Source organism: Rhodococcus sp. UFZ-B548 (genome assembly GCF_903819475.1).
GTDB classification, from domain to species: domain Bacteria; phylum Actinomycetota; class Actinomycetes; order Mycobacteriales; family Mycobacteriaceae; genus Rhodococcus_F; species Rhodococcus_F erythropolis.
The window spans coordinates 1-115,343 of record NZ_CAIJDS010000008.1; the positions used below are offsets into that span (position 1 = coordinate 1).

The window sequence follows — 115,343 nt, forward strand, 5'->3', positions numbered from 1 at the left end:
AGGTGGCGTCGTTTTGTCAGCATCCGCCGAAGAACATGACCCTGGCGGATGTGGAGAAGGCTCGCGGGATCTTGTTGGGGTTGGCGTCGAAGAACATTGCCGATTGTGATGCGGTGCGGGCGGCGATTCGGCGGATCGAGAAGCAGTACGGCACGCGTGAGGACGGTGTTCCGGTCGGCGAGGATTCGGAGCGTAACGAGTTCTACGCCTCGAAAGGCTTGTACGGGCGTGTGTCTGTGAAGGGTGACTTGGATGCTGTGAACGGGGCGCGTCTGATCACGTTGTTGTCGAGTCTGTCCGCTCCGACGCCGGAGAAGGATGGCGTGAAGGACACGCGTACTCCGGCATTACGGCGGGCGGGCGGGTTTTGCGAACTGTTGCGCCGGTACGAGCGGGCGGGGTTGGGTCCGATCGAGGGCGGCGTGAAACCACACATCACGGTCACCGCGTCCGCGAAAGACATGACGGACCTTAAAGTTCTGAAAGACCTGTTGCCGTCCACCGAGGAGCTGGGATTTGCGTGGACGGATTGGGTGGGCCCGATCAGTATCGATACTGCCCGGATGTTGGCGTGCGACTGCACGGTCACGCGGATTTTGTTGGATGAGAATGGTGTTCCGCTCGAGTACGGTAAGGAAGCGAGAACGGCGACGGTGCCGCAGAGGCGGGCGTTGGCGGTTCGGGATGGTGGGTGCGCGTTTCCGGGGTGTGGGACGCCGTCGGGGTGGTGCGATGCTCATCATATTGTTCACTGGGGTGATGGTGGCCCAACGGATCTCGACAATCTGATCTTGTTGTGTGGTCATCATCATCGGACGATGCACCACACGGAATGGCGGGTGGAGATCGGCCCGGATCGGAAGTCGGTGTTCTATCCGCCGATGTCGATCGATCCGTATCAGCAGCCGATCGGCGGGAACAGCCCACCGACAGCAGCCTGAAGTGAAATAACTCGAGACGCGAGCACCGGGCACAACCATGCCCCGGTGCTCGCTCAATCCAGGATTTAGTCAAGACAACGTGATGTCGGCAATCAGGCCGTGGTGATCGGATCCCTTGATCTCGATCCGTTCCAAGGATGTCGCCACGGCGCCTTTGGTGATTATGTGGTCGATACCGACCACCGCCGGATACCACTTGTCGGTCGGGTACGTCGGGATCAGGCCGGAACCCAATTGATCGGCGGCGCTGGTGTATCCGTTGCTGAGGAGATTCCGGAACTGTTTGTTCGAGTACGACGCATTGAAATCGCCGCTGACTATCACATTGTCCATCCCGGCGACTTCGTCCATGTAAGACCCAAGCTTCTGCTGCTCGGCCACCCACACCGAAGCCGGCGAGATGTACGCAGGTGCCGGATGCACGGCGAACAATGTGACTGGCTGCGCCAAGCCGACATTCAGCTCTGCGGACAGCGTTTCGGGTGAGAACCCGTCGAGGCTACGTGGATTGGAGAGAGGAAAGCGACTGTAGATTCCGGCCCCGCCACCGCCGTCGGCGTAGGGGATCAGGAACTGGTGGCTCAGAACCTCTTCAAGCCCGGCGGCTTCGAGCGCCTCGGCTTCCTGGTACGTCAACTCCTGGACCGTCACCACGTCGACGTTGCGTTCGCGGACCATCGCCACAAGCGACTCCGGATCCGCTGCACCGACCATCAAGTTGGCCTGCATCAACCGAATCGATGGACCGTTCGCAGACGTCGACTCCCCAGTTCCGCCGATGTACAGCGGGCTCACAGACCATCCGAACAGTGCAAGGACGACAAGGGATGCGGCACATACGATCCACTGAAGCCCGATACCCGAGACGACGGCACCGATCAGCGGAGCAATCATCAACAAGGGTGCCACTGACGCCAGAACGATCACGATGTTGTGATCGACGTCCAGCTGAGTTGCGATCAAGGCAACCAAACCCGTCACGATTCCGGCCACACCAACCACGGCCGAAAGGCGGCGAAGAACCAGTCGACGAGGGGTCACGGTATCGGGTTGCATGACATCCATCGAAGCAGAAAGGCGCCGTAGCTCCGGGGAAGCGCAGGTGGAGTCGGTGCGCCCTATTGTTTGCGCCCTACTGTTGCGGATACGGCAGATGGCTGCTGCTGTTCTGACTGACGGAGATCGAGCGGCCGAGTTGGGGGAAGGCGCGTTGAGAGCACGCCGGTCTGTCACAGACTTTGCACCCCGCGCCGATCGGCACGATGGTCGCGGGGTCGTCCGTCTGGATTCCGTGGGAGTAGACCATGCGATCGGCGTAGCCGATGTCGCAACCGAGTCCGACGGCGAAGTTCCGCTCGGGGGCGAGGTACCCGAGCCCGCCGCTGTGGGTAGTGCGCGCCACCCAGAGGTATGTCCGGCCGTCGGGCATCTTCGCGACCTGGGTGAGGATGCGCCCTGGGCTCGCGAACGCCTCGTGGATGACCCACAGCGGGCAACTGCCGCCGACTCTGGAGAAGTGAAAAGCGGTAGCGGACTGTCTCTTCGAGATGTTTCCGGCGCGATCGGTTCTGACGAAGAAGAAGGGAATGCCGCGCTGGCCGTGCCGTTGGAGTGTGGACAACCGGTGGCAGACGGTCTCGAAGCCGACCTCGAACTTGAGGCTCAGCAGATCGATGTCGTATCGCAAGGCCTCAGCGGATTCCAGGAATTGGGTGTACGGCAGTAGTAGCGCGCCGGCGAAGTAATGCGCGAGTCCGATGCGGGCGAGAGCTGCGGATTCGGCACTCAATGATTCATCCTCGGCGACAAGAGAATCGATCACGTCGGCTTGGGTGAAGAAGGCCAACTGCATCGCGATCTGGAACGCGCGTTGCCCTGCCGACAGACGACGGGCGAGGGTGAGTACCGACTTGTCCGGATCGTAGAAACGCTTGGGGCCGAGCTTGTCTGGTTCGTCGGTACGGATCGTCACGGTGACGCCGTGCTGATCGCGAAGTAGTCGTGCCAGTTGCAAATCCACTGCGCCAACGGACAATCCGTTGTCCACGAACATCTGCTCGGCAGCGTCGTCCAGAACGGCGATGTGATTCTTTCGGTCGTAGAAGAAGTCCCGAACCTCCTCGTAGGGCATGGGTACGAGCGACACATCAGATGCGGCCTCGTCGGACAATTGCGTCGAGAACTGGTCCAACTGCTCGGTTGCGGCGTGCAAACGACGGTGCAACATCACGAGGGTGCGTCCGACCGCGGGCATTCGGGCCACCAATTCGTCTACCTCTGCCAGCGATACCTCCCCGGATTCCGAGGTTTCGGCCAAGGCGTGATGAACGTCAGCCACGAGGCGTGCGTCGGAATCGGAGGCGAAGAATTGCACGTCGAGATCGAAACTCGGCGTTGAGCTTGAGAAGGACGGGGACCGTCAGCGGTCGTTGATCGTTCTCTAGTTGATTGACATAGCTGGGGGAGAGTTCGAGTGCCTTCGCCAGTGCGGACTGTGACAGGTTTCGTTCTTCCCGCAGCCGTCGCAGCCGCGCTCCCGCGTACATCTTCTTCATCGAATCTCCTCGGTGCCGATCGCGTTCACCCTACCGAGGAGCCATTCGCAACATTCGCAACATTGCAGGATCGTTATTGCACAAATAGGCAGTTGCGAGGGCCTATCCCGAGGTGAATGAGCTGCGTAGCGTGCAAATAGATACCGAAGCACGTGAGAAGAGGATCGATGAAGACGCATCTCGTACGCACCCACCGCTCTGCCGAAGAGTTCCCCAAGGAAGACCACCTCGCGTGGAAGATCGCGGAAGTTGCGACGGATTCCGTCGAGGTCACCGACGCCACGTCCGACATGATCGTCAACCGGATCATCGACAACGCGGCAGTTGCCGCAGCTTCCCTGGTGCGCCGCCCCGTAGTGAATGCGCGTGCACAGGCGCAGTCTCATCCGTACACACCCGGTTCCACCGTGTTCGGTATCTCGGGTACCTTCTCGCCTGAATGGGCCGCATGGGCAAACGGCGTAGCGGTTCGTGAACTCGATTTCCACGACACGTTCCTGGCCGCCGAGTACTCGCACCCCGGTGACAACATCCCGCCGATCCTTGCCGTCGCTCAGCACGCCGGGCGTGACGGCAAAGACCTGATTCGTGGTCTGGCGACTGGCTACGAGATCCAGATCGACCTGGTTCGGGCTATCTGCCTGCACGAGCACAAGATCGATCACGTCGCACACCTCGGCCCTTCGGCCGCGGCAGGTATCGGAACCTTGCTCGGCCTGGGCACCGAGACGGTCTACCAGGCAATCGGTCAGGCGCTGCACCTCACGACGGCTACACGGCAGTCCCGCAAGGGCGAGATCTCCAGCTGGAAGGCCTACGCGCCGGCGCTGGCCGGCAAGGTTGCCGTCGAGGCAGTCGATCGTGCGATGCGCGGTGAAGGTGCACCGTCACCGATCTGGGAAGGCGAAGACGGCGTCATCGCCTGGCTGCTCGGTGGCCCGGACAAGGAGTACCACGTTCCGCTTCCCGGTTCGGGTGAGGCGAAGCGCGCCATCCTCGACTCGTACACGAAGGAACACTCCGCGGAGTACCAGAGCCAGGCGCCGATCGACCTCGCACGCCGGATGCGTTCTCGCGTCGGCGATCTCGACCAGATCGCCTCGATCGTCTTGTATACCAGTCACCACACCCACGTCGTCATCGGCACCGGTTCCGGCGATCCGCAGAAGTTCGACCCCACCGCATCGCGTGAAACTCTCGATCACTCGGTGATGTACATCTTTGCCGTTGCGCTGCAGGACGGTACGTGGCACCACGAGCATTCCTACGCGCCAGAGCGTGCACAGCGCCCCGACACGATCGAGCTGTGGAACAAGATCTCCACGCGCGAAGATCCCGAATGGACACGCCGTTACCACTCGACGGATCCGGACGAGAAGGCTTTCGGTGCTCGCGCCGAGATCACCTTGAAGAGCGGCGAGGTCATCGTCGACGAGCTTGCGGTGGCTGATGCGCACCCGCTCGGCGCACGTCCGTTCGCTCGCGATCAGTACGTCGCGAAGTTCCGCACCCTCGCCGAGGGCGTCATCGAGCCGAGCGAACAGGACCGCTTCCTCGACGCGGCACAGCGCACCGCCGAATTGAAGGCAGGCGAACTCGATCAGCTAACCTTCACCGTTTCCGAAGACGTTCTCGCTCGGGCCCCCAAGGTCGCCAAGGGACTCTTCTGATGACGGGCCTCATTGCCGCAGCGACGTCTGCAGCGGACAAGCGGATTGCCTTCCGGGCCGGGCTGACGTCCGGAAAGATTCAACGACTCCCCGGTGCGATCAATCCGTTGACAGCCAAGCTCATTCAGGAAATCGGGTTCGAAGGTGTCTACGTTTCGGGTGGTGCGTATTCCGCCGGATTGGCGCTTCCCGACATCGGGCTGACCACGTTGACCGAGGTCGCCGCCCACAGCAAGCAGATCGCGCGGGTCACCGACCTCCCGACGCTGATCGATGCCGACACCGGTTTCGGTGAACCCATGAGTGCTGCCCGCACGGTCACGGTCTTCGAGGACGACGGTATAGCCGGTCTGCACCTGGAGGATCAGATCAACCCCAAGCGCTGTGGGCACCTCGACGGCAAAGCGATCGTGCCTACCCAAGACATGGTTCGCCGAGTTCGTGCTGCAGTCTCGGCACGTCGTGACCCGAACTTCGTCATCTGCGCGCGCACCGATGCTGCCGGAATCGACGGTATCGACGCAGCGATCGAGCGAGCAAAGGCCTACGCGGATGCCGGCGCTGATTTGATCTTCACAGAGGCTCTTGCCACCGAGGCCGACTTCGAGAAGTTCCGCGCAGCAGTCGACACTCCGTTGCTCGCCAACATGACCGAGTTCGGAAAGTCGAACCTCATTTCGGCGAAGACATTGGAAGAGATCGGTTTCAACGCCGTCATCTACCCCGTGACCACCCTTCGTCTGGCGATGTTCGCTATCGAAAAGGGTCTGCGCGAGATTTTTGCGGAGGGCACGCAAGAAGGACTGCTCGGCGAGATGCAGCAGCGCAGCAGGTTGTACGAGATTCTCGAGTACGAGCGTTACAACGAATTCGACAGTGGCATTTTCAATTTCAGCGTGGAGGGGAGTAGGACATGACCGAACAGATTCCGACGATCTACAAGGGCTTGGCCGGGGTTGTCGTCGACACGACGGCTATCTCCAAGGTAGTGCCCGAGACGAATTCGTTGACGTATCGCGGTTACGCAGTGCAGGACCTCGCCGCGAATTGTAGCTTCGAAGAAGTTGCGCACCTGCTGTGGTACGGCGAACTGCCGACACCCGAGCAGCTCGAATTGCTCTGTCTGCGTGAGCGTGCGGCTCGCCGTGCCGATCGCTCACTGCTCTCGCTCCTGACCAAGATGCCCGACAACTGCCACCCGATGGACGTGGTCCGGACGGCGATCAGCTACCTCGGCGCTGAGGATCCGGCGGAGGACGACAACTCCGAGAAGGCCAATCTAGCCAAGGCACTGCGGATGACGGCTGTGCTGCCGACCATCGTCGCAGCCGATTTCCGCCGCCGGCGCGGTCAGGATCCCATTGCGCCGCAGTCGGACCTGGGTTTCGCCGAAAACTTCTTGAACATGTGCTTCGGTGCTGTTCCCGAGCCGGCGATCGTGAAGGCCTTCGAGGTCTCGCTGATCCTGTATGCGGAGCACTCCTTCAACGCCTCGACGTTTGCCGCTCGTGTTGTGACGTCCACACTTTCGGACATCTACAGCGCAGTGACGGCTGCGATCGGCACGCTCAAGGGCCCGTTGCACGGCGGCGCAAACGAAGCTGTCATGCACGACATGCTCGAGATCGACGACCCCGACCGCGCAGAAGCCTGGATGTCGGAGAAGTTGGCTGCCAAAGAGAAGGTCATGGGATTCGGGCACCGTGTCTACAAGAACGGTGATTCGCGAGTGCCGACCATGAAGCAGGCGCTCGTCGACGTCGCTGCTTGCACCGACGGCGAAAAGTGGGTGCAGATGTACGAGATCCTCGAGAAGACGATGGTCAGTGCCACCGGAATCAAGCCGAATCTCGATTTCCCCACGGGCCCTGCGTATTACCTCATGGGCTTCGACGTCGAGATGTTCACGCCGATCTTCGTGATGAGCCGCATCACCGGATGGACGGCGCACATCATCGAGCAGGGGCAGTCGAATGCACTGATCAGGCCGCTGAGCCAGTACTCCGGTGTGCCGCAGCGGACCGTCGTGGCATAGCGCTTTCAACTATCGTGGCCTGACGACTCTTCCAATACTGCGTCGGCGAGGTTCGGTTCTGGCATCACCGTGTCCTGGCCTCGTCGACGCGTCTCCGTTCGCACTATCTGCAACTTCGCACCAAATATTCGCAAAGATACTCGAGTGCAATGTGTTTCGTTTGTTCCTTGCCGGTAATAGCGTCAGTGTCATGACTGAAACGCACGAAGACATCTCGATCATCCGTCATGGCGACACGCTTGACGTCATGTTCAACCGGCCGGAGAAACACAACGCACTGACTCCTCAGATGTACGACGCCATTGCCGGAGCCTGCCGAAGCGCCGACTCCGACCGCGAGATCCGGTTACTCACTCTCCGAGGTGCTGGGGGAGAGGCGTTCTCGGCGGGTTCCGACATAGGCCATTTTCAGACCTTCTCGAGTTTTCACGACGGGCTCGACTACGAAAGTCGGTTCGTCGGCGTGCTGACCGAACTCGAGAAAGTGCGGGTTCCCACGCTGGCGGTCATCGACGGTGTGTGCGCGGGAGCCGGGCTGTTGTTAGCGGCAGCGTGCGATGTGCGGATCGCGACGCACGGGTCCCGCTTCTGCCTCCCGATCGCGCGCACACTCGGAAACTCGTTGTCGGTCCATTCCGTGGCGTTGCTGGCGGACAGGATCGGCAGTTCGCGTCTGATGTCGTTGGTCGCTCGGGCGGGGGTCATGTCGAGTGACGAGGCTCTGCGGAACGGCTTCCTCAGCGACTGTGCAACAGAGACCGAGTTCGCGAGCCTGACTGCCCAGGTATCGCGGGAACTCCTTGCGGCTGCCCCGATGACCGTGTGGACGATTCGAGAGTCCCTGCGCCGCATCAGAACCCGATCGATCACCGACAACGATGATCTGATGCGCATGATCTACAGCAGTGGCGACTTCAAAGCCGGCGTCGACGGTTTCCTTCGCGGTGAGCGACCGGTCTGGGCCGGGGTGTAATTCTGTGGTCGGAGCAGAGGCTTGCGTTGGAGCGCGCTCTAACCCTTAGCGTTCCCGACCATGACAACAAAGACCTGGATCATCACTGGAGTTTCTCGAGGCTTCGGCCGCGAACTAGCACTGTCAGCACTTCGATCAGGGGACGCGGTGGTCGCGGCAGTTCGTCGCCCTGACGCCGTTGCAGATATTGCGTCGGAGCATCCGGATCGGTTCTTGACTGTGACGTTCGACGTCCGGGATACCGAAGCAGCTCCGGGGGTAGTCGAACACGCGCTCGAGCGTTTCGGTCGCGTCGACGTGCTGGTCAACAATGCCGGTCGTGGGATGGTCGGCGCGGCGGAGTTGGTCGACGATTCGGCCTTGCGGGATCTCATGGAACTGCACCTGATCGGACCCGCCGCGTTGGTGCGCGCCGTCCTCCCTTCGATGCGAGCGCAGGGCAGCGGAACGATCGTGCAGATGAGCAGTCAAGGCGGCCGCATGTCGTTTCCCGGCGTCGGGGCGTATTCGGCGTCCAAATTCGCGATTGAAGGCTGGTCGGAGGCCCTTGCCGGCGAGGTCGGGCAGTTCGGCATCCGGGTCATGATCGTCGAGCCCAGCCGATTCCGAACAGCATTCAACACACCTGGCGTTCTGAGCTTCGCCGAATCATCCTCGGACTACCGTGATTTGCTCGATCCTGTTCTGCGGGACATGGCGGCGGCAGACGGTGTTCAGGAGGGTGATCCAGAGAAGGCAGCAGAGATCATCACCTCGCTGGTGCACAGTGAGAATGTGCCACTTCGCTTGCCGCTCGGAAAGGAAGCCGTGGCGCGGATATCCGCGTCGTATCGGAAGAATCTCGCCGAGGTAGCCGTCTGGGCTGATCTGGCTCGCAGTGCCGACTTCGCGGATGCTGCCGGACCCGTCCGTCCGTTCTAGGCTGAGAAGCATGGCTACCGAAGACTTGATGCGCAAGGCACTCGAGGCACTTGGGGAAGTGGACGGGCCCATGTCGATCGAGGTGATCCATCGACTCGTCGATACAGGGGATGTTCAGGACCCGATGTCGATCGCCGAAGTGTCAGACCTGCTGGATGTTTCGGCACATACCCTGCGCTATTACGAGAAGATCGGCCTGGTCACGGTCGATCGTGACTCGAGCGGACATCGTGTGTACGGCCCGGAATCTATTCGCAGGCTGGTGTTTCTGACCCGCATGCGTATCTCAGGCATGGCGATTCGCGACCTGCAGCACTACGTCGAACTGGTCGTCGCCGGTGAAGGGACAGTTCCGGAGAGGCTCGACATGCTGCTCGAGCACCGGGACACCGTTCGTCGGCAGATCAAGGAGCTCACGTTGTCTTTGGCTGCGACGGAGTACAAGATTGCGACGTACGGCGGGCGGACCGGGGAGCAGGAGTAGCGCGGGCTACTTCTTGTCCTGCGTTCGATCCAACCCGCCTTCCATGGATAGCGCCAACTGCTCGAGTGCCGCGAGAATTTTTCCGCGGTCCCGTCCGAGTTTGGTGAATAATTCACCGTGAGCGGCGAGTTCGCGAGGAAAGACATCATCGACGACAGCGTTTCCCTGGATCGTCATCGTGATCAGTGCAGATCGCCTGTCTTCGGGATTTCTCGTGCGGGAGACAAGGCCTCGCTTCTCCAATCGTGCGAGTGCCTTGCTGACTCCGGCCCGAGACATACCGAGGCGTTCGGCGAGACGAATCGCGGTGACCGGTTCCTCGGCGTATCGAAGCGGCACAAGCAGTTCGACTTCCGACACGGTGAGGTCCGCGGATCGGTACACCGGTTCGACGGCGAGTTCGAGAAGCGCCGTGATCCGCTTGAGTTGCGCGACAACTTCCATGGGCGACGTGTCGAGGTCAGGATTGTTTTCGGCCCAAAGGTTGCACGTACGGGAGCGGAGTGTTGGTTCGTTCACGATTCCTCAGTTTTGTTAACTGGTAAACAAATTTGCTAGATTGCCAGAATAGCTCACCGTCTGGGGTGGGACGAACTGCGGGACTGGGGGAGTGCATGAAGTTCGATGTGGTGATTGTCGGTGGCGGTGCGGCGGGGTTGAGTGCCGCGCTTGTTCTGGCTCGGGCTCGGCGGCGAGTGATGATCGTCGATGCTGGTAACCCGCGCAATGGTGTCTCCGAGCACCTGCACGGGTACCTGACGCGGGACGGGCAGAGTCCGACGCAATTACTTGCGGCCGGACGCAAGGAGGTTCTCGAGTACGGCGGCGAAATGACGACTGGCACCGCAATCGGAATCGAGCAAACGGAGGACGGTGGATTTCTTGTGCAAACCGACGCGACTGCGTCGCTGGAGGCACGGACTGTTCTGGTGGCGACGGGGTTACGTGACGAGCTGCCGAACATCGCTGGGCTGCAGGATCGCTGGGGAGTCGACGTTTTGCATTGTCCCTACTGCCACGGGTACGAGGTTCGTGATACGCCGATCGGTGTACTCGGGGGTGACAACAGGCCGTTCACCATTCATCAGGCGTCGTTGGTGCGCCAATGGTCGGACGATGTTGTCTTCTTTCCGAATCGCATCGAGCTGACCGGCACCGAGCGGGAGCGGCTGACTGTGAGGGGGATTCGCATCGTAGAAGGCAACGTGGCCGGGGTCTCGGTGGCAGACGGTCGATTGGACGGCGTCGAGTTGGCCTCCGGTCAGGTTGTTCCGCGGAGTGTGGTGTTTGTCGGTCCACGGTTTGTTCCACGCGACGCTTTGCTGACTGACCTGGGATGTGAAGCTGACGAAAATGGTTGGGTGGTAACTGATCCTGCGGGAAGTACCAGCATGCCTGGTGTATGGGCCGCTGGGAACGTGTCGGACTCGCCTGCACAGTTGATCACCGCCGCCGCCGCTGGGTCGAAGGCTGCGATTGCCCTGAATCACTATCTGCTCGAGCAGGATATCGTGCGAGCGGTCGCGACCGCGACCGAACTTCAGCCGAGTGTGACCGGAAGCAGCCCTCGCGGGGTCTCCTGAGCGATCTGTTCCAGCGCAGACTCCAACGTCGGAAATTGATACTGGAAGCCGCTGTCCGCGAGCACCCCTGGTAAAACCCAGCGACTCTTCGTCACCAATTCAGCCTCGGTGCGGATGATTCGTGCGCCGAACTCGAGCATCCAGCCCGGCGTCGGAAACCCGTATTGTCGGCCAAGTTTCGCTCGTACCATCCGCATCATGTCGGTGTTGGTTACCGGATACGGGGATGCGATATTGACCGGGCCTGAGATCTCCGGATGCTCGTAGATGTGGATGACCGAGCGAACGACATCGGCGATATGTATCCAACTGAACATTTGTCGTCCGTCGCCCATTCTTCCGCCGAAACCGATTCGGGCCAGGTTCACGAAGGGGTTGATTGCTCCGCCGCCGGCTCCGAGAACGATCGACATTCGTAACGCCACTTTGCGAACGGGGGTTGGGGCTGAGAACAATTCGTGTTCCCACGCCCGCGCGACCGCGACGGAGAATCCCTTACCCAGCTCTCCGTTCTTCTCGTCCATCGGTCGATCCCGCGCGTCTCGATAGATCGTGCCGGTACTGGCATTCGCCCAGAGCGAGGGTGGCTGCGGTGTACGGGCCAATGCGCGACCCAACAGTGCGGTCGTTTCCACGCGGGAGGAGAAGATTTCGTCGGCATTGCCCTTGTTGTATCGGCAGCTCACAGAGCGTCCGGCGAGGTTGACCAGCAGATCCGCGCCGCTGAGTACGTCGGCGACACCTTGCTCGTCGGACCAGGTGGCATCGCTCGTTCCTCCCCGGCCGATCGTTCGTACGTCCACCCCGTTGGGTTCGAGCGCTCGAACGAGCGATTGCCCTATGTAGCCCGACGCACCGGATACAACGACAGTCTTCATGATTTTGTGTTCCCCTCTGGAGAAACGACTTTGGTCATCAGGGCGGCGACGTCACCGACCAGGCCGCGGGCCACTGGTAGCCGCGCGAGGGTGAGCGCTTTGGCGATGATCGGGACCAGGCCGTCGACCAGGGATCGGGTACGAGTTTGCCCCGGAGACGAGTCGGTGACCCAGTGCAGCGTCACGCCCAGATAGCTGAGCCACAAGAGTGTGGGGAGCTGGGTCTCCAAGGACGCCGGCGTCTTCTGCTTCGACGCCGCCAGTGCTTCGCGCATCAATTCGACGGCCATCGATCTCGCATCACTCGACTCGGCCGAGAACGGGCTGGACGGCGATGCGGTGGGCAGGGCGACGTGCAGAAACGCGCTACCGAACCCGTGATAGGGCCCCATGACATCGAGTCCGGTGTGCAGAACGATCGCGAGATTTTCCGCGAGTGAGCCACCTTTGCGTAGGAGTGGGAGCGCACGCTCTCGGTGATCACGTTGGATGACGAGATACAGCTCGTGAACCAGTTCGTCCTTGCTGGCGAAGTAGTAGTAGGCATTCCCGAGGGAGACCTCCGCTTCGGTCGCGATCTTGCGCATGGTCGTCGCTGCGAAGCCTTCGGCGCGGAAGAGCCGCAAAGCTGTTGCCACCAGCTTTTCCCTGGTTTCGATCCCGCGACTGCTCATGGGCTCCCTTCCTTTGAACGTGTTCAAGTTCAGCGTACGCCTTGAAGTTGAACACGTTCAAGAGTCGATCTGTTGCGAGGAATATAATAAGCGCGCATACTAAAATCATGATTGAACTTGCGCTCGGTTCGCCAGGTGGTCGGCGATGAACGCCTGGTTAGGGGTTGTCTCGGCCGAACATGTGCGTCGCGCAGTGGATCTTGGGATCGCGCAGATCGGGCACGGGAAGAGGTCCGGATTGGCGCGGATGAAGGCGGGCGATGTGCTTGTCTACTATTCGCCGGTCGAGTCCATTGGTGATCGAGATCCGTTGCGCGCGTTCACAGCCCTCGGTGTGATCGAAGAGGGTGAGATCTGGCAGGCGGACGAGGGGTGCTTCAAGCCGTTTCGGCGTCGAGTGCGATACGAGCCGTTCACGCCCGTTCCTCTCGGCGACGTACGGAGTCGATTGGCATTGACCTCGACACCGAACTGGGGGTATCAGCTCCGCCGAGGCTTGATTCCGTTGGATGGCAACGACGTCGAGATTCTGCGCTCGACAACGAGCTGACACACTGACGCTGTGGTGAAGAAACTGGAAACCGACTTCGAGGATGCTGGCGACAGTCCGGGTCTGATGTTGTGGCGTGTCACCAACGCGTGGCAGGCCTCGATTCGCGCGGCGCTGCGGCCTTTCGACCTGACTCACGTGCAGTTCGTTCTGCTCGCCGCACTGACGTGGCTGGACGCGGAAACACCGATAACTCAACGCGATCTTGCCGAGTATGCGCGCACTGATCCGATGATGACGTCACAGGTGATACGGACCCTCGAATCCAAGAAATTGGTCGAACGACGTCCACACCCGACGGATGCTCGGGCACGCTCGGTGGTGGTGACCCAGGCGGGTGCGGCCCTGGCAGGCAAGGCAAATCGTGCGGTCGAAGCATCGGATCGGGAATTCTTTGCCGCTCTCGGGGATCGTCAGGCGGCCTTTGTTGCGATGCTCGGCGTGCTTGACTGAAAGTAGCAACCCTCAGTTTTCGAGGGATAACTCTGAAGTGGTCTGCAGCAGTGCATATTTGGCTTCCAGCCCGTCCAGCAGGGATTCCAGCGCGAGTTCGAAACTGGCACCATCGATTTCCGTAGCACGCTCGCGCAACAGATGTGCTCGCGTGAGGTGCGGGTAACGCTCGGCGTAGATCGCCGGATCGTCCACGAATCCGCCGGAGAACGTCGCTGTCGCAGCGCCCATGACCACGTACTTGACGGAAGCGCCGATCAGCGTTGCCGTGCGCTGCGGCCATCCGGCGCGCACCAGCCCGCCGTGGATGGCGTTGGCGCGGTCAAGGGCGATGGGCCTGACGCTCGGACCGTAGGCCAAGTAGGGAACGATATTGGGATGCTTGCCCAGGGCAGCGTGGTAGGACCGCGCCCACGTGCGAAGCGCACCGCGCCAATCGTCAGAGTCGAAGCCGCTCACGTCGACGGACTCCATGATGACGTTCGCGACGTCGTCGAGTAGCTCGTCCTTGTTGGCGTAATGGCTGTACAGCGATGGTGCTTGCACGCCGAGAACGGTGGCGAGTTTGCGCATCGAGAAGTCGGTCAAACCGTGCTCGTCGACCAATTTCAGGGCGGTGTCCCTGATGATCGGCTTGCTCAGTAGTGGAATCCGCGGTCGCGCCATCGCACACCCTTTCGTGTGAAAGTACTGGACAACCTTACACCGTGAGTTTATTATCCAATTAACCTAACAGTGTTCGGGAACGTGGAGGATCAGATGACGCGGGTGTTCGAGAACAAGGCCGATCTCCTGGGGGCGGTCGGTGAAACGCTGGGCTCGAGCGAGTGGGTCGAGGTCACCCGCGAGATGGTCCATCAATTTGCCGACGCGACCGGTGACCATCAGTGGATTCACGTCGACGACGAAAGGGCAAAGCGTGAATCACCTTTCGGCGGTCCGATTGCCCACGGGTATCTGACTCTCTCGCTCCTGCCGCTTCTGTCGAAGTCCGTGTACCGCATCGACGGGGCGAAGATGGTCATCAACTACGGGTCCGACAAGGTTCGATTCCCGAGTCCGGTGCCGGTCGGAGCCAAGGTTCGAAACACTGCAGTGCTCTCCGCGATTGAAGAGTTGCCGAACGGTTCGCTGCAGAGTCAGATCACCAACACCGTCGAGATCGAAGGCGTGGACAAGCCAGCCGTTGTTGCGCAGACCGTCGCACGAATCTTGTTCTGAAATCCTGCCAGAAGAAAGCAGACTCCATATGAATCTCGAATTGACCGGTGAGGAAGTTGCGTTCCGCGAGGAGATGCGAAAGTTCTTCACCACCGAATTCTCGCCCGAACTTCGTGCACGTGCAGCGGGATTCGGAAAGCTGACGCGTGAAGACATCGTTGCGGGCCAACAGATTCTGAACGCACACGGACTGGCGGTTCCGCACTGGCCGGTCGAATGGGGTGGCAAGGACTGGACTCCGGTACAGCGCCACATCTATTCCGAGGAAATGCAGTTGGCGTCGGTACCCAACCCGTTGCCGTTCAACGTGAGCATGGTTGGGCCCGTTATCGCAGCCTTCGGCTCGCAGGAGCAGAAGGAAAAGTTTCTCCCGGCGACGGCTAACGCCGATATCTGGTGGTGCCAAGGTTTTTCGGAACCAGAAGCCGGTTCGGATCTCGCTTCACTCAAGACCGCTGCTGTCCGTGACGGCGCGGATTACATCGTCAACGGTCAGAAGACGTGGACTACTCTCGCGCAGCACGCCGAGTGGATCTTCTGTCTGGTTCGGACAGATGCCAGTGCCCAGAAGCGTCAGGCAGGAATTTCGTTCCTGCTCATCGATTTGGCGACTCCCGGCATCACGATTCGTCCCATCAAACTGATCGACGGCAGCGTCGAGGTCAACGAGGTGTTCTTCGACAACGTCCGTGTTCCTGCGGAAAATCTTGTCGGCGAGGAGAACAAGGGCTGGGACTACGCCAAGTTCCTGCTCGGCAACGAACGCACGGGCGTCACGCGGGTCGGGTTCTCCAAAACTCTTGTCGCCACGGCAAAAGAGAAGGCGCGGGAGGTTCGCGTCGGAACCGGCACCCTCCTCGATGATCCGTTGTTCGCGGCTCGGTTGGCTGAGCTGGAAAACGATTTGCTTGCGCTGGATCTGACTCAACTGCGAGTTGTGGCGAGTTCGGCAGACGGCAAGCCGAACCCGGCGTCCTCGCTGCTCAAGCTCCGCGGCTCCGAATTGCAGCAGGCAGCAACGGAATTGCTGATGGATGTTGCGGGTCCGGACTCGTTGCCGGTGAATACGGTCGAGATCGACTCGCCGGAGTGGGCGCAGCAAGCGGCGCCGCGCTACCTGAACTACCGGAAGGTTTCCATCTACAGCGGATCAAGTGAGGTGCAGCGCTCCATCATTGCCTCCTCGATTCTCGGATTGTGAGCATCTGACATGAATTTCGAACTCGACGACGAGCAGACGATGCTTCGCGACACGACGCGTGAATTGCTCAACCGCAGCTACGACGCGGAGAAGCGCAACGCCACCTCGGCTACTGACGAGGGATGGAATGCCGCGGTGTGGAAGCAGTTCGCGGAGCTTGGGCTGCTCGGCCTGCCGTTCGCGGAGTCTGACGGCGGAATGGGCGCTGGACCGGTCGAGACCATGGTCGTGATGACCGAACTGGGCCGAGCGCTTGCACCCGAGCCGTACTTGGGTGGTGTTCTGATCCCCGGCGGTTTGATCGCGGCTGTCGGTTCGGCAGATCAGCGGGCGCGGCTCCTGCCGGCGCTCAGCGACGGGACCACTCTGTCGGCCTTCGCGCATACGGAACCTGGCACGCGCTGGCCGGTCGCCACTGTCACGACCGCGGCATCGAAGGCGGGATCGGTGTGGACGATCACCGGCGTCAAGAACCCGGTTCTGCAGGGCGACAGCGCGCACGTCGTGATCGTCAGTGCCACACTTCCAGGCGGCGGCACCGGGCTCTTCCTGGTGGATGCGGAAGGTGCGGGTGTCACACGGAGCACGTATGCCACCCACGACGGCCGTCGCGGTGCGCAGTTCACGTTCACCGATGCCGCGGCCGAACCACTTGGTGAGGGCGGCGATGTCACGGCCGCGATCGTCGAAGCGGAGGTCCGGGCGCAGGCAGCTCTGTGTGCCGAGGCCATCGGAATCATGACCGAGGCGCTCCGACTGACGACGGATTATCTGGAGCAGCGCAAGCAGTTCGGTGTTCCGCTCGCGAAGTTCCAGACGCTGACGCATCGTGCGGCCGACATGTACGTCGCTCTCGAACTGGCGAGCAGTATGAGTCTGTACGCGACCATGGCCATTGCCGACGGAGTGATCGATCCGACCGTCGCGTCGCGAGCGAAGCTGGCTGTCGGTCGTGCCGCGCATCAGATCGGTCAGGAAGCAATTCAAATGCACGGTGGTATCGGTATGACAGCCGAGTATCCGGTCGGGCACTACGTCTCGCGGCTGGTGGCCATCGAACACACATTGGGCGCATCGGACGATCACCTCAGGGTGCTGGCCGGCGGCGTCTCGAACTATTCGATGGTTGACGTCACGGAGTAGATCGGTGGGTGAAGATAACGGGAGGTCATGCGCAGGTCGCGTGGCCTCCCTTGTCTGTGCGGGGGCCGGCCCGCGGTATTCGAGGTCGAGTAAAATCCCTGTGATCAGTCCGAGAAGAGAAAGGGATCGAAGTGACCGCGCATACCGAGCAGCTCGAGTTCCAAGCAGAAACACGTCAGCTGCTGGATCTGATGGTTCATTCAATCTATACGAACAAGGACAGCTTCCTTCGTGAGTTGATCTCCAACGCTTCGGACGCGCTGGACAAGCTCCGCCTCGAGTCTTACCAGGACAAAGACCTCAACGTCGACGTCTCCGATCTGCATATCGAGATCGACATCGACAAGGCAGCACGCACCCTGACCATCCGCGACAACGGCATCGGCATGTCGCGTGACGAGGTCGTCGACCTGATCGGCACGCTCGCCAAGTCCGGCACCGCCGAGGTCCGTCGCAAGCTCAAGGAAGCCAAGGATGCAGCGGCATCCGAAGAACTGATCGGTCAGTTCGGCATCGGCTTCTACTCCACGTTCATGGTCGCGGACAAGGTCACGCTGCTGACCCGCCGCGCCGGTGAAGATCACGCGACGCGCTGGGAATCGACCGGCGAAGGCACGTACACGCTCGAGCATGTGAACGAGGCGCCTCAGGGTAGCTCCGTGACCCTGCACCTGATGCCCGAGGATTCCGAGAACGGCCTGCACGACTACACGTCGGAATGGAAGATCAAGGAACTGGTCAAGAAGTACTCCGACTTCATCGCGTGGCCTATCCGCATGGATGTCGCTCGTACGTCGACGCCGGCCGAGGGCGAGGAGCCCGAGGTCACCATCGAGACCGAGACGATCAACTCGATGAAGGCTCTGTGGACTCGTTCCAAGGACGAGGTGTCCGAGGACGAGTACAAGGAGTTCTACAAGCACGTCAGCCACGCCTGGGACGAGCCTCTCGAGGTCATCCCGATGAAGGCCGAAGGTACTTTCGAATACCAAGCGCTGCTGTTCATTCCGTCGACGGCGCCGTTCGATCTCTTCATGCGTGAGCGCAAGGCCGGCATCCACCTCTACGTCAAGCGCGTCTTCATCATGGACGACTGTGAAGAGTTGGTGCCCGATTACCTGCGCTTCGTCAAGGGTGTCGTCGACGCACAAGACCTCTCGCTCAACGTCTCTCGTGAAATTCTGCAGCAGGACCGGCAGATCGCTGCCATCCGTCGTCGTCTGACCAAGAAGGTCCTCTCGACCATCAAGGACATGAAGGCGAACGAGCCGGAGAAGTACTCGACCTTCTGGACCGAGTTCGGACGCGCGCTCAAGGAAGGCCTGATGGCCGATGCCGACAACCGCAAGACGCTGCTCGACATCTCTTCGTTTGCCTCGACCAACAGCGAAGAGGGCGTGACCACTCTCGCCGAGTACGTGGAGCGTATGAAGGACGGCCAGGAACAGATCTACTTCATGACGGGCGAATCTCGTCACCTGATCGAAAGCTCTCCGCACATGGAGGCTTTCAGGGCCAAGGGCCTCGAGGTTCTGGTTCTCACCGACCCGGTGGACGAGATGTGGGTCGACGCTGTCTCGGACTTCGACGGCAAGACCTTCCAGTCGATCGCCAAGGGCGAGGTCGACCTGGACACCGAGGACGAGAAGAAGGCGGCCGAGGCCGAGCGCGAAGAGAAGGAGAAGGAATTCGGCGAGCTGCTGACGTGGCTGACCGAAACCCTGTCCGACGACATCAAGGAAACGCGTCTCTCGACGCGACTGACCACCTCGGCTGCCTGCATCGTCGGCGACGCGTTCAGCATGTCTCCGACGCTCGAGAAGATGTACAAGGCTTCGGGTCAGCCTGTTCCGCACAGCAAGCGCATCCTCGAGCTCAACCCGGAGCACCCGCTTGTCTCGGGTCTTCGGGAGGCGCAGGCCGCCAACGACAATGCGGAGAACCTGACTGAGACGGCTCAGTTGCTCTACGGCATGGCGTTGCTTGCCGAGGGCGGCGAGCTGAGCGACCCGGCGCACTTCACGCGCCTGCTGGCCGATCGTTTGGCCCGCACAGTCTGATCTCGTTCTAGCTCGCTCGAACTCCCGGCACTCACCCTCATTGGTGAGTGCCGGGAGTTTTTTCTTTGATCGTTTTCTAATGAGGACCGTTTCTGTCCGCAATGACTTCTAACGTAGTTCCCACAGGGCAAAGAACCCACGAGCGAAGGAAAAACATCATGAACGCACCAACCACCACCGTCACCGGCGAGCGCGCGGATCTCCTCCAGAGCCTGCGTCAACATCGTGAATTCCTTCTCTTCACGGTCAAGGACCTCACCGACGAGCAGGCTGCTTCGAGGCCGACCGTGAGCGAACTGTGCCTAGGCGGATTGATCAAGCATGTGGGTCAGGCGGAGAAGGGTTGGGTCGACTTCATTCTGGAAGGGCCGGCCGGACTTGGCGGGGACTTCGACCCGACCCAGTGGTCGGAAGAGATGCAACAAGAACGGGCGAACGAATTTGCCATGGTCGAGGGTGAAACCTTGGCAAGCATCGTTTCCGAGTATGAAGGGATCGCGGCCAGGACCGACCAGTTGGTGGCCTCGCTGGACAGCCTCGACATCTCTCATCCACTTCCGAGCGCTCCGTGGTTCGAAGCCGGCGCTCGCTGGTCAGCGCGGCGCGCATTGCTGCACATCATCGCCGAGACGGCCCAGCATGCGGGCCACGCAGACATGCTTCGTGAAGCCATCGACGGATCCAAGACGATGGGTTGATCGACAGCTCGATCAACCGGGATGTTTACACATCACACAAATATGTAACACTAGTGTCTATGAGCACCGAAAAGTCTGCCTTGCAACCGCCGATGCAGTGGGACGCCTGGGGCGATCCGGCCAAGAAGCGTGAACTGTCGGACGCAGTCACATCATTGTTGACCGGATTTCTCGGTGTCTCCGCACCGACTCGCTCGCGCCTCGCCATCGAAGACGTTCACGTGACTCCGACCGCCCTGGCTCAGTCGCACGTCGAGGCGCTGGCTGGGCTGGTCGGGGCCGAGTACGTCAGCACCGAGGATTCGGATCGAATCCTTCGGGCCGGTGGCAAGAGCACCCCGGATCTGCTTCGTCGTCGTAGCGCCGAGCCGCAGGACGCACCGGACGCAGTCGTCACTCCAGGGACAGACGCAGAGGTTGAGCAGGTTCTCCGATACTGCTCTGCCAACCGGATCGCAGTGGTCCCGTTCGGTGGTGGCACCAGCGTCGTCGGCGGGCTCGATCCCATTCGTGACGGGTTCGACGCAGTTCTATCTCTCGATCTGCGCAGGTTCGATCAGCTCGTCGGGTTGGACGAGGAATCGGGTATCGCGACGTTCGGCGGCGGAACTACCGGTCCACGCGCCGAGGAGCTTCTGCGTGAGCACGGCTTCTCGGTGGGGCACTTCCCGCAGAGCTTCCTGTTCGCCACTCTGGGCGGGTTCGCCGCCACCCGTTCTTCGGGGCAGGCGTCGGCTGGATACGGGCGCTTCGAGGACATGGTTCAGGGCCTCACCGTTGTCACCCCGAGTGGCGTGATCGAGACCGGGCGTGCGCCGGCATCCGCTGCAGGCCCCGATCTGGGTGAGCTTTTTGTCGGCTCCGAGGGCACGTTCGGCGTCATCACGCACGTGCGTGTAAGGGTTCACCGCCTGCCCGAAACCACCGTGCGCGAGGGATGGAGCTTCCCCGACTTCGCTACCGGCGCAGCAGCATTGCGTGAGCTGGTTCAGGAAGGATCGGCTCCGACCGTCCTGCGGTTGTCCGACGAGGCCGAGAGTGGCGTGAATCTGGCGACCACCGACAAGATCGGTGAGAACGCCTTCACCGGTGGTTGCCTCGGGATCACCACCTACGAGGGCACGGCTTCGCACACCGCTGAACGGATGGCGGAGGCCCGCGCAATTCTCACCGCTCACGGTGGAACTTCGCTCGGTGAGGAGCCCGGAAACAGTTGGGAGCACGGGCGATTCGATGCACCGTATCTGCGTGACGCTCTCCTCGATGTCGGCGCACTGTGTGAAACCCTCGAGACAGCAACCACCTGGGGTAACGTCGCGAACCTGCGCTCCTCGGTCACCGAAGCACTGACCAAGGCTCTCGTCGAGCAGGGGACTCAGCCGCTCGTCATGTGCCACATTTCTCACACGTACAAGACCGGTGCTTCGCTGTACTTCACAGTAGTCAGCGCGCAGACCGAGGATCCGATCGCTCAGTGGCACAAGGCGAAAACTGCCGCTGGCGATGCGATCATCGCCGCCGGTGGCACGATCACCCATCATCACGCAGTCGGAGCTGACCATCGCCCGTGGATGAAGGACGAGATCGGCGAATTGGGCGCGAATATCCTTCGCGCAGTGAAGAATGCAGTTGACCCTGCCGGCATCCTCAATCCTGGAAAGCTGATTCCGTGACCGAAACCCGCAGTCAGATCGAGAAGGTTACCGTCCTGATCAATCCGATGGCGGGACATGGTCACGCGCCTGCGGCCGGACGCAAAGGTGTTGCGCGACTGCGTGCTCGGGGAGTTGCCGTCACCGAGATTATCGGAACCGACGCCGACGACGCCAAGAAGTTGGCGCGTCGTGCGATCGAGGAGGGCACCGACGCGCTGGTGGTGGTCGGCGGTGACGGTGCCATCAGCATCGGATTGCAGGCTGCCGCGTTGACCGATACTCCTATCGGGCTTATCCCGGCGGGCACCGGGAACGATCACGCCCGTGAGTTCGGCATTCCCACAGGCGATCCCGAGGCAGCCGCCGACGTGATCGCCGACGGCGTCGTGCAGCAGTCCGACCTGGCGAAGATCACGCTTGCCGACGGTTCCGTCGTCTGGTCGGGAACGATCATCGCCAGCGGATTCGATTCGCTGGTCAGTGAACGGGCCAATCGGATGTCGTGGCCAAAGGGACCGATGCGCTACAACTTGGCGATGCTCGCCGAGTTGGCGAAGATGAAGCCGCTGCCGTACCGGATCGAACTCGACGACGAGGTCATCACGGTGGACGCGACGCTCGTGGCTGTCGGCAACGGCCGCTCGTACGGTGGCGGCATGCTCATCACTCCGGGCGCGTCGAAGTCTGATGGGTTGCTGGATCTGACCGTCGTCGGGCACGGTTCGAGGTTGCGTCTGGTGCGCCTGTTTCCGCGGGTGTACAAGGGAACTCACGTCTCCTTGGATGCGGTGCAGACGTATCGGTCGAAGAAGGTGCGGTTGGTCTCCGAGGGCATCATCGCCTACGCGGACGGTGATCGGGTGGGGCCGTTGCCCATCACGATCGAGGCAGTTCCCATGGCGCTCAACATCTTGACGCACACTCGGATCTGAGTTGGTTCTGCCGGTCACGCGGTAGCAGTGGTGTAAGACTTCTCGGATGAACGAATCAAGGAGGTCGGTGCACCACCGCACTGCGTGGACGTCGAAGCGGTGGCAGCTCACCACCGACATCCCCTTGACCGCTGCGGCCTGCCTGTTCTTGGTGGCGTACGCGTACCAAGTCCTGGCGCAACCGACTGGCTTCCCGCATCGCCTGACCGAATGGATCATGTGGGCCGCGTGGGTCGTATTTGCCGTCGACTACGCAGTTCGCCTGTGGTTGGCTCCTGCACGCGGTCGCTGGTTCGTCAGGCATCTCTTGGATTTGGCGATGGTGGTGCTACCCATGCTGCGTCCCTTGCGCCTCCTTCGGTTGGTCACCCTGCTTGCAATAGTCCACCGCTCGAGCGGGCAAAGCTTGCGTGGGCGAGTGGTTGTCTACGCCACCGGGGCCACGGCCTTGCTGATCGGTGTCGCGGCACTGGCCATGCTCGACGCCGAGCGGCACGCTGAGGGCGCCGCCATCACGTCGTACGGGACGGCGTTGTGGTGGGCGATGGAGACGGTTACGACCGTCGGTTACGGAGACATGGCTCCTGTCACTACAACCGGGCGCCTGATCGCCGGAGCGTTGATGATCGGCGGAATTGCATTGCTGGGCATCGTGACTGCCACACTCGCTTCCTGGTTGGTCGAGCGAGTGGCGGAACAGGACGAGGCAGGGCAGGCCGCGACGCGTAAGCAGGTGGCAGATCTGTCCGTGGAGGTCCGAGCATTGGCCACCCGCACGCACCGAGTCGATCTCGCGTCCGTCGATACCGATTCGCTGCGTCGCGAACTGGCGTCGAGGGGAGTCGTGGCGCAGCATGCACCTTCGGACAATTGACCCGCAGTACAGCAAACAATAGAACGATGGTCTGATAATCTTGCGTGATGGTGGCGACCCATGGATTCCAGCGCGCGCGCAGGCCCGAGCAGATCGAAGCACGTCGGTGCGCGATTCTCGACGCAGCTCGCGCGATGCTCGGGTCCAAGCCAGTCGCAGACATCAGTCTGCGTGAGCTCAGTGAGAGCGTCGGCCTCGCGAAGTCGAACGTGCTCCGGTACTTCGACAGTCGCGAGGCCATCTTTCTCGAAGTGCTCGACGAGAACTGGGTAGCGTGGCTGGACGGGTTGTCCGAGTCGTTGACTCCGACCAGTGACGACTCACCGTTTGCCGCTGAAATTCATGTGGCATCCGCGGTTGCGGAATCGCTTGTCTCACAGCGGTTGCTGTGCGAGTTGATGAGTGTCATGGCCGGTGTCCTCGAAAGAAACATCTCCGTCGACTTCGCCCGTGACTTCAAGAAGCGGGCGACGGTCAACTCGGGAAGGTTTGCGTCGCTGATTCATTCGCAACTGCCCCATCTCTCGGAGGGCGACGCCGCTCAATTCGCCAAGGTGACCCTGGTGATCGTTGCCGGCTTGTGGCCGACCGCCGAGCCGACTGAATCCATGGTCGTCGTACTGAACGAGATGCAGGCGCCCCCAGCCTCCGACATGTTCGCATTCGGCCTGCGTGAAGGTCTGATCAACCAGCTCGTCGGGTTGTCGGCGCGAGCGGCAACCCGAACGAGCTGAGAACGATCAGGCGCTGTGCAGCGTCAGAACGGTTATCTCGCTCGGTGCGAACACCCTGAAGGGCGGACCCCAGAATCCGGTTCCCCGGCTGGTGTACAGCTGCGTACGTTCTCCGTGCCTGGTAAGCCCGTGCACCGACGGTTGATCGAGTTTCACCAGAAAGTTGAAGGGCCAGATCTGTCCGCCGTGGGTATGACCGGCGAGCTGCAGATCCACTCCCGCGGAAGCGGACTGAGTAACCTGCTTCGGTTGGTGGGCGAGCATCAGGATCGGCAATTCGGGGTCGGAGCCGGCCAGGGCCATGTCGAAGTTCGCGCCGTGCCCGTCCAGTTTCGATCCCAACGCTGTCGCATCGTCGACTCCGGCGATGACCAGTCTGTCTCCGCCCTTGGTGACGACGAGGTGGCGGTTGTGCAGCGCGTCCCAGCCGATCGAGGTCATGTAGTCGAGCCACTCCTGAGCCTCGTGGAAGTACTCGTGATTGCCGGTCACGTAGACGCGAGCGAGCCCGGCTTCGACCGATGCGAGGGGGGTCGCTTGGCCGAGGCGCTGCTCTACCGTTCCGTCGGCGATGTCACCGACGTGGGCCACGATGTCGGCGTCGAGATCGTTGACTGCCGCGATCACGCGCTCGGACCACTTCTCGCGATTGATCGGCCCGAAGTGAGTGTCGGTGATCGCGACTACCCGAAGTTTGTCCATCCCCGCACCAAGGCGGGGGATGGTGACGTCGACCTGCTTGATCCGTGGCAGTCTCATGGCTTCCCGGTAGCCCCAGATCAGCAGAAGGGCCGAGATGATCAGTGCGGCAACGGCGACAATTCTCGATCGAAGCGGGTCATCCACGCCGCCGACGAGCAGTCCGAGCCTCAGAACTTCGCCGAGCAGGGTCCACACGAACACGACCCAGATGATTCCGAGGAGGGCGTCGCCGATCAGGCGAACTGGATCGCGGTCGGTGTGTCCGTGGCTGAGCACCATACTGGCAGGCAGGGCGATCAAGAGGGTGGCAAACAGAACGGTGCCGAAAACTGCCACCGCCGTCGGCCAGTCCGGCCGGATGAACAAGCTCCACCACGGGTACACGAACAACAGAGCCAAGATCGACGCGACAATCGCGGATATGGCAACGATCCGCAACGGTCTGCGGCGCGGAACTCGAGCGACGTCGGTCACCTGGGGTGTAGTCACCCCGTCCAGAGTAAAGGTCCACTGGTCTATTAACAAGGGGACAGTGGTCCGCTATCGGGATGTCGGTGTTCTCGGATAGGTTTCCGAACGTTGAAACTCGGCCAGTGATCAGGTGGGTGGCGCATGGAGAAGTACGACGTCAAGAAGGCATACAAGGATCTCTACTCGCCTGGGCGCCGCGATTTTGCCCTCGTGACCGTTCCCCGCTTCGGCTACTTCGGCGTCGACGGTCACGGCGACCCCAACACTGCCACCGAGTACTCCGAGGCGCTCGAAGCGCTGTATTCGGTGTCCTACTCGGCAAAATTCGCGAGCAAGAAGGAATTGGATCGCGACTTCGTCGTTGGCCCGCTGGAAGGGTTGTGGCGGGCAGATGACCCCGAGGTGTTCGTGACACGGGACAAGGCGTCGTGGGATTGGACGATGATGATCTCGCAACCGGAGTGGATCACGGCGGCCGAACTGTCTGCGGCGATTGCAGCAGTCCGAGCCAAAGCCGTCCGGGCCAAGAAGAACGTGGCCGCTCTGGACAAGGTCAGGTTCCTCGAATTGGAGGAGGGCCTGTCCGTCCAGATTCTTCACGTCGGCTCGTACGACGACGAAGCTCCCACCCTGGACCGGCTGCACAACACGTTCATCCCGTCGAACGGCCTGAGCTTCAACGGCGATCATCACGAGATCTATCTCAGCGACGCTCGCCGTACACCGCCCGAGAAACTGAAGACGGTTCTGCGTCAGCCTGTTTCGAGGTCGTGACGCGTTCGAGGCGGTGGTTACGGCTCGAGGCCGCGCAACTTCTCGAGGTCACGTCGCTCGCGCTTGGTCGGTCTGCCGGCGCCGCGATCACGTCGCGGAATGGACGCAATCAGTTCGGGCGGTGGTTGGGGCGGCGAATTGTCCTGCAGGCAATCGGCGGCCAGCACCGCGCTGACTCGCTTCGTGATCGGCTTGACCACGACGACAATGCGTTCGATGCCGGATACACGCACCCGCACCTCGTCGCCGGCTTTCACCTGCTGAGCCGCCTTTGCCGACGTTCCATTGACCCGAACGTGTCCCGATCGGCAGGCCGTCGCCGCCTGCGAGCGTGTCTTGAACAGCCGAACCGCCCACGTCCAGCTGTCCACGCGGACACTGATCGCGTCGGAGGGGAGTTGGGCTGGCACGCAGTCCAGCCTACCGACGAGTGCTCACAGACCCTGCGCGCGGATGCCCGAGTAGGCGCGCGGCGCATACCGCAGTCGTAGCGGCAGCAGATGCCAGAACCGATCTGTCAATGTCAGGAAGCGGGCGAACCAGAAGTACATCCGTTCGTCGCGCGGCGTCCATTCCCATTCAAGGGTCTTACGTGCCTTCTCCGGCATCAGTGCCTTGCCGATCCAGTTCGCCACGGCCATCGTGGGGCGAGAGCTAAGACGCCACAGCCACGTCGGAACCTTCGGAGCCGGTGCGATGTCGTGCTCGGCGATGCGCGTCGACCATTTTGTGGTGTGGGTGTTGATCAGGTGGTTGTCGAGCATGTCTTCCCAATACGTGCGGAAGCTGGCGTAATCGTCGAAAGCCGGTCGATCGGTGAGTCCGTAACAGCGCCACCAGGTTACGGCCTCACGGACAAGTTGGTCCTTCTGCTCCTGCGTGAACTTCTTGTACGCGAATCGCTCGTTGAAATCGAGAATCACCTCGAAGAACGTGACGTGTGTCCACCAGAAAGTGTCAGGAGTGAGGGCGTGGTAGCGCCCGCCGGTTTCGTCGATTCCTTTGAGATCGGTGTGGAAGTTGCGAACGAGCGTGCCTGTGCCCTCTTCGGTCCGGTCGTACACGACGCCGTAGATGGGCGGCAGGGAGCGGAACAGGCGGTCGAGCGGGTTGTCGAAGAAATTCGAATGATCCTGCAGCGCTCCACTTACCGCGGGATGCATGTTCTGCAGCGTGCCTGCGCGTCCGAGATACAACAGACCGCGAACGTCGCCGAAGTGTTTCCATGTCAGGGAGCCGGGGCCGATCGGATCGGCTCGTAGTTCTCGAGGCTTCGATCGACGAGTACCGGTGTCCGCATCGCTGCTCATCTGGGTGCCCCTCCGCCTGCCATTATTTGACAACGGTTGTTGTCACATGATGACTTTTGCCGCGCTACGCGAATTTGTCAATCGATTCGACAAGATCTGTCCGAAAAACAACTCCGGCCCCTCACCTGCAACAGGTGAGGGGCCGGAAGAGTGAAGCGGTCGGACTCAGGCGTATTCGTAGAACCCGCGACCGGTCTTCTTGCCGAGACGACCGGCGTCGACCATGCGGCGAAGCAGCGCCGGCGGAGCGTAGTGCGGTTCTGCGAATTCCGCGTACAGGGACTCTGCCGCTGCGAGGGCAATGTCGAGACCGACGGTGTCGAGCAGCGTCAGCGGGCCCATCGGGTAGCCGCAGCCGCCCTTCATGGCCTCGTCGATGTCTTCTGCTGTGGCGTAGCCGGATTCGAGCATCCGGACAGCCTGGCACAGGTACGGGATGAGCAGAGCGTTGACGATGAAGCCGGAACGGTCGCCCGCGCGAACCGTCTTCTTGCGCAAGGTGTTCTTGGCGTAGTCGGTGACGGCGAGAACGGTCTCTTCGGACGTCGTCAGGCTGACCACGATCTCCACGAGCGGCATGACCGGCACGGGGTTGAAGAAGTGAACGCCGACAACCTGGCCGGGGCGCGAGGTGGCCTTGGCGATCTTGATGACGGGGATCGACGACGTGTTGGTCGCCAGAATGCCTGCAGGCTTGACGATCTTGTCGAGCTTGCCGAAGATCTCGTACTTGAGAGCTTCGATCTCGGGAGCAGCTTCGATCACCAGGTCGCGATCGGCGAACTCTTCCATGTCCAGGGTGACGCGAACGCGTGCGATGGCGGCGTCGGCGTCTTCCTGCGTGATCTTGCCCTTGGCTACGCCGCGGTTGATCGACTTGGCGATCCGTTCGCGAGCAGCGGCGGCAAATTCTTCCTTGGTTTCGAGCACCAGTACCGAGCTACCGGCTTTTGCACAAACTTCGGCAATGCCGGCACCCATGGTGCCGCCGCCGATTACGCCTACGAGTTCCACGATTCTCCTCAAGATTCTTCAGACAGGGGTCAAGCCCCCGTGCGCGGTTAAGGAGTCTATGGACTGCCTGACCGCGCACAGGGCCGGAGGCCCTACTTCAGTAGCGCACGCGACATCACGACGCGCTGAATCTGGTTTGTGCCTTCGTAGATCTGCGTGATCTTGGCGTCGCGCATCATGCGCTCGACCGGGAAGTCGGTGGTGTAGCCGGCGCCACCGAACAGCTGCACGGCGTCGGTGGTGACCTCCATGGCAACGTCCGAAGCGAAGCACTTCGCCGCAGCGGAGATGAAACCGAGGTTCTTCTCGCCGCGCTCGGCGCGAGCAGCGGAGGTGTAGACCATCAGACGTGCGGCTTCGACCTTCATTGCCATGTCCGCGAGCATGAACTGAACAGCCTGGAAGTCGCTGATGGACTTGCCGAACTGCTTGCGATCCTTGGTGTATGCCAGAGCCGCGTCGAGTGCGCCCTGAGCCAGGCCGACAGCCTGAGCGCCGATGGTGGGACGCGTGTGGTCGAGGGTCTCGAGTGCCGTCTTGAAGCCGGTGCCCGGTTCGCCGATGATGCGGTCGCCGGGGATGCGGCAGTTCTCGAAGTACAGCTCGGCGGTGGGGGAGCCCTTGATGCCGAGCTTCTTTTCCTTCGGTCCGACGACAAAGCCCTCGTCGTCCTTGTGGACCATGAAGGAGGAGATGCCGTTTGCGCCCTTGTCGGGATCGGTGACAGCCATGACGGTGTACCAGGTGGACTTGCCGCCGTTGGTGATCCAGCACTTGGAGCCGTTGAGGATCCAGTCGTCGCCGTCAGCCTTTGCGCGGGTACGCATCGAAGCGGCGTCGGATCCGGCTTCACGCTCGGACAGTGCGTACGACGCCATTCCGCCGTTCACGAGGTCCGGGAGCACCTTGGACTTGAGCTCTTCGGAACCCTTGAGGATCAGGCCCATGGTGCCGAGCTTGTTCACGGCGGGGATCAGCGAGGAGGAGCCACAGACGCGGGCGACTTCCTCGATGACGATGCAGGTGGCGACGGAGTCGGCGCCCTGGCCGTCGTAAGCCTCGGGAACGTGGATGGCGTTGAAGCCGGACGCGTTGAGAGCGGTGAGCGCTTCCTCGGGGAAACGCGCGTTCTCGTCGACGTCCTTGGCGTACGGCGCGATTTCCTTCTCGGAGAGTCCGCGGATAGCAGCCCGCAGTTCGTCGTGCTCTTCGTTCAGCGCGAAGAGATTGAAATCCGGGTTTCCTGCCATGGGAACGCTCCTTGGTGAAGGTTGCTTGAAGGCGGTCGGTGCGGCTCCGGCGTTACCAACGAGATTCTCGGACAGACCGGTGCCAATGACCCCAGTCAAACACGGCACTGAGTGCCAGGTCAAGGGATGGGAGTGTGAAGTTCCGGTGCACGAGCGGTGTCAGCCGAGTTGTTCGTGGATTTTTCTGCTGATCTCCGCGGCGGAGGTGCCCGGGGGAAAGGCTACTACCAGCACGGACTTCGATTCTGGCGTGCTGGTCTTGGACCCAGGTGCCACGCCGTACGTCCGCCGAACGTCGAGCAATGCCTGGCTCAGCGCATCGGCTGTGGCGTCTTCGTCGCCTTTGATCATGCTTCGCAAGAGGTAGTTGTGGCACGCGGTGACAGCTGCGGCAAAACCGACAACCTCGAGGACCGGTTCGCGGGGAACAGCGCTGCGCAGGTAGTCGACGAAGAGGCGCTCATAGCGGAATCCGGTGACGAGTTCGCGGTCGCGAAGAGCTGGAACATGCTGTACGACGCGGTATCGCCGCATCGACAGGTCACGGTTCCGGCGGAAGAAATCGAAGACCAGTCCCGCTGCCTCGCACACGGACGCCCAGGGGTCGGCGGAATCGGACGCGAGGAACTCGGCCACGTGTTCGAGGAGGGACTCGTGATCGGCGAAGATCACGTCTTCCTTGGAGCGGAACTGCCGGAAGAACGTCCGGCGCGACACACCGGCGGCAGCGGCGATCTGCTCGACGGTGGTGGCTTCGTACCCGTTCTCCGAGAACAACCGGATCGCTTGAGACGCGACGTGTACCCGAAACTGTGCGGGGTCAGTTCCGGGCAGGTCTGCGCGTTCACTCATGGGGACAAGTATTGCGCCTGTTCGCGCCATCACGGTGTGGCGGGCAGCAACCGCATGCCGATGGGTTCCATCTCAACGGTGTGCGGTGGACGTGAATTGGTAGGTTGCCGCCTCGACGATCTCGTCAGGGGTAATAGCGATCTCCTCGTTCAGCCACGCGGTGACCAATTCGGCAAGGCCCCCGACGAAGAGCAGTCCGTTGATCTGACCTTGATGAGATGGCCAAGCTCGGTCGCCGTACATTCGCGAGGCTTCGTCCGCGACCATTTGCGCGAAGCCGTGCAGTACCGCGCGCCGGTGTGCGCGAAGGGGCTCGTATGCAGCGGATTCGATCATTGCCACACGCCCCTTGCGGGGATCGTCGGTGAGGAGGGTGACGAACGACGTGATGGCATCTCGTACGCGCTGCTCGAGCGTTCCGTCGCTCGCTCGTAGTGCGGTCAGGCCGGCGTCGCGAACCTCGTCGGCAATTCCGTCCAGGATTGTTTTCAGCAGTTCGTCTCTGCTGGAAAAACTTTCGTAAAAGTAGCGTTCCGTCAACTTGGCTCGCGCACAGATCGCGGTCATCGTGGCGCCTCGACTGCCTGCGACAGCGAATAGTTCCAGCCCTGCCTCTAGCAAGCTCTCGCGCCGCAATGCTGAGCGCTGGTCGCCGCTGAGGCCGGCATACCGCCGCGGCGTCGGAGAAGTCATAGGTCGATATTGACAGACGCAACCACTGTGACGCAGACTACAGTCCATCTGACAGGATGCACTGTCAGATTGAACGAGAGTAGAGGTCGCAGTGTCCAAGATCCTGGCTCGTCCCCCCGTGAACTCGCAGTTGCACCCGATTTCGGGCCGTTCCGGGCTGCCTCTCGTCGGGCACGCTCTTGCATACATCCGCGATCCACTCGCATTGATGCAAGAGAACTGGGATCGATACGGCGAGGTCTCTTGGTTCTCGATGGTCGGTCGGCAGTGGATCGCTGTTCTCGGACCCGACGCGTGCCAGGAAGTGCTGCAGAACAAAGATCGGGCTTTTGTGAACAGCGACGGCTGGTCGGTGCTTATCGGCCCCTTTTTTCACGGTGGGCTGATGCTTCTCGATTCGGAAGAACATCTACGACACCGTCGAATCATGCAGCAGGCGTTCACTCGGACGCGGATCGAGAAGTCTGTCGACGTTCTCAATCCGGCAATCGACTCGGCGCTCGACACATGGACCCCTACTGACGGATTTCGTGCATACACAGCGCTGAAGACACTCACCCTCGATCTTGCCACCGACATCTTCATGGGCGGTGCGGAAGGAAGTACCGAAAGCGAAATATCTTCGGTGAAAAAGGCTTTCGTGGATTGTGTGCAGGCGGCTACTTCTCTGGTCCGCTACCGCGTGCCGGGGACCAGATGGAAGCGAGGACTCGACGGCCGCCGGGTCCTGGAAGACTTCTTTCGTCGCTACCTGCCGGCGCGTCGAGCTCGCGCAACCGATGATCTGTTCTCCGTGCTCTGTCACATCGAATCCGAGGCAGGACAACGCTTCAGTGACGACGAAGTGATCGACCATATGATCTTCCTCCTGATGGCCGCACACGACACTTCGACGATCACCCTTTCCACGATGATGCAATATCTAGGTCAACATCCGAAGTGGCAGGACAGGTGCCGTGCCGAGTCGCTCGCTCTTGGGACCTCGACGCCCAACTATGCAGATCTCGACGGCCTGAGCAGCCTTGACCTGGTGATGAAGGAATGCCTCCGACTCGTCTCTCCCGTACCGGTCATGGCGCGGCGAGCGGTCCGCGACACTCAAGTACGGGGTCACTTCGTGCCTGCGGGAACGTATGTTTCTGTCGCCCCTCACTTCACGCACCACATGGCGCAGTACTGGCCTGATCCCGAGCGTTTCGATCCCGAACGTTTCGCCGAGAATCGACGCGAAGACAAGGTTCACCGGTACGCGTGGGAACCGTTCGGAGGCGGAGTGCACAAATGCCTGGGAATGCACTTCGCCGGCGCCGAGATCAAGGCAATCATGCACCACCTCCTCATGCGCTTCGACTGGAACGTCGACGCAGATTACGTCGCTCCGCTCGACTTCACGTCCTTGCCGTTCCCTTCGGACGGGCAACCTGTCGATCTGCGCCGGCGTCACAGTTCGGTGCGCTGAGACCCTACGGCCGAATTACTTCGACGCACGCAATTGGAACTTGAGAACCTTGCCGGTCGGGGTGCGAGGAAGGTCGAGTGGAAAGACGATGTCGCGGGGAACCTTGTACCCGGCCAGCAATGCACGGGTGTGCTCGACGATGTCTTCGGCGGAAGCCTGTAATCCCTTGCCCAGCAACACGAATGCCTTCGGGCGCTCGCCCCACTTCTCGTCGGGAACGCCGACGACTGCCACGTCGATCACGGCAGGGTGACTCATGATCGCCTGCTCCACCTCGACGGTGGAGATGTTCTCACCGCCCGAGATGATGATGTCTTTCGCGCGGTCCTTGAGCTGGATGTAACCGTCGGGATGCATGACGCCGAGGTCGCCGGAATGGAACCAACCACCGGCAAATGCTTCGGCGGTCGCGGCCTCGTCACGGTAGTAACCGAGCATCACGTTGTTGCCGCGGAGCACGATCTCACCCATGGTCTGGCCGTCGGCGGGAACGTCGTTCATCTCGGCATCGACAACGCGAGCATTTTCGGCCTGCACCATGCCGACTCCCTGACGGGAGAGAAGTGCGGCGCGCTCGGACTGCGGCTTGTCGTCCCAGGCTTCCTGGTACTCGCAGATCGTGTACGGGCCGTATACCTCGGTGAGACCGTAGACGTGGACGACGGTGACACCGATGTCTTCGAGTTTTCCGATGATCGTCGGTGACGGGGGAGCGCCGGCGGTGGTGATGCGCAGGGCTTCGACCTTGTGAGCCTGGTCTGCGTCGGCGATGGTGGAGCAGACGGTAGGAGCGCCGCACAGATGCGTCACGCCCAGATTGTCGATGGCGTCCCAGATCGCGTCGGCGCGGACCGCGCGCAGGCAGATGTGTGTGCCTGCGGCCTGAGTGACGGCCCACGGCGTGCACCACCCGTTGCAGTGGAACATCGGCAGTGTCCACAGATACTTCGTCGCTCCGTCGAAGCCGTTGTGGAATGTCTCGCCGAGCGAGTTCAGGTATGCCCCGCGGTGGGAGTACATGACGCCCTTGGGTTTTCCGGTGGTGCCAGAGGTGTAGTTGATGGCGATGCACTGCTGCTCGTCGTCGACGCCCCAGTACAGTGGCTGATCGGCGAGAGCTTCACCTTCGGCAATCAGATCGGCGTACTGCCCGGTGACGATTCCGGTGGGGACCTCCGGGTAGGGCACGGTGGAGTCCGGGATCTCGATGATCTCGCGCAGGCTCGTCACGTTCGCCTTGGACGAGGTGACCGAGCCGACGAATTCGGAGTCGACGAACAGGATCGTGGTTCCCGAGTGATCGAGGATGTACTCGAGTTCGGGACCGGCGAGGCGTGAGTTCAGGGCGATCAGGACTCCGCCGGCGAGTGGGACGGCAAAATGCGCGAACAGCATCTCGGGAACGTTCGGCGCCAGGTACGCAACGCGGTCACCGGGCTGAATGCGTTGACGCAGGACGCGGGCCAGCGCTGCGACCTCGTCACCGAACTCTCGGTACGTGTAGCTCCGGTCGCCGTGAATGACGGCGGTGCGATCGGGGAACACCGCAGCGCTGCGCTCGAGAAAGCGCAGCGGACTGAGCGGGGTGTTGTTGGCTGCGAGAGCTGTCGAGACAGACACGGTTCCTCCGAAGGCGACGTGACACGGTTGGTGTCACGGTAGTTGTGATCGGCACTACAAATGGCCTGGATGCACGCTATTGCCCAGTCAAAGGTGCCGCTACCCTCTGAATTGGGTATGTGGAGGTGAGAGTGAGCAGGGTACTGAGACCGAGCGACGACGACGCGTTGCGCGCCGAACTGCGTCGACTGCACCCCCGAACCGAGTTGCCGGTTCTGTTCGGCGGATGTGTCGACGACCGGTCGCTGACCATCACCGGCTACGTCGGGACTCGTAGCAACATCCTGCGAAATTTGAAGATCGACGCCGAATGCGGACTCGGTGGTCGTGCGATCGCAGAACAACGACCGGGCGCGGTGCAGGACTACGCGAACTCGTCGCACATCACCCATGACTACGACTACGAAGTAGGCACCGAAGCCATCGAATCCTTGATGGCAGTCCCGATCGTCGTACGCGGGGTTACTCGCGGAGCGATCTACGGAGGACTGCGCGCCAACCTGCCGATCGGCGACGTGATCGCCGAGACGATGATGCGATCGTCGTACGCGTTGGCCCGCGAATTCGAGATTCGCGACGAAGTGGATCGTCGGGTGGCGATGCTCGATACCGCTGCGGTGGAACACGGTTCGAATCGCGATGCCCAGATATCCGAAGGGTTGACCGAGAGCGTCCTGGCGCTCGGCGAGATCGCGGCGAACCTCGAGGACATGGCTCTCAGCGCGCAGGTCCGCGCCGTCGAGGCAAAGTTGCGGGCGTTGGCGTCGCCGAAACCTTCCGCGAACACTCCAGTCGCGAACACCGTTGTCCTGTCGCCCCGCGAGCGGGAGGTGATGGGCTACGTAGCTCTGGGACTGCGCAATGCCGAGATCGCCGAGAGGTTGTCCCTGAGCGTCGAAACGATCAAGACGTACATGCGGAATCTGATGGGAAAACTCGACGTCCGCAGTCGGCACGAAGCAGTTGTGGAAGCGCGGCGGCAGGGCTTGATTCTGTAAGGCTGAATCGGTGGGCCGGTCTCGCCAAGCGGAATTTCAAAGCTACGCCTTCGCCATGGTTGGTATGACGGACCTCACTATCGGCAGAGTTCGACACGAGTGATGAGGGCATCGATGCAGGATTTGTTCGACAACAACGACATGACCGGCCTGGCCGAGGCGATCAGGAGCGGTGACGTCTCCGCCAAGGAAGTTCTCGAGTTCAGCCTGGACAGACTCGACGAGCGCAACCCGGCAGTCAACGCGGTGATCAGTGAGCGTCGCGAGGAGGCACGCAACGAGGTATCAGGCGGCTTGCCGGAAGGTCCACTGCACGGCGTCCCGTTCGTGATCAAAGACCTGGGCATGGACGTCGCAGGATTGCCGAGCACCAACGGATCTCGATTGTTCGCCGATGCTGTGGCAGAAAAAGATTCGACGCTCGTGGAGCGGTACCGTGAGGCTGGTCTGGTTGTCATCGGCAAGACGAACACCCCGGAGTTCGGTAAGAATGCGAGTACCGAACCTGCGCTGTTCGGGCCTACCCGCAACCCTTATGCCCTTGATCGTTCACCCGGCGGATCTTCGGGTGGCACAGCTGTAGCTGTTGCCGTCGGGATCGTGCCCGGCGGCCATGCCAGTGACGGCGGTGGATCGATCCGTATTCCCGCATCGGCCTGTGGCTTGGTAGGCCTCAAGCCCAGCCGTGGACGTACTCCGACGGCACCGGCGCGCACGCTGTTCTCGTCGCCGATGAGTGTTCATCACGCACTCACCCGAAGTGTCCGCGACACTGCACTGCTTCTCGATCTCTCCGCCGGACCGACTGTCGGCGATCCTTACGTGATCCTGGCGCCGAAGCGGCCGTACGTCGAGGAAGTTGGTGCGGATCCCGGACGGTTGCGGATCGGTCTGAGTAACACTCTTCCTGATGGCACCCCGGTGGACCCGGAGTGCTCGGCCGTCACAACCAGTGTTGCCGGCCTGCTCGAAGACCTCGGTCACGATGTCACCGAGAGTGCCCCGAACTTTCCGCTCGATGCGCTCACTGCCGGGCTTTCCGTGTTGATGGGCATTCCGATGACGATCGAGGTCGACGAACGACTCGAGGCCCTGAACCGCGCAATCCGCGACGACGACCTCGAGCCGATGGCTCGGATGATCTACGACCGCGCGAAGTCCGAAAGTGCGACGAACGTCGTCAAGGCATTGCAGGAACTCGAGCGGGCAGCCCAGGTGATCGGTGCGTTCTTTGTCGATCGCGACCTGTTGCTGACGCCGACGATGGCTCGACCGGCAGCTCCGCTCGGTCTGCTCGATACGGCAAATCCCATGTCGATCTGGGAGCATTCGGCCGGGTACAGCGGTTTGACCAGTCCGTTCAACAGTTCAGGTCAGCCCGCGATTTCCTTGCCGATGGGTCATGACACGGCCGGCGTTCCTATCGGCGTGCAGTTGGTGGGTGCGTTCGGGCGTGAAGATTTGCTGATCCGGGTTGCGTCGCAGCTCGAGGTGGCGCGCCCGTGGAGCATTGCCCCGGTGTGGCCGCCCGTCCCGGCGTAGCCCCGGCACCGTCGAAGAGTCGAGAACACCGTACTTTTCACCCGTCGAGGGTGAATGTGGGCCGTCCCGAAACGCATACAGTTCGGAAGGACAGCCCTATCCGGTATCGGTGAAGGAGTCTCTCGATGAGCCAGTTCCAACCAGACAGTCCGGCGACTCCCGCCGTCAATGCAAAACGACTGTGGGCGGGCGGGGCCGCAACTGCGCTCGTCGCGGCCCTGGCCGCGGTCGTCGGACTACTGATCGTGCGGGGAATCCTCGACACTCCGGTCATCACACCGGAGCGGATGCCGGGGAATTCCCAAGCCGGCTCGCTTGCTCTCAGCGCCGCGATCGCAGCGCTGGTCGCTACCGCACTTCTGCATGCGTTGATGGTGTCGACGCCACGTGCGTCGAACTTCTTCGCGTGGATCGGAATCCTCGCAACGATCGCCACCGCGCTGTGGCCGTTCACGATCGCAGCGACCACCGCATCGCGAGTCGCCAGCGCCGCAATCTACTTCGTCGTCGGCATCGCGATCGTCTCGTTGCTCACCGGGGTCGCAGGGTCCGCGCAGACCACTCGCCGTATCGGCGTGTGATGGAGTATCGACCGTGAACGGGGTGGTTCCGCAAGCACAACGGCGCACATTGGCGGAGCTCGACGAAAAGCTCAATTTCTCGGTGGGGGACCGAGATTCGAAGCGATCCGCCTTCTGGGTGATGCTGACGCTGTCTGCCGTGATCGCCGTGGCCGGTGTCGTGGGCGATTCCACGGCAACCGTCATCGGAGCGATGATCGTCGCTCCCTTGTCGACGCCGATTCTCGGGGTCGGGCTGGGCATCACAACTGGCCAAGGCGCTTTGGTCGGGCGGAGCCTGGTCTATGTCGTCGGTGGAATCTGCCTCGTCGTCGTATTGGGTGTCGCGTTCGCTCAGGTATTGCCGAATCCCTCCAACGTGCTGACCAATTCCCAAGTGCTTGGGCGTACTTCGCCGACGTTGATGGACTTGACGGCAGCACTTGCGACCGGTTTGGTCGGGGCCATCGCGATCGCGCGCAAGGATGTCGGCGACGTACTTCCCGGTGTTGCCATCGCAATTTCGCTTGTCCCACCGTTGGCGGTGGTAGGTGTCTGTCTCGGCTCGGGGTCACCGAGTTTGGCGGTGGGCGCGTTTGTACTGTTCACATCGAACGTGGTTGCCATGATCATCACTGCGACAGGCGTGTTCGTCGCAGCTGGGTACGCGCGCGACGCCGGGATCTTGAAGACGTCGCGGCGGCGGGCATACCTCGTGCTTGCCGCTCTGTTGATCGTCGTCGCGATTCCGATGGTCGGTAACTCCCTGTCGTCGTTGTGGGCGAGGCAGATCGGGAGCGCGGCGCAACAGTGGCTCGCAGACACTCCGGGAGCCGAGGTCACCGATGTCACCTGGCAGGGCAGCACCGCCACCATCGATGTGCTCGGCCCGGAAACCCTTCCCCCACTGGATGAACTGGAGGCATCGATCGACGCGCTGATTCCGTGGAACCCGGACGTGCAGATCGTCCACACCGTCGGGACGAGGATCGCGGCGGGGTGAGGTCAGGCGATAACGCGAATCGGCCACTGGCCGTTGACGTCTCCCACGTCCCGGCCCTGGCTGAGTAGGTACTCGGCGAAATCACGCTGGCGCTCGGCGTGCCAATCGGCTTGATCGACCATGAGATCGAGCCCCAGGAGGTCGGGGAACCGCACGGCCAACTCGCGGGCCAACGCCGCCGCCGCTTTGGCATCGGCCTCGGCTTCGTGCGCCGACTCCAATGAAATTCCGTAGTGCTCGCACACAGCCGCAAGCGTTCGCTTGCCCTTGCGGAACGTATCCATCGCCCGATCGATCACGTACGGATCAATCACCAACCCGGGAACGAATGCGGGCTTGCCGATGCGCAGACCCTCGGCATGCATGACCGTCAGATCGTAGGAGGCATTGAACGCCACGACGGCGTGATCGCGCGCCCAGGAATTGTGCAGAGCATCGCGAATCTCTTCGTAGCCCTCGGCGTAGTTCTGGCCGTGCCGCGCCGCGTACTCGGTGCTGATTCCGTGAATAGCCGAAGCGTCGGCGGGGATATCGACGCCGGGATCGAGTAACCACGTGCGTGTTTCGACATTCGAACCGTCGATGACCGCGACGCAGGCACTGACGATGCGAGCATTCGACGGATTCCGCCCCGTGGTTTCGAGGTCGAACGCGCAGATCGGGCGATCGGACCAGCTACTCATCGGGGGCCTTTCGGTGCAGAACGTCATGTCCCAATCACTATGCACCTCCCTACCGACAGAAACGACGAACAGCCACCTCCGCCGGGTGAAGGTGGAGGTGGCTGCTGCGTGACTGTGTGGACCTACAGAGTCTCGCTTCCGACCGTGAAGCGATCCATGACGTCTTCACGTGGAGTCACACCGAAGCCCGGTCCCTGCGGCACGGCGATGTGGCCGTCCTCGATGACAAACGGTTCGGTGATGTCTTCCTTGTAGAAGCGATCGGACGCCGAGATGTCGCCGGGCAGCGTGAACCCGTCCAGCGCCGCGAGGGCCGCGTTGGCGGCGCGGCCGATTCCGGTCTCGAGCATTCCGCCGCACCACACCGCGATACCGTGTGCCGAGGCGAGATCGTGGATGCGCTTGGCTTCCAGATATCCACCGACACGGCTCGGCTTGATGTTGATGACCGAAGCGGCACCGAGCGTGATGGCATCCGCCGCATCCTTGGCCGACTCGACCGACTCGTCGAGGCAGATCGGAGTCGAGAGGGACTGGGCGAGCTTGGCGTGCTGCACCAAATCGTCCTCGGCCAGCGGCTGTTCGATGAGGAGCAAAGCGAATTCGTCCAGGCGACGGAGCAACTGCGCGTCGACGAGGGTGTACGCGGCATTTGCGTCGACCTGCAGAGGAACGTCGTAGCCGAACTCCTTGCGCACCGCAGCCACGGGAGCGATGTCCCAGCCCGGCTTGATCTTCAGCTTGATTCGCACGTACCCCTGCGACAGATAGTTGCCGACGGTCTCGAGCAGCTGAGGGATGCTGTCCTGGATGCCGACGGACACTCCCGAGGGAACTCGCGTGCGAGTGGCACCGAGGTACCGAGCGAAAGACTGTCCGCGAGCGCGCAATTCAGCATCGAGAATTGCCATTTCGATAGCCGACTTGGACATCTGGTGACCCACGATGTGGTGAAGTACGCTGCCGACCGTCTCGGCCGAGAGCGGCTGATCCGACTGCGACTTACGTAGCGTCGGAACGAGATACTCGCGAAGCATCGCCCGCGCACCAGCGGTGTACTCCGAGTTGTAGTACGGATCGCTCAGCGAACCGCACTCGCCCCAGCCGACAGTCTCCACCGGACCGTTGGGGCCGTCGGTGGTGCCGCTCACCTTCAGGACGAGGGTGTTGCGCTCGAGCTGGGTGCTGAATGACGTGGTGAAGGGGGAGACGAGAGGGATGCGCAGTTCGCGCAATTCGACGGACTCAATGTGCATGGACTTGCTCTTCTCCGGTTGTCTCGCAGATTTTCGTGAACGTGTAATAGCCGCTGGGGTCGAAGCCGGTCGATTGCCATTCCTTCGAGGCGATCAGTGGTTCGAGGTACTCGCGAAGCGCGTGTCGCCAGGCAAAGGCAGAGGCGCGGTCGACTGTTCTCAGATGCTCGATGTCTCGGGGTATTCCGACTGCGATATCGATGCAGTCGGGTGGGATCGGGAGCATTCGAGGCGTACCGTCCTCGGTGGGTTCAAGCACCTTGAATGTATCATTCACGGCCACAGCAGAACTCGGAGATCCATCGACGTCGAGATCCCAACTGACGAGCATGCGATCGCTGGCGTCGCCTGCGTTGATGCCGTCTGCCATTGAACCGTAGAAATCCGGGTTGTATTCGGTCGGTGCGGCACCGAGACGCTGAATGTTGAAATAGGCATTTCGTGCGACCAGTGGATCGAAGGTCCACCGGATCGTCCTGACACCGCGCTCGATGCACCAGTCTCGCTGATGATGCTTGAGGGCGCGGCCGATTCCCTTGCCTGCGTGTCCCGGTAGTACTCCGGCGATGTGTGAGTGCAGAACCTCGCCGAGAGGCTCGACGAAGAATCCGACACAACCACCGATCATTTCGCCTTCGGAAAAGGCTCCCACCACGTAGTGACCACCGTGATGAAGCGCAACCAACATCGCCGTGCCGAAATGAGCCGGTCCGGGGCTGGTAGCCCAGATCTCATCGAAAACGGCGGATAGATCGGCTATTTCGCGATTGTCGACCAGCTCTCGAAACTCAACCGCTTTGCTTTTCGACACGAGGGCCCCCTTCAGACGTGATCGAACGAATAAGGCCCGCAACCAACGCCGTCCTCGGGGCGATAGCGGACACGAGCGCATGCTCGGTCTCGGCGTGTGCACCGCCGCCGACGCCACCGAGGCCATCGAGGGTGGGGATACCGATACCGGCAGTGAAGTTTCCGTCCGAGGCTCCGCCTACGGCGAGCCCGACGGGAGGAGTCAGATCATGCTCGAGCGCAACACGTTCCGCCAACGCCAGCAACGGTGCGGACATCGTCGCTTCGAGAGGTGGTCGGTTGACGCCACCCGAGACCGTGACTACGGCTTCGGGGTGGATTGCCTGCAGGGCTCGGATACTTGCATCGATCCGATCCTGCTCGGCAGCGCTGGTTGCGCGCACGTCCACGTCGACAAAGGCTTCTGCCGGAACGGTGTTGGTGGTGGTTCCGGCCGAAATGACAGTCGGGGTGACGGTGGTTGCCTGCGCAGGCGAGGACAAGTCGTTGACCGCGATCACGAGACGAGCCAGTTCTACTGCAGCATTGATGCCCTTTTCCGGCTCCAGCCCGGCGTGCGCGGCGCGACCGGCAACATGGATCCGATACAGCGACACTCCCTTGCGGACAGTCTTCAGTTCGCCGCCGTCTCCGCCGGCCTCGAGAACCAGTACCGCGCCCGCCGCGAGGTCCTCGATCAGTGACCGCGACGTGGGCGAACCGATTTCTTCGTCACCGGTGACCAGAAGTGTGATTCCGTCGAGTGCATCGTCGCCGTGCAACTCTCGGACGATGGCGAGGGCGTGGATTGCCTGAACGACACCAAGTTTCATGTCGAGGCCACCCGGACCTCGTAGTGCGCCCTCGGTGACCGCTGCGGGTAGGCGCGTCAGGGTTCCGATCGGCCACACGGTGTCGTGGTGACCGAGCAGCATCAGCCGCGTCGGTGAGCTGCCGAAACGGGTCACCAGATGGGTTCGGCCTTCCGTCACTATCGACTCCGGTGTCACTCCGAGTCGCTCGTGGACAAGGTCTGACGTCCACTTCGCGCTGCGGGCAACAGCTTCGAGATCGTGCGACGGCGACTCGACTTCGATGAGCGCGATGGCGTCCTCGAGGATCTGAGGAAGTTGGCGCTCGGCCAGATCGCGGAGAATGGTCATCGGTTGTTCACTCGCGGATACGCGCGGCTTCCGACGTGTAGCAATTGTGTACTCCCGGTGTCGGAGAAAGTGATCCGGATCCAACCCGCTGATTGAGGTAGTTGGGTCGCGAATACTCCAGGGTGAACTTCGATCAGGCTGAGAGAGACGGACTCTGCGCTTTCGGCGTTGACCGAAGGGTCGATGTGCTCGGTGCGGCGGGCGGTCAGGGAACTCCCGGTCCTTTCCAGGACGAAATCGGCAGCAGCATCGCGGTACAGACCGCACAGCGCATCGAGTTCCTCAGGTGAGGACGTGGTGCGGGTGGCGGGGTCTCCAGGCGAAAATGCCGGTGTCACGGCGACGCCGCCGATGGAACCGATCACCTCGGCGAGAAGGTCGCCCGAGAGAGCGTCCATCGCACCGCCGTTGGCCATCAGGACTACCGCAATGCCGCAGGACGGGACCACCCGCAAGAAGGACTGCTGTCCGAGGGTTCCACCGTTGTGACCATGCGCCAGCACGCCGTCCCAATTGTGCAGCAGCCACGTGGTTCCCATGATGTCTGCAGACGACACGTCTCCGATCTGGCGGCGCTCCTCGAGCATCGCCAGATGGGTGGACCGCTGAAGCAGAATCGGATCCTCGCGCATCGAATCCTGCGCGAACAGAAGAAGGTCCTCGGCGGTGCTGTTGATGAGACCGGCGGGGCCCATCGAGCGAGGGATGAGGAATTGTGGTGTCTGCGCGAGATTGTCGGCACCGCCGACATGCCCGACCGCAGCGCGGTGCAGTGCCGTCTCCTCGGGCAAGGTCGTGGTCTTGGTCAGGCCGAGCGGCTCGATGATCCGCTCACGCAGAACCGCGTCCCAACTCTTGCCTCGGAGAACCTCGATGATTCGTCCGGCGATGACGAAGCCGGTGTTGCAGTACGACCAATCGGTACCGGGTGCGAAGAGCTGCACCGTCGATGCCAGGGCTGCGACGTATCGCTCGACGCAGTCGTCGCCGCGTCCGCCGTCGATGAAGACGTCACCGTCGATGCCACTGGTGTGAGTCAACAGGTGGCGAGTGGTGACCGTTTCAGTGGCTACCGCGTCGGCAACTGCGAAGCCCGGCAGAATGTTCCGGACAGGCGAGTCGAGGTCCAGTAATCCTTCTTCGACGAGTTGCATGATCAGGGTGGCCGTCCAGACCTTGCTGATCGAACCCATCTGGAACAACGTGTCGGGAGTGGCCGCGACACCGGTGCGGGTACTGACGACACCGGACGTCACCACGGTGCGGTCGAAACCGCTGCGGGTAGTGGTCAGAATTCCGAGCGAAGCACCGGGTACCCCGTACTTCGCGCTCAGGGTGTCGAGTCGGTACTGCCAGTAGTCGGGATCGACCGTGGTCAGTGCCGGCGTAGGCGAGAGATGACGTTCGATCCAGTCGACGAGACGGGTGCTGTAATCCAGACGGTGGGAGGGTCGACCCGTCAGCACAAAGGCATGCGACGCGCCCGGGAAGACCACCAGTTCGGTCGGGGTGCCGGCCAAACGCAGTCCACCGAACCACTGTTCTGCCTGGTTGACCGGGCAGCGGACGTCGCTACCGCCGTGAAGTATCAGCGTCGGTGTCGTCACCTGGGAGACTCGCCCCAGCGGCGAAAGTTCCTGTACCCGAGATGACTGCGGGTCGAATTCGACCGTCTGCAGCAAGATGCCCTCGTCCGAGGGGCCCGCCGTGTTCGCGATGTCGCAGACAAGGCCGCCAGCGACTGCGACGGCAAACCGATCGGTGACGGACGTCAGGGCGCACGTCATGAATCCGCCGTAGCTGTAGCCCGTGAGCACCAGTTGCTTCGGATCGGCCATCCCTTCGGCGACAAGGGTTTCGACTGGTTCGAGCAGGTCGGCGCGATCCGCCTCACCCCAACCGTCACGCACACCGTCGAAGAACTCGTTGCCGTAGCCGTCGCTTCCCCGCGGATTGATCATCAAGACCGTGTATCCGAGCGCGACCAGTTCCGCGTGGTACGCGTGCATCGGGGTGGGTGTACCGGTCCAGGCATTGTGTGGTCCGCCGTGGACGTCCAGAACCAGCGGACCGGCGCCCGTGACGTTCGGGTCGCGCAAGATCCAACCCTGAACACGGGTGCCGTCGCTGATGTCGAACCAACGCTCGGAGGCGACTGGAAACGCGACGGAAGTTGTCAGTTCCGTGTTCAATTCGGTGACGGTTTCGACTGCGCGAGTCTCGAGATCGATGACGGCGACCTCACCGAAGGACGTCGCCGTTGCAAGCGCGACGACGGCCTTCTCGGACGTCAGGGCAAGACCGAAGACCACTGTCTGTTCTCCGGTGAGAAGTGGTGAGACGGAGCCTGATCCGAAATCGACCTTGTGCAGTTCGGTGGAGCCGTGGTTGCGGATGCAGAAGACGATGTCGCCGTCGGCGGTGAAACGCGTTGCGCCACCGGGATAACCGGTCCCGCCAGGCATGACGTTTCGGTCGAGTGCGGATGTCAGACTGCGGTCTTCCACTCGCTGGTCGCGGTGCAGGACAAGAAGTTCGTTGTTGTGAATGATCGGCGTGTGCCAACCGACTGCTACGACGGCGTCGCCGACAGGTGTCCACGTCAGTGGTCCGGCGATGCCGCGTGCGTGCCCCAGCATCCGTGGAGCCGAGGCGAGATCAGTCAGCGATACGGTCCACGCGGAGCTCGCCCGTGTCAGATCGGCATTGCCGTCCATCGCCGCGGTGAAAGCAAGTTCGGTGCCGTCGGGACTGTACGCGGGATGCGAAGCGTCCCAATCGCCGTCCGTCAGTTGCCGAAGCGAGCCGGCGGCCAGATCGAACTCGAACAAGTGCGCCCGAACGCTGCCCCGGACACCGGATCCGTCGACCTTGTAGTTGAGGCGTTTCGCCACCAAGAGGTGTGACGATCCGGCGGCAGTGCGGTCGACCGGGGCGCTGAAGGCGATTCGAGCACCGTCGGGAGAGAACACTGGTGCCCCAGCGCCGAGCGGGAGCTGCGCCGTGGTGGTCATCTGAACGGCGGGCCCGCCGGTGGCGTCGACCTTCCACAGTTGCGGTGTGCCCGAGGAATCCGGCCGAACGAAGACCAACAGCGTGGAAACGGGATGCCATGCCGGCGAGGTGTCGGCAGGTCCCGCGGTGAGCTGTAGTTGCGGGGAAGCCAACCAGATCGAGTGCTCGTTGGTATCCGCGGCCGGATTCGCTTCGGTACGTACGTATGCAATGCGTCCCGACGCCGAGACGGCGATGCTGGTCGGTGTAACCACGGACGCGTAATCCTGGATTCTCGCCGAACGACGTTCTTCGGCACGGGCTACGGCAGCGGGGGAGTCGAGAGTGGTCGGCGTTGTCATTGGAACATCGGCTCCCCGAAGGTCGGGATCGCGGACAACAGCTTTGCCGTGTACGGCTCCTTGGGCGAATCGATCACGTCGAGAACCGGCCCGTGCTCGACGATTTCGCCGCCGAGCATGACTGCGACGTGGTCACAGACATAGCGGATCACCGCCAGGTTGTGGCTGACGAACAGAACCGTCAGACCTAACTGTTTCTGCAGATCCACCAACAGATTCAGAACCGCGCCCTGCACGGACACGTCCAGAGCGGAGGTGATTTCGTCGGCAAGCAGAACTGCCGGTGCGGCTGCCAAAGCCCGCGCGAGGGCAACGCGTTGGCGCTGACCACCAGACAACGACGACGGGTATTCGTGCGCCTTCTCCACCGGCAGTTGGACGGTGGTGAGGAGTCGAGCCACCTCGGCAGCGCGGTCGCCGCGGTTGCGGCGAGCTTTGTCACGACGCTCGGTGGACCGCAGCGCCTCGGCGAGTGACTGGCCGATGGTCATTCGCGGGTCGAGGCACGAGTACGGATCTTGGAAGACCATCTGGATCCGGTGGCGCAGACGAGCCGTCGCGCCGCGGGCGTGAGCGACGTCCACACCGTCGAGAAGGATCTGGCCGGAACTGGGCTCGGCCAAGCCGACAGTTGCTCGCGCCAGTGTCGACTTTCCGGAACCCGATTCACCGACGAGACCGACCACCGATCCGGAGGGGATGTCGAGATTGATGTTCTTGACGGCGTGGAATTTTTTCGAACCGCTACCGAGGTGGACGTTGACGTCACGGAATTCGAGCCTGCTCATCGGATCTCCTCTGCAACAGCCAACAGTTCTTCCAACTCGATGTCGGCGGTGCTCTCCTCGGCGTCGAGGCTCTCCACCTGCCAGGCTTCGTCGACGGTGGCAAGCGGCTTGTCGCGATCGGTGCTCATGGTGGGGACCGCGGCGATCAGCGCGCGGGTGTACGGATGCTTTGCACGACCGGCAATCAGATCGTCGACTGCGATGTCTTCCACGATTTCGCCGGCAAACATGACCAGGACACGGGTGCACATGCCGGTGATGACGGCCATATCGTGTGAGATGAGAAGGATTGCGGCGCCGGTTTCTTCGCGAACCTCGTGGAGCAGCCCGAGAACCTCACGCTGAACGGTCACATCGAGCGCAGTGGTGGGTTCGTCCGCGATGATCAGAGCGGGCTTGCCCATCAGACCCATGGCGATCATCGCGCGCTGACGCATACCGCCGGAGAACTCGTGGGGGTACTGCTTCGCACGCCTGGGCGCGTCGGGGATCTTGACGGCGTTCAGTCGCTCGACTGCCGCCTTCTTCGCGTCGACCTTGCTCATACCTTCGTGGAGCCAACCGATCTCGGCGACCTGGTATCCGACCTTGAGAGACGGATTCATGGACGACATCGGATCCTGGAACACCATCGCCATACGTGTGCCGAGTTGGCGGGCAACCTTGCGCGAAGCCGCGTTGTCCGGCCGCTTCCCGTCCTTCATCAGCACGGTGCCGTCGAACTCGATGAGCCCGGCGTCGACCACGGTGGGGTGGTCGGTCAGCTGCGCGATTGCCATGCAACTCAGTGACTTTCCGGAGCCGGATTCACCGACGATGCCCACGGTTTCGCCGCGATGAACTGTAAAACTGATGTTGTCGACGGGGCGACGCCAGTCGTCACCCGCGGGGACTGCGACGGACATGTTGCGGACGGTGAGAACTGCGTCCTCGTCGCTGGGCGCCGAATCGGCCTGGGCAGTTTTCCGGTTGATCGGCTTCCACTTCGGCAGGCGACTGCTGATCGGGCTGCGAACTCCCGCGCCGCGAGCAATGGCCTCGCCGAGCAGCGTGAAGGTCAAGCCGGCGAGCACGACGGCGATGCCGGGGGCAAGTGCGGTGGCCGGGTTGACGAAGATCTTCGACAGACCTTCGTTGAGCATCCGGCCCCAGTCGAATGCAGGCGGCTGAATGCCCAAGCCGAGGAACGAGAGTCCGGCGAAGACCACCAGGCCGCTGCCGACAGCGATGCTGGCATTGACGATGAGTGGTTCACGGATATTGGGGAGAATGTGGCGGAACAGCAGCCCGGGCTTGGTGACCCCGAGGATGCGTGCTGCGTCGATGAAGTCGCGTCCGTTGACCGACGAAGCCAGTGCGTACGTCAACCTCGCGAACGGCGAGGCCAGGGCGAGACCGATGGCGATCACCGCGCTGCCCGCACCCTGTCCGAGAACGACCAACAGGAAGATGGCGAGGAGCAGTCCGGGGAATGCGATGGCGAAGTTGAGGAATGCCACGACCATTCGTCCGACCGAGCGGGGTGCGAGCGTCGGGAGCGTACCGAGTATCAGGCCAATTGTGACACCGAGTGCGACGGCTCCGAGAGCCATGAGCACCGACAGTCTCGCGGCGGTCATCGTGCGGGCGAAGACGTCACGCCCGCCGGCGTCGGTGCCGAAGATGTGCTCGGAACTCGGTCCCTGAGAGAGTGCCTTCGGGTTGGCTGCGACAGCGGCGTCACCCCAGATCATCGGTCCGAAGATGACGAGGGCGATCAGAGCGGTCAGGAAGGTGAGGGCCAGGATTCCCAATGGGGTGCGGAACGTTCCGACGATCCAGTGTCGTCGCGGGGGCGTCTTGGGGGCCGCAGTGGGGGCCGTAGGTGAGGTGCTCAACTCAGTTCTCCCGAATTGTGGATCGTGGGTCGATGAGAGCGAGCACCACGTCGACGATGAAATTGATGAGAAGGACGATGGCGCCGTAGATCACGACCAGTGTCTGGGCGAGCGGGTAGTCCTTCTCGGTGATGGACTTGACCAGCGCCATGCCCATACCGGGCCAGGCGAAGATGCTCTCGATGAGCACGGTGCCGGCAATCAGACCACCCAGGAGGAGTCCGGCGAGCGTCAGCGTCGACGTCATGAGGTTGGGCATTGCATGACGGAAGTAGATTCGTGCCACGGGCATTCGCTTGGCGCGCGCCGTACGGATGTAGTCCATGTCCAACACGCCGAGTGCCTCTGCACGGACGATGCGCGACATCGAGGCGATGGCACCGATCGACATGGCCGCGACCGGGAGGATGTAGCTTTCCGGTCCACCTCGGCCGGCGACGGGCAGAACAGGGAACGTGACGGCAAAGAGGTAGACCAGCGCCGTACCGAACATGAACTCGGGGATCACGGCGATAGTGCCTGACGTTGCGGTGTAACCGATCTCGACTCCGCGTCGTCGACCGTTGCGGGTCAGTGCAGCGAAGATGAGGCCGATCGGAATGCCCAGTAGCAGCACCGTGACGACTGTGAGTACAGCCAGTTCGAGTGTTGCAGGGAGGCGGGACGCGATCACCTCGAAGACCGGAGTCCTCAAGGTGATCGAGTCACCGGGATTCCCGCTCAGCAACCCGCCGACGAATCGGAAGTACTGCTGCCACAAGGGAAGGTCGTAACCGAGCTGAGACCTCGTTGTCTCGACCAGTTCGACCGGTGCGTTCATTCCCAGAGCCAACCGAACCGGGTCGCCCGGAATCAGTTGGAGCATCAGGAACGCCGCAGTCACCAGCGCCCAGAGTGAAATCACGAAGGTGCCGAAACGACGCAGAAGATATGCGGGCCAGCTGTCGGACTCGAGCCACTTTGCTCGAGCCTGAGGCGCCGCTTCTGGTTTCGCGGCTTCAATAGTTTGACTCATGGGCTGTCTTTCCGGAGGGCGGGAACAGATGCAGGGCGGGAAGAGATGCTGAGCGGGAAAACGACTTACTGGTAGAGACGCAACGCAGAACCGGTGAGCGTCTTACCGAATGAGAGTCCGGCCTTGTTGAAGTACACGTTCATGACGGAATCCGCGAAGGGCACGGCCGCGATCGTCTTGGTGAGCTCCGACTCGGCGTCGGCCCAAGCGTCACAAGCGTCGCTACCGGTCAGACCGGACGCCTTGGTGGCTGCTGCTTCGTAGGCGGGGTTGCTGACCGATCCGAAATTCTTGCCTGCTGCGGGAACCGGCCCGGCAAAGTACGCGGTGAACGTGCTGGGCAGCGAGGAGTTGATCTGGACCCAGGCGATGTCCCAGGCAGAGTTGTCCTTGCCGCTCAGAATGACGTCGATGATCTTGTTCGAGTCACCCCCGGTCACCTCGACGTTTGCGCCGAGTTCGGACCACGCCGACTGAGCAAGTTCTGCCGCCGCGTTGCGCGGATCGTCGGTGCCGTCGTACACGAGGCGGAGATTGAGCGGCTTGCCATCCTTGCTTCGCTTGCCGTCAGCGCCGGCAGTCCAACCAGCGCCGTCCAGTGTTGCCTTTGCAGCTGTGAGGTCGAAGTCCGGAATGTTGCCTGCCACAGAGTCGTAGACACAGGCGCGCGGTTCGACGGCGACGAGACTGGTTGCCCGGACCCCGTTTCCGGCGGTGATGACCTGAGTGAGGTCGTCGAGATTGACCGCTTGGATCAGCGCCTTGCGCACTGCCGGATCACTGGTGGGGTTGCTGGCGATCTGGTTGAAGTACATCTGGCCTGCGGGTACCGGCCGGCCAACCGAGTCCAGATTGGCTGCCGCGACGCGGTCCTTGTCCGGCCCGGCGATCGGAGCTGCATTGAGTTCACCCGAGAGAAGCTGATTTGCGGCGGTGCTCACGTTCGGTGCCATGGCGGCGATGACCGTCTTGGGGACGCCGGGGGTATCGGAAGCGGTGCCGTCGGGGCCCCAGTTGTAGCCATCACGTCGCTGGAACGTGTAGTGGTCGTTGGCGGCGACTTCGGTGACTTCGAACATGCCGGTGCCGAGCGACTTCTTGTTCGATGCTGTCGGATCTTTCAGCCCGGCCTCGCACAGGATTGGCAGTCGACCGACGTTGAGAAGCAGGAACGGGCTCGGCGCCGCAGTGGTCACCGTGACGGTGCGCGCTGCCGGATCGGCGGTTGCTGTGGCACCGGTCGGAACGGAGGACCCGCGCAACTGTGAACCGTTGTCCGGATTGGCCACGAAGTTGATGTTGTCCGCGACGGTCTGGGAAGTCAGCGTCGATCCGTCGGTACAGGTCACCCCGTCACGGATGGTGAAGGACGCCGAGGTCGGGGTCTCTTCCCACTTCTCCGCCAACCACGGTCCGACTTCGCTGGTATCGGGATCTTGGTAGATCAGGTAGTCGTAGGCCAAACGAGACAACTCGGCGGTTGCCTGAGAGGCCGACATGATCGGGTTGAGTGCGCCCGGATCGGCCTGCAGGGCGAAACGGAAGGTCCCGTCCGTGGCCGGTTCACCGCCACTGGCGCCCGAGGACGTGCCTCCCGAGCCACAAGCAGACAACACAAGCGTGAGCCCTGCGGCTGCCGCAAGTGTTGGATAGGAGCGGTGTTTCATGGTGCCTCCGGGATGGAGCTGGGGCCCGAGCGAAAAACGTGAGGGCGCGATTGAGTGTTGACTGCTAAATCTTGGCGCATGACGTGACGCGCATCTCTGTCGATCCTCACGAAAATCGGGTCGATTTTCGTCCGCTCCCACGAAAACCGCCTGGATCGGTGAATACCTGTCCGTATACCGACAGCGACCGGCGAAACACGACGATTTCCCCGGTCGCTACCGGCGGTCTACTGGTACAGGCGCAGGGCCGAACCGATGAAATTGCGGCCGAATGCAAGACCCGCATTGTTGAAGTAGAGAGTCGTGATCTTGTCGGCAAAAGGTACCGCCGAGTTTGCTTTGATGATCTCGGACTCGGCGTCTGCCCAAGCGGCACAAGCGTCCTCGCCCGTCAGCCCGGAAGCCTTGGTGACGGCTTCGTCGTAGGCCGGGTTGGAGATCGACGCAAAATTCATTCCCGCCGCGGGCACAGGACCGGAGAGGAAGGGGACCAGCATGCTGGGCAGCGCGACGTTGATCGGCTCCCACACAACATCCCACGCCGTGTTGTCCTTGCCGCTGAGTGCTACATCGAGAATCTTGTTCGAGTCGCCGCTGGTGAGTTCAATGGTGGCGCCCAGGTCGTTCCACGCGTTGACCGCGACGTCGGCGGCAGCATCGGTCGCGTCACCGAACGTCTCGTACACCATCCGAATTCGGAGCGGTGTGCCGTCCTTGCTGCGCTTACCGTCCGCGCCGACCTTCCAGCCCGCAGACTCGAGAGTTGCTGCGGCTGCACTGGTGTCGAATTCCGGCAGGTTTCCGGCGACAGAGTCGTAGATGCAGGCCCGCGGTTCGATGGACACCATCGTGGTCGATCTGGTTCCGCGACCGGCCGTGAAGATCTCGGCGAGGTCGTCGAGATTGAGAGCCTGGACCAGAGCCTTGCGGACGGCAGGATCGCTCGTCGGATTGCCGGGACTGTGGTTGAAGAACATCTCGCCCGCCGGAGCAGGCTGCTTGACGGTATCCAGGTTCGCGGCGTTCATGCGATCCTGGTCGGGGCCCGAAACTGCTGCGGCATTCAGATCGCCGGACAACACCTGGTTGGCCGCAGTGCTGTTGTTCGTGATGATGGACGCGACGACATTCTTGGGTACTCCGGCCGTATCCGAGGTGGTGCCGTCCGGTCCCCAGTTGTAGCCGTCGCGCCGAACGTAGGAGTAGTGATCGTTCGCGACTGCCTCTGTCATCTGGAACATGCCCGACCCGAAGGTCGTCTTGTTTGCCGCCGTCGGATCCTTCAACCCGGCCTCGCACATGATCGGTATTCGCGCCAGGTTGAGAAGCAGGAACGGAGAGGGCTCCGGAGTCGTGACCGTCACTGTCCGTGTCGCAGGGTCGGCGGTGGCGCTCGCAGTTGCCGGTGCGTACACCCCGCGGAGAGCAGATTTGTTTGCTGCGTTGGTGATGAAATTGACGTTGTCGGCGACAGTCTGGGCAGTAAGAGCGGATCCGTCGGTACAGGTGACACCGTCGCGAATGGTGAAGGACGCGGAAGTGGTTGTCTCTTCCCATTTCTCGGCGAGCCATGGTTTGGTGACTCCGGTATCGGGATCCGGGTGGAGCAGATAGTCGTAGCTCAGACGCGCCAGCTGGTGCGCCGGCGATGCGGCCGTCATCAGCGGATTCAGAGCGCCGGGGTCGGCCACGAGAGCCAATTTGAAGGTGCCGTCCGTGACGGGTTCACTCCCACCCGAACCCGAACCCGACGAGCCACCCGATGAGCACGCGGTCAGGGCAAGAACGGTGCCAGTTGCCGCAGCCAGCAGTGCGTAGGACCGTTGTTTCATGGTGCCTCCGGAAGATGTAGTCCGGCCCGAGTGACGCGAGGTCTGTCGGGTCAGGAGCAATAAACGATTGCTTGAATCCTCACCCAACAAAAGGAGGAGAACATCGTCCGGATTTACGAATGTTTCGTGAGACTTGGTAGATCGCTACAACGCTGTCGGATAGAAGAGACGAAGCTGGAGCATCAGGCTGAATCGAGTTTCCGGATCATCAAGATCGATTCCGGCAATCCCGGCAAGCTTCTTGAGGCGGTATCGAAACGTGTTGACGTGGATGTGAACCAACGACGCAGCCGCCGGAATGTCGCCGAACGTGTCGAGCCAGGCTCGAAGGGTGTCCACGAGGTTGATGTCGTGAGTGCGGTCGTACTCACGCAGTACCGCGAGCGGACCCGACGCGGTCTCGTTCTCGTCCGCCAGGGCGTCGGAGAGGCGCAGAAGTAGGGAATTGATCTGCACGTCGTCGGCGCGCGCGACGGTCCGGCCCGAGGAATTCCACGTCGACCTCAGAACGCGAAGCGCTCGGTCGGCTTCGTCGCGTGACTTCTCCAGCGTCATCACGTCGGCCACTGTCGCACCGATTCCGATGACCACCGACTTTTCCGAACGGGAACGGTCTGCAAACTCCGACGCGATCCGACGCACGTAGTCGTCGTCGGTCTGGTGCCGGGTGTGTGGGATGACGGCGTAGACGGTGCCGCCGATCGCTGCCGCCACCGACAACGGAAATACTTGGTCGAGATAGGTATTGAGTGTCAGGGCCAGTTGATCGACGTCGGCTTCGGCCTCCAACGATGCGCCGGCGCCGCTACGGAAGCCGGCCGCAAGTACGTTTGCTTTCGAGCGGCCGTAGCCCAGTCGCTCGGCCGCTTCCTTGGCCGAAGTGCCGCCGCTCAGTAGCGTGATCACCTCGCCCAACCTCAGCCGTCGTGCGGAATCGGCGGCCAGCTTGGCGCGAAGCAAACTCATCGCGGCTACGCCCGCCGCCTCGACGAGCGTTTTGACCTGCAATTCGTTCGGCTCCTCGTCCAAGATCACCCAGATCGAACCGAGGATCTGGGATGCCGCATGTATTCGCATGCCGACCCGGGGCCTGATGCCCGGCCCGATACCCGGTAGAAATACCGGCAGGGTAGAGCCGTAGATCTTGTTGAAGTACCCCATTGACCTGAGCCGGTCGGAATAGTGCTGCGGCACTTGATGTCCGAGGACGCTCTGCTTACGTGCCTCGTCACCGAAGGCTTGATCCGCCGAAAACGCGAGGATCCGGCTCGACTGATTCTCGATGGTGACCGGGCCGTTCAATACCTGAGCGATCGAGTTGGCAAGATCGAACAGGTCGGCGTCGGCGGCGGACGTGCGGTCCCCGTTGTTGCCGGATTCGAGGATCTCGTTGATCAGCGACGCACTTTGCAGCCAGCTTGCATCCTTGACCATTCCCAGAAGTGCGATATCGGCTTCGGCGACCGCCCGTGCGACGCTTTCGTCGACGGCCAATGGCTCCCTGACGATCAGCGCGACGGCTCCGGCCGAACCGTATTCTTTTACTGCAGTGGCAATGTCGGCCGACTCGGCCAGTCCTGCGCCGAGCACGACGGCGCCCGCGCTGCCTTGCGTAACTCCGGACCCTTCGTGCAGGGTCACTCGGCTGACAGTGCGGGCGTCGTCGACGGTGTCGCCTCCGCTGAGGAACGTCATTCCCAGTCTGTCGACGATGTCGACGATCGAAACTCCCGTTGGTGTGGTCACCACCACACCTTAGGGGGAGCAGGATCGATCAGTCGGCTGGTTGCCCAGCTCAGTTGGCCGGCTGCTCGGCTACAGCTTTCTCGACGAACCGGCGGGTCTGATCGAACGCCGCGGGCACCTGGACGGAATTGGTCATGTCACTGATCTCGGACCACCGTTCGGCGACGACCTCAGGGGAGAGTGCGCCTTCGGGGATGTACACGCCCTGCGACTCTTCCATGCGAGCGATCGCGAAGACGCCGGCGCCAGCGCTGAGGATGGTCTTGGTCGGTGCGTCATCGGAGACCATGAACAGTGCGCCGGGTGAAATCGATTCGGGTGCAAGCAGAGCGAGAGTCTTCTCGTCGAGGAGGTCTTCGGTCATGCGGGTCGCGGCGGTCGGGGCCAGCGAGTTGACGCGGATGCCCTTGCGTTCGCCCTCGATGGCGAGAACGTTCATCAGGCCGACGACGCCGGACTTCGCGGCGCCGTAGTTTGCCTGGCCGAAGTTGCCGTAAATTCCCGATGCCGACGTAGTCATGAGGATGCGTCCGTAGTTCTGTTCGACCATGTGCGGCCAGACTGCCTTGGAACAGATGACGGAACCCATCAGATGCACGTCGATGACTTTGCGGAAGTCGTCGAGCTCGGCCTTGATGAACGACTTGTCGCGCAAGATTCCGGCGTTGTTGATCAGGATGTCCACGCGGCCCCACTTGTCCACGGCCGTCGCGACCATGGCGGCGACGGCGTCGACGTCGGTGATGTCGCAGTGGTCCGCGATGGCCTCGCCACCCAGCTCGACGATTTCCGCCACTACTTTGGCTGCTGCGGTATCAGCGCCGCCACTGCCGTTGACCGAGCCACCCATGTCGTTGACGACGACGCGTGCGCCGCGTGCGGCGAGGGCCAATGCATGCGAACGGCCGAGTCCGCCGCCTGCGCCTGTGATGATCACTACCTTGCCGGAAAAATCCAACGACATTGGAAAACCTCTCTGATCTGGGATACTACTCAGTATTACTATGCGATAGCGTGGAAACAGTCAAGGGCCGGCAGGCAGTGCGAATGGGAGTGGAAGTCGAATGAGTAGTGATCTTCCGGACGTGCGATCCGCGATCATCACCAGCGCCGCCGACGCCTTTGCCGAAGACGGTTACGCGGCCACGACCATGGATTTGCTGGCCGATCGAATCGGGGCCACCAAAGGTCTTGTCTACTACCACTTTCGTTCGAAGTTCGACATCTACCTGGCAATCTACGAGCGCGGGATGAGCCTGCTCCGCGCGGAGGTCGAGTCTCGGATCGACGGGGCAGACAGCGGCCTCGCGCGTCTCGAAGCGATGTCGCACGCCCACCTGGTCAATCTCATGACACATCTCGGGTACCACCACACGATCCACCAAGGTGTCCGGGGCCAGATGAACTCCGCGCTCAAGCCGAGGCAACAGCAAGTCCTCGTGGAACTGAATTCGCTGCGACTCGGCTACGAGAATCTGTTCGTCGACGTGATGACCGAAGGTGTCGCGGATGGTTCCATTCGTGCGAGCTCGCCGCGAATGGCGGCAAAAATACTCCTCAGCAGTCTCAACGGCATCGACCTCTGGTACCGAAGGCGTGAAGGGCAGACTTTGGCGGAGACGGAGTCGTTGGCGGACCAGATCGTCGAACTCTTGATCGGCGGATTGCGCGCTGCGAACTGACTGAAAGCTGCATTCGTCGAGCGGGTTTCCTCCGACCGGTTCGTGCTGTCCTGCGGCTTGTCGTTCGGTTTGTCCCGCTCTGACAGTCGGGGTAGCATGTTGGCGTCGTGCGCGGACTTGCGTAGGAATTCAGGGAAGAGGAGGTGTGGCTGTAATGCGTGGCCAACCTCCGAGTACCAACTGAAGCTGTAGCCGCCCGGGTTGTTCCGGTATTTTGCTGCAGCTTCATCGTGTGTTCATCGGCTTCGGCTTTGCTGTGAAGCAAGCGTCGTCGTTCACTCTTCCCTCGAAAGCTGTTCAGCATGCGCGAATTTCGTCGTTCACGGTCGGTACTGCCACGTCGTTCCGCGGGTCTCGGTGACTCACATCCCGGGCACTCGCGTGCCGCACGCACCGTCGTCAAGGCTGCCCCGCCCGAGGCGGTGGCGCCCGTCGAATCGACCGTCGTCAACAGTGGCGTGTACCGCGACGGCGAGCGGATAGCGTCGCCGTCCACGCTGGCGGAAGCACTGTCATGCCTTCCGGATTCGCAGTCGATGGCGTGGATCGGCATGTACCGGCCCGACGACGCCCAGTTGTATGCCGCTGCACAACATTTCGACCTCCACGAACTGGCGGTCGAGGATGCGATTGTCGCGCACCAGCGCCCCAAGCTCGAGCGCTACGGCAAGACACTGTTCGTGGTCCTGCGTGCTGCGCGGTACCGCGACGAGACCGAGCGGGTCGAATTCGGCGAGTTGCACATCTTCTGTGGTCCGAACTTCATTCTGACCGTCCGTCACAGTGAATCGCCGGATCTCTCGGCGGTGCGGACTCGCATGGAGAACGATCCTGACCTGTTGCGGTTGGGTACCGAGGCCGTTCTCTACGCCATTCTCGACGCAGTCGTCGACGGGTACGCCCCGGTGGTGGCCGGCCTGCAGAACGACATCGACGAGATCGAAACCGAAGTGTTCAGTGGCGATCCCGGAGTTTCGCGTCGCATCTACGAACTGACCCGTGAGGTGATCGAATTCCAGCGGGCGACGCGTCCGCTGCTGGGAATGCTGCGTGGGTTGTCGGCGGGGTTCGACAAGTACCACACGGACGAGGAACTCCAGCGTTACCTCCGCGACGTCACCGACCATGCGACGACTGTGGTGGAGCGGGCCGACGGCTTTCGTCAGTTGCTCGGAAACATCCTCACGGTGAACGCAACTCTGGTGTCGCAGAACCAGAACGAGGAGATGCGCAATCTGACGCAGGCGAGCTACGCGCAGAACGAGGAGATCAAGAAGGTCTCGGCGTGGGCGGCAATTCTCTTCGCGCCGACGCTTATCGGAACCGTGTACGGAATGAACTTCGACGACATGCCGGAACTGCACTGGCACTTGGGCTATCCGTTTGCTCTCTCGATGATGTTCTTGACGTGTGGAAGTCTCTACACGATCTTCAAACGTCGGGGCTGGTTGTAGAAAGCGCCGGCTGTAGAAAGCGCCGGCTGTAGAAAACACCTGTGCGCCTTGCCAACCGAGATCGGTTGACAAGGCGCACAGGTGTTTTCGGGAGGGCGCTCGAATCAGAGCGTTGCGACGCAGACCGTGAACTTACGTTCCGGGTGCTCGAATCCCGAGTCTGCCCCCGAACCGCATTCGTCGATCGACGTGGAGTTCTGGAGGATTTCGACGACCTCGACTACATTGGTGCCGCTGGTATCCGAGCATTCGATGCGGGCGGGCTCGTCCATTCCGCTGCCGAGGTCCATGCATCCGCCGACTACCCAGTCGACGTCGAGACAGACAGCGCCCTGCTCGTCACCCGCGAGGGTCTCGTAGTAGTACGAGTCGACATCGGAGGCACACTGATCAGAGGTGGGAACCTTGGCGACCACCTTGTAGTTGGAATCCTTGCTACCGCAGTCCGCGTTGTCGATTTCCGCGGCCGTCGTGGTACCGCCGAGCTTGACGCAATCACCGATCGACACGTCGATGTCGACGTCGCCGCCGTCGTCCGAACCCTCCTGGCCGGTGATCTTCGAGGTGGTCGGGGCTGCGGAGGTAGTGGTCGAATCGGCAACCGAGGAAGATGATTCCGCAATGGCTTTCGGCTCGATGTCGGAACCGCAACCGACGGTGAAGGCGGCGATTGCAGAAGTTGCGATCACCGCAGTGCAAAGTCGCCGGACGATTCCGGACATAAGGACCCCTTTGTTGATTCTTGGATAATTCTGTTGGTTCGTAGATTGTTCGGGACCTATTCCAATACATCGGTAGTCGAATTGCCAACCGGACTGTCAGTATGGGTAGGTGGAGCTACCCCTGATGCCGCCGCTTGCCCCGATGCTCGCGAAGGCTGCGGCCACTGTGCCGCCTCAGCCCGAGTCCGGTGACCCGACGTGGTCGTACGAGCCGAAATGGGACGGATTTCGAGCAATCATCTTTCGCGACGGTGACGAAGTGGTGCTCGGGTCGCGAGGAGGAAAGGACTTGGCGCGGTACTTTCCCGAGGCGGTGGAAGCCGTCAAGTCTGAATTGCCCGAAAAATGTGTGGTGGACGGAGAACTGGTGGTTCCCCGTGAGATCGACGGTGTGACGCGCCTGAGTTGGGAAGCGCTCTCCGAGCGGATTCACCCCGCCGCGAGCCGCGTCGCATTGTTGTCGGAACAGACGCCCGCGCAATTTGTCGGGTTCGATTTACTGGCGCTCGGGGATCGCGACGTCTCGATCGAGGACTTCGGTGTGCGACGTGCGTTGCTCCTCGATTGTGTCGGTGGCGGGCCGAGTTGCCACGTCACGGCAGCGACGGCCGACAGCGCCGAAGCAATGGCCTGGTTCGAAACCTTCGAAGGCGCGGGTCTCGACGGGGTTGTCGCCAAGAAGCTGGCGGGACCGTACCTGCCGAACAAGCGCGAGATGATCAAGGTGAAACACGCCAGGACCGCGGATGTCGTACTGCTGGGCTACCGTCCGCACAAGAGCCAGCCGGGTATCGGGTCGATGCTTCTGGGTCTGTTCGACGGTTCCGAATTGAAGATGATCGGTGGCGCTTCGGCTTTCACCGCGGCGCGGCGGATCGAGTTGTTGGCCGAACTCGAACCTTTGCGCCTCGGGGACGACGTTGTGGCCGAGGGAGAGGCCAGCCGGTGGAGATCGGCCGCAGACCGCTCCTGGATTCCGCTTCGTCCTGAGCGGGTGCTGGAAGTGGCGTACGACCAGATGGAAGGGGAACGCTTTCGGCACGCCGCGCGGTTCCTGCGCTGGCGTCCGGACAGGGTGCCCGACGAATGCACTTTCGATCAGTTGGAGGTTCCGGTGCGATACGACTTCGCGGATGTTCTTGCAGGTGGTAAGTGATGGCGAGTCCCGCAGAGGAACTGGACGTCGACGGGATCGCGGTCCGGTTGTCGAGCCCGGACAAGATCTACTATCCGCAGTTGGGTGAGGACGGCGGAACCAAACGGCATCTTGTCGAGTACTACCGAACGGTGGCGCTGCAGGGTGCAGCGTTGCGGGCGCTCCAAGATCGGCCAACGCATCTTCAGCGATTCCCCGACGGCATCGAGGGCGAAGAGGTTTACCAGAAGCGGCTGCCGGCAAAGCGGCCCGAGCACGTCGAATCCTGCGAGGTCACGTTCCCGTCGGGTCGCAAGGCTGACGTCCTTCGAGTGCGTAGTGCTGCGAACATCGTGTGGGCTGCCAATCTCGGGACTGTCACGTTTCATCCCTGGGCCGTGCGTTGCCCGGACACCGACCACCCGGACGAACTCCGCATCGATCTCGATCCGCAACCGGGGACCGGGTTCGACGAGGCCGTTGCCATCGCGGACGAGGTCCTTCGCCCTCTGCTCGCCGAGTTGGGATTGGAAGGATTTCCCAAGACGTCCGGTGGCCGAGGCCTTCACGTCTACATCCCGCTCGAGGCGCGCTGGGATTTTGTCGAGGTCCGCCACGCGGGTATCGCCCTCGCCCGTGAAGTCGAACGGCGTAGTGCCGATCGCGCCACAACCGCGTGGTGGAAGGAAGAGCGGGGTGAACGGATCTTCATCGACTTCAATCAGAATGCCCGTGACCGGACGATCGCGGCGGCGTATTCGGCTCGTAAGACGCCGATCGCAACTGTGTCCACGCCGGTGACCTGGGACGAACTGCGGGACGTGCACCCAGACGACTGCACCATCGCCACGGTTCCCGGCTTGCTCGCCGATCGTGGTGATCCGATGGAAGCGATGCACGACAAGGCCTTTGCCCTCGACGTTCTGTTGGAGATGTGGGAGAAGGATCTGGCGGCGGGACTTGGCGATCTGCCGTACCCGCCGAACTATCCCAAAATGCCCGGTGAACCCAAACGAGTTCAACCGAGCAAGGACCGCGATCGGAAGAACAAAGACGGGTAGCGTCAGAGGCGGACATATCGGGTAATTCGATTAGACGTCGAATGTACGGTCACGTCGAATGCACTGTGGGGGTTGGATATGGATCGCCGGAAAATGCGAGCAGCAGGCTTAGCGGCGGGTGGCGTGATTCTTGCCGCCTTCGGATTGTCACTCGGTAGCGGAACAGCGTCGGCCGCGACGTTGGATTGTTCGGCGCGCGGCCAAGATCAGACGATCGTCGACGGGTCATCCGCATGCCGAGCGGTGGCAGATCCCTCCAGTTACGCGATTTCACACGTGGAGGGCGATGGCGTCGGCGTCGCCGATTCGCGAGACGGCGGCCGGTCGGCGGGCGTCGGACTCTTCGGCGGCGTTGCTGCAGCGGAGTCGCGCGGTGGGCTGCTTGCCGCCGTTGCGTACGGCCCGGGTTCGCTCGCACTCGGTCGCACAGACTCCTCACCCTTTGCCGTGGTGCTCAGCGGACCTGGCGGCAGAGCGGCGGTGGGTGACGCGGACGTCGGGGCGATCTGCTCGGGTGGTCCCACCCTTGTTTTCAACCTTGCCACAGGTCAGGGATGTGTCAGCGACGGCACTTCGACGTGGGTCACCCCGTGAGTGCACCCCGGTCCTGAGCCTCTTGCGTGACAGTGGTCACAATGGTGTCAAGCTCCTGCCACCGATCCGGTGACCGGACAACTTGAATCAGCGGGGATCGGAGGACGCGATGGCTCCCAATGCACGACGGGGTTCGCTCGCCCGGGTGGAGGTGCCTTCGCGCACCGAGCTGTATGTGGACCGGCGATTCCTTCCCTTGGCCGACCGCTTCTTCGCGATGTATCGCCAACCGCAACAAGGCGGCGGCGCGCTGGTCGTGTATCTGGGCGGCGAGAAAGTTCTCGACATCTGGGCCGGCAATGCCGACCGCGACAGGCGCTGGGACCACGACACGGTGTCGCTTTCCTTCTCGACCGGCAAGGGCGTGGCCAGCACCGTCGTTCATCGACTCGCCGAACGCGGGCTGATCGACTACGACTCTCCGGTTGCTCAGTACTGGCCCGAATTCGCAGCGGCCGGCAAGGACAAGATCACCGTCCGGGAACTGATGTCACATCGCGCGGGCCTTCACCGCGTTCGCGGCCTGATGCCGCATCCCCTCGACCTGATGGACTACGACGAGGTCGTTGCCGCCCTGGCTGCCGAGAAGCCGGATCCGCGTCGGCTTCGAGGCCCCGGCTATCACGCTGTGACCTACGGCTGGTTGGTAGCCGAACTTGTGGCCAGGGTGTCCGGTCAGCCGTTCATCGACGTCGTACAAGCGGAGATAGCGAAGCCCCTCGGAGTCGACGAATTCTGGTACCGCGTACCCGAAACCGAGCGTCCACGGATCGCGAAGCTGTTCCCACATATCAACCCTGCCGGCTTGAACTGGGCCTTCGCGTCGACCGTGCTCTCACACGTCGGTCCGACTCGCGGACTCGCGGAGGCCGCGATGCCGGACGGTTTCGACGTCATGGTGCGCAACCCGGCTGTCCACGACGCCGTCATGCCGGGCTGGAACGGAGTGTTCAGCGCGCGTGCTCTCGCGAAGATGTACGGCGCCATCGCGAACGGCGGCGTGATCGACGGGAAACGGTTCCTGAAGGAATCGACCATCGACCAGATGTCGACCATCCAGACTCGCGATCGGGATTACGTGCTGGCGGTGCGGCCCAACTGGACTCTCGGTTACCACCCGCCGATCATTGCCGCGCGGCGGCAGCCGCGGAATGCGATAGGCCACTACGGAGTCGGCGGTTCAGGCGCGTATGCGGACCTCTCCAGCGGACTCTCGCTCGGTTTCACCACCAACAGGTTGGGTAGTGCTGTGACAGCTCTCGGTGATCTTCGCCTTGCGAGGCTCGGCGCCGAGGCGCAGGAGTTGGTTCGTCGAATCTGACACGAAGGGAATGCCATGAGCAGCAACGTGTACCGGGTGACCGAGATCGTCGGCTCGTCCACCGAGAGCAGTGACGCGGCAATTCGCACCGCCATCGCCCGGGCGAACGAGACGGTGCGCAACCTCGAATGGTTCGAGGTGGTGGAAACTCGCGGCCACATCGAGAACGGCGCCGTGGCGCATTTCCAGGTCACGTTGAAGGTCGGCTTCCGGCTCGACGGCGACGAATCCTGAACCGTTCTTCATGAGTGTTGATCTCACGGCAGCCGTCGGGTTCATGGCGGGACATGCCAGGACTCTCGATCGGCATCGGCTGAATTTGATTCTCGGACAGGGTGACCGGGCCGCGGCTTGTGCGGCCGTGGACGGTTATCGCAACCCGGACGGTGGGTACGGCTGGGGACTCGAACCGGATCTTCGCTCGGCAACCAGCCAACCTGGCGGAGCGCTGCATGCCTTCGAAGCCTTTGCCGACATCGGAACGCCGACGCCCAGATCGGTCGAACTGTGCGACTGGTTGCAGACCAATTCGCTGGCAGGCGGCGGTTTGCCCTTCGCCTTCCCGATTGCCGACCCAGCCGGGTGTGCGCCCTTCTGGGTGAGCGCGGACCCGTCGGCGCCGTCGTTGCAGATCACCAGCATCGTGTGTGCTGCAGCGGCTCGCGTTGCCGAATTCGACGAGGCCGTCGCCGAACATCCGTGGTTCGCCTCTGCCGTTCGATATTGCCTCGACGCGATCGACGGGGCGGATGCTCTGCATGCCCTCGAGCTGGCCTTTGCCTTGCAGTTTCTCGACGCGGTTCACCGGAACAGTCCCGAAGCGTCGTCGTTGGTGAGCACTCTTGGTTCGCGTATCCCGGCTGACGGCTTGGTTCACGTGGACGGGGGAGCCGAAGGCGAATTCATGCGGCCCCTCGATTTCTCACCGCTTCCTGGTGGTCCGACCCGCGCGTTGTTCGATGCAGCGGTGATCGACTCCGAACTGTCCGCGCTCGCTGCACGGCAACACGACGACGGCGGTTGGGCGGTGGATTTCGACAGCTATTCGCCCGCCGCGGCGTTGGAATGGCGAGGTCACGCCACCGTGCAGGCGGTATGGCAGCTGAAGCGCAATGGGGTGATCTGAAAACGATTCTCGCGCCAAATTGGAACACGTTATAGTCTGGGAATCAGTTCGTGCTTCGTGTTTCAGGGATAGGGGAATGTCATGGCGTATGTGATCACGCAGCCGTGCTGCAACGACGCCTCGTGTGTTGACGTGTGTCCGGTCAATTGCATTCACCCGACACCGGACGAAGCTCCGTTCGCGACCACCGAAATGCTCTACATCGATCCCGACACCTGCATCGATTGTGGTGCGTGTGTGGACGAGTGCCCGGTCGAGGCGATCTTCCCGGACAACGAACTCGACGAGGACGACGCGCCGTACCTGCAGATGAACGCGTCGTACTTCGAGAAGCATCCGATGGGCCCGGATTGGCCCGAGCCGATCACGATGGCCAAGATCGATCCCGAACTGGGAACGCTGAAAGTGGCGATCATCGGCTCCGGCCCCGCAGCCTGCTATGCGGCGATGGAACTGACCGGCAAGCCTCGCGTCGAGGTCGACATGTTCGATCGGCTTCCCACTCCCTACGGATTGGTGCGCGCCGGCGTGGCTCCGGATCATCCCGGAACCAAAGGCGTCACCGACCAGTTCCGCGCCGTGGTCGCGAAAAAGACCGTGCGCTGCCACTTCAACGTCGAGGTGGGTACCCACATCTCGCATTCGGAACTCTTGGACCATCACCACGCAGTGATCTACGCGGTCGGCGCTGCCGGGGATCGCAAGCTCGAGATCCCGGGCGAGGAACTGCCGGGAAGTCACGCTGCCACCGAGTTCGTCGCCTGGTACAACGGCCACCCGGGATATGCCGATCGGACTTTCGATCTGTCCGGCGAGCGAGCGGTGATCGTCGGAAACGGCAACGTCGCACTCGACGTCGCTCGCATCCTGGTGACCGACCCGGACCAGCTCGCGAAGACGGACCTCGCCGAGCATGCATTGGAAGCGCTGCGTAACAGCAAGATTCGTGAGGTCGTCATTCTCGGGCGGCGCGGGCCGGCGCAGGCCGCGTACACCAATCCCGAACTGTTGGCCCTCGGACAGATGGCGAACGGGGACGTAGTCGTCGACCCGATCGAAGCCGAACTCGACGAGGCCAGTCAGGCGTTCGTGGACAGCGATGCCGCGGAGCCGTCCGTGCTGCTCAAGGTCAAGCAGGCGCAGGAATTTGCTTCCCGTACCGCAGATCCTTCCCGCAAGCGGATCGTTCTCCGGTTCCTCACCTCGCCCGTCGAGATCCTCGGCGACGGTGCAGTCGCACTGGTGCGGATCGTGAAAAACGAGTTGGTGGCAACGCCGACCGGTCAGCTCTCCGCCCGGCCTACCGAAACCGAGGAGACGATCGACACCTCCCTGGTGCTTCGGTCGGTCGGATACCGCGGTACACCGATGGCCGACTTGCCCTTCGACGACGCTCGCGGCGTGATCCCCAACGAGAACGGTCGCGTGATCGACACCGAGACCGGCACGCCGATCCCGGGTGTCTACGTCGCGGGTTGGATCAAGCGCGGACCGACGGGCGTGATCGGCACCAACAAGTACTGCTCCGCCGAGACGGTGTCGATGATCTTCGACGACTTCGCTGGTGGGCGCCTCGCCACGCCGACCGAGGACGCTGACAAGTTGCAGGTTCTGCTGGCAGATCGGTCGCCGGATCAGGTGGACTACCAAGGTTGGCAGCGGATCGACAAGGCAGAACGAGCATCCGGTGCCGCCGCCGGTAGACCGCGAACCAAACTCATCTCCATCGAATCGATGTTGGCGGCTGCTCGCAGCGAGGGATAGCAACGTTTGGGCGAACATCCGAATTGCTCGATTGCCGCATTTGTGTGTTAATGACTATGGAAATGTGCGGTTTGCTCTCTTTGGCGTGCTCGGGTGTGTAGGTGTGCGCCCGGCGGGCGCGTCCGGATGGTGCATCGGCATCGGTACCAGGCGGGTATCGATGCCGGCCGCGCAAAATCCACGTGAGTACGTGGTCATTCGAGCGAAGGTAGTGACATGGGCAGCAAACAGGGTCGTCGGACGTCACGGGTTGCCGTGGCAATCGTCGGAGCGGTGGCTGCCGGCCTGGCTCTCGCCGGACCTTCCGCGGCCGTTCCTCTCTTCCCCGGTGGACCGGACATTCCGTTGCCCGTCATTCCCGGCGTTCCGTACCTCGATCCGGCGATTCCGGTTCCGGGCATCCCGGGTACACCGATTCAGGCTCCCATCGGCGCTCCCAACTTCTCCGCGCCGTCGCTCAACCCGTCGGCGGGTGAGACAGTCGGCATCGCGCAGCCGATCATCATTCGTTTCAACGAGGCAGTCGGCGACCGTGCCACGGCCGAGCGCGCGATTCGCGTGACCACCGATTCTCCGGTCGATGGCAGCTTCTACTGGATCAACGACAGCCAGGTCCGTTGGAAGCCGGCACAGTTCTGGCCGGCGAACATCTCCGTGACCGTCGACGCCGGTGATTCGCACTCCACGTTCAACATCGGTGACGCACTCGTCACCGTCGCGGACGACAACACCAAGCAGGTCACCGTCACCCGCAACGGTGAGGTCGTGCGCACCATGCCGACGTCGTTCGGCAAGCCAGGTCACGAAACACCGAACGGCACGTACATCGTCGGGGAGCAGCTGCGCGACATGTACATGGATTCGTCCACGTACGGCGTTCCGATCGATTCTCCCGAGGGTTACCGCACCTACGTCGAGTACGCGACACGAATTTCCTACAGTGGCATCTTCGTCCATGCCGCTCCGTGGTCGGTAGCGCAACAAGGTTTCACCAACGTCAGCCACGGCTGCCTCAATGTCAGGACCGAGGACGCCAAGTGGTTCTTCGAGAACGCAGGCAAGGGTGACCCGGTGATCGTGCAGAACACCGCAGGTGGAGTCCTCAGCGGCGCCGACGGATTGGGTGACTGGAACCGCTAGACATCGACGAGGAAGGCCCTGCGCGAGAAGTATTCGCGCAGGGCCTTTTTCGTGTCGCGTTCAGCTCGAGTGTCTTGTACGTTCACCATTCATTCGTTGCGGGCGGTCAGACTGCCTCAGTGAGATCGAGTCCGGAAAGAACGCTGCCCACATCAGGCAAGCCAGGTCTGTGGGGCAGACCATGGCGTGATTACGCGCTCTTTGCGCTCTTGGTAGGTCCCAATCTCGCGTTGCTGATCTTGTTCACCTATCGCCCGCTGGTGGACAACATCCGACTTTCGTTCTTCGACTGGAACATTGCGGACCCGAAGGCGACGTTCATCGGGCTGAGCAACTACCGCGAGTGGTTCGGACGAAGCGACACCTGGCAGATCGTCACCAACACGGTGGTATTCACATTGGTCACAGTGGTGGGTTCAATGGTCATCGGTCTGGCGTTGGCCATGCTGCTCGATCGCAAGCTCGTCGGGCGAAACCTGGTCCGGTCGGCGATCTTCGCGCCGTTCGTGATCTCCGGTGCAGCGATCGGTGTCGCGTTTCAGTTCGTCTTCGACCCCAACTTCGGTCTGATCCAGGATCTCCTGCACCGTGTCGGACTCCAATCGCCCGACTTCTATCAGGATCCCCACTGGGCGCTGTTCATGGTGACGGTGACATACATGTGGAAGAACCTCGGCTACACGTTTGTCATCTATCTCGCTGCGCTGCAAGGAGTTCGGCAAGAGTTGAACGAAGCCGCCGAAATCGACGGTGCCAAGCCGTGGACCAAGTTCCGCCGGGTTCTCCTACCTCAGTTGCGCCCGACGACGTTCTTCCTCTCCATCACCGTCATGCTCAACTCGCTCCAGGTCTTCGACATCATCAACGTCATGACCCGTGGTGGCCCGCTGGGTACAGGGACGACAACGATGGTCTACCAGGTATACAACGAGACATTCCGAAACTTCCGGGCGGGCTACGGTGCGACGGTTGCCACCATCATGTTCCTGATCCTGCTGATCATCACCGTCTACCAGGTTCGTGCCATGGATCGGGGAGAAGAAAAATGACAGCGGTAGAGGAAAAGAAAAGCGCTGCTCCGACTTCCGTCGTCCGACCCGGGCCGGATCGCAAGAACGTGGACCGGCGTGAGGTCGGTGTGAAGATCCTCGGCTACGCGGCAATGGTGATCGCCTTGGTCATCATCGTCCTGCCGCTCTACTGGATCGTGATGACCTCGTTCAAGGAGCGTCCGGAGATCTACACGCAGCCTGCAACGTGGTGGCCGTCATCGCTGCATCCCGAAAACTATTCCGAAGCAACGACATCGGTTCCGTTCTGGATGTTCTTGCGGAACTCGATAGTGATCACGACGATTCTGTCGGCGGCGAAGTTCGTTCTGGGGACTCTCAGCGCCTATGGGCTTGTGTTCCTGCGCTTCCCGGGGAAGAACTTCGTCTTTCTCGGAATCATCGCCGCATTGATGGTTCCGAACCAGATCACCGTGATCTCGAACTACGCGCTCGTGGCAGAGTGGGGCTGGCGTAACACGTTCCAGGGCATCATAGTTCCGCTCGCGGGTGTAGCCTTCGGTACGTTCCTCATGCGCAACCATTTTCTCTCGATACCTTCGGAGATCATCGAGGCAGCGCGGATGGACGGCGCCGGCCACTGGCGGCTTCTCTGGCGCGTGGTGCTCCCCGTTTCCGGGCCCACGATGGTGGCGTTCGGCATCATCACGGTGGTCAACGAATGGAACGAGTACCTGTGGCCGTTCCTCATGTCCGACGATTCCTCGGTGGCGCCGCTGCCGATCGGATTGACCCAACTGCAGAACAACGACGGACTCACCAACTGGGGTCCCGTCATGGCAGGAACGGTACTGACGATGCTACCGATCCTGGTGATTTTCCTTCTGCTGCAACGACACATGATCAAAGGCCTCACCTCCGGTGCGGTCAAGGGCTGACAGCTTTTCCCGTCACATTTCTTTCTCGAGGAGCAGTAATGGCAAACATGAACAGGCGCGGATTTCTGAGCCTCGGCGGTGCAATCGCCGCCGGCGCAGCACTGACCGCGTGCGCGGGATCCGGTGGTTCCAGCGCTGATGCTGCGGGAACATCCGGTGCGTCGGGTGATTCCAACACCATCACCTTCTGGTCGAACCACCCGGGTAAGTCCACCGACGTGGAGAAGGAATTGATCAACCGCTTCCAGACCAAGTACCCGGACTTGAAGGTCAACTTGGTGGACGGCGGCAAGAACTACGAAGAGGTGGCGCAGAAGTTCAACGCTGCCCTCTCCGGCGGAGATGTTCCCGATGTGGTTGTGCTGTCGGATGTCTGGTGGTTCAACTACGCACTTGCCGGGGCAATCGAGCCGCTCGACGGACTCTTCTCCGAGGTGGGCGTCGACTCGGCCGACTACGTCGACTCGTTGCTCGCCGACTACCTGTTCCAGGGCAAGCACTACGCACTTCCCTATGCGCGGTCGACGCCGTTGTTCTACTACAACAAGGCGGTCTGGTCGCAGGCCGGACTTCCCGATCGCGGGCCTGCAACGTGGCAGGAGTTCGACGAGTGGGGACCTGAGCTGCAGAAGGTCGTGGGCAACGGCAAGTTGGCACACGGGTGGGGCAACGCGAAGGATTACCTCGGCTGGACCTACGAAGGCCCCATCTGGACCTTCGGCGGATCGTACTCCGACCAGTGGAATTTGCAGCTCGACAACGAGAAGACCATTGCCGCAGGGCAGTTCCTCTCCAGCATGATTCACGACAAGAAGTACGCCGCGGTCTCCACTGACATCGCAAACGAATTCGGTACGGGCATCCTGGCGTCGACCATCGCGTCGACGGGTGACCTGTCCGGCATCAAGAAGACTGCCAACTTCGACTTCGGCACCGCGTTCCTCCCGGCAGTGGACGGAACTCCCGGTTGCCCCACCGGCGGCGCCGGGCTCGCCATCCCGTCCAAGATCTCCGATCAGCGTAAGAAGAACGCGCTCAAGTTCATCGACTTCATCACCAATGGTGAGAACACGGCGTACTTCTCGCAGAACGTCGGCTACATGCCGGTCCGCAAGTCGGCAACGTCGGAGCCGAGCATGAAGGCATTCCTCGACGCGAATCCGAACTCCCGTACCGCTGTGGATCAGCTTTCGCGTACGCGCTCGCAGGACTACGCACGCGTGTTCGTCCCGGGTGGCGATCAGATCATCGGCACCGGACTCGAGCAGATCGCTCTCCAGAAAGCCGACGTCGCATCGACATTCGCCGGCGTTGCCACCCAGTTGCAGCAGATCATCGACCGGCAGATCACCCCAAAGCTGCCGAAGTAGTAGGAGAGAACACTCATGGCCAACGTGCAATTCGCGGGAGTCACGCACCGCTACGAAGGAACCGATCGACCGGCAGTCGACCGTCTCGACCTCGACATCGCCGACGGTGAGTTCCTGGTACTCGTAGGGCCTTCCGGTTGCGGTAAGTCCACCAGCCTGCGAATGCTCGCCGGTCTCGAATCCGCGTCGGACGGCCGGATCGAGATCGGCGGCACGGACGTCACGCATCTCGCGCCGCGAGCACGTGACGTCGCCATGGTGTTTCAGAGTTACGCGCTGTACCCGAACATGACCGTCGAGCAGAACATGGGTTTTGCGCTCCAGAACGCGGGAGTGGGAAAGTCCGAACGGCGCGAGCGGGTACTCGAGGCAGCACGGATGCTTGAACTCGAACCGCTGCTCGGACGTAAACCGGCCAAGCTGTCCGGTGGGCAACGTCAGCGAGTTGCCATGGGTAGGGCCATCGTTCGCCATCCCAAGGTGTTCTGCATGGATGAGCCGCTCAGCAATCTGGACGCCAAACTACGCGTGAGCACGCGGTCGCAGATCGCTGCCTTACAGCGTCGACTCGGCACCACGACGGTCTACGTCACCCACGATCAGGTCGAGGCGATGACGATGGGGGACCGGGTGGCGGTGATGCTGGACGGTCGTTTGCAGCAGGTGGCGAAGCCGCGGGAACTTTACGACAACCCCGTCAACACCTTTGTGGCCGCCTTCATCGGATCGCCCGGCATGAACCTGATCGAAGCGCCGGTCGAGGGTACCGTCGCAGTGCTCGGTGACCTGCGGATTCCGCTGCCCACCGGGGCGTCCGAGCGGGAGCGGGTCGTCGTGGGAGTGCGTCCCGAGTCGTGGGATCTGGTGGGAGCGTGGCGAAAGGGCTCGCTGGCCGTGGATGCCGACCTGCTTGAAGAGCTGGGCGCCGAATCGTTCGTCTATGCAAAGGGTGCCCCGGATTCGCAGTGGCAGAGCCGATCCGGCCGAATCGTCATTCGCGTCGATCGGAAGATGTCGGTGGCACCGGGGGAGTCGCTTCATCTGCTGCCCAAGGCCGGCGAGGTGTACTTCTTTTCCGCGGAGACCGGGGTACGTCTGTAGCGATACTGTGTGCGGCATGACCGTCGCACGTTCGCTCTTGCTGTTCGTACTCGCCGCGCTGCTCGAGATCGGGGGTGCGTGGTTGGTGTGGCAGGGAATTCGCGAGCACAAGGGCTGGATCTGGGTAGGGCTCGGCGTCATCTCGCTCGGTCTCTACGGTCTGGTCGCGACCATGCAACCCGATGCGAACTTCGGGCGCATCCTCGCCGCGTACGGCGGGATCTTCGTAGCGGGTTCACTGCTGTGGGCGGTGGTGATGGACGGATTCCGCCCGGATCGTTTCGACATCGCCGGTGCGCTGATCTGTCTGGTCGGCGTCGGGGTGATCATGTACGCCCGGTAGGGCCTTCGGCCCCGTGCGCGCTCAGGGAGTCCAGGGGGTCCTTAAGCGCGCACAGGGGCTTGCCCTTGCTACCAGATCTTCACACGCTTCTCCGGCTCCAAATACAGTGCGTCACCTGGCTTGACGTCGAACTCCTCGTGGAACGTGTCGAGGTTGCGGACGACGCCGTTGCACCGGAACTCCGGCGGCGAGTGCGGGTCGACGGCCAGACGGCGAAGCGCTTCGGCCTCACGGGCCTTCGTGCGCCATACCTGCGCCCACCCGAAGAACACGCGCTGCAGACCGGTGAGTCCGTCGATGACCGGAGGTTCGGTACCTTCGGTCGCGATCTTGTACGCCGCGATCGCGATCGACAGCCCGCCGAGATCGCCGATGTTCTCGCCGATCGTGAATTCACCGTTGACGTGGTGGCCCGGCAGTTCCTTGGGCTCGAACTCGTTGTACTGCTCGATGAGAGCCTTTGTGCGCTTGCCGAATTCGCTACGATCCTCGTCGGTCCACCAGTCGACCATGTTGCCGTCGCCGTCGTACTTGGCGCCCTGATCGTCGAAGCCGTGCCCGATCTCGTGGCCGATGACGGCACCGATGCCGCCGTAGTTGGCGGCGTCGTCGGCTGCGGCGTCGAAGAACGGCGGCTGGAGAATGGCTGCGGGGAACACGATTTCGTTCATGCCCGGGTTGTAGTAGGCGTTGACGGTCTGCGGCGTCATGAACCACTCGTCACGGTCCACGGGGCCACCCAGCTTGGCCAGGTCACGGTCGTACTCGGCGGCGTATCCACGACGGTAGTTGCCCACCAGGTCGGTAGCCGAGATATCGAGACCGGCGTAGTCACGCCACTTGTCGGGGTAACCGATCTTCGGGGTGAACTTCTCGAGCTTGGCCAACGCGGCCTCACGAGTCTGCGGGCTCATCCACTCGAGGTCGGAGATGTTGCGGCGGTACGCCTCCTGCAGGTTGGCGACCAGTTCCAGCATGCGGGTCTTCGCCTCAGCGGGGAAGTGACGGTCGACGTAGAGCTTGCCGACGGCCTCGCCGAGCAGATCCTGAACCAGGCTGACCCCGCGCTTCCAGCGCTCACGGTTCTCTTCGGTACCCGAGAGCGTGGTGCCGTAGAAAGCGAAGGTCTCGTCGACCAGCGCGGAATGCAGGTAGGGGGAGCGAGCGTGCAGCACCTTCCACGCTGCCCATGCCTTCCAGTCGTCGAGTGACTCCGACGCCCAGAGTGCGGTGAAGGTGTGCAGGAATTCGGGTTGGCGGACCACGATCTCGGCGAACTTCTCCGAATCGGCGCCGAGACCGGACAACCATGCCGCCCAGTCCAAACCGGGGTTCTGCTCGGTCAGTTCCTCGAAGCCCACGAGGTTGTAACTCAGATCTGCGTCACGACGCTTGACGACGTCCCAATGCCCGGCCGCGATCTTCTTCTCGAGTTCGAACACACGCTGTGCGTCGTAGCCGACGCCGGCGAGGGTGAACATCTTGTCGATGTGCGCGACGTACTTCTCGCGGATCTCCGCGTAGTTGTCCTCGCGGTAGTACGACTCGTCGGGCAGGCTGATTCCCGACTGGCTGAAGTGGATCAGGTACCGCTCGGAATTCTTGGCATCGGTGTCGACGTAATGCGAGATGGCACCGCCGACGCCGACGCGCTGGTGGCGTCCGATCACGGTGGCCAACGACGACCGGTCCGGCGCATCGGCGACGGCGTCCAGTTCGTCGTCGATGGGGCTGAGGCCCGCGGCCTCCACGGCGTCGGCGTCCATGAAGCTCGAGTACAGGTCGCCGATGCGCTGTGCATCGGTACCGGCGGCAGAGTTGGACTCCGCGGCTTCGGTGATGATGGTCTGTACGTCTTCTTCGGCCTTGTCGTAGAGCGTCCGGAAGGCCCCGTCGACTGCGCGGTCTGCCGGAATCTCGTATTCGGCGAGCCATTTTCCGTTGACGTGGACGAACAGATCGTCCTGCGCCCGTGTGTCGCCGTCGAGGTGGGTGAGGTCGATGCCTGAGCGATGAGCCGTGGTCATTTCTCCATCCTTACACGATCATGACGAACTGCTCGGTGTGTGCGTGATCGCTCCACGCCCCAGTTCATCTCTTGTGCTGGGCAACGTCGGTACCGCATGGCACGATCGAATACGTGACCAGCAGACCTGCCGCAGATCCGCACCTGCAGGACCTCGCGCGACTACGACGCGTGCGTGACCGTATCGACCGGGAGTACGCGCGGCCTCTGGACGTGGAGGCGCTCGCGCGGGGAGTGAACATGTCTGCGGGGCATCTCAGTCGCCAATTCCGTCAGGCGTACGGCGAACCGCCGTACGCATACCTGATGACCAGGCGAATCGAGCGCGCAATGGCGTTACTGCGCCGCGGAGATCTCAGTGTCACGGACGTCTGCTTCGAAGTCGGCTGCAGCTCTCTCGGCACTTTCAGCAGTAAGTTCACCGAATTGGTAGGGGTCCCGCCCAGCGTCTATCGGCGCGAGGCCGAGCAGTCGACGGCCGGAATGCCGTCCTGCGTGTCCAAACAAGTCACCAGACCGATCAGGAATCGAGAAGCGCAGAACCCACAACCGCAATTAACGTGATCGCCATGGACATCACCATTCACTCGAGTTTCCTTCCGCAGGACGACCCTGACGCCGCCCTGAACTTCTACCGCGACACCCTCGGCTTCGAGGTGCGCAACGACGTCGGATACGACGGGATGCGATGGATCACGGTGGGGCCGCCCGGCCAGCCCGGCACCTCCATCGTGTTGCACCCGCCGGCCGTCGATCCCGGAATCACCGACGACGAGCGCCGCACCATCATCGAGATGATGGCCAAGGGCACGTACGGCGGACTTCTTCTGGCCACCAAAGATCTGGACGATACGTTCGAGCGGCTTCAGGCCGGCGACCTCGACGTCGTCCAGGAACCGACCGAGCAGCCGTACGGCGTTCGCGATTGCGCCGTCCGCGACCCAGCGGGAAACCTGATCCGTATTCAAGAACTGCGCTGAGCCCGTCAACTGCGCTGAGCCCGTCAACTGCGCTGAGACCGTCGGCGATCGACTGACAGATGGAGACACGATGACTGCCCTGCACACTGCAGACAGCCACGATTTGATCCGCGTGCAAGGCGCGCGGGTGAACAATCTCGAAGACATCAGCGTCGAGATCCCGAAGCGGAGGCTGACGGTATTCACCGGCGTCTCCGGTTCGGGAAAGAGCTCGCTGGTGTTCAGTACGATCGCCGCGGAATCGCAGCGGATGATCAACGAGACCTACAGCGCTTTCGTTCAAGGATTCATGCCGACGCTCGCGCGGCCGGACGTCGATGTTCTCGACGGCCTGACCACCGCGATCATCGTCGATCAACAGCGGATGGGCGTCGACCCGCGCTCGACAGTCGGAACCGCCACCGACGCCAACGCGATGCTCCGCATCTTGTTCAGCCGTCTCGGAAAGCCTCACATCGGTTCGCCTCAGGCGTTTTCGTTCAACGTGGCCTCGATCTCCGGAGCAGGCGCGGTCACGATGGAACGCGGCGGACGTCAGACGAAAGAGCGTCGTAGCTTCAAGATCACCGGCGGCATGTGTCCGCGATGTGAGGGACGAGGGGCGGTCAACGATTTCGATCTGACCGCGTTGTACGACGACACCAAGTCGCTCGACGAGAGTGCGATCACGGTCCCCGGCTACAGCATGGAGGGTTGGTACGGCCGGATCTACCGCGGCTGCGGTTTCTTCGATCCCGACAAGCCGATCAAGAAGTACACCAAGAAGGAACTGAACGATCTGCTCTACAAAGAGCCGACCAAGATCAAGGTCGAAGGCATCAACCTGACGTACACGGGTCTGATTCCGCAGATTCAGAAGTCGTTCCTCGCCAAGGACGTCGACGCGATGCAGCCCCACATCCGGGCGTTCGTCGAGCGGGCGATCACGTTCACCACCTGCCCCGAATGTGACGGGACGCGTTTGAGCGAGGGTGCGCGGTCGTCGAAGATCAAGGGCGTCAACATCGCCGACGCCTGCTCGATGCAGATCAGTGATCTCGCGGAATGGGTCAGCGGTCTGAAGGAACCATCGGTCGCGCCTTTGCTCACGACGCTCGGCGAAACGCTCGACTCCTTCGTGGAGATCGGACTCGGCTACCTCAGTCTCGACCGTCCGTCGGGAACGCTGTCCGGTGGTGAAGCTCAACGCACCAAGATGATTCGGCACCTGGGTTCCTCGCTCACCGACATCACGTATGTATTCGACGAGCCCACTACCGGCCTGCATCCGCACGACATCGCGAGGATGAACGATCTTCTGCTGCGCCTGCGGGACAAGGGCAACACCGTGCTCGTTGTCGAGCACAAGCCGGAGACGATCGTGATCGCCGATCACATCGTCGACCTCGGGCCAGGCGCGGGTAGCGCCGGTGGAAACGTCTGCTTCGAGGGCACAGTCGATGGCTTGCGAGCCAGCGATACGGTCACCGGGCGTCACTTCGACGACCGGGCCGCCCTCAAGGAGACCGTGCGGGAGTCCACCGGAGCAATCGAGATTCGTGGAGCGAACTCACACAACCTCCAAGATGTAGATGTCGACGTACCGCTCGGTGTACTGGTCGTGGTGACTGGTGTGGCCGGATCGGGTAAGAGTTCGCTGATCCACGGCTCGCTCGCGAAACGCGAGGACGTGGTGTCGGTCGATCAGAGTGCGATCCGCGGCTCGCGTCGGAGCAACCCGGCAACGTATACCGGGCTGCTCGACCCGATCCGCAAGGCATTCGCGAAGGCCAACGGCGTGAAGCCGGCGCTCTTCAGTGCCAACTCCGAAGGCGCCTGCCCGACGTGCAACGGCAACGGCGTCATCTATAGCGACCTGGCGATGATGGCCGGCGTTGCCACTCTCTGCGAGGAGTGCGAGGGCAAGCGCTTCCAGGCGGAAGTTCTCGAATACAAATTCGGTGGCAAGGACATCAACGAGGTTCTCACGATGTCGGTGGCCGAGGCCGAGGAGTTCTTCGGCGACGGTGAGGCGAAGACGCTCGCTGCGCACAAGATCCTCGTCCGACTGGTCGACGTGGGGCTGGGGTACCTCACGATCGGCCAGCCGTTGACGACGCTGTCGGGCGGTGAGCGTCAGCGCATCAAGCTGGCGACGCACCTCGGCGAGAAGGGTGGCGTGTACGTCCTCGACGAGCCGACCACCGGACTGCACCTGGCCGACGTCGAGCAGTTGCTCGGCCTGCTCGATCGACTCGTCGATTCCGGTAAGTCCGTCATCGTCATCGAGCACCACCAGGCCGTGATGGCGCACGCCGACTGGATCATCGACCTCGGCCCTGGAGCCGGTCACGACGGCGGTCGGATCGTCTTCGAAGGCACTCCCGAGGAGCTCGTCGCCGACGGCTCCACCCTCACCGGAAAGCACCTCGCGGCATACGTCGGCGGCTGAGTCGGCTCCTACCTCAGGCGTCGATACCCAGGTTGATGACGGCGAGGTAGGAACCGTCCGACTGCTTCTCGACGGTCATGAGGCCGGTGTCGTCGTAGATACCGTCACTGGCGTTGTTCGTGTTGTTCTCACGACCGGTGTGCTCGCTGTACGGGGACTGCGAGTACACCTCGTCGAGAAGGGTCTCGTCGAAGAAGGTCTGCGACGTGAGGACCGTCTTCTTGTCGATGTGAACCTTGACGTGGATGTGGGTGGTGCGGCCCATGTACCAGCCGGGGAAGATCGTTGTGAACTGTGCGATGCCGTTTGCATCGGTGGTCTGGGCACCGCGCAGGTAGGTGCCGTCGTCGGTGGTGGTGGCTTCGGTGTCGCCGACGCTGTACGAACCGTCGGAGGTCTCTCCGGAACCGCCCATGCCGCCGCCCATTCCTCCGGGGGCGCCTGACGGAGGTTCGCCCATTCCACCTCCGGGTGCACCTGACGGAGGTTCACCCATCCCGCCGGCCGGGGGAGTTCCGCCACCGCCGCCGCCGTTGGCGCTCAGCGAACCGGATTCGAAGCCGGAGTACACGCCGCCGGCGTCGCAGTGCCAGATCTCGACGACGGCGTTGGAGACCGCGCCGATGCTGCCGTCGACGTTGCACTGGCTGTTGTCCTGCACGCGCATTGCCACCTGCAGTGTGGTGCCCGGACGGTCTTCGCGGATGTCGCCGCGAATGGAGTCGACGTCGAACCAGTAGGGGCCCTGTGTCTCTTCCTTGCTCATGACGCACTGCGGTGCTTTGGCCAGAAGTGCGGTGACGGCATCGCCGGACGTGGCCGCTGCGGAAGCGCCGGAAGTGGTTGTCGTCGATGCAGCCGCGGCCGAAGTCGTCGTGGCGGTGCCACTGTTACCGGAACAGGCTGCGATGAGCCCGCCGAGACTGATGGTTCCGCCGAGAGCGAGGGCCCGTCGACGGCTCACGCGTAGCCTGCTCGCTTCGATGTCTTTGTTCACGCCGCTGTACCTCCATTGTGTGGGCTGTTGTCTCAATGGTGGACGGGCGACCTGGTGCGGAACTGGTTATCCGCTGTGAACTTGCTGGGAGAGCATCTGGATGCTCGAGGTGGCCCGTACGTAGACCTGCCCGCCGGCGTCGACGACGCGAGTTTCGATCAGTGCGAGCCTGCGCCCGGCGCGAATCACGGAGGCTTCGGCGCGCAAGACCGGCCCACCGATGTCGGGTGAGCGCAGGAAGTCGATCTTGTGGTCGAGGACGCGATAGTCCTGATCGGCGCTGGTCAGGGTCTGTGCTGCCAGTCCCGTAATGGCGTCGACTGCCGAGATGAGGACACCACCCTGCACGGCGCCCAGCGGATTGGCCATCCAGGCCACGGGTGCGAACTCACCGACGACGGAACCTGGCGTCACGTCGACGACAGCAAGATCGAGTAGCCCGGCGAGCGGTCCGCGTTCGAGTTTGCCGCCTCGGATACCTTCGACGACGTCGGACCCCGACAACCCACTCAGGTTGCTCGTTTTCTCCGGCGTCGGGACCGGTAGCGGCTCACCGTCCACGTAGTCGTCGATTCCGACGACGGGTGGACGCGAGACCACCATTGCGCGGCCGGCCATCACGGCCAGCAGGGTGCCGTTCTCGTCGCGAAGTTGACCGGACGCGAGCCCGACGCCGTCGTCGAGATGCACGAGCGTGCCGGTGGCGCCGACGTCTGCGAGAGCGGGAATGTCGGCGCCCGCGCTGACCGTGACCTGCGCGAGCACGGATTGATGGCCCGAGGTCAGTCCCGAGTACACCGCGCCGCCCATGGCACCGTCGATCATGACGCCGATGGAACCGAGCACCGTCTTGCCACGGTGATCGTGGAAGCGCGGGCCGACTGCCTGCGCGAAGGCCAAGTCGCCCGGCACGACCGATACGGCGCGCACACCCATCAAGGTGTTGAGGGGGTCAAGTTGCGTGACGGGTGCGGCGGAGTTGTCGATGCTCATCCGTCGAGTATCTCCAGCGCGCCCAGTCCTGCCGAGACCGGGTCTCAACCACCGATACGTGAATGCATCTCCCAGACGAGGACTTCCGCCCCGGCGTCGGAGGTCAGTTGCTGCCCACCCGAATCGCTCAACCGGACGGCATCACCCTCGTACAGTGTGCCGACGCCCTCCATCTCGGCAGTGCCCTGCGCAACGAAGACATGCAGGAACGGTGCGCTGGGAAGATTCACGGAGGTGCCGGGCAGAATCCGCGCGACGTGCATGGCGGCGTTCTTGTTGTTGATGCGAATCGCCGAATGATCCTTGTAGCGCTCCATTCCGGAGGCCACCGGGATCAGACCGCCGCGCAGCAGTTCGTCGTCGATCTCGAGTTGTTCGTAGCCGGGAGTCAGTCCACCTTCGTCCGGTACCGCCCACATCTGGATGAAATGCACGGGGTCGGAATGCTGTTCGCCGCCAATACGCCACGAATCGTTCTTCTCACTGTGCATGATTCCGGTGCCGGCGCTCATGCGCTGGGCGAGGCCTGGATAGATGACGCCGGTGTGGCCGATGGAATCCTGGTGCACGAGCGAACCGCGAAGCACCCAGGTCACGATTTCCATGTCCTTGTGCGGATGGGTATCGAAACCGGTTCCCGCCAGTACGGTGTCGTCGTTGTTGACGAGCAGCAATCCGTGATGAGTGTTGTCCGGATCGTAATGCTGTCCGAACGAGAACGAATGTTTCGAATCCAGCCAGGAGACGCGGGATTTCAAGCGATCACCGGAGCGGTGCACATCGATGTGCGGTGTCGTCCGTGGGGCCTGTGCTCGACCAGATGCCATGGCTCCTCCTTCTGTGCCACCGGGATCCATCACTACCGGATCCACCACTACCGGCATCCACCCTACGACGAACCTGCTGTGTAGTCCGAACATTGGGCGTACTCGGTGGTGTCGTCAGTTCGTCGACGCGTGCATCTCCCACACGAGTATCTCCGCATCGTCGATTCCCTCGACTCGTTGACCGCCAGTGTCCTTGAGTCGCAACGAATCTCCTGGTCCCAGCAATCCGACTCCCTCGACGTCGACAGTGCCGCTGGCGATGAACCCGTGCACGTACGGCGCATCCGGAAGAGATACCGACCCGCCGGTCTCGAGGCGAGCAACATGTAGTGCCGCATGTTTGTTGTGCAGGCCGATGGCGCTGTGACCGCGATGCGCAGGCATCCCCGATGCCAGGGTGATCAGGCCACCGCCGTCGAGTTCGGAGTTGATGTCGAGTTCCTGATAGCTCGGGGTCACTCCGGATTCGTCCGGCGGTATCCACATCTGAACGACGTGAACGGGTTCGGTGACGCGTGAGCCGTCGGCCCGGAAGCGATCGTTGCGCTCGGAGTGCAGGATTCCGGTACCGGCGCTCATTCTCTGCGCGAGTCCGCGATGGATGACGCCGGAGTGCCCAGCGGAATCCTGGTGAACCAGAGATCCGCTGAGCACCCACGTCACGATCTCGGTATCGCGGTGCTGATGAGTGTCGAAACCGGAGCCGGCTTCGATGATGTCGTCGTTGTTCACCAACAGAAGTCCGTGCGCGTACGCGGCGTGATCGAAGTTTCCGGCGAAGGGGAAACTGTGACGCGCGGTGAGCCAGCCGTAGTTGAGGTGCGCACGTTCGGCTGCTCGTTGGACGACCACCGACGACATGTCAGCTCAGCTTTTCGTGTGCTGCCGGGATGGATCCGAGGCGTCCGGCCTGGAAGTCCTCGAAGGCCTGCATGACCTCGGACTTGGTGTTCATGACGAACGGCCCGGCCATCGCGATGGGCTCACGAATCGGTTTGCCACCGAGGATGAATACCTCGAGGGATTCGGTCCGCGAATCCTGGCGATCGGAAGCGGCGACGGTGATGGAGTCACCGCGTCCGAAGACAGCCGTCTGCCCTACTCGAATGGGTCGACGCTCGGCTCCGACCGTTCCTTCGCCGGCGAGCACGTAGACGATGGCGTTGAACTTGGGGTTCCAGGGCAGAGTCAGGCTCGCACCCGGGGCAATAGTGGTGTGGGAGAGCGCGATGGGTGTGTACGTCGATCCGGGTCCGGCGTGGCCGGCGATGTCTCCGGCGATGACGCGCACCAAGGCTCCGCCGTCCGGCGAGGAAAGCAGGGCCACCTTGTTGCCCGTGATGTCCTGGTACCGCGGAGATGCCATCTTGTTGTCGCGAGGCAGGTTGACCCACAGTTGGACGCCGTGGAACAGGCCGCCGCTGAGGACGAGGTGCTCCGGCGGAGTTTCGATGTGAAGGATGCCGCCACCCGCGGTCATCCACTGGGTGTCGCCGCCGCCGATCACACCGCCGCCACCGTTGGAGTCCTGGTGCTCCATGATGCCGTCGATCATGTAGGTGACGGTTTCGAAGCCGCGGTGCGGGTGCCACGGAGTGCCCTTGGGCTCTCCGGGTGCGTAGTTGACTTCGCCCATCTGGTCCATGTGGATGAAGGGGTCGAGGGCGGAGAGGTCGATGCCGGCGAACGCGCGGTGAACGGGAAAGCCTTCACCTTCGTATCCGACCGGCGCGGTGGTGATGCTCTTGACGGGGCGGTCGACTGCTGACTCTGCCGGCTCGTCGAGGCGGGGCAGGGCCAAGATGTTCTCGACTGTCACAGCAGGCATGTCGTACTCCTTGTATCCGTGAAGCTGATGTCAGGTAGTTGATTGTTCAACTATCTCATTCGGAGTCAACAAAGTCGAGCCCCGGGTATTCCCGGGGCTCGGCTGGTGTTCGGATCAGCCTGTTGTTTGGATCAGCGCAACATGCTGCCGAGGGTTTTTGCCGCTGCCATGACCTCGGCGCCCAGGGTTGCTTGATCCTCGGAGTCGAATACGGAGATTCCGAGGCTGGAGATGGCGTCGCGGCGTCTGCCGGGGATGACTGCCGAGATTCCGAGGACGGACGGGATGACCTCCCCGACGGTCACTGCATAACCCCGTGCGCGGGCAGCCGTCACTTCCTCTCGTTCCCCGCTCACCGGTGGGAGTGAGGCAAGAATGGAAAGCCCGGCGGAGCCGCGGTCGATCGGATCAACCTGCCCCGGATGAAACGCGACGTGAACCTTGGCGCTGCGCGGTTCGACCACCATCAGTGCGCGCACTTCGGTGTCGCTCTCGCGGACCACCAGGTGTGCTGTCGCCTCGGTGGCCTCGGCAAGTTCTTGAAGTATCGGGCGGGCCAGGGTTCGCAAATCTTGTTCCACCGGTTCGGCGAGGGTGACCAGTCCGGCGCCGAGAGTGACGCGCTTGAAGGAGTCCTTGCGGCACAGGTGATGAGCCTCGAGCGTGCGGATCAACCGATGTGCGACAGTCCGGTGGACTCCCACTCCGTCGGCAATGTCCGTGACTGACAAACCGTGCGGATAGGACGTCAGGAGTTCCAAGATCTCGAGTCCGTGGTGCAGCGTTTTCGACATGCTCGAGTCCACTTGAACTGCGCTTTTGCGCGGACGGTGTTCCTCGCTCAGCTCTGACATCAAATCCCTTTCTTGACGTTTGTGAGGTATGCCACCTACGCTTTGAACATATCGCACAGTGTGTGCGATTATCGCACACTTTACGGAGCTGCACAACCTTCGGGTGGATGCAGCGCAGCGTGTTCGGAGAGAACCTTCATGAGCAACTACCGCGTCGTGGCAACGGAGGATGTTGTCGCAATCCACCAGCTGTACGGCCACCAGAGTCATTGCATAGACTCTGGGCGCCAGCAGGATTGGGCGCAGACATTCACGGACAACGGTGAATTTCATTCAGCCAGTTATCCGGAACCCGTGGTCGGTTTCGACGACCTTGCAGCGTTTGCTGCTCGCTTTTACGCTGCTGCGGAAGCTGTCGACGAGGTGCATCGGCACGTTCTGACCAATCTCGTCGTCGAGGCGGTGGACGAGAGTGCTCTCGCAGTGCGCGGGTACCTGCAGATCGTTGCCACCGCTCGCGGCGGCGAATCGCGACTGGTTCGGATGACGACGGTCGCTGACCGCGTGGTTCGGGTCGGTGAGGAATGGAAGATCGCCCGCCGCACCGTCTTCCGAGACGACGCACCTCGAGTGTCCGAACACGGCTGAAGTACCGAAATGTTTCTTGCACAACAATATTCAGTAGGAGAAGTACATCATGACCGAAAGCTCTGACCAGACGAACCCGGGCCGCACCGTTGTGACGCAGATGTCGGCGGTGTACCCGGAGTTGGCAGGCAAGGTCGCAGTGGTGACCGGCGCGGCTCAGGGTATGGGTGCGACCTTCGCCGAAGGGCTGGCAACACGCGGCGTACATGTCGTCGGTGCCGACATCAACGAAGAGCAGATGCTCGCCACGGCCGCACGAATCAATACGGACCTGGAATCGAATGCACTGGCGGACAAGCCGGGTCGCGTCGTCGGAGCTCGGGTCGACGTCACCAAGCCGGACGAGCACGAACTGCTTGCGCAGTTGGCGTTGAAGGAGTTCGGCCGGGTCGATTTCTGGATCAACAATGCGGGTATCTTCCCGTTCGCGCTGGCCGAGGAGATCACCCCGGAGCAGATCGGCGCAACGCTGAGTGTCAATGTCGAAGGAGTGCTCTACGGTGCTCAGGCAGCGGCACGCCACCTCGGTCCCGGCGGCGCCATCGTCAACATGTCCTCGGTATCTGCGCTGCGTGTGCGGAAGGGGAGAGGCGCTTACTGCACGTCGAAAGCTGCCGTCGCGCACCTCACTGAGTCGCTCGCAGTGGAGTTCGGAGACAAGGGTATTCGTGTGAACTCCATTGCGCCCGGCTACATCGACACGGCGATGACGAAGTGGGTCCAGGATGATCCGATCGCGCTCGCGAACGCACTCGACGCGGTACCGCTGCATCGTCTGGGCTCGCCCGAAGAGGTCTTCGGGCCGCTGCTGTTCCTGCTCTCGGACAGCGCGCGCTACGTCACCGGGCACAGCATTGCGGTGGACGGTGGTTCGCGGCATGTCTGAGTCCACGAAATATCCCGGCGTCGTTCTCGTTACCGGCGGTGCTGCCGGGATGGGAGCGCATCACGCGCGCACTCTCGCCGCGCGCGGTTCGCATGTCTGCATTGCCGATGTTTCGGATTCATCCGGCGTGGTCGACGACATTGTCTCCGCCGGCGGATCGGCGTCCGCTCATCTTCTGGACGTCACCGATGCCGATGCCTGGGGCCGGGTTGTCGACGAAATTCGCACCACCCGTGGGGAACTCGGTGGACTGGTCAACAACGCCGGCATCTCGCGTCGGCTCGAATTCATGGACACCCCGAACGACATCTGGGAACTGACCATGAAGATCAACCTCTTCGGTCCGTTCTACGGTATGAAGGCGGTGGCGCCGCTGATGCGCGAGAGTGGTGGCGGATCGATCGTCAACATCTCGTCCATCGCCGGTCAGATCGGGTACTTCTCTCCGGCTTACTCGTCGAGCAAGTGGGGTTTGACCGGTCTGTCGAAGTCGGCCGCGGGCAACTTCGCGCAGTGGGGGATTCGCGTCAACTCTGTGCACCCGGGACTGGTCGGTACGGCGCTGCTCGGCGGCGCAAACGACTTCGTCGCCGCGTCACTGAAGTCGGTTCCCTTCGGACGCATGGGAACTCTCGACGAGATCACCGAAGCGGTGCTGTTCCTGCTCTCGAACAGTTCGACCTACACCACCGGTACGGAGCTCACCGTCGACGGCGGGTTGGTGTCGAACGGTCTTTACCACCGCATCATCGCGGAGACTGGAGAACTTTCATGACCGAGCACTGGGACGTCGTTGTCATCGGTGGCGGCGGAGCCGGTCTCGCCGCTGCGGTGTCGGCAGCTGAAGAAGGCGCATCCGTTCTGCTGTTCGAGTCCGAAACCGAACTCGGTGGATCCACTGCGCTTTCGGCCGGAATCTTCACGGCCGCCGGAACAAGCGTGCAGGCAGGCCTCGGAGTCGACGACTCGGCAGAGAAGTTCTTCCAACACTACATGGACCTCAACCAGTGGATGCTCTCACCCGGATTGATTCGTGCGTTCTGCGAAAATGCCGGTCCGACACTGGAATGGCTCATCGGACTCGGCGTCGAGATTCCAGCGGCGATCTCGGGTAACGCCCACCAACCGGGACTCGCCCAGGCCGGCGTCGAGGACGTCTGGCGCGGCCATGTGCCCAAGGATCAGGGATACGGACTGATTCAGGTGCTGGACAAGGCTCGTCGTAAGCACGGGATCGAGGTCATCTTCGGAACACGGGTGCAGAAGCTGATCGAGGAAGACGGTCGGGTTGTCGGTGTTGTCGCCGACGACATCGAGGTACATGCGGGCGCCGTCGTTGTTGCTTCCGGTGGATTCGCGCAAGATCCGGGCTTGGTGGCGCGCCACTTCCCGGACGCGAACAAGGCCGGAGACGCCTTGTTCGTCGTCGCAGCCGAGGGGAGTCGCGGAGACCATCTTCGTTTTGCCGAAAACCTCGGTGCTTCCGTGGCGGGCGACGGCTGGGGTCTGATGCTGCCCACGGTCTACTTCCAGCGATTCCATCACTGGCAGGCCGGTTTTCCGCCGAAGTCGCGGATCTACGTCAACCAGGACGGCCGTCGATTCATGGACGAGGACAGCTCGTACGCCGTCTCGACCGGCATCATCGACCATCAGGGTGGATACGGTTGGATGATCTTCGACGAGAACGCTCGCGTGAATCTGGCTCCGGGATATGCGGATTGGAATCCCGAACGCATCGAGGAAGAAGTTGCCGCCGGTGGCACGATTCGCGCGGATACGATCGAAGACCTCGCAGTGGCTACGGGTGTTCCGGTTGCGACGTTGACGCAAACCCTGCGTCGATGGAACGACCAACTGCCCAGCGGTCACGACGACGACTTCCTCCGTCATCGCACGCTGCGAAACAAGGGTGCCGTCGGCAACCCGGATCCTATTGCGACAGCACCGTTCTATGCCGCGAAAATCCTTCCGGCGGAGCTCGTATGCACGCATGCGGGAATGGAAATCAACACCGATGCGGCCGTACTCGGCAGCACCGGAGTACCTATCGAGGGTCTGTACGCGGCCGGTGAGGCCGGCGCCGGAATCCTCGGACTGAGATACGTGGGCGGCGGCAATGCAGTTGCCAACGCTTTGACCATGGGCCGCGTAGCGGGACGTAATGCGGCGAATTACACCAGGACCAGCGCTGAGAGCGCACCGGTCCATTCCATCGCGCACTCCTGACGTCCGACGTCTGCGCGGCACCCAATCCAGTCAGTATCCAATCCAGGCAGGGAACAACATGTCAGAGAATGAGACCATGGCGAGAGCCGAATTCACCGAGGGCAGCAGCGTGGCAACCGAACGACAGTCGACGACGAAGGTAATTCGCGCGGCCATCGTCGGTACCGTCGTCGAGTACTACGACTTCGGTATCTACGGATACATGGCCACGACAATCGCCGCGCTGTTCTTCGTTTCCCACGACCCGAACGCAGCACTGCTCGGTACCTTTGCAGCATTTGCCGTGGCCTTCTTCCTACGCGTGCCCGGCGGAATCTTCTTCGGCCACATCGGCGACAAGTACGGCCGCAAGAATGCTCTCTCCTGGACCATCCTTCTGATGGTTCTGGCGACAGCTGGAATGGGCCTGCTGCCGACGTACGCCACGTTGGGTGTGTGGGCCACGTCCATCCTCGTTCTGGCTCGTTGCCTGCAGGGCTTCGCGGCCGGCGGTGAACTCGGCGGTGCCAACGCGTTTGTCTCCGAGTCCGCTCCCAAGCGGTGGCGTGCAACGCAGACGTCGATGGTCAATACCGGCACCTACCTGGGTTCGCTGGCTGCTTCGCTCATGGCCCTCGGCCTGACGTCGGTATTCTCGCAAGAGCAGATCCTCGAGTGGGCTTGGCGTATCCCGTTCCTGCTCAGCCTGCTGATCGGTGGCATCGGTATCTGGATCCGTAGCCAGATGGAAGACACTCCTCAGTTCGAAGAACTGCAGGACAAGGGTGAGACCAAGAAGCTTCCCATCCGTGAGCTGCTCAGTACCTCCGGCGGCAGCGTCGTCAAGATCATCCTGCTGGGCGCACTCATCACCGGTGGCTACTACATCGCTTCGGTGTATGCCGCGACGTACCTGCAGACCACCGGCGGGCACTCGTCGCGCGTTGCCTTCCTTTCCACTTCTCTTGCGCTGGTTCTCGGCGTCATCACGTTGCCGATCTCGGGATACATGGCCGACAAGTACGGGCGTCGGCCGGTGCTGTTCGCCGGTAGTGCCGCCGCAGTGGTTCTCGGAATCCCGATGTTCATGATGATGGCCGGTTCTGGTATCTGGCAGGCGGTTGTCGGTCAGTCGGTGCTCTTCATCTGCGTTTCCGTTGTCAACGGTGCTTCGTACGTGACCTATGTCGAAATGCTGAAAGCATCTGTGCGGTACAGCGGTCTGGCCTTGGGTAACAACGTCACCAACATGTTCCTCGGTGGCACCGCGCCCTTCATCGCCACCTATCTCATCAGCTTGACCGGTAACTCTCTCGCCCCGGCCGGATACTTCGTGTTCTGTGCCGTGATCACCCTCGTGACGGTCTTCTTCATCAAGGAGACCAAGGGCGTTGAACTGCAGGTTGATTGATCACCTCGGGAGAACAGGAGACGTGTTGTGTCCCTCGCTGACAAGCAAGAAATCACCGAAGTTCTGTATCGCTACGCTCGGGCCGTCGATCGGAAAGATTTCGACAGCGTAGCTCTCTGCTACTTCGACGACGCGATAGACAACCACGGTGGTTACATCGGAACCGTCGACGGGCTCATCGAAGACATGAAGCTCAGGCACAAGACGATCGACTCTTCGATTCACTGCATTTCCAACATACTGATCGACGTCAACGGCGATGTCGCTCAGTGTGAGTCGTACTGTTTGTGTTTTCTGCGGCAGGAGCGTTCCGGTACGGATTCGGTGCAGATGCTTGCCACGATCAAGTGCCGTTACGTCGACAGGTTCGAAAGGCGCCGTGGTGAGTGGCGAATCGCCGATCGGATCGTCGTGTTCGACGAATCCCGTGAAGACATGATCGAGAACATCCTGCCCACGGACTGGGTGACGCAACGTCGATCCTTCGACGATCCGGTGTACACCAGGACGCCTTGACCAGTAGTGCAGACGAAGGCCTTCACACACGATGTGTGTGAAGGCCTTTCGCCTGTTCACTGGTCGTGTCAGCCCACTGGGTCCGGTGCGGCGACCTCGGTCAAACGGCCGTCCGAGAGCCTGAGCCAGCGTTCGACCTTGACCTCGGCCAGGAATCTCTCGTCGTGGCTGACCACCACGAACGCCCCCTGATATGCATTCAGGGCACTTTCGAGTTGAGCAACGCTCACCAAGTCGAGGTTGTTGGTCGGCTCGTCGAGAAGAAGCAATTGCGGGGCCGGATCGGCGAAGAGAACGCATGCCAACGTAGCCCGCAGCCGTTCACCGCCCGAGAGTGCAGCTACGGGTAGGTGAGCACCCGCACCCCGAAAGAGAAAGCGCGCCAGGATGTTCATGCGTTCCGGTGCCGGAAGGCCTGGAGCAGACAATGCAAAGTTCTCGGCGACGGTGCGTGCGGGGTCGAGTAGGTCGAGCCTCTGCGACAGATATGCCACCCGGCCGTCGGCTCGCTTGACCTCACCGGAAGTCGGCGCAACATCCCCGTTGACGATGCGAAGTAGCGTCGACTTTCCGACGCCGTTCGGCCCGGTCAACGCGATACGCTCCGGTCCTCGAATGGCCAGGTCAATGCCGGGGTCGGCGAAGATCTCACGATCGCCGAACGCGAATTGCATTCGCTCACCAAGGAACACCATGCGTCCGGCGGGTACGTGAGTGCCTGGCAGTTCGAGCGAAATCGTCTGGTCGTCTCGAAGAGCGCGGCCCGCTCTGTCGAGTCGGTCCTTTGCCGCGTCGACCCGGGCGAGGTGTGTCTCGTTCGCCTTGCCGGCCGACTCCTGAGCATTGCGCTTCATGGTCCCCGCAAAGATCTTGGGCAAGCCCGCGTTCCCGAGATTGCGGGCAGCGTTACTTGCGCGTCGTGAAGCGCGTTCTCGGGCCTGCTGCAGTTCGCGTTTCTCGCGTTTGACGTCCTGCTCGGCGTTGCGGATGTTCTTCTCCGCCACCTCGCGAGCCGAGCGTGCCGCAGCTTCGTAGTCGGTGAAATTGCCACCGTAGAAGCTGATCTCGCCGCTGTGAAGTTCGGCGATGCGGTCCATACGGTCGAGTAGTCCCCGATCGTGGCTGACTACCAACAGACAGCCACTCCAGTCGTCGAGAACGTCGTAAAGTCTGCGGCGCGCGTCAAGGTCGAGATTGTTGGTGGGTTCGTCGAGGAGAAGGACATCGGGGCGTCGCAGGAGTTGAGCCACCAGTCCGAGCGAGACGACCTGCCCGCCGCTCAGAGTGTCGAGCCGACGATCGAACGTCATGTCACTCAAACTGAGTCGGCCGAGTTGGGCTCGGGTCTGCTCTTCGATGTCCCAGTCGGACCCGATTGTGGTGAAGTGTTCTTCTCGTGTGTCTCCGGATTCGACAGCGTCCAGCGCAGCGAGCGTCGGGGCGATGCCCAAGACCTCGGCAACGGTCAGATCGCCCGTCAGTGGAAGGTCTTGCGGAAGGTATCCGAGAACGCCGTCGACGGACACACTGCCGGCGCGTGGGCGGAGTTGACCGGCGATCAATCTGAGCAGAGTGCTTTTCCCGACGCCGTTCTGGGCAACCAGCCCGGTTCGGCCACCGGGCACGGTGAAGGACAATTCGTCGAAGACCGGAGTGTCGTCCGGCCAGGCAAAAGACAGATTCGAGCAAACGATGTAGGTATCGGACATGAATAGACCTCAGGTGTCGTGCGGGCGTGGCAACGCTGCTCCGCAAAAAGTCGGGTAAGTGAACGACAACATGGCCACTACGGCAGCGCTCCGAGGCGTCTGCCGGTGGCCGTCATGCCCGGTTTTATCCGGAGATGTCGAGTTCACCAACCATGTCTGATCCTTTTTGGTCTGTGTCGTTTCATCCGACGATAACAGGAGCCGGTATTTACATACGAGCAATACCGGCGCAGAGAAGTTCGACCAGTCTTCGGTACACCCGATCCGGATCGGTGCCGGCCGGTTGACCCTCTACCGATTCGAGGATGCAGAAACCGTGCAGCGCGCTACGAAGAGACCACGCCGCCTGCTCCGAATCATCCGGGCTCAGACCGTATCCCGCGATCACCTTGTTGATGACGTCTACCACCTCGCCGACGGCGGAGACCAGATCGGGATGCGGAGCAGTGGGGTAGCGGTCGGTGATGGCGTAGAGCCCGGGGTGCACCCGGACGAAGGCACGCCATGCGTCTGCGAGCGCCATGACGGCGTCGTCGCGCGAGAGACCAACCGCGGCGGCACGCAGTTGTTCGGCGAGAAGGTTGCGTGCGAGGAGGCTGAGTTGATGGTGGACGTCGTCGACCCCGTCGACGTGTTTGTACAGGGCTGACTGCCGGACGTCGAGGGTCTCGGCGAGTTGACTCAGTACCAGAGCGTCGGCGCCTTTGCTGTCGACCAGGTCGGCTGCGGCAGCGATCACGCGTTCACGGGTAACCGGAGTTCTCATGCACGCATCTTCCCTGTATGACAGGCTTTGCGTCGGTGATACATTATCACCATGAGTGATGAAGTATCGCCACGCGTGCCGTCCGGCGATCAACTACGCCGTCGTGACCTGCGCGTAGTCGTCACCGGTGCATGCATCCTCGGGTTGACCTCGGTGCTCTATGAACTCTCAGGAGTGTCTCCGTCGACGGGTGCCTTCTTTCGGTGTCTCTATGCGCTCATCCCTCTCGGCATACTCGTGCTCGTTCAGCGTCGTCGGTCATCCCGGTCTTCGATCTCGGCGCCCTGGATCATGAAGTCTTTGCTTGCCGGCGCGTTCCTCGGAATCGATCTGGTGCTCTGGCACGAGTCGATTCATTCGATCGGGGCAGGTCTTTCGACTGTGATCCTGAATTTGCAAGTGCTGTTCGTCGCAATCCTCGGCTACGTTGTTCTGCGCCAACGGATCGGCCGGGAACTGGTCGCCAGCCTTCCGTTGCTCTTCGTCGGAGTTGCTCTGGTAGCCGGGACGAGCACAACGCTCACCGGGTCGAATCCTGCTGTCGGAGTGTCGTTTGCCGTGATCGCCGCAGGCGCCTACGCGGTCTACATCTTCCTGATGGGTCTGGCTACTCGGGCGGCGGGGTAGAACGGATCTGCCGATGTTCGTCTCGACGGGAGCCACTGCCCTCACTGCAGGTGCATACGGCCTCGTGAGTGGAACTTTGGATCTGACGCCTTCGCTCGTAGCTCAAGGCTGGCTTGTCCTGCTCGCGTTGGTATCTCAGGTGATCGGGTGGCTCCTGGTGGCAAGCGCCAGTCAGCGTCTGCCTGCCAGTGCAGTCGCCGCCAGCCTGGTGTTGCAATCGGCGTCGGCACTGCTGTTCGGCGCGGTGATGCTTGCGCAGACCCCAACTCTCGTCCAACTTGCAGGTGCCGGAATGATTTTGGCCGGAGTGGTTGTGGCGACGCGGATACCTGCGAAGAAGTCCTCGACGACTGTAGTCGGAAAACGAATGGAGACAAGCGTATGACACCGGTGGCTGACCACATCTACATCAACGGCGAGATCAGGACCATGGACGGTGCTGTCAGCGATAACGCCACCGCTGTGGCCGTCAAGGACGGCAGATTTGTCGCTCTCGGAACTGATGCCGAGATCTCGGCGCTGACCGATTCCGAAACCTCCGTTGTCGATCTCGCCGGAGCGGTGATTGTTCCGGGGTTCATCGAGACGCACCTTCATCCGATGATGTGGGGTTTGATGCTCAGTGGGGTCGACGCAACGACGAGTGCGTGCCCGACCATCGAGCAGTTGATCACGGCGTTGGCCGCGCGGGCCGCGATCACACCAGTTGGCGAGCCCATAGAAGCGTGGGGCTTCGACGACAGCCTCGTGGCGGAGGATCGAGGTCTGACCGCAGCTGATCTGGACAAGGCATCCACCGAGCATCCGATTCTGGTGCGGCACTTGTCTGCTCACGGGATCTATGTCAACTCGGTCGCACTGGAGAAGGCCGGGATCGATGCCACCACGGTCGATCCGGAGGGTGGTGTCATCGTTCGGGACAGCGCCGGTGTACCCACCGGTGAACTGTGCGAGGTTCCGGCAATGTCTCTGGTACACGGACTTGTTCCGGATATGAATCCGGATGCGTCCAAGATCGCGATGCTGCGGGCGCAGGAAGTCATGGCTTCGGTGGGCGTGACAAGTTTTCACGACATGTACGTCACAGCCGAGATGTACGAGGCGTACCGGCAACTCGACGCTGATGGTGAACTGCGTCTGCGTGCGCGCCTCTACCTCGGCCACGGGGTTCACGATCAATTGGGCGAACTCGCCGATTCGACAGACCGAGTTCGTGTGGGCGGCGTCAAACTCATTTCGGATGGGTCGATTCAGTTGCACACCGCTGCCCTGACCGAGCCGTACCACGATCTGGGTGGATGCCACTGCGGCGGAATGGCAATCCCGGCAGGTGCACTCGGGGCGCTGGTCGAGGAACATCACGCTGCCGGCCGACAGGTTGCGATTCATACCAACGGTGATCAAGCCATCGATTTTGCACTGGACGCAATTGCAGCGGCACGGACGGCACACCCGGACGTCGAAGTTTCGCATCGACTCGAGCACGTTCAGACGTTGCGGGAAGATCAGATCGCGCGGATGGTCGACCTCGGGGTGGTGGCGTCGATCTTCGTGAACCACGTCTACTACTGGGGCGACCGGCACCGTGATCGGTTCTTGGGGCCGGGTCGCGGCGAGCGGATCAGCCCCGTGGCTTCGGTTGTGGCGGCCGGGCTTGCCTACGCGCTGCATTGCGACTGCCCTGTCACTCCCGTGAACCCGCTCTTCACGATGAACACAGCCGTACACCGTGTGACGCGAGAAGGTCATGTTCTGGGTGCAGAGCAACGGGTTTCCGCGTCCGATGCGTTGGCCGGTTACACAAGCGCTGCCGCCCGTCTCACCGGTGAGTCATCGGACAAAGGTCGGATAGCGGTGGGACTTTTGGCGGATTTTGTTGTGCTCGACGGAGATCCGTTGCGGAGCGCTTCTCAGGAATTGAACGAATTGTCGGTCCTGCGCACGGTTGTCGGCGGTGAGACCGTCTTCGAGGTGTAGGTGCTCGTAGTTTTACCTTGGGATTGGGTACCGGTAGTCAACTCCTTACCGGCTTCGCAACTGTAGACGCACGTGGGCCGGGTAGCGAATTTGCTTCCCGGCCCACAGCTTTGGATGCACCAGGGGCAGTCGCTATTCGATGGTCGGACAAAGTTATTGGTGGAGTGCTGGTTTCGGAGCGTGCGAGGGTTTGTAATGGCCGTCTGATCCGGCGAGGCGCAGCGATCGACGATGCCCGTGTCCGTGGCGTTCGTGAACGAAATGCAGCACGTGCTCGAAACGGTTCGATCCTTCTGTTTGCTCGAGGGTCGCTGTTCTCGGCGAGTTCGTTCGTGAATATCCTCGGACATACCAAGAGTATGTAGAACGTGTTCTCGTAACGAGCGGAACGAATCGCCCCTTCGGCACCAAAAGGTTTTTCGGGAACAAGTTACGAAGCGCAGCTAACTGTTTCCAACAGTACTGGTCAGCGCGCATAATTCACCCGCATGGAGTGTTCGAATTCCTCCTGAACGTTTGACCAGTAAAACCGCCACAAAAGCTGATACGTGTGATAAAAATTGATCCGAAGCGGAGCAGTAGCTATGTATGAGCGAGGGCATGCACAGCGTCACGGTTCGGCTCGCAAGCCTTCTGCAACATGTTCGGCACCGATGGCGGATGTACCTGGATCTGTCGTCTTACCACCCCAATGCCCGGCAACGGGACAGACGAAATGAGTCTTCACATGCCTCGATTTTTCCCGGTCGGGGACGGACGCGAATCCCGTCTCCCCCGGCGCGCCACTGCTGTGTTGGCGGCGCTGCCGGCTGCATTGCTCCTCGCGACCTCGGGTGCGCTGCTTGCTCCCGGTACCGCCGTGGCTGCCCCGGGCGACGACATCACTGACCAGTGCCTGGAGATGTCCCAGAACGGTGGACCGTGGGTCAAGCCGCCAGCCTTCGGGCCCGATGGAACCGACTACATCCCGATTCCCGGAGATGAGGGCACGCAGATGGCCTTCGACGTCCGCAATGTCTGCGACCTTCCCGCTACGCTCACACTCTTCAGCGAGGGCTGGTCCGTCTCTGGCGGCGGCACCGCGACAGTGCGGGGCAAAATCGGCAGCCAGGTCGGCCAGCAATTCGTGATCGGACCGGATGCGAATTCCGCGACTCGGATCGAGTTGGTGAAGACGCCTCTCGCGCAGAACGTCAACGTGATGGTCGGTTTCATGATTGGTATCCCGGCCAGCGAAGTCCTGCAGGGATACGAGATCAACCCCGGCTGGGGTCTGGTTCTGGTGGAGGGCGAGCCTGCTGTGGTCGCCCCCAGTGCTCCGACCGACTTGTCTCTGGGCGCCGCCGAGGTAGAGGCGGGTACACCCGTCAAGGTCTCCGGCAAGGCAGAGCCGAACAGCACCGTCACTGTCACCGGAGGGGGTGCCACCTGCACCGCCACCGCGGATGCGAGTGGGGACTTCAGCTGCAACTTGACTATCACCACACCCGGCAGTCATCCGATCACCGCCACTGCGACAAATGCGGGTGGGACCAGCCCCGCCTCCGCGGGAGTCACGGTCAAGGTCACGGCGAAAACTACCGATCCGGGTGGCAGCAGCAGCGGTTCGCTCGGCAGTAGCACCGGTTCGCTCGGAAGCCTGGACCTCTTCGGAAGCCTCGGCGGATAACCACTCCGGCCCAACCGGCCACTTAGAACTCGCGATGCGCGGGGCGATCTCGACCATCTCCGCGCATCGCCGGCATTCTCGGTCACCGAATTCAATTCGGCGGCTTCATTTCCCATGCCCCTTCCTGGGGCTGTTTCACCGGAGTGCACATCCGCACGGCCCGGGCTCAACCAAGCGCGTCGGATGTCCCGCCGCGAACTGCACAGGAGGAATACCAGATGAACAAGACCACAAAGGGTGCGATCGCCGCAGGTGCGGCTGCCGTTCTGCTTGCAGGCGGTGCCGGAACCATGGCCGCGTGGAACTCGTCCACCAACGGCGGCGCTCCGCAGACGGTTGGCGCAGGTTCGCTGTCGGTCGAGCAGGTCGGCGCCGGCGTGTGGACGTGGGCAAACGGCAGTACCTTCAATCCCGCGAGCGACCTGATTGTGCCCGGTGATGTCGTCACCTACACCGCGAACTACAGCATCGACCTCGTTGGCACGAACCTGAAGGCGAAGTTGACGCCTTCGCTCACGGGGGTCACCGGAGACCTCGTCACGCTGAATCAGCTGACCGTGGCCCCGGCTAGTGGCACCGTGACGACGTACACCGCCGGCCTGGATCAGGCGGCAACGTTCACGACCACCATCACATTCAACGCGGGGGCCGCGGGCGACAACACCGGTCAGACGAAGACCGCCAGCCTCGCCGGCGGCGCGGTCACCCTCGAGCAGACGCTCAACTAAGCCAAAGAAGGTCACGTGAAGACCCAGTACAAATGGGCGATCGCAGCGTCGTCGGTTCTGCTCATCGGGTTCGTCTCGGTGCAGCAGACCGGCGCGCTGTGGCGCGATACCGCAGAATCGACCGGCGGCACTATTCAGGCAGGCATGCTCGATATCTCTGCCGGCGGTGAAGGGGTCAAGCAGTTCAACCTCGATGGGTTCAAGTTGGACAACAAGGGCCCGGGCGACAGCATTCAGATGCCCTTGCCGGTGATCAACTCCGGCAATGTGCAGATGAACTACGTGCTTTCCGATGTTGTACTCAACGGCGCCACCCCACCGCCGCTGAGCCTGCGCGTGGCCAAGGTAGCCAACGAGGCGGCCTGCACCGCCACTGGTGACGTGGGCACTGAGCTCTACAACGGCGCCATGGACGGTGCGGCCTTTTCGGAGCAGCTGGTTCCGGCCGGGCAGATGCAGGTGTTGTGCCTGCGGGCCACGCTGGGCCAGGGCGCGGCAGCGAGCCAACAGTCCAACGCGACGTTCACCTTCGACGCAAGCTCAGTGAGCCAGTCATGACCGTCACCGCGAGAAGCCGGCGCGCGGGCGAACGTGCCGAGTATCGACCCCGGCACAGCGCACACGTGGAAACATCTGAGCGGCAACATGATCCCGAACAAGACTCAGGAGAGAAGACCACCCTCTGGTGGTGGACTCGCACCATCGTCTCGTGGGTGCTGTTGCTGTTGATGATCGGCGTTCTCGCGGTGATGGTCGTTATCCCTCGACTCACCGGCTCCACCGCGTACACGGTTCTCACCGGCTCGATGGAACCGACCATGCCCCCTGGCACGCTCATAGTGGTCAAGCCGACTCCTAACGAGGATCTGACCACCGGGGACGTGATCACGTTCCAGCCCGTCTCCGGCGATCCAGCGGTGGTCACCCACCGCATCGAGGGCATCTACTACACCGGGGAAGGGGAGCGTCGCATCCACACTCGCGGCGACAACAACCCCGTCGCCGACTCGTGGTCGCTGGTGCCCGAGCAGATCCGTGGTCGGGTCATCTACTCGGTGCCGTATCTGGGCCGGGTGAACTCGGTGATCAACGGGCAATCGCGTTCGATTCTCACCACGGGCGTGGCTGCGGGCCTGGCTGTATATGCCGTGTGGATGGTCGTCAGTGGCATCCGCGACAAGCGGGGCAAGGCCGATGACGACGAAAGTGGCACCGACCCGACTCTTTCCGGCCCTGAACTCGGCGCGCCGGTATTGCCCGCCGATCCATCGGCACCAAACTCCGAATCGAAATAGGACAGCAGAATGTCTACAGAACAGAAATCGGGCGGCGGCGCGCGTCTCGGGGCGCGGATGCGAAGCCGTCTGGGCGAGACCGGTTGGATACGTACCCGGGCCGTGCTCTCACTCGGCATGGTCCTGGGCCTCGGAGCGGTCGGCACGATGGCGGCGTGGTCCGACAGCGCTACCGCGACCACCGGCATGTTCAGCACTTCGTCGGTCCAGCTGAAAGTCGACAACCAGCGGCCCGCACACCAATTCACCGAACTCAAGCGCAACAGCATGCTGCCAGGCCAGAGTGAGGCCGGGGCATTGACGGTTCAGAACACCGGAACGGCCGACTTCCAGTGGGCAGTATCGGCAACGGCCACCGGCTCGTCCGCGCTGATCGGGAAGCTCAAGGTTTCTCTACATCAGAGCGGTGCCAACGACGGCAGTACCTGTTCAGGACCGATCATCGGGACGCAGCAAGCGTTCTCCGGCAACCCGACACTCGTCTCCGGCAGATCACTCGCTGCCGGTGTTTCGGAGCAGGTGTGTATCAAGGTGACCGTCGATTCGACCGCAGGTCAGACGGAGCAGTTCAAGATCGCCGATCTGGGCTTCAACTTCACCGCAACGGGGCAGTGATCATCGCGATGGACAGCACCGATGAGGAGGTGACCGTGGGACGCAGTCGCGGCAAGGAAATTGCCCTGAATGTGGCTGCGGTCGCCGGGCTCATCTGCATTATCGCCACTCTCGCGTCCCTGATATTCGGGATCAAACCACTGGTGTTCCGCTCGGGTTCGATGGAACCTGCAATCTCCACCGGTGCGCTGGCGCTGGCGAAGACCGTGCCTGCAACTGAACTCGCTGTCGGCGACGTGATCAGCGTCGACAACGACCAAGGCGTGCGTATCACCCACCGCGTGGTCGAACTCGAATCGGCAGGAGCGGACACCGTGCTCGCCACGCTCAAGGGCGATGCCAACAATGTGGCTGATCGACTGCCGTACACCATTACCGAGGCAGACCGCGTGTTCGCCAGCGTCGGTGGGCTCGGCTATGTCGTTGCTTGGCTTTCCAGTCCGCTCGCAACTTTCCTCGGCGGCGGATTGGTAGGCGCGGTGCTGGTCATCGCATTTGGACGAACTAAAGACCGGCGTCTGGAGAATGCCCGCGCCGCCACTACAAATGACGCCCGCGTCGATGCTGACGAAACCTGCGGGGAGCTTCAGGAGGCTCATAATGATTGAAATGCGTCGGGCTAGCACCCGCATGAAGTCGCTGCGGTCGTTGATCGCCATCGGCGGCGCTGCTGCAATGGCTTTCGGCCTGGCTCAGACCACCGGGACGTTGGCCAATTCGACTGACGCGGTCAATTCGACCGGCGCACAGGTGGCGACGGGCAACTTCTATCCAACTCCGCTGACCTCGTCAGTGACCTGCACGACAAACCCTGACCGTTGGTACGACTTGACGGCTAATCGGGCAGAGATCACCTGGGCTGAGGTTCCAGGTGCGACAGGCTATGTGGTCGAGCTTGTCGATCGCGGTAGTGGTGTGGTCCGGCAAGGACCTTTCTCGAAGGCTGCGAATGATCGGAAGATCAGCGGCATCACAGCTGTCAGTCCGCGAGGTGACGGGCTCTATGCCCGGGTGTATACGGTTAATGGCCCGGCGAGATCGTCAGGTTACACAGTTTCGAACAAGGGGATGTCGCACAAAGACGTAGTTTCCAACCGCACAGAGTGCGAAGGTAGTACCGGAACAAACAAGGCCAACCAGGCATGGGAGAACGTCTCCACCTGGAATCCGACGACACCGGCACCCAACGGGGCGAACCCTCTGAGCAGGATGCAGGCCGAAGCGATGGTGCCGAACGAGCCGGATGCGTTGGAGACGACCACTACCCAAGCTCCGTCCACGAGCGAGACCGTCGATCCGACAACGTCCACCGAGCCGACCAGTACAACCGAGGCCACGACCACGACGGCACCGAGCACGACAACTCCGGCACCGACCACCCCGGAAACCACGTCGCCGGAGACCACTCCCTCGGCTGATCCGAAGCCGGTTCTGACGGACACAGTCGAGAGTGGCGGCCTCACCGGCGGCTGGACTGCGGGTGGCAACAAGGTTGCAGTGGTCGACGCCGACGGCAACGAACTCGCAAGTGGCCGTGTCGAATCGGGTTCCACTCTGCACTGGTACGACGGCCAGTTGTGGATTGTCGGGGCAACCGAGGTCTACCGCATCATGGAGTCGCCGCAGGACGGCACGTGGAAGTTCTACAAGGACAGCGGGCAGAACATGCCTGACTTCGGGTAGCGGCTGATCACTCGATATCTCGCCTGTGCCCCCGAGTCTGCGGACCCGGGGGCACAGGCGTGGATCCGCATGCTCTGATCGTGTCGGGTAACAGGTAACCGGCCGGTCGCTGGCTGGTGAGGTTTCGGCGATTCGGGAACGGGATAAGCAACTGCAGGTGGCAACGACGTGTAGAGGTGCCAAGAGTGCTCGTACGGAATTGGTATTCCTTCAGGTCTCGAGCTATCTTACTGCAAAGTAAGTTTGGTGTCGGTGATCGATCGGGGCGATTGCCGACCTGAGTACGAGGACCGATATGCGCGTGAACCTGGGGGCCGTAGTTCGGCGACGTCGTTGGGCGCGCGACGTATTGGCAGCCACGGCGGCATGTGCGCTGGCGATTTCCGCGTTGCTGTCGGTCCAGACATCAGCCTCGGCGTCCGAACTGGACGAGTACGTGAATTTGCCTTTGGTGAATCGGAATGCCGAACACGGTCCGGGCGGTGTCCATCCCGCTTTGCCGACTGATCTCGGCACCTTGCAAGCCCTTGTGGAAGAAGCCCGCGCCAGTGGTCGCAGTCCGGAATCCTATGCGGCCTTGCTGTTTCAGTATCGATTGGTCGCTGCCACGGAAGCCGCCGGAATCGATCTCTCATCGTGGAATCCGCGCGCCGGAGTGTCGGCTAATCGCACGAACCTGGTGAAGTCGTACCGCTTCTACGAGGATCTGCAACTCGGTCACCCGGAATTGCAGTGGGCGGGCATGGGCGGACAGGTAGGCGCAGACTTCGGCGGGGGATTGATCGACTTCGAACTGATGGCGGACGTGTACTCGTTTCCGAATCTGCAGCAGGTTGCCAATTCGATAGTTTCTCAGGTCACGGATCAGGTTGGCGTGCAAGCGCTGAACCAATTGCCGGCAGGGCTGCGCGCACTCGCGGCGGTGGGCAGGAACGTCACTGCGGACGACTTGGATTATGCGCTGGGGATGATCCTGGTGATGCAGAAGAACATCTTCTCGGATCTGATGCCGATGCATCAGGCATACGTGGATGAAGGGCTTCCCGCACTGGAGGAAATGCAGAGTGCCGGACTATTCGGCAAGGATGTCATGGACGCCTGGCGTGATGTCGCGTCCGGCGATCCGGATCGAATTGCACTGGGGAACGCGGCGCTGCTCCAGCGTGAGCAAGGGGTGATCATCCGCGACCAGTGGGATACCGTGCGCGCCTACAAAGGTGATGTGGGAGAAGCGATCACCTACGCATCGACCGTTGCCGGCTCGCCCTCGGTCGCCGGCGTGGTCCCGCCTCGCTCGTTCCGGCCCCTCGAGTTCACGACGACACTTGCCGACGGACGCACCGCGAACGTGACGATGCCACTGCCGGATTGGAACTGGTCGGTGTACGAGGACCGGTGGGACTACATCACCTCACAGCTATTGCCGAAGTACCGAGCGATGGTCGAAGAAGATTGGCCACGGCTCGTAGCCACATTGAGTGTTCCCTACGAAATTCAATTGGAGAGCCACCGCCCGATGATGACCCTCCCACAAACTCTCGAATCGGCCCTCTCCAGTTTGAAAGTGACGGTTCAGTGATGTCGTCGGCCACATTCCGAAGGTTGGCGCCGCTGGTGGCGCTGACCGTTGCGCTGGGCCTGCCAGCAACGGCTGGAGCTGAGGTGCCGGACAGTGATGTCCCGAAAGACGTGCAAACTCCTGTATCCGAGGAGTTTCGGACCGACACCCCAACTCTGGGAGAGGTATTCAACGGGTTCACCGTCGGTGCTCTCAGTTCAGGGGAGTTCGCATCCGAAGAGGAGATCTTCACTGCACTCACCGCCGATGATCCGTTTTACGACGAGCCGGTGTTGACCGGCGCCGAGCGTCCCGGTGATCTCCTGAAGTCGAAGAAGGTGGATGTACTGTTCACCGGATACAAACCGGGACAGCTCGACGCCTACAAGATCATGTATGTCACAACCGGAATCGACGGTTCGACGCCGGTAGTGAGCACTGGAATCATGATGATCCCGATCGACGGAACGCCGGCGTCGGAGAAGAAGATCATCAGCTATCAGGAGGCCAACGACAGCGTCGGCGGCTACTGTCATCCGAGTTCACACTGGACCGGCGGCGATCCGCTGGACGGCGCCTCCTGGTCGGCCTTGGGTCCACTGGCGCTGATGTTCGGAAAAGGCTATGCCGTAGTGATTTCCGACGTCGGGAACAACGGAGACCGTGATCCCCACGGTGTCTTCGCGGGTAAGTTCGCCGGGCACGCCCAGTTGGATGCAGTGCGCGCAGCATTTCAGCTGCAGGATTCCGAGCTGAATCCGGAGGCGGAGATTGCGTTGTTCGGAATCGCTGGTGGTGGAGTCGGTTCGGCATTCGCCGCAGAATCTGCGCAGTCCTACGCGCCGGAACTCGATATCGTCTCGACAGTCCTCGAGGGCATGGTGATCAAGCCCCGAACATTCATGGAGACAACAGATTCCTCGGTCGGCGCGGGCTTCGGATTTGCGACGCTCCTCGGTCTCGAACCGTGGTATCCCGAGATGAAGTTGAACGACAAGCTCAATCCCGTGGGCCGAGTGATTGCCGACGTGTACCGGGGTGAGTGCCAGATGCCGGCGTACTTCACGCTTCCGTTCGTACCGTTGGCAAGCCTTTTCGCGCCGGGAATCGATCCGATCACAGAACCCAGCTTCCAGCGTGCGTACGACGACAACGTATTGGGCCACGGTGCTCCGGCGTCGAAGGTATTGATAACTTCGTGCGCAAAGGACGACTCCCCGATGTCACTTGTACCGGCAGCTGATGCGCGAGAACTGGCGGACACGTACAGAAGCCGAGGGACGGACGTGAGCTATCAGCCCACCGACTGCAGTATGGATCGCGCAGTCGCGGATCCATACGGTTGGGGGACAGACCTGTTCGGAATGCAGACAATCGATTGGATAGCCCACAATTTCGACAACTGAGTGAAACTATCCGGTGACAGCGAGACGCAAACTCTGATGGCGGCGTACGAACATGCTGGGGACCCAACGTGGCGGGAATTCGGAATCGACTGTGACATGCGAACTGTTTTCGAGAAGTACGGCGATGGCGGTTTTTGCTTCCAGCCTGGCCAGCGCGGCCCCGACACAGAAATGTGCTCCCTTGCCGAAGGCGAAATGCGCTCGGAGATTGGCCCGGTCGAGGTTCATCGCGTGTGGCTCGGCGAACGACTCCGGGTCGCGGTTCGCCGAGCCCCACAGCAGTATGAGATGACTGCCGGCGGGTAGCGCAACTCCGCCGAGGTTTGTGTCCGCATTGACATGTCGGTGGTGTCCGCGAAAAGGCGACTCGAGTCTGAGCGTCTCCTCCAGGAATGCGCTCACGAGTAGAGGGTCCTCGCGCAGCTGCGTCTGTATCTCGGGGCGCTCGGCGAGTAGCCGAGCAGAGTTGGCGATCAGTCCGGCGGTCGATTCGCCACCTGCACCGACGAGTTGCACCAGCATCAGAACGGCCACGTCTTCGCTGAGTTCGCCTGCGTCACAGCAACGGACGAGGTCTCCGAGTAGATCGTCGACCGGGTTTGTCCGCGCCTCACGAAACTTGCTGTAGAGGTACCCGGTGAGTTCGGCCGCCGAGGTGACGACGTCCGTAAACCGTTCCGCCGTCACGATGCCGCTGAGAAGTTCGGTGCTGTCGTAAGACGACGCCAGCAATTGGGGGACGTCGGCTGTCGGCAAGCCGATCAGTGCGGCAACCATCTGCAGTGGGAGGGTGTCCGCTATCGACGTGACCCAGTCGATGTGGCGACCGTCGAAGCCGTTGTCCCACAACTGCTGCGTGTACCCGAGCATCGTCGGCTCGAGTGCTCGTATGCGTTTGGCGACCAGTGTCGGCAGGACAAGTTTGCGATGGTGCTGATGGTCGGGCTCGTCGGCAGTCGCGAGAACGTGAACAGCTTTCCCGCCGCTGTCCATATCGAAGGTCACGGCCGAACCGTCCGGTGTACGGACCAGCACCCCGGTGAGGTTGGAGGAGAAGTCCTCCGTACGGGAAACGGCTTCGGTGACCAGTTCCCACGTCGACACCAGATAGAAGTCGGTATCGGGAATTCGGTACACGGGGTGCTCGCGCCGGAGTACGTCGTAGAGCGGGTACGGGTCGTCGATGTTCGAGAGGAGGAAGGGGTTGATGTCGAGCGTCGATGGTGTCACGAAGGGAAGATTTCACGGCCAGGAAGGAGAAGTCAACAGGTAGAAAATGCCTCTGAACTGGCATTTTGTGAAAATCTCACGCACATTCTGACTTCCCTGCTTCTCCCAGGTCAGAGGCTCTCCGCCTTCCCCCACGGAGAGATTTCTGATTAAATCTGTCTCAGAGTGAGACGAGGTGACGGAGAGTGACCGGTGTGAACGAGCGCCGCGCCGCCGACTGGTTGGCCGGCGGTAACCGCCGTGAACTCGCAACCGAGCGCATCTTCGCGGCTGCAGCAGAGCTGATTCGAGAACAGGGATTCGATCGGTTCAATGCCGACGACGTCGCTTCCCGCGCAGGCTGTTCGCGGGCGACGCTCTACCGCTACGTGGGTGGCAAGTCCGCGATCCGTGAGGGGCTGTTGTCGCGAGGTGCGGCGTCCGTGGCGAGCCAGGTTTCGGCTGCCGTCGAATCACTGCGTGGCGACGAGCGGATAGTGGAGTCGATCCTCGTCGCCGTCGACGCGATCAGAGCCGACGCCGCCATGAGCCATGGCCTTGCGGCGGCGCGGGCCAACGGTATAGACGAGTATCTCGTGTCTTCTCCGTTGCTGCCGCGTACTGCACTCGAACTTGCTGGATTGGATCCCGAAGGTCAACAGTCGCAGTGGGTGGTTCGGATCGTGTTGATGCTGTTGGCGTGGCCTCTTGCAGACAGGGCCGCCGAACGACGGATGGTCGAGTCGTTCGTCAGCTCCTGAGGCTGCCGCGTCAGCGAGTGCCCACGGGTCTGTCGCCGACTATCGAGATTCGATCCATCACTCTGCGGGCGGGGAAGTAGTCGCTGGCCGCGTAGTGCTGACAAGTTCGGTTGTCCCAGAATGCAATCGTATTCGTCCGCCACTTGAGTCGTACTTGGAACTCGGGACGATGTACGTGTCGGTAGAGCAGGGTGAGTAGCTCGTCGGACTCGGCTTCGGACACCCCGACGATCCTCTGGGTGAAGCTGAGATTGACGAAGAGAACCTTTCGGCCGGTCTCGGGAATCACTCTCACCACCGGATGTCGAACCGCCGGGAACTGTGGACGCAACTTCGCCACCGTCGACGGATCCATGTGCTTGCCGAACGAATTGATCCAATCATGCTCGGCAACAAGCTGGTCGATGCGTTCTTTGATGCCCTCTGGGAGTAGCTCGTATGCCGCTCCGGTATCGGCCCACAAGGTATCGCCTCCGACCGGGGGTACCTCGACTGCGCGCAATACCGCTGCGAACGAGGGGAATTCGTGCCAACTGACGTCGTTGTGCCAGTTGTTCTCGACCCCGCCGGTCATCGCATCTTTTGCAAGTGTGACTATGTCGGCTTCGCTTTGACCGGGTTGGGTGTACTTGAAAAACGGATGCTGTTCCAGTGAGCCCCATCGACTCGCGAAATCTCGGTGTTCGCTGCGATCGATAGTTTGATCGCGGAAGAAGAGTACTTTCCATTCGAGTAGCGCTCGGCGAAGTTCCGACATCGTCTCATCCGAGAGTTGGCCACTCAGTTGGATTCCCGAGATTTCTGCACCGATGGTAGGCGTCGTCGGAGTGAGTGTGAAACGTGTGTACGGCAACACTTCGAATCCCTCCGCGGTGCGAGAGGCCACGAGCGGCCCGTAGGCGGCGAGTGGATCGGTTGCTACCGGATAGATCTGTCCGCTCACGAATGCCGTCATGTCCGTCATCCTTACTCGTTCGGGTGGGGTCTTTCGCCACGGTAAGGCAATATCCTTAAATGTGTCAAGGGCGAGTGAAAAGTATGGTTGCATTATTTAGAATTAACTTTATGATCTGAATCAGATGGTCTGCGGCAGATTTGATGGTTCGAAACACTGATCCGTTGGACACTAATCCTAGGAGTGGACGAGTATGGAAACACGTGTCGAGTACACGGAACTATTCATCGGCGGTGCATGGGTGACGCCGTCCGGTAGTGGAGTCATCGAGGTGATGTCGCCGCACACGGAGCGCGTGATCGGTTCGGTCCCAGCGGCGTCGACGGCGGACGTCGACCGCGCAGTGGAGATCGCGAGGGCGGCATTCGATTCCGGGGAGTGGGCACAGACACCTCTTGCTGATCGCATCGCGGTCGTCACTCGCATCAAGGACGCGATCCTCGCCAGGAGTGAGGAATTCGCAGCGCTGATCTCGCGGCAGAACGGTGCTCCGGCCAGTTCGGCGATGCGCACGCAGGTGTTGGGAGCCGTTGCGGCCTACGGCGCGGCGTGTGCCGTTGCGGCGCAGTTCCCGTTCGAAGAGTCGCGTGCGGGCGTCGGCGGCCCGATGTTGATCCGTCACGAACCGGTGGGTGTCGTGGCCGCAATCGTTCCGTGGAACGTGCCACAGTTGGTGATCGCTGCGAAACTTGCTCCGGCACTCTTGAGTGGATGCGCGGTGATCTTGAAACCGGCTCCGGAGACACCGCTCGATTCGAACTTGCTGGCCGAGATCTGTTCACAGGCAGGGCTTCCAAAGGGAGTGCTGACCGTCTTGCCTGCCGAACGAGACGTGAGCGCTTATCTGGTTGCCCACCCCGGAATCGACAAGGTGGCCTTCACCGGTTCGGTGCCAGCAGGTAAGGCGATCATGGCCGCTGCGGCGGCGAATCTCACGCGGGTGACCCTCGAACTCGGTGGCAAGTCGGCTGCGATAGTCCTCGAAGACGCAGATGTCGATCAGGCGCTGCCCAATATCTTGGCCGGATCGTTCGCCAACAGCGGTCAAGCCTGCGTCGCGCTGACGCGTATTTTGTTGCCGGTCAGCAGGTATGACGAGATCGCGGAGAAGTTCGCTGCCGCAGTCGCGGCGATGAAGGTCGGCGATCCTACCGATCCGGCGACTGTGATCGGCCCGATGACAAGTGCGGCGCAGCAGCGACGAGTGCTCGACTATGTCGGAATCGGCGAGGCAGAGGGTGCGAAGATCTTGACGGGAGGGTCTGTTCCGGAGGGGCTTTCGACGGGCTGGTACGTCGAACCCACGGTCTTCGGCAACGTCGACAACTCCATGCGGATTGCTCGCGAGGAAATCTTCGGGCCGGTCGTCTGCCTGATTCCTTTCGAAGACGAAGCCCACGCAATCGCGATTGCCAACGATTCCGATCTAGGACTCTCCGGAGCAGTCTGGACCGCGGACACTGAGCACGGCGTCGAGGTGGCACGGCAGATTCGCACCGGCACCTTCTCGGTCAACTGCCAACGATTCGACGTCGTTGGTCCCTTCGGCGGTTACAAGAATTCGGGAGTGGGGCGCGAATTCGGCCCGGAAGGTCTGGCAGCGTACCTCGAAGCCAAGAGCATCTTCCTCCCTGCTTGATCAGGCGAAATCACAAAGATTCAGCCCCACTTCGATTGTCGAGGTGGGGCCGAATCAGCTTGAGTCAGATGCCAATGTCCTTGGCGATGATCGTCTTCATCACTTCACTCGAACCCGCATAGATTCGGTTGACCCGTGTGTCCGCATACAGACGTGAGATCGGGTATTCACGCATGTAGCCGTATCCGCCGTGTAGTTGCAGGCACTTGTCGATGACGCGGCCGGCCATTTCAGTACAGAAGAGCTTGATCCTCGCGGCGTCCGCGACGGTCAACTCGCGGATCTCGTCCAGATCGAGTGCTCGGTCGACCGCAGCTTGCGCGGCCGCGACTTCTGCCGAGCATTCTGCCAAGACGAATTTCGTGTTCTGGAACTGAGCCACGGGGGTGCCGAAGACCTCGCGCTCCTTGACGTATGCGGTCGCGAACTCGATTGCTGCGCTCGCATTCGCGTAAGACCCCACGGCGGCGCCGAGTCGTTCCCGGACGAGATTTCGGGTGAGGTAGCCGAACCCGGCACCTTCCTCGCCGAGGAGGTTCTCGATCGGCACGCGGACATCGGTGAACGACAGTTCTGCAGTGTCCTGCGCTCGCAGCCCCAACTTCTCGAGCTTGCGACCGACGCTGAAGCCTTCCGACGTGGTGTCGACGCAGAGAATCGACAGACCAGCGCGGCGGTCCGCATCGCCTGCAGGACTGGTGCGGGCGACCACGAGAATCAAGTCGGCCTGCACTCCGCCGGTGATGAACGTCTTGGATCCGTTGAGCATGTAGTGGCTGCCGTCACCGGACAGTCTCGCCGTTGTCTTGATCCCGGCAAGGTCGGAACCGGCGCCCGGTTCCGTCATCGCGATGGCGGTCATCAGTTCACCGGAGAGGAAACCGGGAAGCCACCGAGCTTTCTGTTCGTCGTTGCCGTACTCGACCAGATAGGGAAGGACGAGGCACGTGTGGACGACGTCGGCGCCGAAAGTGACCCCTGCCCGTGCGGTCTCCTCACGGATCACTGCCTGATACTTGAAGCTCGTCTCCCCGCCGCCGCCGTATTCCTCGGGTAGCTCGATTCCGAATATTCCGAGGTCACCCAACTGTCGATACAGTGACCGGGGAACCATGCCGGCTTCCTCCCACTCTGCGAAGTGTGGGACGACCTCACGGGCGATGAACGTCCGAATCATGTGACGGAACGTATCGTGATCGCTGTTGTAGACGGTTCGTTGCACGTGATTCTCCTTGGGCTCGGTACCCTGAAGTCAGGTGTCCGGTTCTGAGGTGAGGTAAGGTTCTCTAACCAGATGTTGAGAGAAAATTGCGGAATGAGCTGTTGTTTTCCGGCAATAAGTGAATAATAACTCATAGACGTGTGTTTGACGATGCAACACTGGTTGTTCGGAATTCCGGTTTGTTCGGAAATTCCGGTTGTCGCGAAGGAGAGAGTCAGGATGGTCGTACGTCGGCCCCACGACCGCAAGCAGCAGATACTTGCTGCTGCTGGTGAACTTTTCCGTGAGCACGGCTATCACAACGTGTCCGTTGCGCAGGTGGCTGCGGGAGTTGGAATCACGGCGCCTGCCCTGTATCGGCACTTCAAGAACAAGCCGGATCTTCTCTACGCCGCGGTCAACGCGGGCATCGAATCGCTCTACGACCGGGTCGCCGGGTCCGAGGATCTGAAATCGATGATCGCCGAGCTTGCGGTTTCGGTATCTCGTCGTCGAGGGCTCTCGCTGCTGTGGCAACGCGAAGCCCGCTACCTACCCGACGAGCAACGGGAAGAAATGCGCGCGACGCTCAAGAGTGCCGCCGCACGCGATGCTGCGCTGATCCGAACGGAACGCCCCGAACTCGACGAGGAAGACAGCTATCTACTCGCCTGGGCTCTCATCGCTGTCTTCAACAGTGTGTCCTCGCATCGGGTGTCCCTGCCGAGACGTCAGATGGAACTGCTGCTGGCGGAGTTGGCGGAGCGGGCGGTGCATACGGAACTCGGCCACTCCGAGGTGAAGGTGGAGACGCCGACCGGTCACGTTCCGTTGGCGATGCCCAGGCGTGAACTCTTGTTGACCGAAGCAATTCGTCTGTTCGACGAGCGTGGGTACCAGGCGGTCAACACCGAGGACATCGGTGAGGCTGCCGGAACTACGGGCCCCAATGTGTACAACCACTTCGATGCCAAGATCGACCTTCTGATCGCGGCGGTTTCGCGAGGTGGTGAGCGGCGGCGGATCGGTGTTGCGCAGGCGCTCGCTGCCGCATCGGGACCGGAGGATGCGTTGTCCGGATTGCTTGCGGCACATATTGATTTCGCGATCAACGAGCGTCATCTGATCGGACTGTTGATCAGTGAACTCGACCAATTGCCGGACAAGTTCCGCCGCACGTGCGAACAGAATCAGCGTGAGTACGTCGCGTTGTGGGTCAAGATGCTCGACGACGTTCGTCCGGGGCTCGAACCCGCGACGGCCAGAATAACCGTCAATGCCGCATTGACCGTTGTGGAAAACGCGGTGCGTATCGGCCGGCTACGTCGTCGTGACGACCTGCCTGAGCGCCTGTTCGAGATCGGCTCCGCAGTTCTGCTGGGCGGCTAGTCGAGAGAGTAGCCGGGTGCCGTTGGCGGACAGTCACATTCAAGATGGTATACATTTTTGTATATGTTTCTTGAGAACCTAGTCGATGAATTCAACTGATCGGAGACGTCCATGCGTTTCGACGCAACAGAACTGACGATCGAGGAACTCGAACTTCAGGCAGAAGTGCGGGAGTACCTCGACGAGCGGCTCACCCCCGGTAGCTACCCGCTCGGACTCGGGATGTCCGGGGCAGTGGATCCGGAGTTCTCGCGAGATCTCGGTAGCCGTGGCTGGCTCGGAATGTCTCTGCCGAAGGAATACGGCGGGGGCGGGCGGTCGGCAGTGGATCGATTGGTCGTCGTGGAAGAACTTCTCGCGCGCGGGGCACCCGTCGGTTATCACTGGATCGGAGACAGACAGTCAGGTCCGAGCATCGCAGCCAACGGCACGGAAGAACAGAAGCGGCACTTCCTGCCAGGTATCGCGAACGGTGAGTTCTCGTTCTCGATCGGAATGAGTGAACCCGACTCGGGTTCGGACCTGGCATCGGTAAGAACTCGCGCCGAATGTGTCGAGGGCGGATGGAAAGTCAACGGAACCAAGATCTGGACCACCGGTGCCTTCCACGCCACACACATACTCGCCCTGCTTCGAACCTCGGCAGACAAGCACAACGGACTCACTCAGCTGATCGTCGATCGCGACAGCGATGGCCTGACCGTCTCACCCATTCCGTTCATCGACGGAAGCGAGGACTTCTGCGAGGTGTCTTTCCAGGACGTTTTCGTGCCGGACTCGCGTCGCCTCGGCGACGTCGGAGCGGGCTGGGGACAAAACACCGGTGAACTCGCACTCGAGCGAGGTGGCGTCGACCGTTGGATGTCGCTGATGCCGGTCCTCGAGAACTGGGCAGCCAACCAGGCGGCGCAGGGCGGCCCCGCGGCCCTGGCCGATCTGGGCTCGATTGCCGCGCGCTGCTGGGCTTTTCGTGGGATGTCGCTGTCCATTGCACGAATGGTCGACGCGGGTCGCTCGCCGGTCACGGAGGCCGCGCTGATCAAGGAAATGGCAACACGCTTCGAACAGGACTGTGTTGCCACCGTGGCACGGCACCTCGGCCGGGCTCCGGACCTTGCATCCGACGACCCGTACGAGTCACTGCTCGCCCGGGCTGTGCTGGTGGCACCGTCGTGGTCGATTCGCGGTGGCACAAACGAAATTCTCCGCACCGTGATCGTGAAAGGGTTGAACCGATGAATTCGGGGTCAGAGATCAACGCGTACACATTCGACGCCGACCTCGAAGCGATGGTCGAGCAATTCTTCGCCGAGAAGTCCGGCACCGAAGTGGTGGCGCAGGCCGAGATCGACGGTCTTCCCAGCGAACTTTGGAACGCAGCAGTGGAACTGGGGTTGCCGCTGGTCGGTCTTCCCGAATCTGTTGGTGGTTCCGGTGGCTCGCTCCTCGACGCCGTGACTGTGCAGCGCGCTGCTGCGAGGCACGCTGCGCCGTTGCCTCTCGCCGAGACTTACCTCGCGGGCAGGCTGGCAGCAGCGGCCGGGCTACCGGTGCCCTCCGGAATCGCAACCGTCGCCCCGGGATCGCAGCGCGACGATGCGCGTCGGATCGGCGACGGCCACGTATCGGGAACCTTTCACGATGTGCCATGGGGGAGCGCAGCATCAGTGCTGGCGGCAGTTCTCGGTGATCGAGTTGTACTTCTGGACATCTCCGATGCCGAGATCGGGTCCGGGACGGATTTCGCAGGGCAACCGCGTCAGAGTCTGACGTTCACCGAAGCGCGCACCGTCGACGGTGACAACCCGGTCGATGCCCGGATTCTCAGTAGACTCGGTGCCTTCTTGCGCTCGGTACAGATGGCAGGAGCCATGGAGTCGGTGTCGACGTTGACCCGTCGCTACGTTTCGGAGCGGGTGCAGTTCGGCAGGCCGATTGCGCAGTTCCAAGCCGTCCAGCAGCACATCGTCACCCTCGCACAGATGGCATCGATGTCCACACTGGCCGTGGATCGCACGGCGCACGCGCTAACCCGTCGCGACGCCGACTTCGAAGTGTGTGCAACCAAATTGGTGGTTTCGCAGAATGCGCTCGCGAGCGTGCGCGCCGCCCACCAGGCACACGGTGCGATCGGCATGACCCGCGAATACCGCTTGCAACAACTCACCCGACGACTGCATGCCTGGCGATCGGAGTTCGGCGACGACATCGCGCTTGCAACGCAACTCGGAAGTGCTGTCGCGACGAGGCCCTCCCTGCCGCGCTTGATCACCGACCCACAACCGACCTTGGAGCTGAAGTCATGACCGATGCCGTGCACGTGGAAATCGACGGACACGTCGGAACCATCGAGTTCTCACGCCCGCCCGCCAACTACTTCGATCAGGAGATTCTGCAGCAGATCGCCGATGCGGCAGCCGGTCTCGTCAACGGTGGAGACATTCGCGCGATAGTTCTCGCCTCGGCGGGCAAACACTTCTGTGCCGGCGCGAACTTCGGTGAGGGTGGACTGGGGCCCGATCGTGCCGACACGGTGCGCGCGATCTACACCGAGGCGTTGCGGCTGTTCGAGATTCCGGTTCCCGTGATTGCGGCAGTGCAGGGATCCGCGGTGGGCGGTGGTCTCGGCCTCGCCTGCGCCGCGGACTTCCGCATCGCCGGGCCGTCGACACGGTTGCACGCGAACTTCGCTGCGTTGGGGTTCCACCAGGGATTCGGCCTCAGCGTCACCTTGCCCCGAATCGTCTCGATGCAGTCTGCAGCGGATCTGCTGTACACGGCGCGGCGGCTGACGGGCGTACAGGCGCACGAACTCGGTTTGGTGGACCGATTGGCCGAAGATGCGAACATTCGGCAAGAGGCACTGGCGTACGCCCACGAAATTGCCTCGAGTGCACCGTTGGCCGTCCGCTCCATGAAGGCGACGTTGCGCGCGGGGCTACGGGACGAGGTTGCCACTGTTCTCGAGCGCGAGTTGGCGGAGCAGGTTGTTCTGTGGGGGACCGAGGACTGCGTCGCCGGCATCGAGGCCAACCTCGCACGAGTGCAACCGCAGTTCAACGCGAGGTGAAGTCGACGCGACCACTATCGTATCCACCGTGAAGGAACCAACCGGTGCGCAACGCTGCCTGCAACAGATCCGGCAGATGATCGTCTCGGGTGAGCTGCTGCCTGGACAGAAAGTCCACCAAAGCGAGCTCGCCGAGCGGCTGAACGTCAGCCGAATTCCGGTCCGTGAGGCACTTTCGACCTTGCAGGCAGAGGGCGTCCTCGAACACAAGTCCAACACTGGGTACACCGTCGCCAGATTCAGCAGCGAAGATCTTTCCGAGCTCTACCTGATGCGACGTCTGCTCGAAACGGAGATCCTGGCGTCGATCGATCTCGGTGGCGTCGACGTCGCCGAGTTGGAACGAATCCAGGAGCAGGTCGACCAGGCGGAACCGAGCGAGCAGGGTCCAGAGTTTCAGGAAGCCAACCGTGAGTTCCACTTTCGTCTGTTCTCGTACTCGCCCCTGCAGCGTGTGCTGCAGGAAGTGGATCGGCTCTGGTACATGTCGGACTTCTATCGTGCCCTGTACATTCACGAGCCGTCGTCGCGTCGGAAGGTTTCCGAGGACCACGGCCGGATTCTCCAGGCCGTTCGCGATCAAGATTCGGCCGAACTGATCCGGGCGAGCGACGAACATCGATCTGCTACAGAAGATCTGGTCGTACGAAGGCTGGGTCGCAGTCGACCTCGCTGAGCGAGGACGAAGAGCAAACAGGTGCGCGGTATCCTTCCGGTTCTCGGATACCGCGCACCTGTGGTCGTGGGACGGCCGAACGCTCAGGGCGCCAGAGTGTCGCGAAGTTCGTTCTTACGGATCTTCCCGGTCTGCGTCGACGGTAGCTCGTCGAGTACGTATACCTCGCGTATCTTCTGGTACGGAGCAACCTGCGTGGCAACGTGATCCATGATCTCGGTCGCAATCTGCTCGATGCGATCGACCGACTCCGGGTTGACCACGACGAAGGCCACCGGAATCTCCCCGGCCAGTTGGTCGGGCGCGCCGACCACGGCCGCCTGCAGTACGTCGGGGTGCGTGCACACCAACTCTTCGAGCGGTTGCGGGTAGACGTTGTAACCCTTGTAGATGATCAAGTCCTTGGAGCGGCCGCCGATGAACAGGTTGCCATGCTCGTCACGCCAACCCATGTCTCCGGTATGAAGCCAACCGCCGATGAACTGACCGGCGCTGAGTTCGGGTTCGTTGTGGTATCCGTCGGTGATCTGTGGCCCGCGGGCCCAGATCTGCCCGGTCTCACCCGTAGCCAAGACGGCTTCGGTGACTTCGTCGCGGATCTCGATCTCGGTGTCGGGGAAGGGGAGCCCGACGCTTCCCAACGGAGTGGGGCGTTCGTCGCACGGTGAACCCATGGTCAGACCCATTGTTGCTTCGCTGAGCCCGTAGCCTTCGGTGACGAGCGCGTTCGGGAAGACCTCTCGCAGTGTACGGATCGCCGTCGTATCGAGTGGGGCTGCTCCGGATCCGAGAATCCGAACCGAACCCAGACCGTGCTCCCGCAGAGTCCGTGCGCGTAGCAACGCGTAGTACATCGTGGGAGATCCGCCGATGTACGTCACCTGATACTTGTCGACGTCGGCGAGAAATCGGTCCGGATCGAAGCGCGTCCCTAGTATCACCGTGCCACCGAGCAAGGTGGTGAAGTTGTGACTGACCAGACCGAGGCCGTGGAACAGAGGCGCGATCGAAATCGACGCGCCTTCACCCGGAACGATGGAGTAACGCGTGACTGCGCCCTCGATCGGCCGAACGAGAAGTGCACCGTCGACGAGTTCGGCTCGATGCCCGGAGCGCCAACAGGCGGATTGGAGCACGTTGGCCACGAGATTCCGGTGAAGTACCCGTACGGCCTTGGACTTTCCGGTTGTGCCGCCGGTCAATTGCAGGTGAGCAACAAGGTTGGGATCCACCCGGTAGTCGGCCAATGGTTTCGACGAGGCGAGGTCCGTGATGGAGGTGAGACCTTCGCAATGGCCTGACTGCGCGCCGACTCCCGGAACCAGTACCAGGATGCGATGCGGTGCGGACAGTGTGTTGGCCTCGATTGCCGTTGCAGCACAAGATGGATGGGTGAATACGACCTTGGCGTCGACGTCGTCGAGCTGGCGCTTCAATTCGGTCACAGGCTGCGCCGGATTTATCGGAGCCACTGCTGCTCCGGCGCACAGTGCGCCGTAGTACGCGACAATGAACCAGATCGAGTTCGGCATGTGCAGTCCCACTGCGTCACCCGGCTGGACACCACGCTCCCGCAGACCCTGCGCTACGCGCAGCGCTTGATCATGCAATTGCGAGTAGGTCAGTGACGTGTCGCCGTCGACGAGGGCGAGACGTTCGGGGTACGAGCGGGCCGCTCCGGCCAGAATCGCGTCGGCACCGCATTCGGGATATTCCAAGCTGCGTGGCAGTCCGAGCGGCCAACTCGAACTCATGTCAGGGCTCTGAATTTCTGTAGCCGTCATCTCAGATCAGCTCGAGAATCGTGGCATTGGCCATTCCGCCGCCTTCACACATGGACTGCAATCCGTAGCGGATGCCGTTCTCTCTCATGTGATGTACGAGAGTGGTCATCAGACGTGCGCCGGAACCACCGATCGGATGACCCAATGCCATCGCGCCACCGTTTGGGTTCATGCGTTCGTAATCGGCGCCGGTCTCACGGAGCCAGGCCAGCGACACCGAGGCGAAAGCTTCGTTGATCTCGAACGCACCGATGTCACCGATCGAGAGACCGGACTTCGCAAGAGCTTTCGCCGTAGCCGGAATGGGACCCTCGAGCATGGTGACAGGATCCGTACCGGTGACCACCGCGGTGTGAATACGTGCGATGGGTGCCCAACCTCGAGATTTCGCGAACTCGCTGGTGGTCACGAGCAGCGCGGCGGAACCGTCGGAGATCTGCGACGAATTGCCGGCAGTGATCGAGCCGTCTTCGGAGAAAGCAGGTTTGAGCGATCCGAGCTTCTCGAGAGTGCCACCGCGACGCACCCCCTCGTCCTTCTCGAAGACACTGCTGCGGCCGTCGGCGTCGGTCACCGTCACAGCAGTGATCTGATCCTTGAAACGACCTTCGTCGATCGCGGCGGCGGCGCGCTCGTGCGAATCCAGCGCATGCTGATCCAGTTCG

The 115,343-nt window shown here is 61.9% G+C and carries 108 protein-coding genes and 1 pseudogene (1 of these 109 running past the window's edge); 68 read left to right on the forward strand and 41 right to left on the reverse strand.

The window, feature by feature from the left end; translation table 11 throughout:
• On the forward strand, positions 1-941 hold a 941-nt coding region (locus tag H7C86_RS09860; protein ID WP_182261478.1), incomplete at its 5' end, for an HNH endonuclease signature motif containing protein.
• 69 nt (positions 942-1,010) lie between these two features.
• Here H7C86_RS09860 and H7C86_RS09865 read toward each other — a convergent pair.
• Positions 1,011-2,006, reverse strand: a complete 996-nt coding sequence (locus H7C86_RS09865) for an endonuclease/exonuclease/phosphatase family protein (RefSeq protein WP_182261479.1) — start codon at positions 2,004-2,006, stop codon at positions 1,011-1,013.
• Positions 2,007-2,073: 67 nt separating this feature from the next.
• Positions 2,074-3,496, reverse strand: a pseudogene (locus H7C86_RS09870) (short-chain fatty acyl-CoA regulator family protein).
• Positions 3,497-3,663: 167 nt separating this feature from the next.
• On the opposite strand from H7C86_RS09870, the gene prpD reads away from it, so the two are divergent.
• The 6 genes from prpD (at position 3,664) to H7C86_RS09900 (ending at position 9,579) form a co-directional block, all read left to right on the forward strand.
• Entirely contained in the window at positions 3,664-5,166 is a 1,503-nt protein-coding gene (gene prpD, locus H7C86_RS09875; RefSeq protein ID WP_182261480.1) for a 2-methylcitrate dehydratase PrpD, read from the forward strand.
• Complete coding sequence (gene prpB, locus H7C86_RS09880) at positions 5,166-6,083, forward strand: methylisocitrate lyase (protein WP_182261481.1); 918 nt, start codon at positions 5,166-5,168, stop codon at positions 6,081-6,083. The genes prpD and prpB overlap by 1 nt, the downstream gene beginning before the upstream one ends.
• Positions 6,080-7,201, forward strand: a complete 1,122-nt coding sequence (locus H7C86_RS09885; RefSeq protein WP_046379275.1) for a bifunctional 2-methylcitrate synthase/citrate synthase — start codon at positions 6,080-6,082, stop codon at positions 7,199-7,201. The genes prpB and H7C86_RS09885 overlap by 4 nt, the downstream gene beginning before the upstream one ends.
• Positions 7,202-7,391: 190 nt before the next feature.
• Entirely contained in the window at positions 7,392-8,174 is a 783-nt protein-coding gene (locus H7C86_RS09890; protein ID WP_182261482.1) for an enoyl-CoA hydratase, read from the forward strand.
• A 60-nt stretch (positions 8,175-8,234) separates the two neighbouring features.
• Positions 8,235-9,095, forward strand: a complete 861-nt coding sequence (locus tag H7C86_RS09895; RefSeq protein WP_182261483.1) for an SDR family NAD(P)-dependent oxidoreductase — start codon at positions 8,235-8,237, stop codon at positions 9,093-9,095.
• A 10-nt stretch (positions 9,096-9,105) separates the two neighbouring features.
• On the forward strand, positions 9,106-9,579 hold the full coding sequence (locus H7C86_RS09900; RefSeq protein WP_046379272.1) for a MerR family transcriptional regulator: 474 nt from the start codon (positions 9,106-9,108) through the stop codon (positions 9,577-9,579).
• Positions 9,580-9,585: 6 nt separating this feature from the next.
• Here H7C86_RS09900 and H7C86_RS09905 read toward each other — a convergent pair whose 3' ends face one another.
• Positions 9,586-10,098, reverse strand: coding sequence for a MarR family winged helix-turn-helix transcriptional regulator (locus H7C86_RS09905; protein WP_182261484.1), 513 nt, complete (start codon positions 10,096-10,098; stop codon positions 9,586-9,588).
• 95 nt (positions 10,099-10,193) lie between these two features.
• Here H7C86_RS09905 and H7C86_RS09910 point away from each other — a divergent pair, with 95 nt between their 5' ends.
• Complete coding sequence (locus H7C86_RS09910) at positions 10,194-11,162, forward strand: NAD(P)/FAD-dependent oxidoreductase (protein WP_182261485.1); 969 nt, start codon at positions 10,194-10,196, stop codon at positions 11,160-11,162.
• On the opposite strand, the gene H7C86_RS09915 is transcribed toward H7C86_RS09910, so the two are convergent.
• Positions 11,120-12,040, reverse strand: a complete 921-nt coding sequence (locus H7C86_RS09915) for a TIGR01777 family oxidoreductase (RefSeq protein WP_182261486.1) — start codon at positions 12,038-12,040, stop codon at positions 11,120-11,122. The genes H7C86_RS09910 and H7C86_RS09915 overlap by 43 nt on opposite strands.
• Positions 12,037-12,714, reverse strand: coding sequence for a TetR/AcrR family transcriptional regulator (locus tag H7C86_RS09920; RefSeq protein ID WP_182261487.1), 678 nt, complete (start codon positions 12,712-12,714; stop codon positions 12,037-12,039). The genes H7C86_RS09915 and H7C86_RS09920 overlap by 4 nt, the downstream gene beginning before the upstream one ends.
• A 145-nt stretch (positions 12,715-12,859) precedes the next feature.
• Here H7C86_RS09920 and H7C86_RS09925 point away from each other — a divergent pair, with 145 nt between their 5' ends.
• A complete protein-coding gene (locus tag H7C86_RS09925; RefSeq protein ID WP_070386401.1) occupies positions 12,860-13,264 on the forward strand; it encodes an EVE domain-containing protein in 405 nt (134 codons plus the stop codon).
• Between the two features lie 12 nt (positions 13,265-13,276).
• On the forward strand, positions 13,277-13,717 hold the full coding sequence (locus H7C86_RS09930; protein WP_021332013.1) for a MarR family winged helix-turn-helix transcriptional regulator: 441 nt from the start codon (positions 13,277-13,279) through the stop codon (positions 13,715-13,717).
• Positions 13,718-13,729: 12 nt separating this feature from the next.
• Here H7C86_RS09930 and H7C86_RS09935 read toward each other — a convergent pair whose 3' ends face one another.
• Positions 13,730-14,383 carry a TetR/AcrR family transcriptional regulator gene (locus H7C86_RS09935; protein WP_019745258.1) on the reverse strand — a complete coding sequence of 218 codons (654 nt, stop codon included), beginning with the start codon at positions 14,381-14,383 and terminating at the stop codon, positions 13,730-13,732.
• A gap of 93 nt (positions 14,384-14,476) precedes the next feature.
• On the opposite strand from H7C86_RS09935, the gene H7C86_RS09940 reads away from it, so the two are divergent.
• From H7C86_RS09940 to H7C86_RS09980, 9 genes are all read left to right on the forward strand, one after another.
• A complete protein-coding gene (locus H7C86_RS09940) occupies positions 14,477-14,938 on the forward strand; it encodes a MaoC family dehydratase (protein WP_020909091.1) in 462 nt (153 codons plus the stop codon).
• A 28-nt stretch (positions 14,939-14,966) separates the two neighbouring features.
• Positions 14,967-16,139 (forward strand): acyl-CoA dehydrogenase family protein, encoded by a 1,173-nt coding sequence (locus H7C86_RS09945; RefSeq protein WP_019745256.1) that lies wholly within the window; start codon positions 14,967-14,969, stop codon positions 16,137-16,139.
• A 9-nt stretch (positions 16,140-16,148) separates the two neighbouring features.
• Positions 16,149-17,282 (forward strand): acyl-CoA dehydrogenase family protein, encoded by a 1,134-nt coding sequence (locus H7C86_RS09950; RefSeq protein WP_182261488.1) that lies wholly within the window; start codon positions 16,149-16,151, stop codon positions 17,280-17,282.
• A gap of 131 nt (positions 17,283-17,413) precedes the next feature.
• The gene (gene htpG / locus H7C86_RS09955) at positions 17,414-19,342 is read left to right on the forward strand and encodes a molecular chaperone HtpG (protein WP_182261489.1); all 1,929 of its coding nucleotides are present in this window, start codon (positions 17,414-17,416) and stop codon (positions 19,340-19,342) included.
• Positions 19,343-19,500: 158 nt separating this feature from the next.
• Positions 19,501-20,040, forward strand: a complete 540-nt coding sequence (locus H7C86_RS09960) for a DinB family protein (protein WP_097386903.1) — start codon at positions 19,501-19,503, stop codon at positions 20,038-20,040.
• 92 nt (positions 20,041-20,132) lie between these two features.
• The gene (locus tag H7C86_RS09965; protein WP_182261533.1) at positions 20,133-21,713 is read left to right on the forward strand and encodes an FAD-binding oxidoreductase; all 1,581 of its coding nucleotides are present in this window, start codon (positions 20,133-20,135) and stop codon (positions 21,711-21,713) included.
• Positions 21,710-22,627 carry a diacylglycerol kinase gene (locus H7C86_RS09970; protein ID WP_003940547.1) on the forward strand — a complete coding sequence of 306 codons (918 nt, stop codon included), beginning with the start codon at positions 21,710-21,712 and terminating at the stop codon, positions 22,625-22,627. Before H7C86_RS09965 ends, H7C86_RS09970 begins: the two co-directional genes overlap by 4 nt.
• A 46-nt stretch (positions 22,628-22,673) precedes the next feature.
• Positions 22,674-23,501: a potassium channel family protein gene (locus H7C86_RS09975; protein WP_182261490.1), complete on the forward strand. Its 828-nt coding sequence runs from the start codon at positions 22,674-22,676 to the stop codon at positions 23,499-23,501.
• 47 nt (positions 23,502-23,548) lie between these two features.
• A complete protein-coding gene (locus H7C86_RS09980) occupies positions 23,549-24,235 on the forward strand; it encodes a TetR/AcrR family transcriptional regulator (protein WP_182261491.1) in 687 nt (228 codons plus the stop codon).
• A gap of 6 nt (positions 24,236-24,241) precedes the next feature.
• Here the strand turns inward: H7C86_RS09980 and H7C86_RS09985 are convergent, their stop codons facing one another.
• Positions 24,242-25,426, reverse strand: coding sequence for a metallophosphoesterase (locus tag H7C86_RS09985; RefSeq protein ID WP_020909082.1), 1,185 nt, complete (start codon positions 25,424-25,426; stop codon positions 24,242-24,244).
• Positions 25,427-25,549: 123 nt separating this feature from the next.
• Between H7C86_RS09985 and H7C86_RS09990 the strand changes: the two genes are divergently transcribed.
• Positions 25,550-26,182: a GyrI-like domain-containing protein gene (locus H7C86_RS09990; protein WP_020909081.1), complete on the forward strand. Its 633-nt coding sequence runs from the start codon at positions 25,550-25,552 to the stop codon at positions 26,180-26,182.
• 17 nt (positions 26,183-26,199) lie between these two features.
• Here H7C86_RS09990 and H7C86_RS09995 read toward each other — a convergent pair whose 3' ends face one another.
• The 6 genes from H7C86_RS09995 to H7C86_RS10020 form a co-directional block, all read right to left on the reverse strand.
• Positions 26,200-26,592 (reverse strand): RNA-binding S4 domain-containing protein, encoded by a 393-nt coding sequence (locus H7C86_RS09995; protein ID WP_020909080.1) that lies wholly within the window; start codon positions 26,590-26,592, stop codon positions 26,200-26,202.
• A 24-nt stretch (positions 26,593-26,616) separates the two neighbouring features.
• Entirely contained in the window at positions 26,617-27,492 is an 876-nt protein-coding gene (locus H7C86_RS10000; protein WP_182261492.1) for an oxygenase MpaB family protein, read from the reverse strand.
• Positions 27,493-27,657: 165 nt separating this feature from the next.
• Positions 27,658-28,506: a 3-hydroxybutyryl-CoA dehydrogenase gene (locus H7C86_RS10005; protein WP_020909078.1), complete on the reverse strand. Its 849-nt coding sequence runs from the start codon at positions 28,504-28,506 to the stop codon at positions 27,658-27,660.
• A gap of 92 nt (positions 28,507-28,598) precedes the next feature.
• On the reverse strand, positions 28,599-29,756 hold the full coding sequence (locus H7C86_RS10010; RefSeq protein WP_003939784.1) for an acyl-CoA dehydrogenase: 1,158 nt from the start codon (positions 29,754-29,756) through the stop codon (positions 28,599-28,601).
• 159 nt (positions 29,757-29,915) lie between these two features.
• Positions 29,916-30,608, reverse strand: coding sequence for a TetR family transcriptional regulator (locus H7C86_RS10015; RefSeq protein WP_182261493.1), 693 nt, complete (start codon positions 30,606-30,608; stop codon positions 29,916-29,918).
• Between the two features lie 72 nt (positions 30,609-30,680).
• The gene (locus tag H7C86_RS10020) at positions 30,681-31,301 is read right to left on the reverse strand and encodes a TetR/AcrR family transcriptional regulator (protein WP_021345503.1); all 621 of its coding nucleotides are present in this window, start codon (positions 31,299-31,301) and stop codon (positions 30,681-30,683) included.
• 91 nt (positions 31,302-31,392) lie between these two features.
• Between H7C86_RS10020 and H7C86_RS10025 the strand changes: the two genes are divergently transcribed.
• Complete coding sequence (locus H7C86_RS10025; RefSeq protein WP_182261494.1) at positions 31,393-32,760, forward strand: cytochrome P450; 1,368 nt, start codon at positions 31,393-31,395, stop codon at positions 32,758-32,760.
• 15 nt (positions 32,761-32,775) lie between these two features.
• Here H7C86_RS10025 and H7C86_RS10030 read toward each other — a convergent pair whose 3' ends face one another.
• Positions 32,776-34,380, reverse strand: a complete 1,605-nt coding sequence (locus H7C86_RS10030; protein ID WP_182261495.1) for an acyl--CoA ligase family protein — start codon at positions 34,378-34,380, stop codon at positions 32,776-32,778.
• A 131-nt stretch (positions 34,381-34,511) separates the two neighbouring features.
• Here H7C86_RS10030 and H7C86_RS10035 point away from each other — a divergent pair, with 131 nt between their 5' ends.
• The 4 genes from H7C86_RS10035 to H7C86_RS10050 all read left to right on the forward strand — a co-directional run bounded on the left by H7C86_RS10035 (position 34,512) and on the right by H7C86_RS10050 (position 38,483).
• Positions 34,512-35,378 carry a response regulator transcription factor gene (locus H7C86_RS10035; protein WP_020970739.1) on the forward strand — a complete coding sequence of 289 codons (867 nt, stop codon included), beginning with the start codon at positions 34,512-34,514 and terminating at the stop codon, positions 35,376-35,378.
• Positions 35,379-35,492: 114 nt separating this feature from the next.
• On the forward strand, positions 35,493-36,920 hold the full coding sequence (locus H7C86_RS10040; protein ID WP_182261496.1) for an amidase: 1,428 nt from the start codon (positions 35,493-35,495) through the stop codon (positions 36,918-36,920).
• A gap of 125 nt (positions 36,921-37,045) precedes the next feature.
• Entirely contained in the window at positions 37,046-37,501 is a 456-nt protein-coding gene (locus H7C86_RS10045) for a DUF6069 family protein (RefSeq protein WP_019745239.1), read from the forward strand.
• A gap of 13 nt (positions 37,502-37,514) precedes the next feature.
• Positions 37,515-38,483, forward strand: a complete 969-nt coding sequence (locus H7C86_RS10050; protein ID WP_019745238.1) for a TIGR00341 family protein — start codon at positions 37,515-37,517, stop codon at positions 38,481-38,483.
• A 2-nt stretch (positions 38,484-38,485) separates the two neighbouring features.
• On the opposite strand, the gene H7C86_RS10055 is transcribed toward H7C86_RS10050, so the two are convergent.
• The 12 genes from H7C86_RS10055 to H7C86_RS10110 all read right to left on the reverse strand — a co-directional run bounded on the left by H7C86_RS10055 (position 38,486) and on the right by H7C86_RS10110 (position 55,619).
• A complete protein-coding gene (locus H7C86_RS10055) occupies positions 38,486-39,166 on the reverse strand; it encodes a 3'-5' exonuclease (RefSeq protein WP_020970735.1) in 681 nt (226 codons plus the stop codon).
• A gap of 122 nt (positions 39,167-39,288) precedes the next feature.
• Positions 39,289-40,422: an o-succinylbenzoate synthase gene (menC, locus tag H7C86_RS10060; protein WP_182261497.1), complete on the reverse strand. Its 1,134-nt coding sequence runs from the start codon at positions 40,420-40,422 to the stop codon at positions 39,289-39,291.
• Complete coding sequence (locus H7C86_RS10065) at positions 40,412-41,233, reverse strand: GNAT family N-acetyltransferase (protein ID WP_020970733.1); 822 nt, start codon at positions 41,231-41,233, stop codon at positions 40,412-40,414. The genes menC and H7C86_RS10065 overlap by 11 nt, the downstream gene beginning before the upstream one ends.
• Entirely contained in the window at positions 41,211-42,374 is a 1,164-nt protein-coding gene (locus H7C86_RS10070; protein ID WP_020970732.1) for a M20/M25/M40 family metallo-hydrolase, read from the reverse strand. Before H7C86_RS10070 ends, H7C86_RS10065 begins: the two co-directional genes overlap by 23 nt.
• Positions 42,371-45,730: a serine hydrolase gene (locus tag H7C86_RS10075; protein WP_182261498.1), complete on the reverse strand. Its 3,360-nt coding sequence runs from the start codon at positions 45,728-45,730 to the stop codon at positions 42,371-42,373. The genes H7C86_RS10070 and H7C86_RS10075 overlap by 4 nt, the downstream gene beginning before the upstream one ends.
• Positions 45,727-46,518, reverse strand: a complete 792-nt coding sequence (locus H7C86_RS10080) for an ABC transporter ATP-binding protein (RefSeq protein WP_020970730.1) — start codon at positions 46,516-46,518, stop codon at positions 45,727-45,729. Before H7C86_RS10080 ends, H7C86_RS10075 begins: the two co-directional genes overlap by 4 nt.
• On the reverse strand, positions 46,515-48,395 hold the full coding sequence (locus H7C86_RS10085; RefSeq protein ID WP_259349079.1) for a dipeptide/oligopeptide/nickel ABC transporter permease/ATP-binding protein: 1,881 nt from the start codon (positions 48,393-48,395) through the stop codon (positions 46,515-46,517). Before H7C86_RS10085 ends, H7C86_RS10080 begins: the two co-directional genes overlap by 4 nt.
• Position 48,396: 1 nt before the next feature.
• Positions 48,397-49,410 (reverse strand): ABC transporter permease, encoded by a 1,014-nt coding sequence (locus tag H7C86_RS10090; protein ID WP_019745232.1) that lies wholly within the window; start codon positions 49,408-49,410, stop codon positions 48,397-48,399.
• Between the two features lie 65 nt (positions 49,411-49,475).
• Positions 49,476-51,077: an ABC transporter substrate-binding protein gene (locus tag H7C86_RS10095; RefSeq protein WP_019745231.1), complete on the reverse strand. Its 1,602-nt coding sequence runs from the start codon at positions 51,075-51,077 to the stop codon at positions 49,476-49,478.
• A gap of 227 nt (positions 51,078-51,304) precedes the next feature.
• A complete protein-coding gene (locus H7C86_RS10100; protein ID WP_182261499.1) occupies positions 51,305-52,909 on the reverse strand; it encodes an ABC transporter substrate-binding protein in 1,605 nt (534 codons plus the stop codon).
• A gap of 144 nt (positions 52,910-53,053) precedes the next feature.
• Complete coding sequence (locus H7C86_RS10105; protein WP_037120543.1) at positions 53,054-54,655, reverse strand: CdaR family transcriptional regulator; 1,602 nt, start codon at positions 54,653-54,655, stop codon at positions 53,054-53,056.
• 49 nt (positions 54,656-54,704) lie between these two features.
• Positions 54,705-55,619 (reverse strand): SDR family NAD(P)-dependent oxidoreductase, encoded by a 915-nt coding sequence (locus H7C86_RS10110; protein WP_182261500.1) that lies wholly within the window; start codon positions 55,617-55,619, stop codon positions 54,705-54,707.
• Between the two features lie 100 nt (positions 55,620-55,719).
• Here H7C86_RS10110 and H7C86_RS10115 point away from each other — a divergent pair, with 100 nt between their 5' ends.
• Together H7C86_RS10115 and H7C86_RS10120 are read left to right on the forward strand one after the other, a co-directional pair.
• Complete coding sequence (locus H7C86_RS10115; RefSeq protein WP_182261501.1) at positions 55,720-56,337, forward strand: TetR/AcrR family transcriptional regulator; 618 nt, start codon at positions 55,720-55,722, stop codon at positions 56,335-56,337.
• A 302-nt stretch (positions 56,338-56,639) separates the two neighbouring features.
• Positions 56,640-57,791, forward strand: coding sequence for a magnesium and cobalt transport protein CorA (locus tag H7C86_RS10120; protein WP_007731382.1), 1,152 nt, complete (start codon positions 56,640-56,642; stop codon positions 57,789-57,791).
• Positions 57,792-57,895: 104 nt separating this feature from the next.
• Here H7C86_RS10120 and H7C86_RS10125 read toward each other — a convergent pair whose 3' ends face one another.
• The gene (locus H7C86_RS10125; RefSeq protein ID WP_019745226.1) at positions 57,896-58,513 is read right to left on the reverse strand and encodes a hypothetical protein; all 618 of its coding nucleotides are present in this window, start codon (positions 58,511-58,513) and stop codon (positions 57,896-57,898) included.
• Positions 58,514-58,622: 109 nt separating this feature from the next.
• Here H7C86_RS10125 and H7C86_RS10130 point away from each other — a divergent pair, with 109 nt between their 5' ends.
• The 13 genes from H7C86_RS10130 to H7C86_RS10190 all read left to right on the forward strand — a co-directional run bounded on the left by H7C86_RS10130 (position 58,623) and on the right by H7C86_RS10190 (position 71,416).
• Entirely contained in the window at positions 58,623-59,669 is a 1,047-nt protein-coding gene (locus H7C86_RS10130) for an ATP-dependent DNA ligase (RefSeq protein ID WP_019745225.1), read from the forward strand.
• Complete coding sequence (gene ligD / locus H7C86_RS10135) at positions 59,669-60,709, forward strand: non-homologous end-joining DNA ligase (RefSeq protein ID WP_003940248.1); 1,041 nt, start codon at positions 59,669-59,671, stop codon at positions 60,707-60,709. The genes H7C86_RS10130 and ligD overlap by 1 nt, the downstream gene beginning before the upstream one ends.
• A 78-nt stretch (positions 60,710-60,787) precedes the next feature.
• Complete coding sequence (locus tag H7C86_RS10140; protein ID WP_020970725.1) at positions 60,788-61,303, forward strand: DUF6764 family protein; 516 nt, start codon at positions 60,788-60,790, stop codon at positions 61,301-61,303.
• Between the two features lie 109 nt (positions 61,304-61,412).
• On the forward strand, positions 61,413-62,624 hold the full coding sequence (locus tag H7C86_RS10145) for a serine hydrolase domain-containing protein (protein ID WP_182261502.1): 1,212 nt from the start codon (positions 61,413-61,415) through the stop codon (positions 62,622-62,624).
• A 15-nt stretch (positions 62,625-62,639) separates the two neighbouring features.
• Positions 62,640-62,858 carry a dodecin gene (locus tag H7C86_RS10150; protein ID WP_003939815.1) on the forward strand — a complete coding sequence of 73 codons (219 nt, stop codon included), beginning with the start codon at positions 62,640-62,642 and terminating at the stop codon, positions 62,856-62,858.
• Positions 62,859-62,868: 10 nt separating this feature from the next.
• Positions 62,869-63,750, forward strand: a complete 882-nt coding sequence (locus H7C86_RS10155; protein ID WP_182261503.1) for a hypothetical protein — start codon at positions 62,869-62,871, stop codon at positions 63,748-63,750.
• Between the two features lie 81 nt (positions 63,751-63,831).
• The gene (locus H7C86_RS10160; RefSeq protein ID WP_182261504.1) at positions 63,832-65,514 is read left to right on the forward strand and encodes an FAD-dependent oxidoreductase; all 1,683 of its coding nucleotides are present in this window, start codon (positions 63,832-63,834) and stop codon (positions 65,512-65,514) included.
• 216 nt (positions 65,515-65,730) lie between these two features.
• Positions 65,731-66,654, forward strand: a complete 924-nt coding sequence (locus H7C86_RS10165) for an Ig-like domain-containing protein (protein ID WP_182261505.1) — start codon at positions 65,731-65,733, stop codon at positions 66,652-66,654.
• A 74-nt stretch (positions 66,655-66,728) separates the two neighbouring features.
• Complete coding sequence (locus H7C86_RS10170) at positions 66,729-67,703, forward strand: carbohydrate ABC transporter permease (RefSeq protein WP_003940557.1); 975 nt, start codon at positions 66,729-66,731, stop codon at positions 67,701-67,703.
• Positions 67,700-68,602, forward strand: coding sequence for a carbohydrate ABC transporter permease (locus H7C86_RS10175; protein ID WP_097386916.1), 903 nt, complete (start codon positions 67,700-67,702; stop codon positions 68,600-68,602). Before H7C86_RS10170 ends, H7C86_RS10175 begins: the two co-directional genes overlap by 4 nt.
• A 38-nt stretch (positions 68,603-68,640) precedes the next feature.
• Entirely contained in the window at positions 68,641-69,972 is a 1,332-nt protein-coding gene (locus H7C86_RS10180; RefSeq protein WP_003940485.1) for an ABC transporter substrate-binding protein, read from the forward strand.
• Positions 69,973-69,987: 15 nt separating this feature from the next.
• Entirely contained in the window at positions 69,988-71,073 is a 1,086-nt protein-coding gene (locus H7C86_RS10185) for an ABC transporter ATP-binding protein (protein ID WP_019745216.1), read from the forward strand.
• 16 nt (positions 71,074-71,089) lie between these two features.
• Positions 71,090-71,416, forward strand: coding sequence for a YnfA family protein (locus tag H7C86_RS10190; RefSeq protein WP_003940244.1), 327 nt, complete (start codon positions 71,090-71,092; stop codon positions 71,414-71,416).
• Positions 71,417-71,484: 68 nt separating this feature from the next.
• On the opposite strand, the gene H7C86_RS10195 is transcribed toward H7C86_RS10190, so the two are convergent.
• Positions 71,485-73,443, reverse strand: coding sequence for a M13 family metallopeptidase (locus H7C86_RS10195; protein ID WP_182261506.1), 1,959 nt, complete (start codon positions 73,441-73,443; stop codon positions 71,485-71,487).
• A gap of 113 nt (positions 73,444-73,556) precedes the next feature.
• Here H7C86_RS10195 and H7C86_RS10200 point away from each other — a divergent pair, with 113 nt between their 5' ends.
• The 3 genes from H7C86_RS10200 to H7C86_RS10210 all read left to right on the forward strand — a co-directional run bounded on the left by H7C86_RS10200 (position 73,557) and on the right by H7C86_RS10210 (position 76,853).
• Complete coding sequence (locus tag H7C86_RS10200; RefSeq protein WP_019745214.1) at positions 73,557-74,006, forward strand: helix-turn-helix transcriptional regulator; 450 nt, start codon at positions 73,557-73,559, stop codon at positions 74,004-74,006.
• Positions 74,007-74,011: 5 nt separating this feature from the next.
• A complete protein-coding gene (locus H7C86_RS10205; RefSeq protein ID WP_084324918.1) occupies positions 74,012-74,422 on the forward strand; it encodes a VOC family protein in 411 nt (136 codons plus the stop codon).
• 70 nt (positions 74,423-74,492) lie between these two features.
• Entirely contained in the window at positions 74,493-76,853 is a 2,361-nt protein-coding gene (locus tag H7C86_RS10210) for an excinuclease ABC subunit UvrA (protein WP_182261507.1), read from the forward strand.
• A gap of 13 nt (positions 76,854-76,866) precedes the next feature.
• Here H7C86_RS10210 and H7C86_RS10215 read toward each other — a convergent pair whose 3' ends face one another.
• The 6 genes from H7C86_RS10215 to H7C86_RS10240 all read right to left on the reverse strand — a co-directional run bounded on the left by H7C86_RS10215 (position 76,867) and on the right by H7C86_RS10240 (position 82,352).
• On the reverse strand, positions 76,867-77,850 hold the full coding sequence (locus H7C86_RS10215) for an intradiol ring-cleavage dioxygenase (protein ID WP_007731412.1): 984 nt from the start codon (positions 77,848-77,850) through the stop codon (positions 76,867-76,869).
• 66 nt (positions 77,851-77,916) lie between these two features.
• Positions 77,917-78,843: a PaaI family thioesterase gene (locus tag H7C86_RS10220; RefSeq protein ID WP_182261508.1), complete on the reverse strand. Its 927-nt coding sequence runs from the start codon at positions 78,841-78,843 to the stop codon at positions 77,917-77,919.
• A 44-nt stretch (positions 78,844-78,887) separates the two neighbouring features.
• Positions 78,888-79,670, reverse strand: a complete 783-nt coding sequence (locus H7C86_RS10225) for a pirin-like bicupin family protein (RefSeq protein ID WP_182261509.1) — start codon at positions 79,668-79,670, stop codon at positions 78,888-78,890.
• Positions 79,671-79,784: 114 nt separating this feature from the next.
• On the reverse strand, positions 79,785-80,531 hold the full coding sequence (locus H7C86_RS10230; protein WP_020970713.1) for a pirin-like bicupin family protein: 747 nt from the start codon (positions 80,529-80,531) through the stop codon (positions 79,785-79,787).
• 1 nt (position 80,532) lies between these two features.
• The gene (locus H7C86_RS10235) at positions 80,533-81,498 is read right to left on the reverse strand and encodes a pirin family protein (protein ID WP_182261510.1); all 966 of its coding nucleotides are present in this window, start codon (positions 81,496-81,498) and stop codon (positions 80,533-80,535) included.
• 131 nt (positions 81,499-81,629) lie between these two features.
• A complete protein-coding gene (locus H7C86_RS10240; protein WP_060938028.1) occupies positions 81,630-82,352 on the reverse strand; it encodes an IclR family transcriptional regulator in 723 nt (240 codons plus the stop codon).
• 138 nt (positions 82,353-82,490) lie between these two features.
• On the opposite strand from H7C86_RS10240, the gene H7C86_RS10245 reads away from it, so the two are divergent.
• The 6 genes from H7C86_RS10245 to H7C86_RS10270 all read left to right on the forward strand — a co-directional run bounded on the left by H7C86_RS10245 (position 82,491) and on the right by H7C86_RS10270 (position 87,961).
• Positions 82,491-82,940 carry a nuclear transport factor 2 family protein gene (locus H7C86_RS10245; RefSeq protein ID WP_182261511.1) on the forward strand — a complete coding sequence of 150 codons (450 nt, stop codon included), beginning with the start codon at positions 82,491-82,493 and terminating at the stop codon, positions 82,938-82,940.
• Between the two features lie 49 nt (positions 82,941-82,989).
• Positions 82,990-83,826: an SDR family NAD(P)-dependent oxidoreductase gene (locus tag H7C86_RS10250; RefSeq protein WP_019745205.1), complete on the forward strand. Its 837-nt coding sequence runs from the start codon at positions 82,990-82,992 to the stop codon at positions 83,824-83,826.
• Positions 83,819-84,601 carry an SDR family NAD(P)-dependent oxidoreductase gene (locus H7C86_RS10255; protein WP_182261512.1) on the forward strand — a complete coding sequence of 261 codons (783 nt, stop codon included), beginning with the start codon at positions 83,819-83,821 and terminating at the stop codon, positions 84,599-84,601. The genes H7C86_RS10250 and H7C86_RS10255 overlap by 8 nt, the downstream gene beginning before the upstream one ends.
• Positions 84,598-86,055, forward strand: coding sequence for an FAD-dependent oxidoreductase (locus H7C86_RS10260; RefSeq protein WP_020909035.1), 1,458 nt, complete (start codon positions 84,598-84,600; stop codon positions 86,053-86,055). Before H7C86_RS10255 ends, H7C86_RS10260 begins: the two co-directional genes overlap by 4 nt.
• Positions 86,056-86,131: 76 nt before the next feature.
• On the forward strand, positions 86,132-87,445 hold the full coding sequence (locus tag H7C86_RS10265) for an MFS transporter (RefSeq protein ID WP_113682873.1): 1,314 nt from the start codon (positions 86,132-86,134) through the stop codon (positions 87,443-87,445).
• A gap of 27 nt (positions 87,446-87,472) precedes the next feature.
• Positions 87,473-87,961, forward strand: coding sequence for a nuclear transport factor 2 family protein (locus H7C86_RS10270; protein WP_021332046.1), 489 nt, complete (start codon positions 87,473-87,475; stop codon positions 87,959-87,961).
• Between the two features lie 68 nt (positions 87,962-88,029).
• On the opposite strand, the gene H7C86_RS10275 is transcribed toward H7C86_RS10270, so the two are convergent.
• On the reverse strand, positions 88,030-89,670 hold the full coding sequence (locus H7C86_RS10275) for an ABC-F family ATP-binding cassette domain-containing protein (protein ID WP_182261514.1): 1,641 nt from the start codon (positions 89,668-89,670) through the stop codon (positions 88,030-88,032).
• 208 nt (positions 89,671-89,878) lie between these two features.
• Positions 89,879-90,436, reverse strand: coding sequence for a TetR/AcrR family transcriptional regulator (locus tag H7C86_RS10280; RefSeq protein WP_003940110.1), 558 nt, complete (start codon positions 90,434-90,436; stop codon positions 89,879-89,881).
• Positions 90,437-90,487: 51 nt separating this feature from the next.
• Here H7C86_RS10280 and H7C86_RS37195 point away from each other — a divergent pair, with 51 nt between their 5' ends.
• The 12 genes from H7C86_RS37195 (at position 90,488) to H7C86_RS10335 (ending at position 101,994) form a co-directional block, all read left to right on the forward strand.
• Complete coding sequence (locus H7C86_RS37195; protein ID WP_259349080.1) at positions 90,488-91,063, forward strand: DMT family transporter; 576 nt, start codon at positions 90,488-90,490, stop codon at positions 91,061-91,063.
• A 13-nt stretch (positions 91,064-91,076) separates the two neighbouring features.
• Positions 91,077-91,448 (forward strand): DMT family transporter, encoded by a 372-nt coding sequence (locus tag H7C86_RS37200; RefSeq protein ID WP_259349081.1) that lies wholly within the window; start codon positions 91,077-91,079, stop codon positions 91,446-91,448.
• A complete protein-coding gene (locus tag H7C86_RS10290) occupies positions 91,445-93,040 on the forward strand; it encodes an amidohydrolase (protein WP_182261515.1) in 1,596 nt (531 codons plus the stop codon). Before H7C86_RS37200 ends, H7C86_RS10290 begins: the two co-directional genes overlap by 4 nt.
• A gap of 727 nt (positions 93,041-93,767) precedes the next feature.
• Entirely contained in the window at positions 93,768-94,709 is a 942-nt protein-coding gene (locus H7C86_RS10295) for an Ig-like domain-containing protein (RefSeq protein ID WP_223257982.1), read from the forward strand.
• 218 nt (positions 94,710-94,927) lie between these two features.
• Positions 94,928-95,437, forward strand: a complete 510-nt coding sequence (locus tag H7C86_RS10300; RefSeq protein ID WP_020909027.1) for an alternate-type signal peptide domain-containing protein — start codon at positions 94,928-94,930, stop codon at positions 95,435-95,437.
• A gap of 15 nt (positions 95,438-95,452) precedes the next feature.
• Positions 95,453-95,995 carry a hypothetical protein gene (locus H7C86_RS10305; RefSeq protein WP_019745195.1) on the forward strand — a complete coding sequence of 181 codons (543 nt, stop codon included), beginning with the start codon at positions 95,453-95,455 and terminating at the stop codon, positions 95,993-95,995.
• Positions 95,996-96,060: 65 nt separating this feature from the next.
• Entirely contained in the window at positions 96,061-96,732 is a 672-nt protein-coding gene (locus tag H7C86_RS10310) for a signal peptidase I (protein ID WP_223257981.1), read from the forward strand.
• A 9-nt stretch (positions 96,733-96,741) separates the two neighbouring features.
• On the forward strand, positions 96,742-97,347 hold the full coding sequence (locus tag H7C86_RS10315; RefSeq protein ID WP_019745193.1) for a SipW-dependent-type signal peptide-containing protein: 606 nt from the start codon (positions 96,742-96,744) through the stop codon (positions 97,345-97,347).
• A gap of 8 nt (positions 97,348-97,355) precedes the next feature.
• Positions 97,356-97,955 (forward strand): signal peptidase I, encoded by a 600-nt coding sequence (locus H7C86_RS10320; protein WP_020909024.1) that lies wholly within the window; start codon positions 97,356-97,358, stop codon positions 97,953-97,955.
• The gene (locus H7C86_RS10325; protein WP_259349082.1) at positions 97,948-99,030 is read left to right on the forward strand and encodes a hypothetical protein; all 1,083 of its coding nucleotides are present in this window, start codon (positions 97,948-97,950) and stop codon (positions 99,028-99,030) included. Before H7C86_RS10320 ends, H7C86_RS10325 begins: the two co-directional genes overlap by 8 nt.
• A 295-nt stretch (positions 99,031-99,325) precedes the next feature.
• Positions 99,326-100,609, forward strand: a complete 1,284-nt coding sequence (locus tag H7C86_RS10330) for a hypothetical protein (protein ID WP_182261516.1) — start codon at positions 99,326-99,328, stop codon at positions 100,607-100,609.
• Entirely contained in the window at positions 100,609-101,994 is a 1,386-nt protein-coding gene (locus H7C86_RS10335; protein WP_372461216.1) for a lipase family protein, read from the forward strand. Before H7C86_RS10330 ends, H7C86_RS10335 begins: the two co-directional genes overlap by 1 nt.
• 6 nt (positions 101,995-102,000) lie before the next feature.
• Here H7C86_RS10335 and H7C86_RS10340 read toward each other — a convergent pair whose 3' ends face one another.
• Complete coding sequence (locus H7C86_RS10340; protein ID WP_182261518.1) at positions 102,001-103,224, reverse strand: cytochrome P450; 1,224 nt, start codon at positions 103,222-103,224, stop codon at positions 102,001-102,003.
• Positions 103,225-103,409: 185 nt separating this feature from the next.
• Between H7C86_RS10340 and H7C86_RS10345 the strand changes: the two genes are divergently transcribed.
• Positions 103,410-103,964 (forward strand): TetR/AcrR family transcriptional regulator, encoded by a 555-nt coding sequence (locus H7C86_RS10345; protein WP_182261519.1) that lies wholly within the window; start codon positions 103,410-103,412, stop codon positions 103,962-103,964.
• Between the two features lie 10 nt (positions 103,965-103,974).
• Here the strand turns inward: H7C86_RS10345 and H7C86_RS10350 are convergent, their stop codons facing one another.
• Entirely contained in the window at positions 103,975-104,928 is a 954-nt protein-coding gene (locus H7C86_RS10350; RefSeq protein WP_019745186.1) for a TauD/TfdA family dioxygenase, read from the reverse strand.
• A gap of 184 nt (positions 104,929-105,112) precedes the next feature.
• Here H7C86_RS10350 and H7C86_RS10355 point away from each other — a divergent pair, with 184 nt between their 5' ends.
• Positions 105,113-106,558, forward strand: coding sequence for an aldehyde dehydrogenase (locus tag H7C86_RS10355; RefSeq protein ID WP_182261520.1), 1,446 nt, complete (start codon positions 105,113-105,115; stop codon positions 106,556-106,558).
• A 64-nt stretch (positions 106,559-106,622) separates the two neighbouring features.
• Here H7C86_RS10355 and H7C86_RS10360 read toward each other — a convergent pair whose 3' ends face one another.
• Positions 106,623-107,780 carry an acyl-CoA dehydrogenase family protein gene (locus H7C86_RS10360; protein ID WP_019745184.1) on the reverse strand — a complete coding sequence of 386 codons (1,158 nt, stop codon included), beginning with the start codon at positions 107,778-107,780 and terminating at the stop codon, positions 106,623-106,625.
• Positions 107,781-107,999: 219 nt separating this feature from the next.
• Between H7C86_RS10360 and H7C86_RS10365 the strand changes: the two genes are divergently transcribed.
• From H7C86_RS10365 to H7C86_RS10385, 5 genes are all read left to right on the forward strand, one after another.
• Positions 108,000-109,148 (forward strand): TetR/AcrR family transcriptional regulator, encoded by a 1,149-nt coding sequence (locus H7C86_RS10365; RefSeq protein WP_242459767.1) that lies wholly within the window; start codon positions 108,000-108,002, stop codon positions 109,146-109,148.
• Positions 109,149-109,259: 111 nt separating this feature from the next.
• Entirely contained in the window at positions 109,260-110,387 is a 1,128-nt protein-coding gene (locus tag H7C86_RS10370; protein WP_046379231.1) for an acyl-CoA dehydrogenase family protein, read from the forward strand.
• Positions 110,384-111,454, forward strand: a complete 1,071-nt coding sequence (locus H7C86_RS10375; RefSeq protein WP_020909014.1) for an acyl-CoA dehydrogenase — start codon at positions 110,384-110,386, stop codon at positions 111,452-111,454. Before H7C86_RS10370 ends, H7C86_RS10375 begins: the two co-directional genes overlap by 4 nt.
• Positions 111,451-112,218, forward strand: coding sequence for an enoyl-CoA hydratase/isomerase family protein (locus H7C86_RS10380; protein ID WP_070386426.1), 768 nt, complete (start codon positions 111,451-111,453; stop codon positions 112,216-112,218). The genes H7C86_RS10375 and H7C86_RS10380 overlap by 4 nt, the downstream gene beginning before the upstream one ends.
• A 28-nt stretch (positions 112,219-112,246) precedes the next feature.
• Entirely contained in the window at positions 112,247-112,894 is a 648-nt protein-coding gene (locus H7C86_RS10385; protein ID WP_019745179.1) for a GntR family transcriptional regulator, read from the forward strand.
• Between the two features lie 83 nt (positions 112,895-112,977).
• Here H7C86_RS10385 and H7C86_RS10390 read toward each other — a convergent pair whose 3' ends face one another.
• Both H7C86_RS10390 and H7C86_RS10395 read right to left on the reverse strand, forming a co-directional pair.
• The gene (locus tag H7C86_RS10390) at positions 112,978-114,648 is read right to left on the reverse strand and encodes a class I adenylate-forming enzyme family protein (protein WP_070386451.1); all 1,671 of its coding nucleotides are present in this window, start codon (positions 114,646-114,648) and stop codon (positions 112,978-112,980) included.
• Between the two features lie 31 nt (positions 114,649-114,679).
• Positions 114,680-115,343, reverse strand: the 3' portion of a protein-coding gene (locus tag H7C86_RS10395; protein WP_020909010.1) for a thiolase family protein. Its footprint extends 503 nt past the window's final position; 664 of the gene's 1,167 nt are visible here — the last part of the coding sequence; the start codon falls outside the window, past its right edge — the gene reads right to left on this strand; it ends in the stop codon at positions 114,680-114,682.

Coding starts and splice junctions, on each gene's coding strand:
- H7C86_RS10160 (WP_182261504.1), top strand. CDS start 63,832: ATGGCGTATGTGATCACGCAGCCGTGCTGCAACGACGCCTCGTGTGTT.
- H7C86_RS10155 (WP_182261503.1), top strand. CDS start 62,869: ATGAGTGTTGATCTCACGGCAGCCGTCGGGTTCATGGCGGGACATGCC.
- H7C86_RS10280 (WP_003940110.1), bottom strand. CDS start 90,436: ATGAGAACTCCGGTTACCCGTGAACGCGTGATCGCTGCCGCAGCCGAC.
- H7C86_RS10380 (WP_070386426.1), top strand. CDS start 111,451: ATGACCGATGCCGTGCACGTGGAAATCGACGGACACGTCGGAACCATC.
- H7C86_RS09910 (WP_182261485.1), top strand. CDS start 10,194: ATGAAGTTCGATGTGGTGATTGTCGGTGGCGGTGCGGCGGGGTTGAGT.
- H7C86_RS10275 (WP_182261514.1), bottom strand. CDS start 89,670: ATGTCCGATACCTACATCGTTTGCTCGAATCTGTCTTTTGCCTGGCCG.
- H7C86_RS10290 (WP_182261515.1), top strand. CDS start 91,445: ATGACACCGGTGGCTGACCACATCTACATCAACGGCGAGATCAGGACC.
- H7C86_RS10015 (WP_182261493.1), bottom strand. CDS start 30,608: ATGAGTGAACGCGCAGACCTGCCCGGAACTGACCCCGCACAGTTTCGG.
- H7C86_RS09920 (WP_182261487.1), bottom strand. CDS start 12,714: ATGAGCAGTCGCGGGATCGAAACCAGGGAAAAGCTGGTGGCAACAGCT.
- H7C86_RS09960 (WP_097386903.1), top strand. CDS start 19,501: ATGAACGCACCAACCACCACCGTCACCGGCGAGCGCGCGGATCTCCTC.
- H7C86_RS10350 (WP_019745186.1), bottom strand. CDS start 104,928: ATGACGGACATGACGGCATTCGTGAGCGGACAGATCTATCCGGTAGCA.
- prpB (WP_182261481.1), top strand. CDS start 5,166: ATGACGGGCCTCATTGCCGCAGCGACGTCTGCAGCGGACAAGCGGATT.
- prpD (WP_182261480.1), top strand. CDS start 3,664: ATGAAGACGCATCTCGTACGCACCCACCGCTCTGCCGAAGAGTTCCCC.
- H7C86_RS10145 (WP_182261502.1), top strand. CDS start 61,413: ATGGCTCCCAATGCACGACGGGGTTCGCTCGCCCGGGTGGAGGTGCCT.
- H7C86_RS09935 (WP_019745258.1), bottom strand. CDS start 14,383: ATGGCGCGACCGCGGATTCCACTACTGAGCAAGCCGATCATCAGGGAC.
- H7C86_RS10220 (WP_182261508.1), bottom strand. CDS start 78,843: ATGAGCATCGACAACTCCGCCGCACCCGTCACGCAACTTGACCCCCTC.
- H7C86_RS10245 (WP_182261511.1), top strand. CDS start 82,491: ATGAGCAACTACCGCGTCGTGGCAACGGAGGATGTTGTCGCAATCCAC.
- H7C86_RS10165 (WP_182261505.1), top strand. CDS start 65,731: ATGGGCAGCAAACAGGGTCGTCGGACGTCACGGGTTGCCGTGGCAATC.
- H7C86_RS10040 (WP_182261496.1), top strand. CDS start 35,493: ATGCAGGATTTGTTCGACAACAACGACATGACCGGCCTGGCCGAGGCG.
- H7C86_RS09895 (WP_182261483.1), top strand. CDS start 8,235: ATGACAACAAAGACCTGGATCATCACTGGAGTTTCTCGAGGCTTCGGC.
- H7C86_RS10355 (WP_182261520.1), top strand. CDS start 105,113: ATGGAAACACGTGTCGAGTACACGGAACTATTCATCGGCGGTGCATGG.
- H7C86_RS09965 (WP_182261533.1), top strand. CDS start 20,133: ATGCAGTGGGACGCCTGGGGCGATCCGGCCAAGAAGCGTGAACTGTCG.
- H7C86_RS09925 (WP_070386401.1), top strand. CDS start 12,860: ATGAACGCCTGGTTAGGGGTTGTCTCGGCCGAACATGTGCGTCGCGCA.
- H7C86_RS10205 (WP_084324918.1), top strand. CDS start 74,012: ATGGACATCACCATTCACTCGAGTTTCCTTCCGCAGGACGACCCTGAC.
- H7C86_RS37195 (WP_259349080.1), top strand. CDS start 90,488: ATGAGTGATGAAGTATCGCCACGCGTGCCGTCCGGCGATCAACTACGC.
- H7C86_RS09975 (WP_182261490.1), top strand. CDS start 22,674: ATGAACGAATCAAGGAGGTCGGTGCACCACCGCACTGCGTGGACGTCG.
- H7C86_RS09890 (WP_182261482.1), top strand. CDS start 7,392: ATGACTGAAACGCACGAAGACATCTCGATCATCCGTCATGGCGACACG.
- H7C86_RS10115 (WP_182261501.1), top strand. CDS start 55,720: ATGAGTAGTGATCTTCCGGACGTGCGATCCGCGATCATCACCAGCGCC.
- H7C86_RS10335 (WP_372461216.1), top strand. CDS start 100,609: ATGTCGTCGGCCACATTCCGAAGGTTGGCGCCGCTGGTGGCGCTGACC.
- H7C86_RS10230 (WP_020970713.1), bottom strand. CDS start 80,531: ATGTCGTCGGTGGTCGTCCAACGAGCAGCCGAACGTGCGCACCTCAAC.
- H7C86_RS10010 (WP_003939784.1), bottom strand. CDS start 29,756: ATGGCAGGAAACCCGGATTTCAATCTCTTCGCGCTGAACGAAGAGCAC.
- H7C86_RS10325 (WP_259349082.1), top strand. CDS start 97,948: ATGATTGAAATGCGTCGGGCTAGCACCCGCATGAAGTCGCTGCGGTCG.
- H7C86_RS10255 (WP_182261512.1), top strand. CDS start 83,819: ATGTCTGAGTCCACGAAATATCCCGGCGTCGTTCTCGTTACCGGCGGT.
- H7C86_RS09915 (WP_182261486.1), bottom strand. CDS start 12,040: ATGAAGACTGTCGTTGTATCCGGTGCGTCGGGCTACATAGGGCAATCG.
- H7C86_RS10110 (WP_182261500.1), bottom strand. CDS start 55,619: ATGTCGTTGGATTTTTCCGGCAAGGTAGTGATCATCACAGGCGCAGGC.
- H7C86_RS10045 (WP_019745239.1), top strand. CDS start 37,046: ATGAGCCAGTTCCAACCAGACAGTCCGGCGACTCCCGCCGTCAATGCA.
- H7C86_RS10120 (WP_007731382.1), top strand. CDS start 56,640: ATGCGCGAATTTCGTCGTTCACGGTCGGTACTGCCACGTCGTTCCGCG.
- H7C86_RS09900 (WP_046379272.1), top strand. CDS start 9,106: ATGGCTACCGAAGACTTGATGCGCAAGGCACTCGAGGCACTTGGGGAA.
- H7C86_RS10090 (WP_019745232.1), bottom strand. CDS start 49,410: ATGAGTCAAACTATTGAAGCCGCGAAACCAGAAGCGGCGCCTCAGGCT.
- H7C86_RS10185 (WP_019745216.1), top strand. CDS start 69,988: ATGGCCAACGTGCAATTCGCGGGAGTCACGCACCGCTACGAAGGAACC.
- H7C86_RS09940 (WP_020909091.1), top strand. CDS start 14,477: ATGACGCGGGTGTTCGAGAACAAGGCCGATCTCCTGGGGGCGGTCGGT.
- H7C86_RS10190 (WP_003940244.1), top strand. CDS start 71,090: ATGACCGTCGCACGTTCGCTCTTGCTGTTCGTACTCGCCGCGCTGCTC.
- H7C86_RS10210 (WP_182261507.1), top strand. CDS start 74,493: ATGACTGCCCTGCACACTGCAGACAGCCACGATTTGATCCGCGTGCAA.
- H7C86_RS10250 (WP_019745205.1), top strand. CDS start 82,990: ATGACCGAAAGCTCTGACCAGACGAACCCGGGCCGCACCGTTGTGACG.
- H7C86_RS09885 (WP_046379275.1), top strand. CDS start 6,080: ATGACCGAACAGATTCCGACGATCTACAAGGGCTTGGCCGGGGTTGTC.
- H7C86_RS10100 (WP_182261499.1), bottom strand. CDS start 52,909: ATGAAACAACGGTCCTACGCACTGCTGGCTGCGGCAACTGGCACCGTT.
- H7C86_RS10235 (WP_182261510.1), bottom strand. CDS start 81,498: ATGCCTGCTGTGACAGTCGAGAACATCTTGGCCCTGCCCCGCCTCGAC.
- H7C86_RS09980 (WP_182261491.1), top strand. CDS start 23,549: ATGGTGGCGACCCATGGATTCCAGCGCGCGCGCAGGCCCGAGCAGATC.
- H7C86_RS10375 (WP_020909014.1), top strand. CDS start 110,384: ATGAATTCGGGGTCAGAGATCAACGCGTACACATTCGACGCCGACCTC.
- H7C86_RS10140 (WP_020970725.1), top strand. CDS start 60,788: ATGGATCGCCGGAAAATGCGAGCAGCAGGCTTAGCGGCGGGTGGCGTG.
- H7C86_RS09865 (WP_182261479.1), bottom strand. CDS start 2,006: ATGGATGTCATGCAACCCGATACCGTGACCCCTCGTCGACTGGTTCTT.
- H7C86_RS10195 (WP_182261506.1), bottom strand. CDS start 73,443: ATGACCACGGCTCATCGCTCAGGCATCGACCTCACCCACCTCGACGGC.
- H7C86_RS10075 (WP_182261498.1), bottom strand. CDS start 45,730: ATGACAACGCCGACCACTCTCGACTCCCCCGCTGCCGTAGCCCGTGCC.
- H7C86_RS10315 (WP_019745193.1), top strand. CDS start 96,742: ATGTCTACAGAACAGAAATCGGGCGGCGGCGCGCGTCTCGGGGCGCGG.
- H7C86_RS10070 (WP_020970732.1), bottom strand. CDS start 42,374: ATGACCATTCTCCGCGATCTGGCCGAGCGCCAACTTCCTCAGATCCTC.
- H7C86_RS10365 (WP_242459767.1), top strand. CDS start 108,000: ATGGTCGTACGTCGGCCCCACGACCGCAAGCAGCAGATACTTGCTGCT.
- H7C86_RS10260 (WP_020909035.1), top strand. CDS start 84,598: ATGACCGAGCACTGGGACGTCGTTGTCATCGGTGGCGGCGGAGCCGGT.
- menC (WP_182261497.1), bottom strand. CDS start 40,422: ATGCACATTGAGTCCGTCGAATTGCGCGAACTGCGCATCCCTCTCGTC.
- H7C86_RS10320 (WP_020909024.1), top strand. CDS start 97,356: ATGGACAGCACCGATGAGGAGGTGACCGTGGGACGCAGTCGCGGCAAG.
- H7C86_RS10370 (WP_046379231.1), top strand. CDS start 109,260: ATGCGTTTCGACGCAACAGAACTGACGATCGAGGAACTCGAACTTCAG.
- H7C86_RS10020 (WP_021345503.1), bottom strand. CDS start 31,301: ATGACTTCTCCGACGCCGCGGCGGTATGCCGGCCTCAGCGGCGACCAG.
- H7C86_RS10080 (WP_020970730.1), bottom strand. CDS start 46,518: ATGAGCAGGCTCGAATTCCGTGACGTCAACGTCCACCTCGGTAGCGGT.
- H7C86_RS10125 (WP_019745226.1), bottom strand. CDS start 58,513: ATGTCCGGAATCGTCCGGCGACTTTGCACTGCGGTGATCGCAACTTCT.
- H7C86_RS10095 (WP_019745231.1), bottom strand. CDS start 51,077: ATGAAACACCGCTCCTATCCAACACTTGCGGCAGCCGCAGGGCTCACG.
- H7C86_RS10390 (WP_070386451.1), bottom strand. CDS start 114,648: ATGAGTTCGAGTTGGCCGCTCGGACTGCCACGCAGCTTGGAATATCCC.
- H7C86_RS10265 (WP_113682873.1), top strand. CDS start 86,132: ATGGCGAGAGCCGAATTCACCGAGGGCAGCAGCGTGGCAACCGAACGA.
- H7C86_RS10175 (WP_097386916.1), top strand. CDS start 67,700: ATGACAGCGGTAGAGGAAAAGAAAAGCGCTGCTCCGACTTCCGTCGTC.
- H7C86_RS09950 (WP_182261488.1), top strand. CDS start 16,149: ATGAATTTCGAACTCGACGACGAGCAGACGATGCTTCGCGACACGACG.
- H7C86_RS10300 (WP_020909027.1), top strand. CDS start 94,928: ATGAACAAGACCACAAAGGGTGCGATCGCCGCAGGTGCGGCTGCCGTT.
- H7C86_RS10000 (WP_182261492.1), bottom strand. CDS start 27,492: ATGAGCAGCGATGCGGACACCGGTACTCGTCGATCGAAGCCTCGAGAA.
- H7C86_RS10180 (WP_003940485.1), top strand. CDS start 68,641: ATGGCAAACATGAACAGGCGCGGATTTCTGAGCCTCGGCGGTGCAATC.
- H7C86_RS37200 (WP_259349081.1), top strand. CDS start 91,077: ATGTTCGTCTCGACGGGAGCCACTGCCCTCACTGCAGGTGCATACGGC.
- ligD (WP_003940248.1), top strand. CDS start 59,669: ATGGCGAGTCCCGCAGAGGAACTGGACGTCGACGGGATCGCGGTCCGG.
- H7C86_RS10330 (WP_182261516.1), top strand. CDS start 99,326: ATGCGCGTGAACCTGGGGGCCGTAGTTCGGCGACGTCGTTGGGCGCGC.
- H7C86_RS09945 (WP_019745256.1), top strand. CDS start 14,967: ATGAATCTCGAATTGACCGGTGAGGAAGTTGCGTTCCGCGAGGAGATG.
- H7C86_RS10055 (WP_020970735.1), bottom strand. CDS start 39,166: ATGAGTAGCTGGTCCGATCGCCCGATCTGCGCGTTCGACCTCGAAACC.
- H7C86_RS10295 (WP_223257982.1), top strand. CDS start 93,768: ATGCCTCGATTTTTCCCGGTCGGGGACGGACGCGAATCCCGTCTCCCC.
- H7C86_RS10240 (WP_060938028.1), bottom strand. CDS start 82,352: ATGTCAGAGCTGAGCGAGGAACACCGTCCGCGCAAAAGCGCAGTTCAA.
- H7C86_RS09990 (WP_020909081.1), top strand. CDS start 25,550: ATGGAGAAGTACGACGTCAAGAAGGCATACAAGGATCTCTACTCGCCT.
- H7C86_RS10150 (WP_003939815.1), top strand. CDS start 62,640: ATGAGCAGCAACGTGTACCGGGTGACCGAGATCGTCGGCTCGTCCACC.
- H7C86_RS10225 (WP_182261509.1), bottom strand. CDS start 79,670: ATGGCATCTGGTCGAGCACAGGCCCCACGGACGACACCGCACATCGAT.